Annotated in this window: 100 protein-coding genes, 14 tRNA genes, 3 rRNA genes and 2 pseudogenes (2 of these 119 cut by a window edge); 87 read left to right on the plus strand and 32 right to left on the minus strand. The window is 42.7% G+C overall.

Annotated elements, in window-relative coordinates; translation table 11 throughout:
- Positions 1 to 665, minus strand: the start of a protein-coding gene (locus FFL34_RS12430; RefSeq protein WP_138603711.1) for a sodium-dependent transporter. Its footprint begins 670 nt before the window's first position; only the first 665 of its 1,335 coding nucleotides appear in the window; it begins with the start codon at positions 663 to 665; its stop codon lies beyond the left edge, outside the window.
- Positions 666 to 1,040: 375 nt separating this feature from the next.
- On the opposite strand from FFL34_RS12430, the gene FFL34_RS12435 reads away from it, so the two are divergent.
- The 8 genes from FFL34_RS12435 (at position 1,041) to FFL34_RS12465 (ending at position 8,903) form a co-directional block, all read left to right on the plus strand.
- Positions 1,041 to 2,222, plus strand: coding sequence for an LL-diaminopimelate aminotransferase (locus FFL34_RS12435; protein ID WP_138603712.1), 1,182 nt, complete (start codon positions 1,041 to 1,043; stop codon positions 2,220 to 2,222).
- Entirely contained in the window at positions 2,219 to 3,892 is a 1,674-nt protein-coding gene (locus FFL34_RS12440; protein WP_267900371.1) for a thiamine pyrophosphate-binding protein, read from the plus strand. Before FFL34_RS12435 ends, FFL34_RS12440 begins: the two co-directional genes overlap by 4 nt.
- 24 nt (positions 3,893 to 3,916) lie before the next feature.
- The gene (locus tag FFL34_RS12445; protein WP_138603713.1) at positions 3,917 to 5,413 is read left to right on the plus strand and encodes an aldehyde dehydrogenase family protein; all 1,497 of its coding nucleotides are present in this window, start codon (positions 3,917 to 3,919) and stop codon (positions 5,411 to 5,413) included.
- Positions 5,414 to 5,535: 122 nt separating this feature from the next.
- On the plus strand, positions 5,536 to 6,708 hold the full coding sequence (locus FFL34_RS12450; protein ID WP_138603714.1) for a saccharopine dehydrogenase family protein: 1,173 nt from the start codon (positions 5,536 to 5,538) through the stop codon (positions 6,706 to 6,708).
- 78 nt (positions 6,709 to 6,786) lie between these two features.
- Positions 6,787 to 7,566 carry an IclR family transcriptional regulator gene (locus FFL34_RS12455; RefSeq protein WP_138603715.1) on the plus strand — a complete coding sequence of 260 codons (780 nt, stop codon included), beginning with the start codon at positions 6,787 to 6,789 and terminating at the stop codon, positions 7,564 to 7,566.
- A gap of 5 nt (positions 7,567 to 7,571) precedes the next feature.
- Complete coding sequence (locus FFL34_RS12460) at positions 7,572 to 7,889, plus strand: DUF3870 domain-containing protein (protein ID WP_138603716.1); 318 nt, start codon at positions 7,572 to 7,574, stop codon at positions 7,887 to 7,889.
- A 329-nt stretch (positions 7,890 to 8,218) separates the two neighbouring features.
- Positions 8,219 to 8,326 (plus strand): putative holin-like toxin, encoded by a 108-nt coding sequence (locus FFL34_RS18670; RefSeq protein WP_234031496.1) that lies wholly within the window; start codon positions 8,219 to 8,221, stop codon positions 8,324 to 8,326.
- Between the two features lie 289 nt (positions 8,327 to 8,615).
- The gene (locus tag FFL34_RS12465) at positions 8,616 to 8,903 is read left to right on the plus strand and encodes a hypothetical protein (protein ID WP_138603717.1); all 288 of its coding nucleotides are present in this window, start codon (positions 8,616 to 8,618) and stop codon (positions 8,901 to 8,903) included.
- Between the two features lie 40 nt (positions 8,904 to 8,943).
- On the opposite strand, the gene FFL34_RS12470 is transcribed toward FFL34_RS12465, so the two are convergent.
- Positions 8,944 to 10,146 (minus strand): acyl-CoA dehydrogenase family protein, encoded by a 1,203-nt coding sequence (locus FFL34_RS12470; RefSeq protein WP_138603718.1) that lies wholly within the window; start codon positions 10,144 to 10,146, stop codon positions 8,944 to 8,946.
- Positions 10,147 to 10,226: 80 nt separating this feature from the next.
- Positions 10,227 to 11,384: a CaiB/BaiF CoA transferase family protein gene (locus FFL34_RS12475; protein WP_138603719.1), complete on the minus strand. Its 1,158-nt coding sequence runs from the start codon at positions 11,382 to 11,384 to the stop codon at positions 10,227 to 10,229.
- Positions 11,385 to 11,851: 467 nt separating this feature from the next.
- On the opposite strand from FFL34_RS12475, the gene FFL34_RS12480 reads away from it, so the two are divergent.
- A complete protein-coding gene (locus FFL34_RS12480; protein WP_138603720.1) occupies positions 11,852 to 12,205 on the plus strand; it encodes a hypothetical protein in 354 nt (117 codons plus the stop codon).
- On the opposite strand, the gene mreBH is transcribed toward FFL34_RS12480, so the two are convergent.
- Positions 12,185 to 13,192 (minus strand): rod-share determining protein MreBH, encoded by a 1,008-nt coding sequence (gene mreBH / locus FFL34_RS12485; protein ID WP_138603721.1) that lies wholly within the window; start codon positions 13,190 to 13,192, stop codon positions 12,185 to 12,187. The genes FFL34_RS12480 and mreBH overlap by 21 nt on opposite strands.
- Positions 13,193 to 13,648: 456 nt before the next feature.
- Here mreBH and FFL34_RS12490 point away from each other — a divergent pair, with 456 nt between their 5' ends.
- The gene (locus FFL34_RS12490; RefSeq protein ID WP_138603722.1) at positions 13,649 to 14,440 is read left to right on the plus strand and encodes a CAP domain-containing protein; all 792 of its coding nucleotides are present in this window, start codon (positions 13,649 to 13,651) and stop codon (positions 14,438 to 14,440) included.
- A gap of 32 nt (positions 14,441 to 14,472) precedes the next feature.
- On the opposite strand, the gene FFL34_RS12495 is transcribed toward FFL34_RS12490, so the two are convergent.
- Positions 14,473 to 15,642 carry an MFS transporter gene (locus FFL34_RS12495; RefSeq protein WP_138603723.1) on the minus strand — a complete coding sequence of 390 codons (1,170 nt, stop codon included), beginning with the start codon at positions 15,640 to 15,642 and terminating at the stop codon, positions 14,473 to 14,475.
- 375 nt (positions 15,643 to 16,017) lie between these two features.
- Between FFL34_RS12495 and FFL34_RS12500 the strand changes: the two genes are divergently transcribed.
- The 8 genes and pseudogenes from FFL34_RS12500 to aceA all read left to right on the plus strand — a co-directional run bounded on the left by FFL34_RS12500 (position 16,018) and on the right by aceA (position 21,696).
- Positions 16,018 to 17,013 (plus strand): glutaminase, encoded by a 996-nt coding sequence (locus tag FFL34_RS12500; RefSeq protein ID WP_138603724.1) that lies wholly within the window; start codon positions 16,018 to 16,020, stop codon positions 17,011 to 17,013.
- Positions 17,014 to 17,084: 71 nt separating this feature from the next.
- Positions 17,085 to 17,750 carry an SOS response-associated peptidase gene (locus tag FFL34_RS12505; protein WP_138603725.1) on the plus strand — a complete coding sequence of 222 codons (666 nt, stop codon included), beginning with the start codon at positions 17,085 to 17,087 and terminating at the stop codon, positions 17,748 to 17,750.
- Between the two features lie 82 nt (positions 17,751 to 17,832).
- Positions 17,833 to 18,303 carry a low molecular weight protein-tyrosine-phosphatase gene (locus tag FFL34_RS12510; protein ID WP_138603726.1) on the plus strand — a complete coding sequence of 157 codons (471 nt, stop codon included), beginning with the start codon at positions 17,833 to 17,835 and terminating at the stop codon, positions 18,301 to 18,303.
- A gap of 19 nt (positions 18,304 to 18,322) precedes the next feature.
- Positions 18,323 to 18,619: a YtxH domain-containing protein gene (locus tag FFL34_RS12515; RefSeq protein WP_138603727.1), complete on the plus strand. Its 297-nt coding sequence runs from the start codon at positions 18,323 to 18,325 to the stop codon at positions 18,617 to 18,619.
- Between the two features lie 29 nt (positions 18,620 to 18,648).
- Positions 18,649 to 19,469 (plus strand): annotated as a pseudogene (locus FFL34_RS12520) (YihY/virulence factor BrkB family protein).
- A 612-nt stretch (positions 19,470 to 20,081) separates the two neighbouring features.
- Positions 20,082 to 20,213 carry a hypothetical protein gene (locus FFL34_RS18675; RefSeq protein ID WP_234031567.1) on the plus strand — a complete coding sequence of 44 codons (132 nt, stop codon included), beginning with the start codon at positions 20,082 to 20,084 and terminating at the stop codon, positions 20,211 to 20,213.
- Positions 20,162 to 20,416, plus strand: a complete 255-nt coding sequence (locus tag FFL34_RS12530) for a hypothetical protein (RefSeq protein ID WP_171046222.1) — start codon at positions 20,162 to 20,164, stop codon at positions 20,414 to 20,416. The genes FFL34_RS18675 and FFL34_RS12530 overlap by 52 nt, the downstream gene beginning before the upstream one ends.
- On the plus strand, positions 20,416 to 21,696 hold the full coding sequence (aceA, locus tag FFL34_RS12535) for an isocitrate lyase (RefSeq protein WP_138603729.1): 1,281 nt from the start codon (positions 20,416 to 20,418) through the stop codon (positions 21,694 to 21,696). Before FFL34_RS12530 ends, aceA begins: the two co-directional genes overlap by 1 nt.
- A gap of 84 nt (positions 21,697 to 21,780) precedes the next feature.
- Here aceA and FFL34_RS12540 read toward each other — a convergent pair whose 3' ends face one another.
- Positions 21,781 to 23,718 carry a heavy metal translocating P-type ATPase gene (locus FFL34_RS12540; RefSeq protein ID WP_138603730.1) on the minus strand — a complete coding sequence of 646 codons (1,938 nt, stop codon included), beginning with the start codon at positions 23,716 to 23,718 and terminating at the stop codon, positions 21,781 to 21,783.
- A 362-nt stretch (positions 23,719 to 24,080) separates the two neighbouring features.
- Between FFL34_RS12540 and FFL34_RS12545 the strand changes: the two genes are divergently transcribed.
- Both FFL34_RS12545 and FFL34_RS12550 read left to right on the plus strand, forming a co-directional pair.
- Complete coding sequence (locus tag FFL34_RS12545; RefSeq protein ID WP_138603731.1) at positions 24,081 to 24,947, plus strand: transporter substrate-binding domain-containing protein; 867 nt, start codon at positions 24,081 to 24,083, stop codon at positions 24,945 to 24,947.
- A 3-nt stretch (positions 24,948 to 24,950) separates the two neighbouring features.
- Complete coding sequence (locus tag FFL34_RS12550) at positions 24,951 to 25,634, plus strand: amino acid ABC transporter permease (protein ID WP_138603732.1); 684 nt, start codon at positions 24,951 to 24,953, stop codon at positions 25,632 to 25,634.
- A 614-nt stretch (positions 25,635 to 26,248) separates the two neighbouring features.
- On the opposite strand, the gene FFL34_RS12555 is transcribed toward FFL34_RS12550, so the two are convergent.
- Positions 26,249 to 27,436, minus strand: a complete 1,188-nt coding sequence (locus tag FFL34_RS12555; RefSeq protein ID WP_325053289.1) for an MFS transporter — start codon at positions 27,434 to 27,436, stop codon at positions 26,249 to 26,251.
- A gap of 121 nt (positions 27,437 to 27,557) precedes the next feature.
- Here FFL34_RS12555 and FFL34_RS12560 point away from each other — a divergent pair, with 121 nt between their 5' ends.
- The 4 genes from FFL34_RS12560 (at position 27,558) to pdaA (ending at position 31,301) form a co-directional block, all read left to right on the plus strand.
- Positions 27,558 to 27,950 (plus strand): OsmC family protein, encoded by a 393-nt coding sequence (locus tag FFL34_RS12560; RefSeq protein WP_138603734.1) that lies wholly within the window; start codon positions 27,558 to 27,560, stop codon positions 27,948 to 27,950.
- 225 nt (positions 27,951 to 28,175) lie between these two features.
- Positions 28,176 to 28,997: a YfkD famly protein gene (locus FFL34_RS12565; RefSeq protein ID WP_138603735.1), complete on the plus strand. Its 822-nt coding sequence runs from the start codon at positions 28,176 to 28,178 to the stop codon at positions 28,995 to 28,997.
- 137 nt (positions 28,998 to 29,134) lie between these two features.
- Positions 29,135 to 30,445: a Na+/H+ antiporter family protein gene (locus FFL34_RS12570; protein WP_138603736.1), complete on the plus strand. Its 1,311-nt coding sequence runs from the start codon at positions 29,135 to 29,137 to the stop codon at positions 30,443 to 30,445.
- A 58-nt stretch (positions 30,446 to 30,503) separates the two neighbouring features.
- On the plus strand, positions 30,504 to 31,301 hold the full coding sequence (gene pdaA, locus FFL34_RS12575) for a delta-lactam-biosynthetic de-N-acetylase (protein WP_138603737.1): 798 nt from the start codon (positions 30,504 to 30,506) through the stop codon (positions 31,299 to 31,301).
- 96 nt (positions 31,302 to 31,397) lie between these two features.
- Here pdaA and FFL34_RS12580 read toward each other — a convergent pair whose 3' ends face one another.
- Entirely contained in the window at positions 31,398 to 34,385 is a 2,988-nt protein-coding gene (locus FFL34_RS12580) for an EAL domain-containing protein (RefSeq protein WP_171046360.1), read from the minus strand.
- 217 nt (positions 34,386 to 34,602) lie between these two features.
- Here FFL34_RS12580 and mbcS point away from each other — a divergent pair, with 217 nt between their 5' ends.
- Complete coding sequence (gene mbcS / locus FFL34_RS12585) at positions 34,603 to 36,183, plus strand: acyl-CoA synthetase MbcS (RefSeq protein ID WP_138603739.1); 1,581 nt, start codon at positions 34,603 to 34,605, stop codon at positions 36,181 to 36,183.
- Between the two features lie 151 nt (positions 36,184 to 36,334).
- On the opposite strand, the gene FFL34_RS12590 is transcribed toward mbcS, so the two are convergent.
- Complete coding sequence (locus tag FFL34_RS12590) at positions 36,335 to 36,697, minus strand: four-helix bundle copper-binding protein (RefSeq protein WP_138603740.1); 363 nt, start codon at positions 36,695 to 36,697, stop codon at positions 36,335 to 36,337.
- Positions 36,698 to 37,051: 354 nt separating this feature from the next.
- On the opposite strand from FFL34_RS12590, the gene FFL34_RS12595 reads away from it, so the two are divergent.
- Together FFL34_RS12595 and FFL34_RS12600 are read left to right on the plus strand one after the other, a co-directional pair.
- Positions 37,052 to 39,190, plus strand: coding sequence for an ATP-dependent Clp protease ATP-binding subunit (locus tag FFL34_RS12595; RefSeq protein WP_138603741.1), 2,139 nt, complete (start codon positions 37,052 to 37,054; stop codon positions 39,188 to 39,190).
- A 185-nt stretch (positions 39,191 to 39,375) separates the two neighbouring features.
- Positions 39,376 to 40,242 (plus strand): ComEC/Rec2 family competence protein, encoded by an 867-nt coding sequence (locus tag FFL34_RS12600; protein ID WP_138603742.1) that lies wholly within the window; start codon positions 39,376 to 39,378, stop codon positions 40,240 to 40,242.
- A 232-nt stretch (positions 40,243 to 40,474) separates the two neighbouring features.
- On the opposite strand, the gene FFL34_RS12605 is transcribed toward FFL34_RS12600, so the two are convergent.
- A complete protein-coding gene (locus tag FFL34_RS12605; protein WP_138603743.1) occupies positions 40,475 to 40,891 on the minus strand; it encodes a helix-turn-helix domain-containing protein in 417 nt (138 codons plus the stop codon).
- A gap of 156 nt (positions 40,892 to 41,047) precedes the next feature.
- Here FFL34_RS12605 and FFL34_RS12610 point away from each other — a divergent pair, with 156 nt between their 5' ends.
- The gene (locus FFL34_RS12610) at positions 41,048 to 41,389 is read left to right on the plus strand and encodes a hypothetical protein (protein WP_138603744.1); all 342 of its coding nucleotides are present in this window, start codon (positions 41,048 to 41,050) and stop codon (positions 41,387 to 41,389) included.
- Positions 41,390 to 41,561: 172 nt separating this feature from the next.
- On the opposite strand, the gene FFL34_RS12615 is transcribed toward FFL34_RS12610, so the two are convergent.
- Positions 41,562 to 41,666 carry a YfhE family protein gene (locus FFL34_RS12615; protein WP_138603745.1) on the minus strand — a complete coding sequence of 35 codons (105 nt, stop codon included), beginning with the start codon at positions 41,664 to 41,666 and terminating at the stop codon, positions 41,562 to 41,564.
- A gap of 65 nt (positions 41,667 to 41,731) precedes the next feature.
- Positions 41,732 to 42,631, minus strand: a complete 900-nt coding sequence (locus FFL34_RS12620; protein WP_138603746.1) for a TIGR01777 family oxidoreductase — start codon at positions 42,629 to 42,631, stop codon at positions 41,732 to 41,734.
- An 89-nt stretch (positions 42,632 to 42,720) separates the two neighbouring features.
- Here FFL34_RS12620 and recX point away from each other — a divergent pair, with 89 nt between their 5' ends.
- Positions 42,721 to 43,533: a recombination regulator RecX gene (gene recX / locus FFL34_RS12625; protein ID WP_138603747.1), complete on the plus strand. Its 813-nt coding sequence runs from the start codon at positions 42,721 to 42,723 to the stop codon at positions 43,531 to 43,533.
- A gap of 82 nt (positions 43,534 to 43,615) precedes the next feature.
- On the opposite strand, the gene FFL34_RS12630 is transcribed toward recX, so the two are convergent.
- On the minus strand, positions 43,616 to 44,275 hold the full coding sequence (locus FFL34_RS12630) for an SDR family NAD(P)-dependent oxidoreductase (RefSeq protein ID WP_138603748.1): 660 nt from the start codon (positions 44,273 to 44,275) through the stop codon (positions 43,616 to 43,618).
- A gap of 90 nt (positions 44,276 to 44,365) precedes the next feature.
- On the opposite strand from FFL34_RS12630, the gene FFL34_RS12635 reads away from it, so the two are divergent.
- Positions 44,366 to 44,698, plus strand: coding sequence for a YfhH family protein (locus FFL34_RS12635; RefSeq protein ID WP_138603749.1), 333 nt, complete (start codon positions 44,366 to 44,368; stop codon positions 44,696 to 44,698).
- 106 nt (positions 44,699 to 44,804) lie between these two features.
- Here FFL34_RS12635 and FFL34_RS12640 read toward each other — a convergent pair whose 3' ends face one another.
- Positions 44,805 to 45,791 (minus strand): metal-dependent hydrolase, encoded by a 987-nt coding sequence (locus tag FFL34_RS12640; protein WP_138603750.1) that lies wholly within the window; start codon positions 45,789 to 45,791, stop codon positions 44,805 to 44,807.
- Positions 45,792 to 45,876: 85 nt separating this feature from the next.
- Between FFL34_RS12640 and mutY the strand changes: the two genes are divergently transcribed.
- The 4 genes from mutY to FFL34_RS12660 all read left to right on the plus strand — a co-directional run bounded on the left by mutY (position 45,877) and on the right by FFL34_RS12660 (position 49,940).
- Positions 45,877 to 46,947, plus strand: coding sequence for an A/G-specific adenine glycosylase (gene mutY, locus FFL34_RS12645; protein ID WP_171046361.1), 1,071 nt, complete (start codon positions 45,877 to 45,879; stop codon positions 46,945 to 46,947).
- Positions 46,948 to 47,076: 129 nt separating this feature from the next.
- Positions 47,077 to 47,253 (plus strand): gamma-type small acid-soluble spore protein, encoded by a 177-nt coding sequence (locus tag FFL34_RS12650; RefSeq protein WP_138603752.1) that lies wholly within the window; start codon positions 47,077 to 47,079, stop codon positions 47,251 to 47,253.
- Positions 47,254 to 47,532: 279 nt separating this feature from the next.
- Complete coding sequence (ntdP, locus tag FFL34_RS12655; protein ID WP_138603753.1) at positions 47,533 to 48,060, plus strand: nucleoside tri-diphosphate phosphatase; 528 nt, start codon at positions 47,533 to 47,535, stop codon at positions 48,058 to 48,060.
- A gap of 125 nt (positions 48,061 to 48,185) precedes the next feature.
- Positions 48,186 to 49,940: an ABC transporter ATP-binding protein gene (locus tag FFL34_RS12660; protein WP_138603754.1), complete on the plus strand. Its 1,755-nt coding sequence runs from the start codon at positions 48,186 to 48,188 to the stop codon at positions 49,938 to 49,940.
- 197 nt (positions 49,941 to 50,137) lie between these two features.
- On the opposite strand, the gene FFL34_RS12665 is transcribed toward FFL34_RS12660, so the two are convergent.
- Positions 50,138 to 51,433 carry a glutamate-1-semialdehyde 2,1-aminomutase gene (locus tag FFL34_RS12665; RefSeq protein ID WP_138603755.1) on the minus strand — a complete coding sequence of 432 codons (1,296 nt, stop codon included), beginning with the start codon at positions 51,431 to 51,433 and terminating at the stop codon, positions 50,138 to 50,140.
- Between the two features lie 206 nt (positions 51,434 to 51,639).
- Between FFL34_RS12665 and FFL34_RS12670 the strand changes: the two genes are divergently transcribed.
- The 4 genes from FFL34_RS12670 to perR all read left to right on the plus strand — a co-directional run bounded on the left by FFL34_RS12670 (position 51,640) and on the right by perR (position 54,377).
- Positions 51,640 to 52,029, plus strand: coding sequence for an ion channel (locus FFL34_RS12670; RefSeq protein ID WP_325053275.1), 390 nt, complete (start codon positions 51,640 to 51,642; stop codon positions 52,027 to 52,029).
- A gap of 89 nt (positions 52,030 to 52,118) precedes the next feature.
- Positions 52,119 to 52,586, plus strand: coding sequence for a thioredoxin-dependent thiol peroxidase (gene bcp / locus FFL34_RS12675; RefSeq protein WP_138603756.1), 468 nt, complete (start codon positions 52,119 to 52,121; stop codon positions 52,584 to 52,586).
- Positions 52,587 to 52,691: 105 nt separating this feature from the next.
- The gene (locus FFL34_RS12680; RefSeq protein ID WP_138603757.1) at positions 52,692 to 53,642 is read left to right on the plus strand and encodes a D-2-hydroxyacid dehydrogenase; all 951 of its coding nucleotides are present in this window, start codon (positions 52,692 to 52,694) and stop codon (positions 53,640 to 53,642) included.
- Positions 53,643 to 53,927: 285 nt separating this feature from the next.
- Positions 53,928 to 54,377 (plus strand): peroxide-responsive transcriptional repressor PerR, encoded by a 450-nt coding sequence (gene perR / locus FFL34_RS12685; protein WP_138603758.1) that lies wholly within the window; start codon positions 53,928 to 53,930, stop codon positions 54,375 to 54,377.
- 123 nt (positions 54,378 to 54,500) lie between these two features.
- On the opposite strand, the gene FFL34_RS12690 is transcribed toward perR, so the two are convergent.
- Entirely contained in the window at positions 54,501 to 54,887 is a 387-nt protein-coding gene (locus FFL34_RS12690) for a YgzB family protein (protein WP_138603759.1), read from the minus strand.
- A gap of 353 nt (positions 54,888 to 55,240) precedes the next feature.
- Between FFL34_RS12690 and FFL34_RS12695 the strand changes: the two genes are divergently transcribed.
- The 19 genes from FFL34_RS12695 to FFL34_RS12785 all read left to right on the plus strand — a co-directional run bounded on the left by FFL34_RS12695 (position 55,241) and on the right by FFL34_RS12785 (position 64,816).
- Entirely contained in the window at positions 55,241 to 56,104 is an 864-nt protein-coding gene (locus FFL34_RS12695) for a nucleotidyltransferase-like protein (RefSeq protein WP_138603760.1), read from the plus strand.
- Positions 56,105 to 56,350: 246 nt separating this feature from the next.
- Entirely contained in the window at positions 56,351 to 57,760 is a 1,410-nt protein-coding gene (locus FFL34_RS12700) for an ISLre2 family transposase (RefSeq protein WP_138601467.1), read from the plus strand.
- 635 nt (positions 57,761 to 58,395) lie between these two features.
- Positions 58,396 to 59,961 (plus strand): 16S ribosomal RNA (locus FFL34_RS12705).
- A gap of 194 nt (positions 59,962 to 60,155) precedes the next feature.
- Positions 60,156 to 63,074: ribosomal RNA gene (locus tag FFL34_RS12710) — 23S ribosomal RNA — on the plus strand.
- Between the two features lie 196 nt (positions 63,075 to 63,270).
- Positions 63,271 to 63,386: ribosomal RNA gene (rrf, locus tag FFL34_RS12715) — 5S ribosomal RNA — on the plus strand.
- The 16S, 23S and 5S rRNA genes sit together here with 14 tRNA genes alongside, the layout of an rRNA operon.
- 16 nt (positions 63,387 to 63,402) lie before the next feature.
- A tRNA-Asn gene (locus FFL34_RS12720) sits at positions 63,403 to 63,477 on the plus strand.
- 1 nt (position 63,478) lies between these two features.
- Positions 63,479 to 63,570, plus strand: a tRNA-Ser gene (locus FFL34_RS12725).
- Positions 63,571 to 63,586: 16 nt separating this feature from the next.
- Positions 63,587 to 63,658 (plus strand) — tRNA-Glu (locus FFL34_RS12730).
- Positions 63,659 to 63,721: 63 nt separating this feature from the next.
- Positions 63,722 to 63,797: transfer RNA gene (locus tag FFL34_RS12735), tRNA-Val, on the plus strand.
- Positions 63,798 to 63,820: 23 nt separating this feature from the next.
- A tRNA-Met gene (locus FFL34_RS12740) sits at positions 63,821 to 63,897 on the plus strand.
- Between the two features lie 88 nt (positions 63,898 to 63,985).
- Positions 63,986 to 64,062, plus strand: a tRNA-Asp gene (locus FFL34_RS12745).
- Between the two features lie 38 nt (positions 64,063 to 64,100).
- Positions 64,101 to 64,173, plus strand: a tRNA-Phe gene (locus FFL34_RS12750).
- A 21-nt stretch (positions 64,174 to 64,194) separates the two neighbouring features.
- Positions 64,195 to 64,279, plus strand: a tRNA-Tyr gene (locus tag FFL34_RS12755).
- 11 nt (positions 64,280 to 64,290) lie between these two features.
- A tRNA-Trp gene (locus FFL34_RS12760) sits at positions 64,291 to 64,364 on the plus strand.
- Between the two features lie 14 nt (positions 64,365 to 64,378).
- A tRNA-His gene (locus FFL34_RS12765) sits at positions 64,379 to 64,454 on the plus strand.
- A 15-nt stretch (positions 64,455 to 64,469) separates the two neighbouring features.
- Positions 64,470 to 64,544: transfer RNA gene (locus FFL34_RS12770), tRNA-Gln, on the plus strand.
- Between the two features lie 6 nt (positions 64,545 to 64,550).
- Positions 64,551 to 64,625: transfer RNA gene (locus FFL34_RS12775), tRNA-Gly, on the plus strand.
- 21 nt (positions 64,626 to 64,646) lie between these two features.
- Positions 64,647 to 64,720: transfer RNA gene (locus tag FFL34_RS12780), tRNA-Cys, on the plus strand.
- Positions 64,721 to 64,734: 14 nt separating this feature from the next.
- Positions 64,735 to 64,816, plus strand: a tRNA-Leu gene (locus tag FFL34_RS12785).
- A gap of 175 nt (positions 64,817 to 64,991) precedes the next feature.
- On the opposite strand, the gene mcrC is transcribed toward FFL34_RS12785, so the two are convergent.
- The 3 genes from mcrC to FFL34_RS12800 form a co-directional block, all read right to left on the minus strand.
- Positions 64,992 to 66,029 carry a 5-methylcytosine-specific restriction endonuclease system specificity protein McrC gene (gene mcrC / locus FFL34_RS12790; protein WP_138603761.1) on the minus strand — a complete coding sequence of 346 codons (1,038 nt, stop codon included), beginning with the start codon at positions 66,027 to 66,029 and terminating at the stop codon, positions 64,992 to 64,994.
- Positions 66,022 to 68,502, minus strand: a complete 2,481-nt coding sequence (locus tag FFL34_RS12795) for an AAA family ATPase (RefSeq protein WP_138603762.1) — start codon at positions 68,500 to 68,502, stop codon at positions 66,022 to 66,024. The genes mcrC and FFL34_RS12795 overlap by 8 nt, the downstream gene beginning before the upstream one ends.
- A 484-nt stretch (positions 68,503 to 68,986) precedes the next feature.
- Entirely contained in the window at positions 68,987 to 69,823 is an 837-nt protein-coding gene (locus FFL34_RS12800; RefSeq protein ID WP_138603763.1) for a polysaccharide deacetylase family protein, read from the minus strand.
- 301 nt (positions 69,824 to 70,124) lie between these two features.
- Here FFL34_RS12800 and FFL34_RS12805 point away from each other — a divergent pair, with 301 nt between their 5' ends.
- A complete protein-coding gene (locus FFL34_RS12805; protein WP_171046363.1) occupies positions 70,125 to 71,081 on the plus strand; it encodes a tRNA dihydrouridine synthase in 957 nt (318 codons plus the stop codon).
- A 69-nt stretch (positions 71,082 to 71,150) separates the two neighbouring features.
- On the opposite strand, the gene FFL34_RS12810 is transcribed toward FFL34_RS12805, so the two are convergent.
- Positions 71,151 to 71,993 carry an aldo/keto reductase gene (locus FFL34_RS12810; RefSeq protein ID WP_138603764.1) on the minus strand — a complete coding sequence of 281 codons (843 nt, stop codon included), beginning with the start codon at positions 71,991 to 71,993 and terminating at the stop codon, positions 71,151 to 71,153.
- A gap of 227 nt (positions 71,994 to 72,220) precedes the next feature.
- Here FFL34_RS12810 and FFL34_RS12815 point away from each other — a divergent pair, with 227 nt between their 5' ends.
- Positions 72,221 to 72,634, plus strand: a complete 414-nt coding sequence (locus FFL34_RS12815) for a phosphatase PAP2 family protein (RefSeq protein WP_138603765.1) — start codon at positions 72,221 to 72,223, stop codon at positions 72,632 to 72,634.
- Positions 72,635 to 73,044: 410 nt separating this feature from the next.
- Here the strand turns inward: FFL34_RS12815 and FFL34_RS12820 are convergent, their stop codons facing one another.
- A complete protein-coding gene (locus FFL34_RS12820) occupies positions 73,045 to 74,730 on the minus strand; it encodes an IS1182 family transposase (RefSeq protein WP_138603519.1) in 1,686 nt (561 codons plus the stop codon).
- A gap of 489 nt (positions 74,731 to 75,219) precedes the next feature.
- On the opposite strand from FFL34_RS12820, the gene FFL34_RS12825 reads away from it, so the two are divergent.
- The 8 genes and pseudogenes from FFL34_RS12825 to FFL34_RS12860 all read left to right on the plus strand — a co-directional run bounded on the left by FFL34_RS12825 (position 75,220) and on the right by FFL34_RS12860 (position 84,882).
- On the plus strand, positions 75,220 to 76,428 hold the full coding sequence (locus tag FFL34_RS12825; protein WP_138603766.1) for a DUF4317 domain-containing protein: 1,209 nt from the start codon (positions 75,220 to 75,222) through the stop codon (positions 76,426 to 76,428).
- A 389-nt stretch (positions 76,429 to 76,817) separates the two neighbouring features.
- Positions 76,818 to 77,468: a YczE/YyaS/YitT family protein gene (locus FFL34_RS12830; RefSeq protein WP_138603767.1), complete on the plus strand. Its 651-nt coding sequence runs from the start codon at positions 76,818 to 76,820 to the stop codon at positions 77,466 to 77,468.
- A gap of 75 nt (positions 77,469 to 77,543) precedes the next feature.
- The gene (locus FFL34_RS12835) at positions 77,544 to 78,941 is read left to right on the plus strand and encodes a hypothetical protein (protein WP_138603768.1); all 1,398 of its coding nucleotides are present in this window, start codon (positions 77,544 to 77,546) and stop codon (positions 78,939 to 78,941) included.
- A gap of 176 nt (positions 78,942 to 79,117) precedes the next feature.
- Complete coding sequence (locus FFL34_RS12840; protein ID WP_138603769.1) at positions 79,118 to 80,266, plus strand: NAD-dependent epimerase/dehydratase family protein; 1,149 nt, start codon at positions 79,118 to 79,120, stop codon at positions 80,264 to 80,266.
- 117 nt (positions 80,267 to 80,383) lie between these two features.
- Positions 80,384 to 81,538, plus strand: a complete 1,155-nt coding sequence (locus FFL34_RS12845) for a glycosyltransferase family 4 protein (RefSeq protein WP_138603770.1) — start codon at positions 80,384 to 80,386, stop codon at positions 81,536 to 81,538.
- Positions 81,539 to 81,749: 211 nt separating this feature from the next.
- Positions 81,750 to 82,211 (plus strand): GtrA family protein, encoded by a 462-nt coding sequence (locus FFL34_RS12850; RefSeq protein ID WP_138603771.1) that lies wholly within the window; start codon positions 81,750 to 81,752, stop codon positions 82,209 to 82,211.
- Positions 82,212 to 82,462: 251 nt separating this feature from the next.
- Complete coding sequence (locus FFL34_RS12855) at positions 82,463 to 83,806, plus strand: sensor domain-containing protein (RefSeq protein WP_171046364.1); 1,344 nt, start codon at positions 82,463 to 82,465, stop codon at positions 83,804 to 83,806.
- 123 nt (positions 83,807 to 83,929) lie between these two features.
- Positions 83,930 to 84,882: pseudogene (locus FFL34_RS12860) on the plus strand (cation diffusion facilitator family transporter).
- Here FFL34_RS12860 and FFL34_RS12865 read toward each other — a convergent pair.
- Positions 84,879 to 85,115 (minus strand): hypothetical protein, encoded by a 237-nt coding sequence (locus FFL34_RS12865; RefSeq protein ID WP_138603773.1) that lies wholly within the window; start codon positions 85,113 to 85,115, stop codon positions 84,879 to 84,881. The pseudogene FFL34_RS12860 and the gene FFL34_RS12865 overlap by 4 nt on opposite strands.
- A 113-nt stretch (positions 85,116 to 85,228) precedes the next feature.
- On the minus strand, positions 85,229 to 86,341 hold the full coding sequence (locus FFL34_RS12870; RefSeq protein ID WP_138603774.1) for an NAD(P)/FAD-dependent oxidoreductase: 1,113 nt from the start codon (positions 86,339 to 86,341) through the stop codon (positions 85,229 to 85,231).
- A gap of 182 nt (positions 86,342 to 86,523) precedes the next feature.
- On the opposite strand from FFL34_RS12870, the gene FFL34_RS12875 reads away from it, so the two are divergent.
- A complete protein-coding gene (locus tag FFL34_RS12875; RefSeq protein ID WP_138603775.1) occupies positions 86,524 to 87,021 on the plus strand; it encodes a hypothetical protein in 498 nt (165 codons plus the stop codon).
- 321 nt (positions 87,022 to 87,342) lie between these two features.
- Positions 87,343 to 88,290, plus strand: coding sequence for a manganese-dependent inorganic pyrophosphatase (locus tag FFL34_RS12880; RefSeq protein WP_138603776.1), 948 nt, complete (start codon positions 87,343 to 87,345; stop codon positions 88,288 to 88,290).
- Between the two features lie 60 nt (positions 88,291 to 88,350).
- Here the strand turns inward: FFL34_RS12880 and menC are convergent, their stop codons facing one another.
- The 3 genes from menC to FFL34_RS12895 are packed head-to-tail and all read right to left on the minus strand — an operon-like array spanning position 88,351 to position 91,423.
- Positions 88,351 to 89,466, minus strand: a complete 1,116-nt coding sequence (gene menC / locus FFL34_RS12885; RefSeq protein WP_171046365.1) for an o-succinylbenzoate synthase — start codon at positions 89,464 to 89,466, stop codon at positions 88,351 to 88,353.
- Between the two features lie 24 nt (positions 89,467 to 89,490).
- On the minus strand, positions 89,491 to 90,276 hold the full coding sequence (locus tag FFL34_RS12890) for a GNAT family N-acetyltransferase (RefSeq protein WP_138603777.1): 786 nt from the start codon (positions 90,274 to 90,276) through the stop codon (positions 89,491 to 89,493).
- Positions 90,277 to 90,292: 16 nt separating this feature from the next.
- On the minus strand, positions 90,293 to 91,423 hold the full coding sequence (locus FFL34_RS12895) for a M20 peptidase aminoacylase family protein (protein ID WP_138603778.1): 1,131 nt from the start codon (positions 91,421 to 91,423) through the stop codon (positions 90,293 to 90,295).
- Positions 91,424 to 91,586: 163 nt separating this feature from the next.
- Between FFL34_RS12895 and FFL34_RS12900 the strand changes: the two genes are divergently transcribed.
- The 5 genes from FFL34_RS12900 to FFL34_RS12920 all read left to right on the plus strand — a co-directional run bounded on the left by FFL34_RS12900 (position 91,587) and on the right by FFL34_RS12920 (position 94,956).
- Positions 91,587 to 92,126, plus strand: a complete 540-nt coding sequence (locus FFL34_RS12900) for a TatD family hydrolase (protein ID WP_138603779.1) — start codon at positions 91,587 to 91,589, stop codon at positions 92,124 to 92,126.
- Positions 92,127 to 92,246: 120 nt separating this feature from the next.
- Positions 92,247 to 92,570, plus strand: a complete 324-nt coding sequence (locus FFL34_RS12905) for a TatD family hydrolase (protein ID WP_138603780.1) — start codon at positions 92,247 to 92,249, stop codon at positions 92,568 to 92,570.
- Between the two features lie 63 nt (positions 92,571 to 92,633).
- Positions 92,634 to 93,242 carry a Dph6-related ATP pyrophosphatase gene (locus FFL34_RS12910; RefSeq protein ID WP_138603781.1) on the plus strand — a complete coding sequence of 203 codons (609 nt, stop codon included), beginning with the start codon at positions 92,634 to 92,636 and terminating at the stop codon, positions 93,240 to 93,242.
- A gap of 23 nt (positions 93,243 to 93,265) precedes the next feature.
- On the plus strand, positions 93,266 to 93,820 hold the full coding sequence (locus tag FFL34_RS12915) for an SLOG family protein (protein WP_138603782.1): 555 nt from the start codon (positions 93,266 to 93,268) through the stop codon (positions 93,818 to 93,820).
- A 131-nt stretch (positions 93,821 to 93,951) separates the two neighbouring features.
- Positions 93,952 to 94,956 carry an NERD domain-containing protein gene (locus FFL34_RS12920; RefSeq protein WP_171046367.1) on the plus strand — a complete coding sequence of 335 codons (1,005 nt, stop codon included), beginning with the start codon at positions 93,952 to 93,954 and terminating at the stop codon, positions 94,954 to 94,956.
- 128 nt (positions 94,957 to 95,084) lie between these two features.
- On the opposite strand, the gene betB is transcribed toward FFL34_RS12920, so the two are convergent.
- Positions 95,085 to 96,554, minus strand: coding sequence for a betaine-aldehyde dehydrogenase (gene betB, locus FFL34_RS12925; protein WP_138603784.1), 1,470 nt, complete (start codon positions 96,552 to 96,554; stop codon positions 95,085 to 95,087).
- 228 nt (positions 96,555 to 96,782) lie between these two features.
- On the opposite strand from betB, the gene cudC reads away from it, so the two are divergent.
- Positions 96,783 to 97,343 (plus strand): choline uptake/conversion transcriptional regulator CudC, encoded by a 561-nt coding sequence (gene cudC, locus FFL34_RS12930; protein WP_138603785.1) that lies wholly within the window; start codon positions 96,783 to 96,785, stop codon positions 97,341 to 97,343.
- Positions 97,344 to 97,364: 21 nt separating this feature from the next.
- Complete coding sequence (locus FFL34_RS12935) at positions 97,365 to 98,261, plus strand: glycine betaine ABC transporter substrate-binding protein (RefSeq protein ID WP_138603786.1); 897 nt, start codon at positions 97,365 to 97,367, stop codon at positions 98,259 to 98,261.
- 103 nt (positions 98,262 to 98,364) lie between these two features.
- Here the strand turns inward: FFL34_RS12935 and FFL34_RS12940 are convergent, their stop codons facing one another.
- Positions 98,365 to 99,126 carry a glycoside hydrolase domain-containing protein gene (locus FFL34_RS12940; RefSeq protein ID WP_138603787.1) on the minus strand — a complete coding sequence of 254 codons (762 nt, stop codon included), beginning with the start codon at positions 99,124 to 99,126 and terminating at the stop codon, positions 98,365 to 98,367.
- A 231-nt stretch (positions 99,127 to 99,357) separates the two neighbouring features.
- On the opposite strand from FFL34_RS12940, the gene FFL34_RS12945 reads away from it, so the two are divergent.
- The 8 genes from FFL34_RS12945 to FFL34_RS12980 all read left to right on the plus strand — a co-directional run bounded on the left by FFL34_RS12945 (position 99,358) and on the right by FFL34_RS12980 (position 106,303).
- Entirely contained in the window at positions 99,358 to 99,996 is a 639-nt protein-coding gene (locus FFL34_RS12945; RefSeq protein ID WP_234031497.1) for a YczE/YyaS/YitT family protein, read from the plus strand.
- A 72-nt stretch (positions 99,997 to 100,068) separates the two neighbouring features.
- A complete protein-coding gene (locus FFL34_RS12950) occupies positions 100,069 to 100,221 on the plus strand; it encodes a small acid-soluble spore protein P (RefSeq protein WP_138603788.1) in 153 nt (50 codons plus the stop codon).
- Positions 100,222 to 100,399: 178 nt separating this feature from the next.
- Positions 100,400 to 101,374, plus strand: coding sequence for an NERD domain-containing protein (locus FFL34_RS12955; RefSeq protein WP_171046368.1), 975 nt, complete (start codon positions 100,400 to 100,402; stop codon positions 101,372 to 101,374).
- A gap of 285 nt (positions 101,375 to 101,659) precedes the next feature.
- Positions 101,660 to 102,442 carry an ABC transporter ATP-binding protein gene (locus FFL34_RS12960; protein WP_138603790.1) on the plus strand — a complete coding sequence of 261 codons (783 nt, stop codon included), beginning with the start codon at positions 101,660 to 101,662 and terminating at the stop codon, positions 102,440 to 102,442.
- The gene (locus tag FFL34_RS12965) at positions 102,439 to 104,196 is read left to right on the plus strand and encodes a putative ABC transporter permease subunit (protein ID WP_138603791.1); all 1,758 of its coding nucleotides are present in this window, start codon (positions 102,439 to 102,441) and stop codon (positions 104,194 to 104,196) included. The genes FFL34_RS12960 and FFL34_RS12965 overlap by 4 nt, the downstream gene beginning before the upstream one ends.
- A gap of 81 nt (positions 104,197 to 104,277) precedes the next feature.
- Positions 104,278 to 104,457, plus strand: a complete 180-nt coding sequence (locus FFL34_RS12970; RefSeq protein ID WP_138603792.1) for a hypothetical protein — start codon at positions 104,278 to 104,280, stop codon at positions 104,455 to 104,457.
- A 318-nt stretch (positions 104,458 to 104,775) separates the two neighbouring features.
- Positions 104,776 to 105,558 carry an HAD family hydrolase gene (locus FFL34_RS12975; protein ID WP_138603793.1) on the plus strand — a complete coding sequence of 261 codons (783 nt, stop codon included), beginning with the start codon at positions 104,776 to 104,778 and terminating at the stop codon, positions 105,556 to 105,558.
- Positions 105,559 to 105,616: 58 nt separating this feature from the next.
- Positions 105,617 to 106,303, plus strand: coding sequence for a DUF3888 domain-containing protein (locus FFL34_RS12980; protein ID WP_407656594.1), 687 nt, complete (start codon positions 105,617 to 105,619; stop codon positions 106,301 to 106,303).
- A gap of 139 nt (positions 106,304 to 106,442) precedes the next feature.
- Here the strand turns inward: FFL34_RS12980 and FFL34_RS12985 are convergent, their stop codons facing one another.
- The 3 genes from FFL34_RS12985 to FFL34_RS12995 all read right to left on the minus strand — a co-directional run bounded on the left by FFL34_RS12985 (position 106,443) and on the right by FFL34_RS12995 (position 111,125).
- Complete coding sequence (locus tag FFL34_RS12985) at positions 106,443 to 108,170, minus strand: putative bifunctional diguanylate cyclase/phosphodiesterase (RefSeq protein WP_138603795.1); 1,728 nt, start codon at positions 108,168 to 108,170, stop codon at positions 106,443 to 106,445.
- Positions 108,171 to 108,384: 214 nt separating this feature from the next.
- Positions 108,385 to 109,968: a phosphoglycerate dehydrogenase gene (gene serA, locus FFL34_RS12990; protein WP_138603796.1), complete on the minus strand. Its 1,584-nt coding sequence runs from the start codon at positions 109,966 to 109,968 to the stop codon at positions 108,385 to 108,387.
- A 2-nt stretch (positions 109,969 to 109,970) separates the two neighbouring features.
- Positions 109,971 to 111,125, minus strand: a complete 1,155-nt coding sequence (locus tag FFL34_RS12995) for a pyridoxal-phosphate-dependent aminotransferase family protein (protein WP_138603797.1) — start codon at positions 111,123 to 111,125, stop codon at positions 109,971 to 109,973.
- 393 nt (positions 111,126 to 111,518) lie between these two features.
- Here FFL34_RS12995 and FFL34_RS13000 point away from each other — a divergent pair, with 393 nt between their 5' ends.
- The 3 genes from FFL34_RS13000 (at position 111,519) to FFL34_RS13010 (ending at position 114,112) form a co-directional block, all read left to right on the plus strand.
- Positions 111,519 to 112,040: a DUF3231 family protein gene (locus tag FFL34_RS13000; RefSeq protein ID WP_138603798.1), complete on the plus strand. Its 522-nt coding sequence runs from the start codon at positions 111,519 to 111,521 to the stop codon at positions 112,038 to 112,040.
- A gap of 281 nt (positions 112,041 to 112,321) precedes the next feature.
- Positions 112,322 to 112,924, plus strand: a complete 603-nt coding sequence (locus FFL34_RS13005) for a superoxide dismutase family protein (RefSeq protein WP_138603799.1) — start codon at positions 112,322 to 112,324, stop codon at positions 112,922 to 112,924.
- Positions 112,925 to 113,185: 261 nt separating this feature from the next.
- Positions 113,186 to 114,112 carry a ketopantoate reductase family protein gene (locus tag FFL34_RS13010; protein ID WP_138603800.1) on the plus strand — a complete coding sequence of 309 codons (927 nt, stop codon included), beginning with the start codon at positions 113,186 to 113,188 and terminating at the stop codon, positions 114,110 to 114,112.
- A gap of 67 nt (positions 114,113 to 114,179) precedes the next feature.
- Here the strand turns inward: FFL34_RS13010 and FFL34_RS13015 are convergent, their stop codons facing one another.
- Positions 114,180 to 115,343: the 3' portion of a glycine betaine uptake BCCT transporter gene (locus FFL34_RS13015; RefSeq protein WP_138603801.1), read on the minus strand. Its footprint extends 327 nt past the window's final position; 1,164 of the gene's 1,491 nt are visible here — the last part of the coding sequence; its start codon lies beyond the right edge, outside the window; it ends in the stop codon at positions 114,180 to 114,182.

The following is a 115,343-nucleotide window of genomic DNA, read 5'->3' on the forward strand; positions in this document are numbered from 1 at the left end:
GCAAAGAATGATTGTCCAAGCGCATATAAAACTCCCTCGGCGGTTATTTGCGAGAAATCAGGTTGCAGGAAAAATGCTAGTCCTTCAGCTGCACCTTCAAATGTAACGGACCGAATGACAAGAATAATAAAAAAGATGAATAATAATGGCATCATGACTTTGCTTGCCCTTTCAATACCATCTTTGATGCCGAACGATATGATGACAACACTGATGGCTAAAAACACCCCAAGTCCGGACAATGCTATCAGTGGACTACCCGTGATTATTCCGAATAATTTCTCATAGTCTGTATCCGGGTGAATAATGGATCCTGTGACGGACATAACGGTATAAATAAGCACCCAACCGCCGACAACACTATAAAATGACAAAAGAATGAAGGCACCAATGGCTCCCCAGCGACCAATAATCGACCAGTTACTTCCAGGAGCTAGTTTTTTATACGCACTGATTGCCTCCTGTTGCGCACCTCTTCCAATGACGAATTCCGCAATTAAAAGAGGAAGCCCGATAATTAATGTGAAGGCGATAAATAGTAGGAAAAAGGCACCCCCGCCATTCATTCCGGTCATGTAAGGGAATTTCCAGATTGCTCCAAGGCCGATGGCTGCACCGGCTGATGATAAAATGAATCCAATTTTCGTTGACCATTGCTCACGCATAATAATTAAACCCTTTCTATAAAGTAAAACTCAATTAACAGGGGGTTCAATGCACAAGTGTGCCGAACTTAAGCTGCTTCTACAACATCCGCCGCTGATTGTTAGCTGAACAGAATCGGATATTTATTTGGCAGTTTATTACCAGCTCTCCCTCTTCATTTCCCTGTGGGCCGGTTACACGTAAAATTAAAACATATGCCATATTATAAACTATTTCGGCTACTTTCTACAATTTTATAAGCGAATCCAATAAAACCCACTCGTTATTTGTTGTAGTTTGTAAATTATAAATAATTGAAATTTTTACATCATTGATTTATACTCGTTTTAGAAAGATGAAATGGCATTTCAAATAATGAAATAGGGGGATGCTGTGTGCCTTTTGTTTCCGATAAGGTGAAAAATTTGCCGCCATATTTATTCGCTTCGTTTCAGCGGAAAAAGAAAGAGCTAGAGGCCAACGGGATGGATGTCATCGATTTAGGAATTGGTGCACCTGATTTGCCGGCGCCTTCTTTTGTCGTTGATCGGCTGGCCGAAGAAGCGAAACATACCACCAACCATCGTTATTCCACCTATAGTGGATGTGCGGAATTTCGGGAAGCGGTCGCGGAATTTTATAAAAGTGCGTATGATGTTGATTTGGATCCGGATACCGAAGTACTTGCGCTCATTGGGTCTAAGGAAGGTATCGCGAATCTGATGCATGCGGTTATCAATCCAGGTGATACGGTTCTCGTTCCAGATCCGGGGTATCCGGCCTATCGGACTGCCGTGCAATTGGCTGGCGGGGTAAATGCTACACTGCCGCTTGATGATACAAATGGGTATGTCCCGATGTATGAACAGGTTGATAAGGGCGTGATAAATCGGGCGAAAATGATGCTTTTAAATTATCCGGGGAACCCGACGGCTGCTACCGCAGAATTTGACACATTTTTGGAAGCGATTACAAGAGCTGCGGAACATGATATGCTGCTTGTTCATGATGCGGCTTATGACATGATTACGTTCAACGGTTATAAGGCGCCGAGTGTATTGCAGGTGCCAAATGCCAAAGAGCGAGCTATCGAATTAGGTTCACTGTCGAAAAGTTTCAATATGACTGGGTGGCGGATTGGTTATGCTGTCGGCAATGCAGAAGTTATCGAGGCACTGGCAACACTTAAGAGTAATATTGATACGAGTCAGTTTCTCCCGATTCAGAAAGCGGCAGCGGCTGCTCTTAGAAGTGACTTCTCAGCAGTAGAAGAACACAGCCGCGTATATCAAGCACGCATGGAAAAGTTGTATTCGGGTTTTCACGATTTAGGCATCTATGCTGACAAACCAAACGGCACCATCTTTCTCTGGGCACAAGTTCCTGATGGCTATTCTTCCATGGAATTTGCCAATAAATTGCTGTATGAGGCAGGGGTAATTGTGACTCCGGGGCATGCATTCGGTTCGCGTGGTGAAGGGTACTTCCGAGTAGCGCTTACCGTTGATGAAAAACGACTTGATGAAGCGATTACTCGCATGAAAAAGTTGGATATAAAGGAGGGGACCCGCCCGTGAGTATTGCAGAAACGGCACGACAAACGAAAACGATGACCGGGGCACAGGCTATTGTTGAATGCATGAAAATGGAAGGAATAGCTGATGTGTTTTGTGTTCCCGGGGAAAGTTACTTGCCACTTTTGGATGCGCTTCATGACGAAGCGTCTATTCGACTTATATCTGCCAGACATGAAAGCGGTGCAGCCTTCATGGCAGAAGCGTATGCAAAATCCAGGTTGAAGCCAGGTGTTGTGATGGCAACGCGTGGGGTCGGTGCAGCCAATTTGTCCATTGGTGTACATACGGCGTATCAGGATTCTACCCCCATGGTTGTTTTCCTTGGCCAGGTGCATAGCAATTTCCGGGGCAGGGAAGGGTTTCAGGAAGTAGATTTGGATAGATATTTCGGCCACATCGCCAAATGGACGGTGGAAGTAAAAGATGCAGACCGGATGCCGGAACTTGTACAGCGGGCGTTTCGCATGGCGCAGACCGGTCGTCCGGGGCCGGTAGTTATTTCATTGCCTGAGGATGTGCTCCCCAGTGAAGCCGCAATGACATTTGGTCCGCCTACGATCAAACCAAAGCCAGCACCATCACAAGAGGAGATTGATAGAGTTAAAGAATTGGTTTCGAAAGCTGAAAAGCCCCTCATCATCGCGGGAGGAGGAGTGAAAAGTGCCCAAGCGGAAGATGCACTCGTTACGTTTGCGGAATCCTATCATTTACCTGTCATTGCCGCATTTCGCAGGCATGACGTATTTCCGAATGATCATCCATTGTACGCCGGGCACCTCGGACTCGGAACCAATCCAAATATACTCGAAACTGTAGAAGAAGCGGATTTAATCATTGCCTTAGGTACCCGTTTGTCCGAGGTCACGACACAAGATTATAAGATAATCACTCCAGATAAACAGCTGATCCATATTGATATTAGTTATGACACGATTGGAAAAGTTTACAGCCCGGATATTGGTATTGCAGCGGATGTGAAAGAAGCATTAAAGGGATTTTCAGAAATGGAAATTCAGCCTCGCTGGACGGGGTGGGCCGACAAACGACACAAGGAATATGAGCGTGTCAGCCATATAGATATTTCGCATAATGACGTCATCAACAAGCATATAATGGCAATGTTGAACAACACACTGCCGGAAGATGCACTTCTTACCAATGACGCCGGTAATTTCGCAGGCTGGCTCCATGCCTATTATACATTTACGAAAAAACATACGTATGTCGGGCCAACATCCGGTGCCATGGGATATGGAATGCCGGCAGCACTCGGGGCAAAACTTGCTTTTCCGAAAAAGCCTGTGGTGGCACTCTCGGGCGACGGCGGTTTCATGATGACGGTACAAGAACTGGAGACAGCCGTTCGACATCATATTCCTGTTATATGTGTTGTGTTTAATAATCAGATGTATGGAACGATTCGCATGCATCAGGAAATACATTATCCGGAGAAAGTCATCGGTACTGACTTAGGTAATGTTTCTTTTGCCGATTTGGCGGCGAGCGTCGGCGCGGACGGACACACCGCGGACACACCTGGGGAATTTGCCCAAGTGCTAGAAACGGCGATGAAAACGGAACGGCCGACTGTCATAGAAGTTTTTACTAATAAAGAACAAATTTCCGTTTCGTCCACGATTACTCAAATACGTAATCGTGTTCAAGAATAAAAATCATTATAGGAGGGGTCTTGCATGGCTGAAACATTGCTTGAAGCAAAGAAGCTGAATAATTTTATTGGTGGAGACTGGGTGGAGTCAAACGATTCAACTGAAGTGATCAACCCCGCAAACGGGGAAACGATTGTGCAGGTGCCACTATCTGATGGTAGTACAGTCGATAAAGCGGTAGAAGTTGCCAAAAAGGCACAGAAGGACTGGGCTAAGGTTCCCGCACCACAACGGGCTGAAGTCATGCTTGAAGCGGGCAATCTGATGAAGCAGCGTAAAGAACGATTGGCACGGCTTCTAACAATGGAAAACGGGAAAGTGTTGGAAGAGGCTCGCGGAGAAGTGCAGGAAGGTATTGACATGGCTTTTTACATGGCTGGAGAGGGCCGGCGGTTGTTTGGCCATACGACACCAGCAGAGCTTCCGAATAAATTTTCCATGAGTCAGCGCTGCCCTGTCGGCGTAGTTGGGATCATCACCCCGTGGAACTTCCCAATTGCCATCGCAACATGGAAGTCATTCCCGGCTATCGTTGCAGGTAACGCGGTTATTTGGAAGCCAGCGACAGAAACCCCAATTATGGCGTATGAACTGGCCAAGATTTTTGAGGATGCCGGTTTGCCTAAAGGTGTCTTGAACGTTGTGTACGGCAAAGGTTCGGCAGTCGGGGATGCGATGGTGCACCATGGAGACATCCGTGTTATTTCATTTACCGGTTCCGATGTTACCGGGCGCAATATTGCCAGTGAGTGTGGGAAGCAGCTGAAAAAAGTTTCTTTGGAAATGGGCGGAAAAAATGCGGTCATTGTTATGGATGATGCTGATTTGGACCTGGCTGCGGAAGGGATCATTTGGAGTGCGTACGGTACAAGCGGCCAACGCTGTACAGCTGCGAGCAGGGTTATCGTACATGAAGACGTGAAAGAACGCTTGGAAGAGCGGATTCTAGCTGGAATTGAGAAATTGACAATCGGTGATGGACTTGATGAAACAAATAAAGTCGGTCCGATTATTAACAAGGCCGGTCTCGAAAAAATTCAAAAATACATCCAGATCGGTAAAGAAGAAGGCGCCAAGCTAGTTGCCGGAGGATATGTACTAGAAGACGGCGATTTCGCCAAAGGGCATTATTTTGCACCGACCTTGTTCACGGATGCGAAGCCAGATATGCGCATTGCCCAGGAAGAGATTTTTGGTCCGGTTCTTTCATTGATTCCAGTGAAGAGTTTTGAGGAAGCGATTGAAGTGAACAATGGTGTTTCCTACGGGTTGTCCAGCTCTATTTTCACAACCGATGCGAATCGTGTGTTCCAGGCACAGCGCGATCTTGACACTGGTATTGTTTATGTGAATGCCGGTACAACCGGGGCGGAAATCCATCTCCCATTTGGTGGAACAAAAGGAACAGGGAATGGTCACCGTGATTCCGGTGTGCAGGCATTGGATGTGTTTACCGAATGGAAAGCTGTATACGTTGATTACAGCGGTAAACTACAGCGTGCCCAAATTGATACGGAGTAAGTAAAGCGAAAACGGAATTAAATGGTTAGCGCTGGAGGGCAGTCCGGTTATGCTCCTGATCCTGTGGAGGACCGGACCTACCCTGCACATGGGCAATATACTCTACAGGGAGTGGGGATTATATGAAAATAGGTGTTCTAGGTTCAGGACTAATGGGGAAAGAAGCAGCAAGAGACTTAGCTGCAAGTGAAGGTGTTACGGCAGTGGGGCTTGCCGATATTGATTTCCAACGTGCACAGGAAGTTTGCAATCAGTTGCATTCACCTAAGTTGACAGCCTATCAGGTGAATGCCAAGGATAAACAGGACCTCGGCAGCTATATGCGACAGTTTGATGTCATTATCAACGCACTATTTTATTCTTTTAATGAAATGGTAGCAGAGACGGCGATTGAGGTTGGTGTTCATTCCGTCGATCTGGGTGGTCATATTGGTCATATTACCGATAAGGTGCTGGAACTGAAAGAAGACGCGCAGGCTGCGGATGTTACACTTATTCCTGATTTGGGTGTTGCCCCAGGTATGATCAACATTTTATCCGGCTATGGTGCAAGTAAATTAGATAAACCGGAAGAAATTAAACTGTACGTTGGCGGCATTCCTGTCCATCCAGCGCCACCGCTTGAATACAATCACGTTTTCTCGATGGAAGGTGTTTTTGATCACTATACAGACCCGGCGCTAATTATCCGTGACGGGGTGAAGCAGGAAATCGCTTCATTGAGTGAAGTGGAGCGCATCCATTTTGAAAAATTCGGTCCACTCGAGGCATTCCATACATCTGGTGGGACATCCACGCTATCTATATCCTATCCCAATTTAAAAACACTTGAATATAAAACAATTCGCTATCCGGGGCATGCGGAGAAGTTTCAACTGCTTGTTGACTTGAATTTGACACGAGCTGATTATACAGTTGATATAAATGGTGAACAGGTCAGTCCACGTGACGTGTTCTTGAAAGTGCTAGATCCTATTGTAGAACTGGGTGACAAAGACGACGTTGTTCTGTTGCGAGTAAAAGTTGGTGGTGAAAAAGCCGGGAGCCCGGAAACTCATGTATTTGAAATGACTACTTATAAAGATAGAGAAAACAATGTCACAGCAATGGCGCGGGCGACAGCTAACTCTATCTCGGTGGTGGCACAGATGATTGCAAATGGTACCATTACCAAACGGGGGGTTTATCCGCCTGAGCAGATTGTTCCGGGGAAGACGTACATTAATGAAATGGCCAAACGTGGTGTGAATATTTACGAATCAGTCGGTGAGGAAAAATCGCACGTTAAAAGCTGACTAAGGGTGAGAGACTGCTTTTGTACAGCAGTCTCCCACGCTAATAAGAACAAGGACGGGCAGCAAGGAGAAATAAAAATGAATCAAAGTGTATTAAAAGCATTAACACTGCTTGATTATTTTTCAGCGGAAACACCGGAACTGACATTGAAAGAGATTGCTGATAAATCTGGAATGCCAAAGCCAACCGTGTACAGATTGCTGGCGTCACTAGAACATCATCATGTTATCATGAAAACGAAAGAAAACGAACATGACACCAAGTATCAATTAGGGCTTAAGCTGCTGGAATTGGGGAAAATCGTTTCAGATCAGCTTGAAGTTCGGACCATTGCATTGCCTGATATGGAGCAGCTTGGTCGGGAAATTAATGAAGTCATTCATTTAGTCATTGTCAATCAAGAAGAGGCTGTTTACATAGAAAAAGTCGACAGTTCAAGAGCGCTAAGGCTGAATACACGAGTCGGTAGAAGTGCCCCGCTCTATCTCGGATCAGGACCTAAGCTGCTGCTGGCAAATATGCCTGAAGAGCGGCAACAGGAAATTTTGAATGAAGCTGAACTGTCTCGCGCCGGCCACCAGCCGATTGATAAGACACAATTGATTCAGGAACTGCAAACGATTTATGAGGAAGACTATGCATACAGTATCGGGGAACAAGACCCTGACACGACAGGAATATCTTACCCAATCTATGATTACAACAGCCAGGTTATTGCCGCACTGGCGGTGAGCGGCTTGTCCAGTCATTTTGAAGGGGAGAATCTAGACGTATTGAAAGCCAAAACGTGTCAAGCAGCTGAGAAGATTTCTAGGAAACTTGGCTATCGCGGGCCAATTTTGATGCAGGAGGAATAGGATAAATGAATACGGTATTTATTGCCGGCCATGCTAGATTACCATCGGGTATGGCGGCTAAAAGTATGTACGAAACACTAACCATCACAGCCGAAATCGATAAAAAGTACGGTGTCATTGTGGCTGCCAATTGTACGCTGGCAACCGAACATGGCAGGTATTTTGTTCACCATTTGTTAAGAGGCCATAGTTTGCAGGACGGTATTGAGACACCAGCGGAAATCATGAAAGAACACTATTTAGGAAAAGCCGGCAACGCGCTCGTGTCAGCATTGCATGATTTGTACAAGCAATATGCGCATTATCGGGAGAGTCATGGGTAGGGGAGTACTGTTGATGGTGAATCTTAGGACTTTCCGGGCTTTTTTTGCCAAGTAAATAGGTTTAATAGATGCGTTAGCTATCAGGGTTGCCTTGGAACATTTGGATATCCGTGAAGAAAAGCGGATAAGCTTTCGTAAAATAGGGTTTAGAAGAACAACTTTTGGGTTGCGTAGAACGAAATGAAAACAGAACATTTATTCTCTTGTTGCTGTTTTTTTATTTAGAATGATGGTAATATAATAATTGCAACTACATAGGTATAGTGGGCGGTTGGCCATCTTTCCCTGATCCTTGAGGCACGTTATAATCCGGGAAGGGAGGTGGTCAGGTGACGACATATGAGGCATTTAGTTTGGTAGCGCAGTTCAGTATTTCACTCGTAGCTACGTTAACTTTAATTGTCACGCTTGTCGTTTACCTGAATAAAAAGAAGTAACCGCTCCCACACCAAAGGTCAGCGATTACTTCTTTAGGTAGACAAGCCAGACAGCTGGCCAACTGCACTTTATGCAGTTTGTAGTTGCCGGTGACCGAGTAGTTTAACACTACTCGGTACCTTATTTCTAAGTATATTATAAGATGAAATAAATATACTGTCAATTTCTAGGATCAACACCAAAATCTATGGTTGACAAACTAGACTGCATTGTAGTGTCCGCTGCGGAAAAACACTACGCTTTCCGCGGACTTGAGCTCAGCTTTTTTCGCTTGCTATTAGTATTATTTTGTTTTTATCTGTTTCCTTCTTTACAGCCAATCTGGAAAAGCCATATGGTTTGTCACAAGCAGACTTGGATTATGACATTAAAATGTTCACAGGGCACGGATTTTCTGAGCAATTCGTTAATGGTGTAAAGGATTTGGACACGGTTATAGCGCATACGCTTGTTGTGAAAAAGGAAAACATCATCGAAGCATTAAAACAGGGAAGATATGGAAAAAGCCGCATTGTTCGCTCAAAATGCGGCTTTTTATATGTCTTTAGTTATACTTTAATGGTCGATTCCCATTGATTGATTACATAATTTAAGATCGGCAACTTTTTGAATAAGTTTATACTTTGGCATGATTTCCTTCCCACGTCGGGAGCATTTTGTTTAATGGTTTATCCTGACGATAGCCTAGTGCATAGTCCGCTTGCATAAGGGTGTGAATTTCTCTGGTTCCTTCGTAAATAACCGGGGCTTTGGAGTTTCGTAAATAGCGTTCGACCGGGTATTCATCGGAATAACCATATGCACCGTGGATCTGAACGGCGTCATCGGCAGCTTTATTAGCGAAATCACATGCCTGCCATTTAGCCATCGACGTTTCTTCGGTATTGCGTTTTCCTTCGTTCTTCAGCTCACCGGCACGGTACACAAGCAGGCTGCTCATTTCCAGACCGGCTTTCATGTTGGCAATCATGCGCTGAACCAGTTGATGCTGGCCGATTGGCTTGCCGAATGTTTCTCGTTCATGCGCGTATTTAAGACTTGCTTCCAAACATGCTCGAATTTGACCGACAGCACCTGCAGCAACCGTGAAACGCCCATTGTCGAGGGCAGACATGGCAATTTTGAACCCTTCACCTTCGTCACCAAGCAAGTTTTCTTTCGGAACTTTTACATTGTCAAAAAAGATTTCACCCGTGTTGCCCGAACGAATGCCGAGTTTGCCTTTGGTTGCTTTGGAGTCAAAGCCTTCCCATTCCCGTTCGACGATAAATGCGGAAATGCCTTTGTGACGTTTTTGCTTATCCGTGTAGGCGAACACTAAGAAATGGTCGGCCGTATCACACAGCGAGATCCATGCTTTGGACCCATTTAGAATATAATGGTCGCCCTGTTTGACGGCTGTGGATTGCAAGGAAGTGACATCCGAACCGGCGGCAGGCTCCGTCAGTCCATAAGCACCGAATTTTTCTCCTTTTGCCTGGGGGACGAGATATTTTTGCTTCTGCTCCTCTGTTCCCCATTGCAGCAATGTCATGCTATTCAGTCCTGTATGCACGGAAACGGCTGTCCGGAAGGCGGTGTCCCCACGCTCCAGTTCCTCGCAAACAATGGCCAATGAATTATAGTCCATACCACTTCCACCATATTCTTCCGGAATGCAGACGCCCATCAGCCCCAGGTCGGCAAGCTTCTTATTTATGGATGGGTCGTATTGGCCTTGTCGGTCCCACTCAGCAATATATGGTAAGATTTCGTTATCAACAAAGTTTCTAACGGTTGTCCGCAACATATCCTGTTCTTCTGAAAAATGAAAGTTCACGTGATCAACTCCTAATATAATGGGTAAAATTTTCTCACAGCTAGGAATCTACCTGCTCATGCAAAAAAACGGAATGTTCCTCAACTATCATTGATTATACCAAGCTTTTTTAATAATTCTTCATTGTGTTCACCGGCATCCGGCGGGTGGTTTGTCGTTTGCACCGGGGTCCGCGAAAGTTTCAGCGGACTGCCAATCATACGAATGTCGCCAGCGGTTGGGTGTTCAGTATCAACAAACATATCCCGTTCGTTCAGCTGCGGATCATTGGCAACTTCATCAACAGTCTGGATTGGTCCGCATGGAATATTATTTTGCTCGCATTGCTTTTGCCAATAGGCAGTAGGCTTGGTTGAAAAAACCGCCTGAAGCAGTGGGATTAACGTATCTCGATTGGCCACACGATCCGGGTTTGTCCGGAACCGTTCATCTGATGCATATTCAGGCTTACCTAAAATTTTGCATAAATTTCGGAACTGATTATCATTCCCCACCGCAATGACCATTTCGCCATCCATGGTGGAAAACGTCTGGTACGGGACAATATTGGCGTGCTGGTTTCCAAGTGCTTCCGGAATTTTCCCGGCCATCAGGTAGTTGCTGCCAACGTTTACGAGGGCGCTGACGGCTGAATCATATAAGGATAGGTCAAGCTTTTGTCCTTTGCCGGAATGCATCCGTTCCAAGAGTGCACCCTGAATGCCAACACAAGCATACAAGCCGGTCAAAATATCCGTGATGGCTACCCCGACTTTTTGCGGTCCTGATTCGCTGTCCCCAGTAATGCTCATCAGCCCGCTCATTGCCTGGATGATAAAGTCATAGCCAGGCATGTCTTTGTATGGACCTGTTTCCCCGAAGCCTGTAATCGAGCAGTAGACCAGGCCAGGATTAATTTCGGATAGTGTTTCATAATCAAGTCCAAGCCGCTGCATGGTTCCCGTTTTGAAATTATTAATGATGACATCACTTTCACGTACAAGACTTTTAATTGCTTCATGGCCTTCCTCGGATTTTAAATCAAGGGTGATGCTTTTCTTATTACGGTTCGCACACAGATAGTAAGCACTAACGCCATTTTGAAATGGGGGACCCCATTTTCGTGTCTCATCACTGCCGCCCGGCGCTTCTACCTTAATTACTTCTGCGCCAAGGTCACCCAGAATCATGGTGCAGTACGGACCGGCTAGAACTCTGGACAGATCGAGAATTCGGATGTTTTCGAGTGCTCCGGTCATTTCTTCACTCCTTTCCAACGAAAAAATAAGCCACTCCAAAAAAACGACAGTGTACCTGTAGCAGTAGAGAAGACTCACTGCATAAGTGAAACCAAGGTAATCGCCTGCATCTAAAAGGCTTGGCGCTTACCAAGTTTTCTTACTGTTCGTCTATTTGAACTGGCTTTTATCTGCTGGGACAGAACTGGAATAGAACTGTAAACAGATTAAACAGTTATCATTTGTTAAAAAAGGTAATTGAAGGTTGCTGAATGCTTGCACAGCAACCTCTGCCTTGGAAGAATAGGATATCATGCGTTCTAGCGTGGAAGCGCTTCAACATGATTGATATTATTATATACTATTCTGAAATATTTGTAAACCTATTTTTATAATTTTATGGAAATGGATATTCCATGGGGTTGTGAAGGAGGATGTTGGCCCGATGATGGAGCTTATTTTGGCAAATAGGGTCTGTAAGATGAAGTTTGAGGAGGACGAGTAACAACTCAGGGGTAAACATCGACGGATTAGGAGTGGATATCAACGGATTAGAGGTGAATATCGACGGATTAGGTAGTAACATCGACGGATTAGAAGTGAACATCAACGGATTAGAGGTGGATATCAACGGATTAGAAGTGGATATCAACGGATTAGGGAGGAACATCAACGGATTAGGAGCGAACATCAACGGATTAGGAGCAAACATCAACGGATTAGGTAGGAATATCGACGGATTAGAGGCGAACAGCCCGGGTGCCTTGCCATGGGATAGAAAAAACCGCGCATATAAACTAGGAGCGCGGTTTTACTTCTTGTTATTTTGCGGCTTTTTGTAGCTTGGAAATCATCTTAAGTGACCGACCAGTTCCGATGGCTACCGATTCAAGCGGGTTTGGTGCCAGATGAACCGGAACGAATAATTCGTCTGATAGCCAGTCTTTTAATCCGTTCAACAGTGCTCCGCCGCCGGTCAGCACGATGCCGTGATCAACAATGTCACCACTCAACTCAGGTGGGCAGTTTTCCAGCGTTAAGCGTATCGTCTCGATAATTTGGTCGAGTGATTCTTTTAAAGCGGTGTACACTTCTTTCGATGAAACAGTGACTGTTTGCGGCAAGCCTGAGACCATATCCCGACCACGAACCTCCATTGTTTCTTCTACATGATTTTCATCAGCATGTCCAATTTCCATTTTAATGTTTTCTGCAGTGCGTTCACCTATTAAAATGTTGTATTTTTTGCGGATGAAGTTGACGATCTCTTCGTCCATTTTGTCGCCGCCGGTGCGAACGGAATTACAAGAGACAACGCCACCAAAAGAAATGATTCCGACTTCGGATGTACCCCCGCCGATATCCACCGTGACATTGGCCACTGGCTCGTCAACCGGCAAATCGGCGCCAATTGCTGATGCGATTGGTTCCTCAATCAGATGGACATGTTTAGCACCGTAACTGCTAACGGCATTGTGGATTGCGCGCCGTTCCACCGTTGTACTTCCTGATGGGGTACAGACAACGACGGTCGGTTTGCGCATGGACATCCCGATGGTTTTGCTAACTTTTTTCAAAAATTCTTTCAGCATCTGTGCAGTAACATCATAGTCGGCAATTACACCGTCTTTCAATGGACGGATTGGTACAATGTTTTGCGGGGTTTTGCCGACCATTTCTTTTGCCTCTGCACCTACAGCGACGACATTTTTTGTATTTAAATCTATGGCGACAACGGAAGGCTCGTTCAGAACAACCCCTTTTGTTTTGGAATATATCAATATATTTGCGGTGCCCAGGTCAATTCCGATTTCTGCTGTTGATAACATGGTATGTTCCTCCAATGATGATATATTAAAATCTATAAAAAAGAATCAATGTAAAATATTAATGTTGTAATAAGAAACAAATTTGTTTGATAACATTTCTCTAGTATACCACAATTTGCGAGTGTCAATAAACGACAAAAAACATGCTCTTCTTATGTATTTTGGCCTTTATTATAGGGGATTGCAAGTAACATTTTGGTTACATATTCTTACTTTGTGTAACAAAAGAAGCACTTCCTGAGGGTTGTCAATATATATTTTCATGAAAATTATTCCACCTTATAATAAAAATACCAACTTTTACAGTGTGAAAACAAAAAGAATCCCTGTAATGACGCTGATTTTATAGTAACGATATTCATGCTGCCCAGCTGTTGGAAGCACCTGCCAAAAATATTACAAAAAAAGCATGGTACGATAAGGTCGTACAAAAAACAACGGGAGAGGTGGCAACACATGTATAACAAATTGATAGTAGGATCTATGACCGCAGCGTTATTATTTGGCGGAGCGTTTCAAACTGCTGCATCAGCCAGCACATCCGATTCACAAAATCAGTCTTATCAGCAAAAAGTCTACTATTCTATTAATGGGGATAGCCGGACTGAATTTTCATCCGATCGATTCACTAATTATTTAAATAAACATTTTCCACAAGTCAGCTGGAACCGGGATGGTCAAAAGGAAAGCAACGAACACGAAGACAAGGATCAGCCGAAGCAAGATAAGTCGGAGCAACAGCAAGCACCTTCAGACGAACAAACAACAAACAAACAAGAACAACCAAAAGAACAGCCTGAAGCCCAAACACCAGCAGAACAACAACCGGTTGAACAGCAAAAGCAACAAGCGTCATCACAATCACAGCAGCTAAATGAATTCGAACAGCAAGTGGTTGAACTCACTAACCAGGAGCGGACAGCACGTGGACTGGAGCCGCTTAAAGTAGATGCTGAACTGAGCAAAGTAGCACGGGAAAAATCACGTGATATGGCAACAAGTAACTACTTTTCACATAATAGCCCGAACTATGGTTCACCATTTGATATGATGAAACAATTTGGTATTTCCTATTCTACAGCCGGAGAAAATATAGCTAAAGGTCAACGCACACCGCAACAGGTTGTAGAAGCATGGATGAATAGTGAAGGACACCGCAAAAATATTCTAAAACCAGAATTTACGCATATTGGTGTTGGTTATGTGGAACAAGGCAACCACTGGACCCAGCAGTTTATCGGAAAATAGTAATATCAAAAAAGGACTGATCAAACGTTTGATCAGTCCTTTAATTTTTGCATTTTTTTTGGTTGTCGTTGACCGTAGATGGAAATGATTGCGGCCCCTATGGAAAATAAAATAAATAACCCGCCGACGGTTTCATTTTGTTCAACAGATCCGTGCTCAATGACAACACCTCCAACCAAGGAACCAAACGCGATCCCGAGATGAAGGGCGGAGTTATTCAGACTTTGCTGTATGTCCGATGTTTCCGGTGATAAGTTAATCAGGTAGCTTTGTGTTGCTGGTGCCAATGTCCAGCTTATGATTCCCCATATAACCAGAATAACTAAAAATACCGGCATGGCAAATGTTGCGTGCGGTATGATCAACATGACTGCAGCGAATAGTATCGTTGTCAGCATGATGGTACGTTTCGGGCCAAATGTGTCGGATAAGTACCCACCAACACCACCGCCACTTACCGCCGCAATTCCGAAGATCATGTAAATAACACTAACCCAGGTTCCATCAACACCTAAGATCGTTTTAGCAAACGGGGTTAAATAAGCATAAAGTGTAGTGTGACCTGCCAGAAAGAAAAATGTGATGGCTTGTCCAAATAATATTCTCCGGTTTTTTAGCGTCGCCAGCTGTTCCTTGATGGGGCTGGATGGCTTAGGATCGACTTTTTCCATTAAGAACATGACGCCGATCATAGAAAGGACAGTTAACACAATAATTAGTATAAATGGGGAACGCCATCCAAAAGCATTGCCTAACATAAGACCAATTGGAAGACCGAGCACGATGGATGCACTGACCCCCATCGACACAATCCCGATTGCCCGTCCGCGGTATTTTGGTTGTACAATGGAAGGAGCGATTGTCAGACATAAAATAATCAAGAGTGCCCCGCTTAATGCTGAAATAACCCTGCCGATAAACACAACCGTATACGTCGGGCTGAACACAGTCACCAAATTTCCCACTAGAAAGACAGCAAGTGAAATAAGTGTCAGTTGTTTCCGTTCGATTCCTGCTGTAAGTATCAATAAAATCGGCGCCCCGACTGCAAAAATTAGGGAAAAGATGGTGATTAGAAAACCGACCTGGCCGAGGCCGACATGCAGGTCATTTGCGATTAAATCCAATATCCCGCCGATGATTAATTCAACCATACCAACAACGAATGCAACAATCATTAAAAAATAAACTCGTTTATTCATGTTATGACGCCCTTCTTAGCAAAAAGTTTATTTTTGAACAACTTTTGCTCAAGACTTAATCGTACCTCTGATTCTTTTAAAAAACAAGTGGAAAATGATTACTAACCGGGCACTATTTACAATGGTTTTTTTAACAGGATAAGAAACTATAAAACTTAGCGATATGACTTTTACTTGCGAGGTTAAGCCACGTCCGGCTCCAGGATTGTGATTAAAATTCTCACAATGTAATGAAGAAATATGTCAAGTGACTGTTTTCAGCCCAAGTACATGGAATGAGTTCGAAAAGGAATATTATCGAATATAAATCAGTGAAGCAAATCATGCAGAAAATCCTCTGTAGAAAGGCATACTACTATAAGAAGGGGTGATAGAATGGTACAAGGAATAGCCAACTGGAATACAGGTCAGACACAGGAATGGCTGCAAAAATACGTTGATGATTGGGTTGCTTTTTACCGGAAGCATACTAATGACGGTGAGGTTGCATCGTATATTCCTGTTTTACAGCAAGCAGATCCGAATGACTTGGGGATTTCAATCATCGGCAGAAACGGTATGTCCATTCGTTCTGGTGATACGGAAATTCCGTTTACGCTACAGAGTATTTCCAAAGTGCTTAGTTTTATTGTCGCGTGCATGGAGCGTGGCATTTCCTATATGCTGGACAGAGTTGACGTGGAGCCTTCGGGTGAAGCCTTTAACTCGATTATGCATCTGGAGATGAGGCAAGTGGAGAAACCATTTAACCCGTTGATCAATGCCGGAGCAATAACGGTAGCATCCATTTTGCCGGGGAAAACATCAGACAAACGACTGGAGCCTATGTTTCAATTGCTTGAAAAAATATTGGGATACCGACCTGATTTGAATGTTGATGTTTATGAGTCAGAGCGTGATTCATCGATGCGTAACAGGGCAATTGGTTATTATTTACTGGAAGTCGGCTTTTTGGAATCAGATCTAAATATTACACTGGAAACGTACTTTAAACAATGCTCAATTGAAGTAACGATTGACGACCTGGCCAGGATAGGAATGGTCCTTGCCAATGATGGAATGGATACGAAAACAGGGGAGGAAATTATACCGAGACAAGTGGCGCGGATTACAAAGGTACTCATGCTGACTTGCGGAATGTATGATGCGTCGGGAAAATTTGCTACCTATGTTGGCATTCCGGCCAAAAGTGGAGTTTCGGGCGGGATTGTTGCAGCCGTACCACCAAGGGTAAGAGATGAAATTATGCCATTTACGGACGGATGTGGAATCGGTGTTTATGGACCGGCTCTAGGGGATAAAGGTAATAGTATTGCCGGTATTCGTTTACTTCGGCATATTGCGAATCAGTGGGACTTAAGTATCTTTTAAAAGATTAGTTTGTTTGTTCGTAACTGGAACAACGATAAATGGAAATTATTTGTTAGGGGAGGAGAGAAGTTATGTGTGGACGATATACGCTACTAGCGGACGAGGCGGAGATTTTACGGGAATTCGACATACCCTGCCCCATTGACGGATACCAGCCAAGCTATAATATTGCCCCGGGTCAGCAGATACTGGCGATTATTAACGATGGTAAGGAAAAACGTGCCGGGTATTTAAGCTGGGGCCTTGTTCCGTCATGGGCAAGCGATGAAAAAGTCGGATATAAAATGATCAATGCCCGCAGTGAGACAGCCCATGAGAAGCCAAGTTTCAAACGTTTAATGGCTCGTAAACGCTGTCTGATTGTGGCTGACAGTTTTTATGAATGGCAGCGTTACGGAGATCAAAAGCAGCCAAAACGCATTCGGCTTGCTGATCGTGAATTGTTTGCCTTTGCTGGTCTGTGGGATAAATGGGAGTTTAAGGGTAAGAAACTTTTTACTTGTACAATCCTAACAAAAGCGGCAAATGATTTTATGGAGGATATTCATCATCGGATGCCAATCATTTTACCAAAGGATCGAGAGGATGCGTGGATAACAGCAGATAAGCAGACGCCCGAAGAAGCACATCGCTTTTTGGAAACACTGAAAATAGAGCGTATGCAAGCGTATGATGTAGCAAGTTACGTAAATTCAGCAAAAAATAATGATGCTAAATGTATTGCTCCGATTGTCTAATCATCATGGAATAGTGGAATTTATAGACGCCAGCGATTATAATGACATTATACAAAGACTGATTGGAGCAGGAGTTGAATAGATGATACGTGTGTTATTTATTTGCCTTGGGAACATTTGTCGGTCCCCGATGGCAGAGGCCATTTTCCGGGATTTGGTGAAAAAAGATGGTTTATCTGATAGAATTGTGGTGGATTCAGCCGGAATTGGTTCGTGGCATAGTGGAGAAGGGCCGCATGAAGGAACAAGAAGTATACTTGACAGACAGCGTATTCCTTATGACGGAATGACATCCAGGCAAATACATAAGCAAGATTTTTTTGATTTTAATTATTTGATTGCCATGGATGATCAGAATGTGCGCGCATTACAGGAGATGGAGGCTGAAAAGGAAGGTGTTACGCTTGCCAAGTTGATGGATTTTGTCGATGAGGTGGAAGAGAAGAATGTTCCGGATCCATACTTCACGGGAAACTTCGATTACACGTATGAATTGGTTTCAAAAGGCTGTAGCCAATTGTTAAACTACATCAGGAAAACAAACAACATATAACATCAAAGGAGCGATAGCTATGGGTAAACGAAAATTGTGCTTGGGAATAGTCGTTGGATCTATTGTAGGAGGTCTTCTTTCTTTGCTTGATCGTGAAGCGAGAAGCTATGCAAAAGGTAAATGGTCAGATGTAAAAAGCGGGTCATCATACTATGTGAAACGTCCATCAGAAGCAGTGCAGGCTGTGAAAGATGTATGCAATCAATTTAATGAACAAGTGACAACAGGTGCTGACAATGCGATGAATGCACTTGAACAAGTGGAGCATACATTGAGCCAGTTTACAGGCAATGAACCGGAAAAACTCGAAAAATAACTGTTGAGCAAACTTGAGAGGTTGATAAGATGTGGGAGGAAAGCAAGCAATTCGTTAAACATTTGTATCGGCGTGCAATTGACGACGACATTTTTGGTTTAGGCGCTCAACTTGCCTATTTTCTTTTGCTTTCCTTGTTCCCATTCCTATTGTTTATCATGACGCTGGTTGGATATTTACCATTGGAAGCGCAGGATATAACCGGATTTATTGAACGATATGCCCCCGGTGAAATACCGGAGTTAATCAATCAGAATGTCAGTGAACTGGTTGATAACCAAAATGGGCAGTTGTTATCCATTGGAATCATTGGTACGTTGTGGGCGGCATCCAACGGTATTAATGCGATTATGCGAGGGTTTAACCGGGCCTACGATGTGGACGAGGATCGGTCATTTATTGTGACGCGTCTGATTGCGATTGTATTGACACTTGCCATGGTTCTCGTCATTTGCATGGCGTTTCTCTTGCCTGTTTTTGGGAAAATGATCGGTGTATATATCTTTACTTTTTTCGGTGCTTCCGAGGCATTCTTAAGTGTATGGAATGCATTGCGCTGGGTGGCTTCATCAGTAGTTATTTTTATTGTATTAGTGGCACTGTATAAAATGGCACCCAATAAACACATGTTTTTAAAAATGTTATATGGGGAGCAATGTTTGCAACGGTTGGCTGGCAGCTTGCTTCACTGGCTTTTTCCTTCTACGTTAATTCCATGGGCAACTATTCAGCAACATATGGGAGCCTAGGGACTGTCATTATTTTGATGATTTGGTTTTACTTAACCGGTGTCATTATCATGATTGGCGGTGTCATTAATGCCACGCTAAGAAAACGCAATATAACCTAATCACGAAAAAAGCTGTCACGCGTATGTGGCAGCTTTTTTTATGTCGTCATTTTCTAGGCGAGTAAAAAACATTATCAAAATCACCTTCTAACTCAGAAGTCTGCGTATGAACGTCTTGCTTTTTATTCATAAAATTTATTTCAGATAACCAAAAATTCCCCTTATCAAAATTTTTTAAAAAAGGGGTTGCATTTTTGTTTTATATCCCATAAACTGTACTATAACAAATAAATAAACATGTAACTGTTATACAAAAGAAAGGAGGAATAAGATGATAATGACAATGGCAACTTGTCCTGATTGCGGGGGAGAGGTAAACAATCAGTATATACAGGAATGTGATTATTGTTTGTCAAAGAAAGAGGATTAATTTTTTTGTATATGTTGTTATATAACAATAATTTTAATATTCAACAGTATTACAACAGAGGGGGTGAAGGGATTCGGGAGTCTATATGTTAACTAAAAATGATTAAGTTCATGTGCGTAGGGATTTGTGGAAACAGTATGATGAGGTTTTACTGCAGCATTTGAGATGGATGAAATCTAATATGAATTTCATGATCATCTGCCGGCCGCAAATGTGGCCGATGGAATTATATATTTAGTTATATCAAGAAATTCCAGCATCATTCCAACGTTCTTTTTCCTGATCGGGCGACGGTAACAATGAATGTTGCCGTGAGGATCTTTTGGAAGTTCCTTCAGGTAAGATTACGGAGCAAGCATGGTATACAAATATGACAGCGGGCATCCAACATATTGCATCGTGGCTTGATGGACGTGACGTTACTAGGGAGCTAGTTGAAAGCCTGATTGATAAAGAGATGGGGTCTCTGTATTCGGAAGTGGCTGCATTGTTCCGTCACTTGGTTAGTGAGGAAAAGTTTGCGGAATTTTTGACATTGCCGGCGTATGATCAATTAATAAAAGGGGGAAATGAATAATGGATAAACAAACGCGTATGGAAAGAATCAAAAATGAATGGGAAAACAATTTACGGTGGGTTGGTGTGGAAAGACCATATAGCGCAGAAGATGTCATTCGTTTGCGTGGATCGATTGATATTGAGTACACACTCGCTAAAAAAGGTGCACAAAAGCTGTGGCATCTCATGAAAAATGAAAACTATGTTAATGCGCTTGGAGCATTGACTGGTAATCAAGCTGTTCAACAGGTGAAAGCAGGTTTAAAAGCTATTTATCTGAGTGGTTGGCAGGTTGCCGCAGATGCTAACCTTGCCGGGCAAATGTATCCTGATCAAAGTCTTTATCCGGCCAACAGTGTCCCTGAGGTTGTCAAACGGATCAATAAGGCATTGCAGCGGGCCGATCAGATTCATTATGCTGAAGGGGACGATAGTATCGATTGGTTCGCTCCGATTGTCGCTGATGCAGAAGCTGGTTTTGGTGGGCAGTTAAATGTGTTCGAGTTAATGAAAGCGATGATTGAGGCAGGTGCATCAGCAGTACACTTTGAGGATCAGCTGTCATCAGAAAAGAAGTGTGGCCATTTAGGCGGAAAAGTCTTGCTACCGACACAAACATCGGTCCGTAATTTGATTTCAGCTCGTTTAGCGGCAGATGTGATGGGAACACCAACAATTATTATAGCTAGAACTGATGCCAATGCGGCAGACATGATCACCAGTAATGTCGATCCATACGATGAACCTTTCTTGACTGGTGAGCGTACGTCAGAAGGATTTTTCCGTACGAAAGCCGGAATCGACCAGGCAATCGCACGCGGTTTGGCTTATGCGCCGTATGCGGATATGCTTTGGTGTGAAACTTCCGAGCCTGACCTGGATGAAGCGCGAAAATTCGCTAATGCCATTCATGAAAAATATCCGGATAAAATGCTGGCTTATAATTGCTCCCCATCATTTAACTGGAAGCGTAAATTAACTGAGCAAGAAATGAAAGATTTCCAGAAAAAACTGGGTGAAATGGGTTATAAATTCCAGTTTGTCACACTTGCAGGTTTCCATGCGGTGAATCATAGCATGTTTGATCTTGCGAGAAAATACAAAGATGATGGTATGGCAGCGTATTCGGAATTGCAGCAGGCAGAATTCGCAAGTGAAGCGTTCGGTTACAGTGCAACACGTCATCAGCGGGAAGTTGGTACAGGTTACTTTGATGAAGTTGCTTCTATCATTTCTGGAGGAACATCGTCCACAGGTGCCTTGGCGGGATCAACAGAGACTGAACAATTTTCTGGTTGATTATGTTGGGAAGTACAATATAACAACACTGTATGCCTGAGTAGCGTACAAGGGAAGCAGTAGGGCACTCATATTATGGGTGCCCTACGCTTTTAATAACCGGAGACCGTTCAATATAACTAGAATGGTGCTTCCTTCGTGTCCGACAACACCTAATGGCAAATCTAATAACTGGGTGAAGTTAGAAATGATGAGTACACCGATGATAGCCAGCGAAAAGACAATATTTTGTTTAATAACCCGGTTCATTCGCTCGGAAAGGTTCATAGCGTTAGTGATTTTCGGAAGTTCGTTCTTCATTAGAACAACATCCGCTGTTTCAAGTGCTACATCTGTACCTTCTCCCATGGCTATGCCTAAATCAGCAGCCGCTAGTGCCGGAGCATCATTGATACCATCGCCGACCATGGCAACATGTTCATGTTGTTGGCGCAACTGTTTTAGGTAATCTACTTTTTCTTCCGGCAGGCACTCGGCAACGAATTCATCAACACCTGCTTCCTTTGCGATAGCATTGGCCGTCTGCTTATTATCACCTGTGAGCATGATCGTATGAATGCCTTGTTTCTTCAATGCGCTAATGGTCTTTTTCGTATCTTTCCGGATGGTATCTTTTAAGGCGTACATGGCAACAATGGTATCTTTTGCTTTCACAAAAATGATTGTTTTTCCCTCGTCGGCTAGTTGATCTGCTGCGCCATCATGGAAGACAGCTGCTTTTTCCGCTCCGACAAAAGATGCTTTACCGATTTCCCATTTGACACCGTCTATTGATGCTGTAAGTCCATTGCCGCTTACGGTTTTAACTTCGGTGACAGGAATAGCTGAAAAGTCATGTGCTGCATGTTTACTGGCATATGCTGTCATGGCTAGTGCCAGTGGATGGGTAGATTCTTTTTCAATAGCTCCCGCTGCAGCAATAATGTAATCATGATCTGTACCGGGAAGTGTGATGACATCAGTGACTTTTGGTTTGCCGTTCGTCAGTGTTCCGGTTTTATCGAAAGCAACCGCGTTCATATTGCTAAGGTTTTCCACATGAACGCCACCTTTAAACAATACGCCTTTTTTAGCGCTGCTTGATATAGCAGATAGTGTAGCAGGCATGATGGAGGCGACAAGTGCACAAGGTGATGCTACCACCAATAGAATCATCGCCCGGTAGATACTTTCAGAAAGGGACCACCCGAAAACAATCGTTGGCAAAAACATCATGATGGCGACAACAGCTAACACGACTTTCACATACGTCCCTTCAAACCGCTCAATAAATAATTGGGATGGAGATTTTTCATCCTGTGCATCATGAACGAGTTGAATAATCTTCTGGAACAGGGTTTCACTGGAAGGTTTCGTGATTTTAACGGTAATTGACCCGTCAAGCGCCACTGTACCGGCAAAAACATCATTATCGTTAGCCTTGTTGACCGGAACAGATTCTCCAGTAATAGCACTTTCATCAACTGAGGTGCTTCCTTTAACAATCATACCATCAGCTGGAATTCGCTCGCCTGCCCGGACAAAGATGTGGTCACCTACTTCTAACGCGGAAACAGGAACAAGCTCCTCTTCACCATCAGTTAGTTTCATCGCTTCTTCCGGCTGCAACTTCATCAAGGAAGATATCTCCCGACTGCTTTTGTTCATCGTATACGTTTCAAGTGCACCAGATAGCGCAAAGATGAATATAAGAATTGCGCCCTCCGTCCAGTAGCCGATAGCTGCCGCACCGATTGCAGCAATGATCATCAGCAATTCCACATTCAGATCTTTATTTTTAATCGTTTCCTGGATTCCTTCTTTCGCTTTGGCATAGCCACCGACTGTAAACGCGGTTAAATGAAGTATAACCCACCATACAGGTGACAAAAAACCTTCAAGCGACCAAGCAATCAGGATAATAAGTCCACTGACAAGTGCCGCAATTAATTCACTATGTTCATAGACTTTATGAAGCATAACAGCGCGTTTTTGTGTTTTTTTTGCATTAGTCTGTTTTAAGGCTTGTAAATCAGCCCCCATTTTCACTCCCCCTAATCTAATTGATAATAATAATCATTTGTAGTTATTAAGCATATTTCATAATAGCCCTCATATAGCCATTCATCACTTAAATTAAAATAATTATAATCTAATATCTTTTTTAATAATAACGTTGTTTTGCAGAAATGTCAATGAAAAATCTGTTAAATCAGCTAATGACTAATACAGCAATTTACCCCTTATATAACTATTAAAGATCCCGCGCTTCAAGATCACTTAGTTGGTTTTAATCTATTATGTTAAAACAGTCATTCATAAAATTGAAATAAAGGAAGCTTACTGTTATAATCAATGTTGATTTTTTGATATAACACAATGAGGAAGAGAGGAGCTGAGCACGTATGGTTATTAATCGGATGACTGTAGCCATGCTGTTAGTCATGATATTCGCTCTGAGTGCGTGTGGTAACAATGATGTAGAGAGCGGAGACGAGGGGAGTGGAAACAAGAAATGGAATGAAATCCAGGATGCCGGTGAACTAGTTGTCGGTACACCGGGTACACTTATTGCTTCTTCGTACTATGAAGGGGAAGGTAAGGAAAAGGAACAGCTAACAGGTTACGAAGTGGAAGTGATGCGGGAAATCGGCAAAAGACTGGATTTGGATATTAATTTTGAAATTATCGGCTTTGACAGTGTCCTCGCCGCTGTTAAAAACGGCAGAATTGACATCGCTGGTATGGGCATAACCGACAAGCGTAAAAAGAAATTTAATTTCAGTGACCCGTTTAAATATTCGTATACTACTATGGTCGTTAGGGAAGAAGACTATTCCGGTATACATAAACTTGAGGATTTAGAAGGTAAAAAAGCAGGTGGAGCAGCCTCGACTGTTTACAGTGAAATCGCCCGTAAATTCGGAGCTGAAGTGAAAACGTATGGAAATGCGCCAAATGAAGCATATCTCCGTGATGTGAATAATGGCAGAACCGATGTGGTTATCAATGATTACTATCTTTCCAAATTTGGCGTTGCGGCATTTCCACAATTTGATATCATGCTTCATCCAGAGTTAAAATTTCACCCTACAAGAAAAGGTATCGTAATGCAGGACGGGGCCGATCAACTGACGAGGGAGATAAACAGCGCGCTTGCGGAGCTGAGAGAAGATGGCACCCTAACGAAATTAGCCAAAAAGTTCTACAAGGAAGATGCCTCCATAAAGCCTGAAGGTGATATTCGGGAAATCGATGGGTTGGACTTCTAAGGTATGAATGGGTTTGATTTTAGCAAGATTTTTGATGTGAAACTTGCCTGGGAAAGCTTGCCGTTCATACTCAAAGGGCTTCCGGCAACGATTGGTGTTGCGGTGGCTGGAATGGCGCTTGGTATGGTATTGGGTTTGTTTCTTGCTCTAGCCCGTGACTCGAAACAAATCATTTTAAGGTGGCCTGCGCGCATGTACATTTCATTTATGCGGGGAACGCCACTACTTGTGTTTCTGTTTATTTTATATTTTGGGTTTCCCAATGTAGGGATTGAACTAGGGGCAATCACCGCAGCGTCTCTTGGATTTGGATTGAATAGTGCTGCCTATATTGCGGAAATTGATCGTTCATCGCTGAATAGTATTGATCATGGCCAATGGGAATCAGCTAAAGCATTGAACTTAGGGTACTGGAAAACGTTGTGGGTGATTATTTTGCCGCAAGCCGCACGAATCGCCATTCCTCCACTGACCAATGTGTTTATGGACATTGTGAAGGCAACATCGCTGGCGGCGGTTATTACTGTTCCGGAGTTGTTTCAGCGGACGCAGATAGTCGTCGGTAGGGAATTTGATGCCATGACATTATATATATTAGTTGCTTTGATCTATTGGCCGGTGTGTATATGTATTTCCTTTATACAGGATCGGATGGAGGCAAAATATAGCAGGTACACTACGCATTAACGGGCTGTAATCCCCCACCTCTAAACGCGGGTGAACTACACTTTTGAAGGTGGGGAATAAACAACCCGGCCGATATGCTCGCCAAGCCACCCCCTGGCAAAAAGGTTATTTTTTATACACAAAAAATATATAATGCGACGTAAGTGCTAGGTTGATTTCCGTTCCAGCCAGTCGCTTTCCGCGGGCAACGCTTCAGCTTCCTCGGAAGAAAACCGCTTCCTGCGGGATCTTCAGCTGTTGCTTTTCCCGCAGGAGTCGACTGGCCTCCACTCCAATCAACCATCAAAATAGTAGTTCATTATTCTTTGTGATTTAATTATGTATAAATGTAGTTAAGCACAAGCGGAGGAAATACACGGAGACTCCTGCGGGAACAGTGGCCAAAGTGAGACCCCACAGGAACGAGCGATACATCCACCGAGTACGCTACGAGTTGCGAGGAGTGCTGCTCCACTGAAACCACTTACAACACGACGAGCACACTGGATGTCCGAGGAGGCTCACGGGTCACCCGCGGAAAGCGTAGTGTATTTCCGCAGCGGCGGTTTAACACTCATACAAAATTATGTCGCATTATATATCAAATGTGATGATAAACAACAAACCCTTTTTAGTTAAGTTGCCACTTCTGTCTCCCGCTTAAAATAAATGGCAAAGAAAAGAACGGCGAGCATAAAAATGATAACGTAAAAAAATGAAATACTTGGAAAAACATCAAGGAACAAACCACTCAAAAATGGACCACTTATGCTGCCGATGCTAAAGGAAATGCCAGTCATGAGATTGCCCGCGGGCAGTAGGGACGACGGCAGCAAATCCGTCATAAATGTAATACTTAATGAGTATAGGGAACCAATCAGCATACCCGAAATAGCAAACGAAAGAAATAGAGCAATGATTGATGTTTCGAACAATGCTGCTAAAAGGAAACAGATGCTCCCGCTCGCAATAACCGTCAGTAGGACTTTTCTTCTGCCGACTTTGTCACTAAATATACCAAGGGGAATTTGGGTAACAATACTGCCTGCTGCAAAACAAGGAATGATTAGTGACAACATATTCACTTCATGTCCGATACGCAATCCGTAGACAGGAAAAATACCGTGCAATGTCGCTTCCAAAAAGCCATATCCAAAAGCAGGCAAAAAGGCAACCCAGGCGATTTGTGCTGCTTGAATGAACCGTTTTACGGAACCGGTAGCAGTTGTTACATTATCTGTCTTAGGATACGTATTTCTGACAACGAACATAAGTGACCAAACAACAAAGCTTAGGGCCGCCGATACCAGAAACGGCAAAGCCTGGTTAACCTCCAAAAGCCGTGTCATGAGCGGTCCAACAGTAAATCCCAATCCAAAAGATAATCCATAAAATGATATATTTCTTCCGCGTGTTTCCTTTGCGCTCGTCGTTGTAATCCATGTCTGTGTGCCAAAATGAAGCATGTTGTCACCAATTCCAATAGTGACACGGAGGACAAACCAGAACCATAGTGACTGCCATAAAGGAAAGATGGCTAGAGATGCAAACACAAGCAGTCCGCCTAACATGATAAGCGGTTTAAATCCATATTTGCGAATCGGTTTTTCCATAAACGGCGAAGCAATGAGCACTCCTACATATAATCCTGTGGCATGTAATCCATTAATTGATGATGAGACATTTTCTTGTTCCAAAATGATACCCATTAATGGAAGGATCATTCCTTGTGAAAAGCCTGAAATGAATACGAGTGCAATTAATATCCAAAATCTTGTTTTAACTGAAACCATATGTATCACCTTTTTCTTAGGATGGCGAATCCGGTTTTTCCGATTTAAATGTACGTGTTTTCGCAATAAAGGTCAATGCTTTATTATTAAGTGGCATTTAGTGTACGATAGTAATAAAGACAGAAATTTGGAATAAGAGGAGCGATAAATTATGGATTTTCACTTGAAAGAAGAAGGTATGCGTATTGATTTGGGGTATGGGCAATTGGATATATCTGGTGATGAGGCGTATGGTTTCCGCCCATTTCAACTGATGGTTGCATCGATTGCTGGGTGCAGTGCCTCGGTTTTCCGTAAAATTTTAAAGAAACAACGGATTAGTATTGAAGATTTGATTATAAAGGCAGATGTTGAGCGTAACCCGGACGAGGCTGACCGGATTGAACAAATTGATTTGCATTTTATTATAAAAGGATACCAGTTAGATGATGAAAAATTGTATAAGAATTTAGCCCTCGCAAGAAAGAACTGCTCCATGGCCCGTTCTGTTGAGGATAGTATCACTATTAACGAAACGCTGGAAACAATTGAATTAAGCCGCTGAATTTAAAAGGTATAATATCCATGTGTCCGAAAAAACTATGCATAAAAGCGCAAGTGACCGACTGGCGACGCATGGACTAGACTGAGCCGTAGGAGATAAAAGAAACACGGTGAGCATAAGCGAACCGATGTTGATTTATCGTACAGAGGTGAGGGAAGTCCAACTAGTCGCCGGGAGCTGGATAAATAAAAGCGCAAGCGACCTTCTAAGAAAGGAATGGGACACATGTTTAAATGGAAATTGATGATTATCGTCATCGCTATTGCACTCCTTTTTCCCATGAATGGCATGGCCAAAGAAAAGGATCATAAGGAAGAAAAGTCTAAAGAAAAAACGGAAGAAAAAGCCAAATTTGAGGTGCCAAGTCATGTTCTGAGCATTTCCAAGGAAAATACTTACCCGAATTCAACGGAGGATCAGGAAGTCGTTGAACCAAGTGAGTTAACAAAGGAATTGATTAAGGATGCAGAGGTTGATATTACCAATCCTGACTTGATTAGAATGCTTAATGAAACATCCATTAATCCTTCACCACTTGCTTTTGGGTATCGGGGCATGGTTTACATTGGTCGGTGGCCGCTGAATTATAAATCGAATGAAACAAATATTAATTGGGAGTACCAAAAGATAAATAAAAATGAACTGAATAATATTGGCGGCGATTCAGAAAAGAAAATGCATTACAATCAGCAGAAAAAGGAAGAAATCAAAGGGGCACTCACGAACAAAATTGCCAATCCTAATGACATCAAAAAGATGATGCTTTTAAGGGCAAAGGAAAAAATAGAACTTCCACTTGCTTATTCGGCCATTGTTGGAAAAGGAACTAAAAAGGAAAACTCGTACAATGTACCACCGAAAAAATTTGGGGAACTTCAAGCATATGCGCCTGCCGTAAATGAAAAAGGCCAGGTGACATTCGGTGAAGTGTATTTTCAATTGAAAGGTCACGATAAATCCATTGTCGTAAAAAATGTGACCAAACAAGGAATAGGGGCATGGATACCTATTCAGGACTATGTATCCTTTTCTTTTAAAATGCAATAAGTTGTAAAAGCCTCGGGAAACTTTCCCGGGGCTTTTTATATCATTCGAAATATTAATTAGGGGTTGATTTTATCGCTTTAGTACTTTATTATAGTAAAGTATAAACGACGTAGAGGAATTGGGGAGGAGAAACCAAAATGGAATGGGTTGTTGTCATATCCGTACTTGTGCTGACTATTCTCAGTCTATTGCGAATCAACGTTATTGTTTCCATTATCGTTGCAGCCATAACGGCTGGCTTGTTATCCGGGCTTAATGTTATTGAGTCGATTGAAATGATGGTAAACGGTATGGGTGAACAGGCGAATACAGCGCTAAGCTATATTTTGCTTGGAGCCTTTGCTGTAGCAATCAGTTATACAGGAATTACAGCTATTTTAGTGAATTTTTTAATTCGTGTATTAACCGGAAAGAAAACAATGATGCTTTTGGCGATTGCCGGTGTTGCATCGTTGTCACAAAACTTGGTTCCGGTGCACATTGCATTTGTACCGATTTTAATTCCGCCTTTATTAAAACTTTTTGATGAAATGAAAGTAGACCGCCGTGGTGTGGCAACAGCATTGACATTCGGCTTGAAGGCACCTTATGTCATGATTCCGGCTGGGTTTGGCTTGCTTTTCCATCAGACCATTGTGGATGGGATGACTGAAAATGGTGCAGCCATAACGACTGGCGAAACAGCACTTGCCATGTTAATTCCAGGCTCCGGCATGGTTGTTGGTCTCCTAGTTGCCATCTTCTTCACGTATCGGAAAGACCGGGAAGCTGTTCCGGGAGCAGGTGGAAGTGAGGCAAACTTTACTGCACCATCAACAGAGCATGTTACGTTCAATAGAAAACATTTATTAACAATCGTTGCGATCATCGGAGCACTTGCCGTACAGATTGCTTTCCAAAATTTAATTGCAGGCGCGCTGACAGGTCTTATTCTCATGTTCGCACTGGTTGTTGTTCCATATCGGAAAGGTGAACAAGTCATGGCGGACGGGATAGCTATGATGGGGCAAATCGCCTTTGTTATGCTAGTCGCATCTGGCTTTGGCAACGTTTTGACCGAGACGGGAGCGGTAAATGCACTTGTAGAAGTAACGTCGGGATTTCTAGGTGACAACAAAAGCCTGATTGCAATTATTTTGCTTCTCGTTGGTTTGCTTGTCACCATTGGCATTGGCTCGTCGTTTGGAACGATACCGATTATTGCAGCGCTTTATGTGCCAATTTGTCTGGCAGCCGGATTTTCTACGATGGCGACGGCGGCACTGATAGGTACAGCCGGCGCAGTTGGTGATGCCGGTTCCCCTGCTTCGGACAGTACACTCGGACCTACATCCGGACTGAATGCGGACGGAAAACACCATCACATTTGGGATACATGTGTTCCGACGTTTATTCACTTTAATATCCCATTGGTATTGTTTGGCTGGATTGCAGCAATGGTTTTATAGGAAGAATAAGAAGGAGCAGTTTCGGATAAAGTAAGGAAAAAGTGAAGTGGGGTGCGCTATGCGAAAATTGATTGTAGCGGTCGTAACTGTCATGTTTTTCCTTGCTTTGTCTGCTTACCAACCAGAGATTCATGCTCAAGGTGGTTATGGATGGGGATTTAAAAAGAATGACGAACATAAATTGCCCGACATTGGCAAGTATAAGCAGATCCTCGAGGAATATGGTGCCTATTATGCCGATGATTCCGGTGAAAAGAACGTGTATCTTACATTTGATAATGGGTATGAAGAAGGATATACCGATGACATTCTTGATGTACTGAAAAAACATGATGTACCAGCAGCGTTTTTTCTAACGGGGCATTATGTGGAAAGTCAGCCGGATCTTGTTAAACGGATGGCGGACGAGGGACACATCATTGGAAACCATTCCTATCATCATCCGGATTTCACGACGGTAACTAAGAAAACGATGCGCAAAGAATTAGAATCGTTGGAAGAAGCAGTAGCTGACGTTTCCAGCCAAGAGAATATCAAGTACTTGCGTCCGCCCCAAGGGATGTTTAATGAGAAAACACTCCAATGGGCAAATGAATTAGGGTATATTCATACGTTTTGGTCATTGGCATTTACGGATTGGGATACCGATGATCAAAAAGGATGGAAATATGCGTATGACAATATCATGGAGCAGATACATCCTGGAGCGCTCATCCTTCTTCATACTGTATCGTCGGACAACGCTAAAGCATTGGACAAGCTGGTAACAGATTTGAAGAAACAAGGTTATCAATTCAAAAGCCTTGATGACTTAGTGTTAAAAAATTTGCTTCCACAACCGATTTACGGTTATTAGTGCCCTAAAGCCTAGTCGGGATGCAATCACTCATCGGGGGAAACATAAAAATAGCAGGGGAATGTTTAGAATTCCTCTGCTATATCATCTACGCTTTCACAAATGATGTTTTTTAATATAGGTATAAGGGCTTTCCTCAATCATAGGTGTATCTGGGATATCTTGGTTCAGTTTAACGAGTACACTCATTTTATTGATAATACCTGCCAAACGGTCTTTGTCTGCTTCAGGCAAACTGCATTTAATGCCATAATGGAATGTATCGCCCTTTGCTACGTTCTTCCAGACTAGTTCGCCGATAAGATTAAATGGTTCCCCCATCAATGTAATGTTAAAACTCAGTTTAATTGATGAATTAAGCGGCAGTTTCAGCGATGTGAGTAATTTGATGCCGCCAAGACTGATATCTTCAATTAAAACATCGGCTGACCCCAGGTTTACTTTTCGTTCATTTATAGCTAATATCATCATTTCACCTAGCAATGCAGAAGGAAATTTCAGTCGGAAAAACTTTCTGCGTTCTTCACAAGGCACTTTACATACCCTAGGCTTAGCCGGTTTGAGATAGCCGGTTTCCAGCATATGTTCAAACGACTCTAATGGCACAGGTTTGGAAAATAAATACCCTTGGACTTCATCACATTCGTGCTGATTCAAAAACTCCAGTTGTTCATATTCTTCAACACCCTCGGCAACGACTTTCATTTCCATCCCCCTTGCTAGGTGGAGGACGGATGAGGTAATGGCCGCCCCGCTACTATTTTCGGCTGTAATATCTTGAATAAAGCTTTTGTCAATCTTGATGGTATCGGCGCTGAACTGCTGTATATATGTTAACGACGAATGGCCGGTTCCAAAGTCATCGATGGCAATGGAAATGCCTAAATCCCGAAGCTCTTTTAGCGTGTTCAAGACAACCGGCTCATTTTTCAGCATGGATCCCTCCGTTATTTCCAGTTCTACATATTTGGCTGGAATGTCATATTTGTTCAGCATAGATGAAACAAATTCCACCAGCCCTTTTTTTATGAAACGGATGGGGGAGACATTTATAGCAATTGGACGTAAGGTGTAACCCTCATCCTTCCATTTTCGCAGCTGTTTGCATACATGTTCTATGACCCAGTCGCCGATTTGATGGATGAGATGGTTTTCCTCGGCTAAAGGAATGAATTCTCCTGGTGAAACAAGGCCCCATTCAGCATGATTCCAGCGTATCAAGGCCTCTGCTCCCTGAATTATACCAGTAGATGTTTCTACTTGTGGCTGAAAATAAACCTCAAATTCCTCCTTTTCAATAGCTGTCCGCATATCCTTTTCAAGCGAAAAGTTCTTATAGGATATAATGTCTTTGGAAACGGAGTATAGTTGATAATTGTTTTTCCCAAGTTGTTTGGCACGGTACAGCGCAGCATGGGCGCTTTCGACCAATGTGAATTTGTCATCTCCGTCTTCTGGGTAAAATCCGATACCAATGCTTGTAGTTACGTGTAATTCATAACCGTCAACTGTAACCGGTTTCTCTATCGTTTCGATTAGTTGCTCAGCTAATTGGAACACCGCATCCTTTGACGAGAAGTTTTCGACAAGCAGAATAAAATCATTGCTGCTGAGCCGAGCCAGATAGGACCCTGCCGGCAATGTTCCCGCTAGCCTAGTGGTAGTGGTCTTGAGAACTGTGTCACCAATGGTATATCCAAGTGAATCATTTATTAATTGAAACCGGTCCAAATCGAGATAAAAGAGTGCGAATGTATTGTTGCCGTTCATGCTCGTATCACATAATTCATCGAGCTTTTTATATAGACTTCGCTGATTGGGCAGTGCGGTCAAGGCATCATGGGTAGCGAGATAGTCAAGCTGTTGCTGCATTTCCATTTCAGGGGTAATGTCAACAATCATTCCGAATAAATGGGTGAGCTGCCCGTTATCATCAAATTGGGGTACCGTTTGATCGTAAACCCATTTTAATGTTCCATCTCCACATTGAACGCGGTATTGATGGCGAAGTGATTCTCCCTTTTCCAGCCATTGCTGTCGGTTAAGGACTTCTGCTTTTTCATCGGGATGTAGTAGCCTTTCCCATATATCTGGTTCATGATAAAGATATTGGAGTGGGTACTGAAGCAATTCAGCAGCCCCTTTAGACACATACTCTAAAGTCCCCGAGGTACAATCTTTCATCCAAATGCCTGCTGTCAGCTCGTCCATTAGGATTCGTGATTGTGTCTTCGCTTCCTCCATTTGTTTCTCGATAAAGTGCTGGGTTGTATCATCCTGTACGACACCGACTATCTTTTGCGGTGCGCCGTCTATCCAGAATGCTTCTGCGTGGACTTTTAGGAAACGAATTTCATTTGTTTTTCCATGATAAATACGGAAATCAACTATACAGTTTTCTCCCTTTCGTACAGCGTTTGTCATTACTGTTCTTACTTTTTCATAATCATCGGGATGAACGAGTTGAAAGGTCTTGTCTATGAAAAGCTGTTCCGTCGTTTTATCAAGTCCGAAAATATCATAAAAGTAATTCGAGCATGTTAGATATTCCTCGCCAATCGTGTATTCCCAGCTACCGATTTGGGCAATCTCTTGAGCATGTTCTAAGTGTGTTTTATAAAGCTGTAAATCATCTAATGTTTGTTTATGCAAGGTGTGGTCTTGGACGATGATGTAAACACCTTCCACATCTGCACTACCTACTTTGATGGGGATGAAGGTGAGGGCAGTATGAATCGTGTTCCCATCTCTGTTATATACAGGTATTTCATGCTGTGCTGTTTGTCCATTCAGTGCGTCAGTAAATGCTTTTTGCAGTTTACGATTGTCAGCTTTTGTAAAGAAATCTTTATAACGGATGGAAGAGTCTGATGAATATCCTAAAAATTCGTTTATACTTCCGTGGTTCTGAGAGATGATCTTTCCTTTTGGTGAAAGGACAATGATTAAATCTGGGTGATACTTGGCTAACGAAGTAAGATAGTTCTGAAATAATTCGGTGCGCTTTATGTCATCCTGATTATCTACAGGGGCTTTTTTAAATAGGTTAGCTAACAGAGACGGCCTTTTACGCGTCTCATACATACGAACATCTCCCTTATGTACACAAAATTTATCCATGGTCAATAAAAAAATATAAATGTATAATAATTATAATATAAAACGGAACATTTTGAAATGAATTTGTGAAAAAATTGTCACCTAGTGTCGAAATACAAGGAGATTTAGATACAAATATCTGTTTGAAATTTTCTTAATATTTGATACAATGAATTTAATTCTAAATGTTGGGGTTGATAGGATGAAACGGGAAAATTTAATCGCTCCGGAGTCATATAACATTGTCATGGAAATGGAACGTTATGCGGCAGAAAGACCTGGAAGACAAGCGTTGATCTGGCGGGATGAAAATGGTGCATCTGAAGAAGTTACATACGGTCAGCTAATGAAAAACGTCAACAAAATTGGTAATGTGTTCAAAGAAAAAGGGCTTCAGAAGGGCGACAAGGTGCTTGTTATGATACCGAGGCTTATTGCAGCGTATGAAACGTATCTAGCAGCGATAAAAACCGGAATCGTCGTCATCCCAAGCTCGGAAATGTTGAAAACGAAGGATTTGCAGTATCGAATTACTCACGGAGAAGTACGTGCGGTTGTTAGCTATTATCCATACGTTGATGAATTTAAAGGTGTAAGGGAATATGATCAACTGACATTATTTTCAGTTGGCGGCGCTGTTGAAGGATGGCACAATCTGGATGCATTGAAAGACAAGGCAATGGATGAATTGGACATGGCCGATACGACCAGGGATGACGTCGCTTTTCTGTCGTACACATCAGGAACAACTGGTAATCCAAAAGGGGTTGTCCATACCCATGGATGGGGATATGCTCACTTACAGACAGCTCCGGAAAACTGGCTCTGCATCACTGAAGGCGACAGGGTTTGGGCAACAGCAGGCCCAGGCTGGCAAAAGTGGATTTGGAGTCCGTTTCTTTCCGTGCTTGGGTCAGGCGCCACTGGATTTGTATACCTTGGTAAATTTGATCCTAAGACCTATTTAGGGCTCCTGCAGGATTTAGACATCAATGTACTGTGCTGTACACCGACAGAGTACCGGCTAATGGCGAAAGTTGATAATCTGGCAGACTATCAGCTCCCGGCGCTTCACAGTGCGGTGTCAGCAGGTGAACCACTTAATCGGGAAGTGATTGATACATTCCGGCATTATTTTAATGTGACCGTAAGAGATGGTTATGGACAGACAGAGAATACGCTCTTGCTTGGTGTGATGAAGGATATGGACGTGAAGCCGGGCTCTATGGGCAAGCCGACACCAGGCAATGACGTAGAGATTATTGATGAAGACGGTCACCCGGTACCACCAAATGAAATCGGTGACATTGCATTGAAAAGAGACAGTCCCGCGCTGTTTAAGGAATACTATAAAGATCCCGAGCGCACGAAGATGACACAGCGCGGGGATTATTACGTGACAGGGGACCAGGCATCTAAAGATGAAGATGGCTACTTCTGGTTTGAAGGCCGCAGTGATGACATTATTATCAGTTCCGGTTATACCATTGGACCGTTCGAAGTGGAGGATGCATTGGTCAAACATCCATCTGTTCAGGAATGTGCCGTTGTCGCAAGTCCGCATGAAGTACGTGGGAATATTGTCAAAGCGTTCGTCGTACTGCAGGAAGGTGTGGAAGCCGGCAGTCCAGATTTGGTCAAAAAACTGCAGGACCATGTGAAAAATTTGACTGCACCATATAAATATCCGAGAGTAATTGAATTTATCGAAGCGCTGCCCAAGACAACTTCCGGTAAAATAAGACGGATTGAATTACGTCAGAAAGAAAAAGTGGAGAAATAGTTCGTTCTTAGAAAGGGCTCCATTGTTTTTGGTGAATATAATTTGGGTAGTGATTAGGTTATATATTTGTCGGCTAGGGAACCAAGTGAACACATATGATAATGTAAGGCAGCCGAGCTGATCAATATAGCGCGGCTGCTTTTACTATCTTTTATGCTGACATGGCAAAATAACGACATGCCTGAGCACACTGCAGGCAGACTCGGCCACAATGCTGCGATAACTCATCAGGGTGCTGTAAGCAATGATTTCCGCACGTGTCACAAATCTGTGCACAAAGTGAGGCGATAGATTTTGAAAAGTTGCTGCAGCGTGCTATACATTTAGCTGTTAATGTACAAATATCCGCACAATCTTCAAGCAATCGTAATTGTTCTTTTCGATGATTGGATCCATCCATTTCCAAAATACAGTATTTGGTGTATTCGCAAGTAGCTTCACAGTCTTGGATTATATTTACCATTTGTTGTTGATCCATATTGTTTTGATTATGATGAGCCATTGCATAATGCATGATAATTCCTCCAATAACTTTTATTTAACAATGCCATTCTATGCATAAATGCCTATCCGAGGTTATAGGCGAATACCTGTTTTTTGGTTTTAATTTGAACAAAAAAAGGGAATGAATATAACAGCAGATAGGTAGAAATTGATTCTTGTAGTAGAAAGTATAATTAGAGAAATTCGGTATCCGACTTGTCTTATAGCGAGTGTTGAAGTTTTTTTTATAAGATAAAATATAAAAAAATAAGCAAAAACCCTTGAAAGTCAAAGAAGGTCAGAGTATAATAACAATTGAAAGGTCAAAGATAGTCAAAGTCAAAGTTAAACAACTGACCTTCACATACCAAAGGAGGAATCGGATATGCAATGTCAAAATTGTGGTATTCGTCCAGCAACAATTAATATGTCTATGCAAATTAACCAACAAAGAATGAATATGCATTTATGTGAAAAATGTTTTCATGAAATACAAAACAGTATGATGAGCGGTGATTTCAGTCAAGGCCAGCAAGGCAACTTTGCATCGGGCTTTTTCCAAGGCAATGGTGGCCAAGGCCAAGGTCAAGGATTCACCGGTACGAAGACAAAACAACAATCCGGTAATGGCAATAGCTTGCTCGAGCAAATGGGCAAAAATGTCACTCATGAAGCAAGACAAGGTATGATTGATCCGGTTATTGGACGCGACAATGAAGTCAAACGTGTCATTGAAACATTGAATCGCCGAAACAAAAACAACCCGGTACTAATCGGTGAACCCGGTGTTGGTAAAACAGCTATAGCAGAAGGACTTGCACGGCAAATTACCGAGGGTAAAGTTCCAGCAAAATTGATGAATAAGGAAATTTACTTACTCGATGTAGCCTCGCTCGTAGCGAATACAAGCATGCGTGGTCAATTTGAAGAACGCATGAAACAACTGGTTTCGGAAATGCAAGAACGAGATGATGTTATCCTATTTGTTGACGAAGTACATCTGTTGGTTGGTGCCGGCACCGCGGAAAGCTCGCAAATGGATGCTGGCAACATTTTGAAACCGGCATTGGCACGCGGTGACTTGCAGCTAATCGGTGCAACCACGCTGAAAGAATATCGTGAAATCGAAAAAGACGCTGCACTTGAGCGTCGTTTCCAACCAGTGATGGTACATGAGCCATCTGAAGAAGATACAATTGCTATTCTTAACGGAATTAAAGATCGCTACGAAAATTTCCATGAAGTGCGTTATTCCGACGAAGCGATTCGTTCGTTTGTCACACTGTCCAAGCGATATATTCAGGATCGCTATCTACCGGACAAAGCGATTGACCTAATGGATGAAGTCGGCTCACGGCTAAACTTGGATAATGCTGAGAAAGACTCCGACTCTATTCAGAACCGAATGAATGAAATCGTTCGTGAAAAGGAACAAGCGGCAGAACGGGAAGACTATGAACGTGCAGCACACTTGCGTTATCAGGAAATCCAGCTGCAAAAACAGCTCGATAAAGCAAAAGATGAACAACAGGATATCGACGTGGATATATCTGATATCCAATTAATTGTCGAGGAAAAGACCGGCATTCCGGTTACCAAATTGCAAGCAGATGAACAGGAAAAAATGCGCAATCTTGCTGAACAGCTTGGTGCAAAAGTAATTGGCCAGGATGAAGCCGTTCAAAAAGTGGCCAAAGCTGTTCGCCGTAGCCGCGCAGGACTGAAGTCAAAATATCGTCCAATTGGCTCCTTCCTATTTGTCGGACCAACTGGTGTCGGTAAAACAGAATTGACCAAAGCACTGGCTGAAGAATTGTTTGGTACCCGTGATAGTATGCTTCGGCTTGACATGAGTGAGTATATGGAAAAACACGCCGTTTCCAAAATCATTGGTTCGCCACCGGGATATGTCGGACATGACGAAGCCGGACAGCTGACGGAAAAAGTTCGCCGGAACCCGTACTCCATTCTGTTACTGGATGAAATAGAAAAAGCCCATCCAGACGTACAGAACATGTTCCTGCAAATTATGGAAGACGGACAGCTGACTGATTCACAAGGTCGTACCGTAAGTTTTAAAGACACTGTGATCATCATGACAAGTAACGCTGGAACCGGTGAAAAGCAAGTCAATGTCGGCTTCAATCGAGATGAGCATGACTCCGTATCAACGCTAGAAAACTTGAGTGCATACTTCAAGCCGGAATTCCTAAACCGTTTTGACAGTATCATTCAATTCAATGAACTTGAACAAGACAGCTTACTGCACATTGTTGATCTGATGCTCGCGGACCTTGAAGAAACCATTGAGGAAAATGATATCTCTATCACGATTACAGATGAAGCTAAGCAAGAGCTGGTAAACCTTGGTTATGATCGCCGATTCGGTGCACGTCCATTGCGCCGCGTCATCCAGGATAAAATTGAAGACCAGTTGACCGACCTTATTCTGGAAGATGAAGAAGTTAAAGCCGTTAAAGTATATGTAGACAATGACGACATTGTCGTTGCAAAAAGTGAATAACCACTTTGGGAAGCCGCTGACTGGTGTCAGCGGCTTCTTTTTTAATATTAAAGTGGGGCGAAAACGCCAAAGCTTGGGGCAGAACCGCCAGATTCGGAACAAAATCGATGGAAATAACATAATTACTACATTTTTTTCACATAATAGTAAACCCGACACTCAAAAATGTGAAAAGGATGTTTATTATGCAGCGTATCGCTAAACTGACCCTTATCATACTAGTTATAACAGCAGTGCATCCTTCCTTATACATAGGTGCACAACAGCATCCTGATCTGAAAGTCCACTTCATTGATGTCGGACAGGGAGACAGCATCTTCGTGCAAACACCTGGAGGAAAAAATATCCTTATTGATGGCGGCCGACCAAAGGCAGGTAAAAAAGTAGTCCAGTTCCTGAGAAAGAAAAATGTCCAGAAACTTGATCTAATGATTGCGACACATCCTGATATCGATCATATTGGCGGTCTGGTGCAAGTAATGCAATCCATGGAAGTAAATAAGATTCTCGAAACGGGGATCATGCATTCAACGAAAACATATGCCAGATATGTCAGCCAAATCATCAGACAGCACATACCTATAGACATTGCAGATCGTAATGAAGAAATTGATATCGATCCCACAATCAACATGAAAATTTTAAATACCCATAACGACTCCAAAACAAATAATGAATCGTCCATTGCTTTGAAATTGACGTACGGAAAAATTGATTTTTTATTAATGAGTGATGTGGAAAAAGAGCAAGAAAAAAGACTGCGCAAACGCTATGATCTTAACTCAGAAATCTTAAAAGTTGCCCATCACGGGTCTCATACAAGTACGTCGCTAAAGTTTCTTAAGGAGGTAAAGCCCAACGTGGCGATTTTGACATATGGGAAAGGCAATAAATTTGGACATCCGGTTGACCGTGTAATTGATAATTTGCAAAAGGTCAATACCGCGATTTATCCTACAGCGTCGTTTGGCAATATAACGGTTCAAACTGATGGACAAGGTTTTTTAATTTTGAATGAGAAAAATCCAACTAGCTGGTTAGAAGCAGGATAATATGGAATCCCCTGCACTAACATAAGTGCAGGGACTTTCCAGTACTTGAAACCCAGATAGCGTGTGCTTGAATGAAAAATTAAATGCGTACTTTAGCATTTCCAACTAGGATAAATAAGAAAATCCGAACTGATTCAAAATCTAACAGAAGAATTTTGAATCATCGTTCGGATTTTCTTTGATTCGATATAAAGTTTTATCCCATCATCTAATTCGTCAGCCTATACAGGATTTACATTGGTTCAAATTGGTCGATAGAGCTTCGCAACAGTTCGAGTACGGCATGCTGCTTACGAATAGGCAAGCTACGCATCCGGAAAAGCTGTTCTTTTAATGAGGGATTTTCCATCACATACTGAACAAGCTCTACTGCCTCGTCGTCAAATGATTTTGTTTTGGAACCGTAAATCCGTTTGAAGTCTTTGAGCAAATCCTCACGGTGGGAACGATTGCCGACTAGATGATCGATTGTCACATCGAATAGTTCACTAAGTTTCACTAAATTCTCCAGGTCCGGGATTACTTTATTTGCCTCCCAGCGAATGACGACATAACGGGAAATATGTAACTGATCAGCAAGATATTGTTGTGTCCATTCGTTTTGTTCACGCAAGAATTTAATATTATACCCGATTTTTTCCAAACTCATCGCATCACACTCTATAAAATTGATAAATAAATTTTCCACAATTTCGCTATTATATAAATCCTATCATGATTGAGTATGAAATAAGCCGGTTTCTTTGTGCTAGTGATGCACATATAATAGAATGTTTACAAGTTGAACAGGGATGGGGGATGGTGTATGATGATTGGCTGTTTGATTTTATATCACAAAACCGTAACAAGTCTGACAAAAAGCTTGCTGTTGCGGGCTGTTTTCCATGAAGAAGACTTTGAAATTGAGATCTTAGATGAAAGTACAGTGGTTTTATACGTTTGGAATGTGGAGCGCAGACATGTCTGGCAGGCTGCACTCGATTTTGAGTTAGCTAGCGTACATGCGGGATATGGTTTTGGGAATTACAAGTGGGAAGCGGAAGAAAGGGCTCATGCAGTTTTGGTCTATTCACAGGGTTATCAACAGCATAGCGGTGATATTTGCGGTTCATTAACAGGTTTATCCACAAAATCCACAATTGAATAACGGGTTATACACATAATGGTTGTGCATAAGTAAGGTTGATATAAAAAGGGATACGTCGATTATCAACAATTATGCCATGTTTGTGGATAGGTTGTGGATGGACAAGGAAGTAGGATTACAAAAAAACTTCGGCACTCGACTTCTTTTATAAGTCAAGTGCCGAAGTTTTTGTTCAGCGTCTGCGGGATTCTCGGTCCGCGCGTTTGAAGTCCTTCTGATAAAGAACTTCTTGTGTTTTGGACAAGAAGCGTTCCTTCTCGATTGGCTTTTTACCCATATGAACACCTCATTTCTCCAAGGGTGTACGTATAGTATTGTCCATGACCGGATAATTATACCAGGTTAGCCAATTTTAGATTGTTCTATTTTACGCAGTGCTGCTTCCAGTTGTGGAAAAGCGAATGGATAACCATGATCCTCGGCTTTTTTGGGCAGCACGTATTGTCCGTGGGTAACCAGGATGCTCATTTCACCAATCACGGTCCGGACTGCTAATGCAGGAGTCGGAATCCAATCCGGCCGCCGCAATACACGGGCCAATATACTGATGAAATCTTTGTTCCGCTTCGGATTCGGAGCAGTGACATTAACCGGACCGCTCATTTGTTTATTGGACAGACAGAATTGAATGATGCCAACAACATCCTCTATATGGACCCATGACATCCACTGTTGGCCACTGCCGATTTTTCCGCCAGCAAATAGTTTAACTGGAAGCTTCATTAATGGCAGAGCACCTTCATCGCCCAGAATAACGCCGAACCTGGTGCAGACGGTACGAACCCCCAAGTCTTCTGCCTGTTTTGCGGTTTGTTCCCATTCTGCTACGACGCCAGCCAGAAAGTCTCCGCCTGCTTTTGTCGTTTGTTCGGTGAAAATGCTATCCTCAGACGTCCCGTAAAATCCGACTGCCGACCCGCTTATGAAAACAGCAGGTAATTCTTGCATCTGTTTCATCATCTCAATAAGCTGTTGTGTTGTTTCAATCCGGCTATTGCGGATGGCTGCCTTTTTCTTTTTTGACCAGTAGCCAAACAAGGAGTCGCCGGCAAGATTGATGACGCCATGGATCAGTGGTAGTTCTTCAACAGGTTGCTCATAGCTAATGAATGACGTTCTTGTCGTGTTGGTATGTCTTTCCGGGGCGCGTGTAAGTATGTAGACGTGGTGTCCTTGAGCAGTTAAAGCTACGGTGAGATGTTTACCGACAAAGCCGGTCCCGCCGGTAATTAAATAGTTCAATTCATTCACTCCATTCTTTTATATAATTGGTTCTTGTTTTCATGATACAATAAAACGTAATAGACGCGCACTAATAGGGAGGGAGTGTATTGCGTAAGATTTCCCGGATTACGACACAAAAAAAGCATAAAGATCGTTATAATATTTTTCTCAATGACGGCCAAAAAGAGCAGTATGGTTTTAGTGTAGATGAGGCAGTACTAGTTGAATACAGACTTCACAAAGGTATGGAAATGGATGAGGCGACTGTTACCACCCTTATCCATCAAGATACATTACATAAATCCTATACCCTTGCCATCAACTATTTAAGCTACCGGATGCGGACAAAAAAAGAAATGTATGATTATCTTATTAAAAAAGAAGTGGATGACGAGCATATCACACACATTATGGAAAAGCTTATCGCTGAAGGTTTGCTTAACGATCAACAGTTTGCCGAAGCATTTGTACGAACACGCATGAACACGTCAGAAAAGGGACCAATGCTTATCAAGAAAGAGCTGATGGAAAAGGGTGTACGGGATACCCTTGCTGAAGAAGCAGTTGCTTCATATACATACGACATGCAATTTGAAAAGGCGATGAAACTAGCGAAGAAAAAGTTTCAATCCGGCAAAAGCAAATCATACCGACAGCAGCTGCAGCATGTTCAAGGCACACTAATGCAAAAAGGGTTTACCGCAGATGTTGTGCAGGCCGTTGCAGGAGAACTCCAGGATGAAAAAGATGATCATGCTGAATGGCAAGCGCTTGTTAAACAGGGGGAAAAACTACTCCGAAAATATCAGCAAAAATATAGTGGGTACGAGCTCCATAATAAAATAAAAGAAGCTTTATATCGGAAAGGCTTCACGATAGATCATATTAATCTATTTTTAGACGAACAGGTGGATGATTAAGTTCGGTTAAAATGTAATTAGAAGTGGGGAACCTCATCAAATTTGAGGATCCCCGTTTATTCTTAGAAATAAAGTTCCCGCACTACCGGTCAATAACAATTTCATTGCGCCGGTCATCTTGACTAAAGATTTGTTCAGCAACGATTTCGGGTCCTTTTAAACCTGACGGGTCTTCTACATGGGTGGAGTTGTCCCAGAAAGGCGTATTCATCCCGCCCATATAAACAGCTGTAATATCAATAGGGTCATTTGCCCACTCCTGTTGCAGACTTTCGGTAAATCCTTTGACAGCGAATTTACTGGCACAATATATGGACTCATGCACTTTTCCGCGCAGCCCGGCGGTCGAAATGATCGTCAAGATACGACCTTGGCTTTCCCGAATCAATGGCAGGGCAGATTGTATACAAAGCATCGTCCCTCTGACATTGGTGTTTAATGTTTTATCAATATCCTGAATGGAATAGTCTTCTACAGGTCCAAAGATTCCAATGGCAGCATTGTTGATAAATACATCCAGTTCCCCTATTTGCTGAAATGCAATGCTAACAGAAGCGGGTTCCTGCACATCACAAAGGATTACCTCTGCCTGTCCGCCTGCGTTGGAAATTTCGCTTTGAACTAAATGCAGCTTTGTGTCATCGCGCCCAAGTAAGAATGCTTTATATCCATTTTTTGCATATTTTAGTGCGAGTGCTCGGCCGAGTCCGCTTCCAGCCCCGGTAATTGCAATCGTTGACATGTTATTTTCCTCCCAATACAGTGTATTATTATTTTTATTTTCCTAGATAATTGCTAGAATGTAAATAGATAAGGAAGGGAGCTTAAATAAATGGATTTCCGATATAGTGATTATACAGTTGAACAACTAAGAGAAGAAGTAGGCCGGCTGAAAGAAAAGGCACAGAAAGCTGAGCAACTGGGAAATATTAGTGAAGTTGCGATTAATCAACGGAAAATGCAGGTTGCCATTGCCTATACAATGAATCCGGATGATTTTGTTCCGGAGCACATATACGAATTGCAGGGCGATCCCGGGTATAAATTTAAAATTAACTATATAAACGGTGTGTTTGCTTGGGGACACCGTGTCAACTTGCTTGGCGAAGTGTATGAAAAGGAAGAAGCATTACCGATTTCATTATTAGGGGAAAAGGACGACTGAGCGGCTATCGCATACAGAAAAACTAGAGCTGTATGACATACAAAGAACCCGGCTGGATATCCGGGTTCTTTTAAGATTCATGATAAAATGGAGAGCAGGTGATTATTTATATGGGATTATCACCAACATCCAGTTTGCTTTGTAGTTTTTGCTCGGAAAAAATCCATCCAGTGTAGGAATTCAAAATTCGCATATGATCATCGATTTGAACAACGGCAACAAACGGGTAACGTTCATTGGATCGATACCGTAAATCGATAAGGCGAACTTCGGTATAATCGTCAAATGTATTCACTTCCCACCGGTAAACAGGCGAAAATGACAGGAATGCAGCAATATTCTTATCCTGTTTTGCCAGACGGAACAGCTGATTGTCAGGCAGAGGAATCCTTTTAAACTCATCAAGAATTTCAATGTGGCCATCCTCTACGGATCCGACATAAAAGTTGTCTTTTGTTGTAATGGCTACTCGCCATTTATTTTGTTTAATGGTCGGGGAAGTGGCAATTTGTACAATATCCGAAAAATGATCCTGGATTTTTTTGACGATTTCCCGTTTATCCATATACCGTTTAATGTAGTATAGCACAACAACCGCATAAATAATCAGAAACGTATAACCGGGATTAGCGCCAAACATCCACGCAGCTATCCCGCCAATGTGCAGTGTGAAAATATACGGGTCAAATGTATTGATAAACCCAAGTGCGACCCATTTTCTAGTGAAAGGACGATAGGCTTGCGTCCCGTATGCGTTGGGGATATCAACAAGGACATGGATAACCACTGCCAGTGCTGTCCAGGCCCACAAATGTAGCAAATTGGAATCAGGAGCGAGTAAATGAATGATGTTGGCAATTAGTACTCCCCACATAAGAACTGCCGGTATTGAGTGGGTGATACCACGGTGGTGCCGTATATAAACAGCATTATTCCGTAATTTAAGAACTGTATCAAAATCAGGTGCTTGGGAGCCAATGACAGTCCCGGCCAGTACAGCATTAAACAATGCAGGATCTTGCTGTACAGCTGGATCCAAAGTAGCGAGACCGCCGATTGCAATGCCCATCACGATATGGGTTCCTGTATCCATAATTGGAAGTCCTCCTTGAACAGCATGAGTTCATTGGACATACTTACTTATCACATTTTAATTGTAACATAGAGGATGTATCAGAATGACAGATAAAGTATTACAGAATTTCAACACTTCTGCATTTCAGAACGCATTAATTGAATGGTATCATGCCAATAAACGTGATCTGCCATGGCGTGCAGATCAGGATCCATATAAGGTATGGGTATCCGAAATTATGCTACAGCAGACAAAAGTTGACACCGTTATCCCTTATTTTAAACAGTTTATATCTAAATATCCGACGCCACGCGATTTGGCTTATGCAGATCAGCAGGAAGTATTAAAAACATGGGAGGGTCTTGGCTATTATTCCCGCGCACGGAATTTGCAACACGCTATTCAGGAAGTGGTTGCTTCCTATGATGGGAAAGTACCGGATGACCCGAATGAACTTGGGTCCCTTAAAGGAATAGGGCCATATACGAAAGGTGCCATCTTATCGATTGCGTATAACCAACCACAACCAGCAGTAGATGGCAATGTGATGCGTGTTTTATCCCGCGTCCTAAAAATGGATGATGATATTGCAAAAACAAGTGCCAGGAAGAAATTTGAAACATATGCTGCATCGCTTATATCACATGATGATCCCTCGTCTTTCAATCAGGGAATGATGGAGCTGGGGGCGCTCATTTGTACGCCTAAAGAACCAATGTGCATGTTCTGCCCAGTTCAGGATTACTGCCGGGCTTTCCAAGAAGGTGTCCAACAAGCGCTCCCAGTCAAATCAAAGCAGAAAAAACAGAAAGTCGTTCCTTATACCGTTTTACTCATCCAAAACGATAAGGGCCATTATGTGATTGAAAAGCGTCCTGCCGATGGTTTATTAGCAAATATGTGGCAATTCCCAATGGTGCCAACAGCCGAGATTGGAAATGACCATATCGAACAGTGGTTCCATATGGAGTACGGGATAGATATTACAAAGAAGGCCAAAAAAGGTAACCTTAAACATGTATTTACCCACCTCGTCTGGCAACTCGAAATTTATGAAGCGACAACGGCAAGTACAAAAGTGACAGACGAGCGGCTCAAAATAATAAGCGGAGATAAATTGGATGAATATCCATTTCCAGTATCACATCAAAAAATGATGAAATATCTCCGTTAAGTTTAGTTTGCAGTTATGCAAGTAGTTGCGTTATTTCCATTTTATCACTTTTACAGTTAATTTTAACAGCATCTTGAACGGATAGTAAATCAGTACGTGGGCAGATTAATTAACGCGGAGGTGATAGAAATGGCTAAAAACAAACAGCCAAAAGAAACTGTTGCTGGCACTAACGTACAACAAGTAAAACAACAAAACCAGCAGGCAGCACAAGGACAAAGTCAGTACGGTACTGAATTTGCTTCTGAAACAAACGCACAAGAAGTGAAAAAGCAAAACCAAAAGTCAAAGCAAAATAAAAAATAACATCCACCCCAAATTTTAGAGCTTCCTTCTCCAGGGAGCTCTTTTTTGAAAGCTAAGAAAGTATACTTGCAAGTTAAGCCCCAATCGGCTCCGATGCACAGCCGCCACACAGGATGTTGCGTACTTAGTCATTAAGGGTGCTCCCATCTCTGTTGTAACGCTGGAACTGATAATGATATTCGCGAGGTATCTGTCTGAAGTAAGTTTCACTTTATCAATTCCAAGGTTAGGCTTATAATAGGAAGACAACGATTAAAATGGCAGCTAAGGAGCGATAGGATGGCTGGACCAGATGCAGGAACGGCAATACAAATACATAGTTATAAACATAATGGTCAATTGCACCGCGTGTGGGAACGTACGCTTGTATTAAAAAGTACGGATATGGTGATCATTGGGGCGAATGATAAGACAACTGTCAGAGAAGGTGATGGCAGGTCGTGGATAACAAGGGAACCCGCTATCTGTTATTTCCACGCTGAGTATTGGTTCAATATAATTGGTATGCTACGTAATGATGGCATTTATTATTACTGTAATATTAGTTCACCATTCGTTTACGATGAGGAAGCTTTGAAATATATAGATTATGATTTGGATGTAAAAGTTTATCCTGATATGACTTATGATTTATTGGATGAGGATGAATATGTTGAACATAAAAATCAAATGAGTTACCCTGTTGTCCTTGATCGGATTCTTCGGCAGAATGTTGATTATTTACTGAGATGGATTAGACAGCGCCAGGGTCCGTTTGCTCCCGATTTTATCGATCAATGGTACGAACGGTACTTGACATACCGATAAACAGTTCAATTGATTATCGCCTGCCAAAGCCTTATAATGCAGTAAGTGTCATTCTGTTTCCTTGTTACCAATTGTAGCAAGGTTTTTCTTTTTTTACTCAATGTTACTACAAGGAATTGATGTGTATGAGCAATATTAAACAATATTTGCAGTTTGTCCGACCGTATAAATGGAAAATTCTAATAACGGTAATGGTCGGCATCGCCAAATTCGGTATTCCGCTTCTTATGCCACTGATTTTGAGATACGTTATCGACCATATTATTAATGCGAATGACATGACAGATGCTGCAAAACTGGAGCAATTATTCTGGCTTATGGGTGGAGCCTTTGTCATATTTCTGATCATCCGTCCGCCGATAGAATACTTTCGACAATATTTGGCGCAATGGGTAGGCAACACAATCCTTTATGACATCAGGGATAAGCTGTTTGACCACTTACAAAAATTGAGCCTCAGGTTCTATTCTCAGACAAAAACCGGGGAAATTATTTCCCGGGTAATACATGATGTCGAACAGACGAAAACTTTTGTCGTAACTGGAATGATGAACATCTGGCTGGATATGATCACAATTTTAATTGCTATCGTCATTATGTTGACAATGAACGTCAGCCTAACCATTGTCGCCATTATTTTGTTCCCATTCTACGGTTTTTCGGTCAAATTTTTTTACGGCAAACTCAGACGCCTAACACGGGAACGATCCCAGTCACTGGCTGAAGTGCAGGGACATTTGCATGAACGTGTGCAGGGAATTCCGGTGACGAGAAGCTTTGCGCTTGAAGATTATGAACAGGACCAATTCGATTCACGAAATGAGAATTTCCTGCAAAAAGCATTGAACCATACCGACTGGAATGCAAAGACATTCGCGGTGATGAATACAATTACCGATCTCGCGCCATTATTGGTCATTGGGTATGCTGGCTATCAAGTGATTAACGGACACGTCTCTGTTGGTGACATGAGTGCATTCGTCTTGTATATGGAAAAGGTGTACAATCCGCTACGCAGGCTGATTAGTTCTTCCACGGTATTGACACAATCCGTGGCTTCAATTGATCGTGTCTTTGATTTGATGAATGAATCGTATGATATTGTCGATAAACCAAATGCAAAAAAACTAGACCGGGTGGAAGGAAAAATTAATGTAGACCATGTTTCCTTCAAGTATGAGGAAGAGGAAGCAGACGTGTTAAAAGATGTGACGCTTCACGTCGAAAGTGGCGAAACCATCGCGTTTGTCGGTATCAGTGGTGGCGGAAAGTCAACGCTTGTCAGTCTTATTCCCCGTTTCTATGATGTAACCGATGGATCCATTAAGGTAGACGGCACCGATATTCGTGACGTGCAGGCACGATCACTGCGCAACAATATCGGCATGGTATTACAGGATAACATATTGTTCAGTGAATCAATTGCCATGAACATCCGGATGGGGAACCCAGATGCAACAGACGAAGAAGTGAAGGCTGCAGCAAAAGCAGCGAATGCGCATGATTTTATTACAGGGCTACAGTACGGCTATGATACACTTGTCGGCGAACGAGGTGTGAAACTTTCCGGTGGTCAGAAACAACGGATCGCCATTGCCCGTGTATTTCTTAAAAATCCGCCGATCTTAATCTTTGACGAAGCGACATCAGCACTTGATTTAGAAAGTGAGCACATTATTCAGGAAGCAATGGAACGTCTTGCATCAGACCGGACTACCTTCATTGTGGCTCACCGTCTATCTACCATTACACATGCTGATCGGATTGTCGTTATTGAAGGCGGTGAGATTAAGGAAATAGGGTCACACGCTGAACTGATGGAAAGAAAAGGACATTATTATGATCTGTATCAGGTGCAGCATTTGGACGACGATCAGTGATATAGTAACTTGAAAGCAACTATTAGTGAATGTAACTTCAATTTGATACGATGGAAAAACAGCTTTATAAAAAATGCGATAACAAAATAATTTGAATCAAAATAAGGCAAAACACCCTAGAAAGGATGTTTTGCCTTTTGATTATAGAAAAGATACATTAATTGGAGATGAACTCATATCTAATAATGTAAGTCTTATTATTTTGTCGCCATAGCCGCAAATGCTTTTCCAGCTGCATCAATCGTTTGATCAATATCACTTTCAGTATGCTCGGTTGTCAAAAACCATGCTTCGAACTTGGACGGTGCCAGATTAATCCCTTGTTCCAGCATCAGATGGAAGAATTCAGAAAATGCTTCGCCGTCACTGTCTTCAGCTTGTTCGTAGTTTTCAACGTTACCACCACCAAAATAAACGGTCATGGCACCACATACCCTGTTTACAGAAATTGGAATACCTGATTCAGATGCTTTTTGTAAAATGCCTTGTTCCAGTCGCTTGCCAAGTGCGTCTAGTTTTTCGTAGACACCGTCTTCCTGCAGTATTTCCAGGCAAGCAATTCCCGAAGCCATTGAGGCGGGGTTTCCCGCCATTGTTCCTGCCTGATATGCAGGTCCGAGCGGGGCTACCTGTTCCATGATGTCCTGACGACCGCCGTATGCACCGATTGGCAGACCGCCGCCAATAATTTTACCCATGGCTGTCATATCCGGCTCAACACCATAAATCTGCTGTGTGCTACCGTATGTAAATCGGAATGCGGCAATCACTTCATCATAAATGACAAGCGCGCCGGCGTCATGGGTGATATCCTTGACCCCTTGCAGGAATCCTTCACGCGGCTCGACAATGCCGAAATTGCCGACAATCGGTTCGACAAGTACGGCCGCAATCTCATCACCCCAGCGCTCCATTGCTTTTCGGAATGTATCCAGATCATTGAATGGTACCGTAATGACATCTCTGGCAACAGACTGCGGAATCCCAGCAGAATCAGGCGTGCCAAGTGTCGCCGGTCCGGATCCTGCTTCAACTAATACTGAATCGAAATGGCCATGATAACTACCAGAAAACTTGATGACTTTATCACGTCCAGTATAGGCACGGGCGACACGGACCGTTGTCATGACAGCTTCGGTTCCTGAATTGGTAAATCGCACCTTTTCCAGCGATGGGATTGCTTCTTTTAACATTTTAGCAAACCGATTCTCGAGCTTTGTTGGTGTGCCATATAAAACCCCGTTATGAGCGGCATGGCTGATGGCTTCGGCGATATGTGGGTGCGCGTGACCAGTGATAATCGGTCCGTATGCTCCTAGGTAATCAATATATTTATTGCCATCGACATCCCAGAAATAAGCGCCTTTTGCCTGTTCCATGTATACCGGTGTCCCGCCACCGACACCCTTATAGGCGCGTGACGGCGAGTTCACTCCGCCGACAATATGGTTACATGCTTCTTCGTATAATGCCTTTGATGTAGAAAAGTCCATTAAAAATGCCTCCTAAAATGGTTGCATGACTTTATTGCAACTCAATCTGATGATTTCCAGATTCAACTATATCAAAAATGAGAGTGGAATGGCACTTATTCCCTCTCATGAATGGAGTACATGCACAATAAACATTAGTTTTTCTATAAATAGGTGGTAATTAATGGAGTGGATAAGCATAGGATGAGTATAGAGCGAGGGATAGTATGAATCTTATTTCATGGTTGATCATGTCGGCGATTGTTATCATCGTTTTTGTTAGTATTGTTACCTTTGTCCGTAGTGGAAAGCTAAGCAATATGCAAGAAAGCCGGTTTTCCGCAGAAATATTTTATACACTTTTAGTTATCTATCTCATTGTTATTTTTGGCTTCGCATTAATTTATTTCATTTTGTCTATGAATCAAATTTTACTGGTCGAGAATGGCGAACTACGGGAAGTCAGTGTGTTCGGGTCACTCGTTCATTCCATTTACTTTAGTGGTGTTACCTTATTGACAATTGGCTATGGTGACATCACACCGATTGGTATTGGAAGGATAATCGCGCTGATCCAAGCATTAATTGGTTACATTTGCCGGCTGCTTTCGTACTGAAATTGGTGCAATCCAATCACAAAGATAGAGACAGGAATACTGATATGCTATAGTGAACATAATAGAGATTTGGAATGGAGGGATACTACATGCGTACTGTTGTGGGCGAGCAAGCACCGGACTTCACACTGCCGAATCAGAACGGGAAACAAGTAAGCCTGTCTGACTTCCGGGGTCAACATGTCGTTCTCTACTTTTATCCGAAAGACATGACACCCGGCTGTACAAACCAAGCGTGCGATTTTCGTGATGCACAGGAGTCCTTCAGTGAGCTGAATGCGGTTATCATTGGTGTAAGTCCGGACCCTGCCGAGCGCCACCAGAAATTTATTGATAAACATGATTTGCCGTTTATGCTGCTTGCAGATGAGGATCATAAAGTGGCAGCGGATTATGGTGTGTGGAAGTTAAAGAAAAACTTCGGAAAAGAGTTCTACGGCATCGAACGTTCCACTTTCATTATTGATAAAGAGGGCAACTTACAAAAGGAATTCCGTAAAGTAAAAGTCGACGGGCATGTTGAGGAGGCACTCAATTATTTAAGGGAGAATAATTAAAGCAATAAGGCAGTCCATCAATCTTGGGCTGCCTTCTATTTTGATGGAATTTTCAGTTGAAAACGATTACCATAGAGAGTGGATAATAGTTTGGAGGGGATTGGGTTGGTCATTTTATCTTCAGCAAAGATTTCGGAAAAACACCGGAAAACATTGCGCGAACACTACCCGAATGCAACATTTATTTTCTGCAGTAATATGGACGAGGCTAAACATAAAATAAAGCATGCTGAGATTTTGATTACGTTTGGGGAAGACCTTTCTGCCGACATCATCAGTCAGGCAACAAATCTCAAGTGGATTATGGTGATATCAGCCGGTATCGATCAACTGCCGTTCGAGGCAATAAATGAACGAGGCATTCTGGTGACGAATGCTAGAGGAATACATAAAGTCCCGATGGCTGAATATGCAATTTCAATGCTCTTGCAAGTGTATCGTCAGGAGAAACAGCTGATTGAAAACGAAGCAGCCAAAAAGTGGGATCGATCGGTACGCATGAAAGAAATAACCGGTAAAACAATACTTATTGCCGGTACAGGTGCAATAGGCCAGGAAGTAGCGCGACTTGCCAAAGCGTTTCGAATGAAGGTATACGGTGTATCGAGAAGCGGGAGGGATTTGGAGTATTTCGACAAAAATTTTTCCCAAAGTAAAATGGAAACCGTGTTGCCCGAGGTTGATTTCGTCGTCTCTGTGTTGCCGAGTACACCATCAACAAAAGGCTTTTTCACGTATGATCATTTCAAACAGATGCCGAATCATGCCGTGTTTCTAAACATGGGTAGAGGTGATGCGGTCCGTGACGATGACATCATCAGGGCACTCCAGGAAGGTGAGATTGCCCATGCTGTGCTTGACGTGTTTGCAGAAGAACCATTACCGGAAAACGACCCACGCTGGACAATGGAAAATGTTACAGTCACCCCGCACATGTCCGGCATTTCACCACATTACCAAAAACGAGCACTAGAGGTATTTGAGGAGAATCTTAAGGTATATTTACAAAACCGGAATGATTTTGTGAATCGAATCGATGTAACAAAGGGCTATTAGATGTGCGTATTTATACAGAAAAAGGGGACAAGGGAACGACATCTCTGATAGCGGGCAAATGTCTAGCCAAAATGATTTGCGTGTGGAAACTAGTCGCATCCTAATTTAATACTTTAAATGAGCGATTTTAATTATAAAATCGCTCGTTTTTCGTTCAAATTAATATTATTATCACGTTGGAAATATACTTATATTGACAGAACAGCACAAAAACAGGTACACTAATTATAAGAATTATAATATAAGAATATTATTAGATATCAAAAATACGGGAAAGTGGGGTGCATGACGGTGTCTGATGAAAGATTGCAGGAAGCGATTAATACACTAAAAGAATCTGGTGTGCGTATAACACCACAACGTCATGCGGTTCTTGAATACCTTCTTCATTCAACGATTCACCCAACAGCTGATGACATATATAAAGCCCTCGAGAGCAAATTCCCAAATATGAGTGTTGCCACTGTATATAATAACTTACGTGTGCTTCGCGAAACCGGGCTTGTTCGTGAATTGACGTATGGTGATTCATCAAGCCGTTATGACTACAATTCAAGTGAACATTATCATATCATTTGTGAAGTGTGCGGGAAAATTGAGGACTTTCATTATCCAATACTGGATGAAGTAGAGTCATTGGCAGAACAGGTTACCGGTTTTGATGTGAGTCATCACCGAATGGAAATTTACGGTACTTGTGAAAGCTGCCAAAAAACTGAAACAGCGAAACATTGATGAAAAAGACTTAAAAAAATCCAGCTCCTATTAGGGTGCTGGATTTTTTATGTTTAGCGGAAAACTATATGCGCTGGATCCATAATAAAGGACGCTCTTACCGGTTTTGCCGAAACAATCAAATCACCGCTTTTTGTTCGACTTTGCTTGTTTCCGGTATTTCCGTTTATTGTATTTCTCATCGAATTCCATACCTTCCAAATCCTTATCAAGCGTTAACGGCTGTTTACAATGCATGCAAGCATCAACACGGCCCAACATTTTTGTCGGTTTTTCACAGTTTGGGCAAACGATTGAAACAGCCTTGGTAGATAACATGCCAATCCAGAAATAAACAACACAGCTTAGTAGTATAAATAAGATTCCGATTAGAAATAAGATCAGCATCAGCCATTCAATTTTTTTAGCCAGCAGCCCACCGTACATAATAGCAAAACCGACAAAAATTAAAATAAGCGCAAAAGAACGGATCTTATTTATTTTGCTGGAATAAACCAGATTTTCAGCCATTTATATGTCCTCCTTGTAATCCTTCACACGTCAGTATAGCACATTTTGGATTATTATAATAAAGCAAAAACGCTATTCTCCCTCATTGAATGATCGTTGAATAGAATTAAATCTATATAAGCGGTTGATCGACCATTGCATTTTTGATTTAATCAGATGCTTGAAGTGGTGTTCTTACTGTCTGATAATGCAGGGTGAAATTTTTTACCGTTACGTATGTCTGTGGAAAATAAACTTTACGAACATAAAACATGATATTAGTCATGATTTATCTAAACGATTTTTAAGTTTAAAAAAGGATTTCTCCTAATCATAACGAAATAGATAGTATTCAACGTAATGGAGGAAGTTAAATGAAAGAATTATTCAAACCAATTTATCAAGAACAAATAAACGATGCCAATACATTGGGTATCATTTTAATTGAGAAGACGAAACCGGACAGTTCAATTACCGATAATTTTGATGTGATTATGCTTGTTATTGTAAAAGCGTCAAATACCGATCATCACGAAAAACATTACGAATTCAATAACAAAACCGCAGCAATGCTTACCTTGACCGAGAACTCACTTAATAAATGGATTGATACTAATGGGAATCGAAAATCTGTAGAGTGGATATTTGCCGGTAAGGTTGTTTTTGATCGTGATGGATACATTTCAAAATTGAAAGACCAGTTAAGAAGGTTTCCACATGAAAAAAGAGATTTACGCAAAGCAATGGAGTTCGGCGAGTTGCTCAAAAGTTATAGTGAAGCTAGGGATCTTTATATGTCCGAACAATATAAAGATGCTTTTAGTAGAATGGTTCGTACCCTTCATTATCTTGCCAGGCTTGCATTAGTCGAAAAAGGATATCACCCTGAAGTAACACTGTGGAATCAGGTGAAGAAAATAGATCCTGAAATATATAAACTGTACGATGAATTAATTGAAAGTGATGAACCTATAGCCAAGCGGGTACAGCTGATGATGCTAGCTGCCGACTTTGTGATTAGCAGAAGAGCAAAGGTATCAGCAAAACATCTATTGGAGATAATGGAAGAAAAAAGCTCATGGTCTTATGAAGAGCTAAAAAATCATTCTAAAATAGCTTCCTATGTATTTGGCTTAACGGCAATACTTCATTATTTAACGGAGAAAGGCATACTGGCAGTGGAGAAAGAGGAAACAAAGGTTGGTGGTGTTTATTTACGAAGGTATCATGTAAACTGAGCTAGAGAAACCGGTAGCCGGATTTTAAAAAGCGTGTAAATTAGTGCTTCCGCTTGCCGGTTCTCCTGATTCTGATATGTTTTTTTCTTTTGTTGCTGATTGTATAGTGATCTATTTAGTTTGTTTAAAATATGTGTAAAATAATTCTCGGGGCCACCTGAGGCAATTTTCTAGTCAAAAAAGAGAAGGCACTCTATCATAAATGTATGCTTTGACGGGCAAATACATTTCGAAAGAGGCCTTCTCATGGAAACTATTATATCAAGATTATACGCATTAATAAAGGAAACAAACAACTTAGTTGATTTGGAAGAAAGCATTCGACTCTATATGTATGAGGTGTTTGCTTCCCAGATGGGGGAAGTGTTCACACAGATTAATAAGGTGATTAAAGCTGAGAAACAGAAGTTGGGCTGGACTGTCGAGCGTGAAGATTGGAAAACGGTTCAATTCACGTTTGGGGCAGTTCGTTTTCGGCATACATTAATGCATGACCTGAAAGGTGATTCTCACTATCCCTTTGATGAGTGGGCTGGTCTTCGGAAAAGTCAACGATACAGTCCCCTGACGGAGGTAAAAGTGGCTGAATTGGCTAGTGAGAGCACGTATCGTGCATCAGTCCAAACTTTGAAGGAATGGACCCCCGTAACGATGAGTCATCAAACAGTCGGGAGTATCGTGAAGCGTGTTGGAGATGCGCAGTCCCAGGCTGATGTGGAACTGGCGGCTGAACTGGAGGAAGCAGCGTCCCTTCCGGAGGGAAAAGAAGTTGACTATTTATATACAGAGGCAGATGGCGTTTTTGTCCGTTCTACAAAGAAAAAGAAAAGCCATGAGGTCCGGCATGCGATTATGCATGAAGGCTGGGTCAAAAATGGCAAACGGGTCTCACTCAGCAATCAACACGTAATCATGACAACGAAGCCGACTGATGACTTTTGGAAAGAGGTGCAGTCATATGCGGCCCATGGTTATTCGCTGGAGAATACGCAGGTTGTGACAAATAGTGATGGCGGGCAGGGCTACACAGCTGAACGGTTCCAGGAAGCCTTTTCCCAGTCCCGTTATCCCGTGTTGAATCAACTTGACGCTTACCATGTAGCTCAGGCGTTAAATCGGGCATTAGGCGGTGAAAAGAGTGAATTTAAGGACGGGATAAGAAAAGCGTTAAAACAACACGATTGGCAACAGTTCATACTTTGGCTGGATACATACGAAAGTACCCTGGAAAACGCAAAACAGGTAGAAAAGGTAAACGGTTTTCGAACTTACATTCAGCACAATTGGGATCGTATTTTTGACTGGCGTGAGAAAGTGGAAGACCCGCCAGAAGACGCACGAGGCTTAGGGGCTATGGAATCCAATCAGCGTCGCGTTTCTTTCCGGATGAAAAGACGGGGGATGCATTGGAGCGTAGAAGGCAGTGAAGCTATGGTGAAAGTAAAACAGGGTATCCTCAATAACACGTTGCGGGATGTTTATCTCACATCCCAAAAACGAAGCGCACGCAAGCAGCGAGACGTTGAAAAGACCGTTCGCATGACGGAGTATTTGAATCAGCCAACACGCCCATCGATTGGCGCAAAAGAAGGTTCCATCAGTTTATATACAGCCCATTCATCAGCGATAGGAAACTTGATGAAGAGTTTTAGGTAATACCCTGCATGTTTTTGTCAGGTTCCGGGTTTTGGAACGTGACGAAAACATGCAGGCCACCAAGCGACAGCGCGGTAGCCGGAAAACGTGTACAAAAATAGAGTGCCAAATATATTGGTGTGACAACCACATCGAGAAAAGATTGACACATACTGTTTAAAAAAGTTGTTGACTAGTGATTATATACATGGTACATTTATATCCGTCGCAAAAATTCATATCGAATTTAGCCGACAAAAATTTTATAGATTTTCCCTTGATTAACAAAGGGAGCCATGTTATATTAGTAACCGTCGCTTTAAGGAGCACCACAAACACTTTTTAAAAAATAAAAAAGTTATTGACTTTGCTTCTACAAGGTGATATATTAATAAAGTCGCTTTTTCAACAAAACAAATTAAATAAATCAATTGTTGACATCAACATGATTATTTGTTAAACTGAAAAAGTTGATTTGGCAAAAAAGTCAATTAAGTTCGCTCTTTGAAAACTGAACAAAACAGCCAGTATGACAAAAGATGTCAGAGGTAAGAAGTTGGAAATTAAATCATTTGATTTAATGAAGATTTCAATCCCTGGAATCAATTTTAAAGCTAAGACATGAAGACTGATTGGCGTCAGTCTTATCACAAACTTTTTTTGAGAGTTTGATCTTGGCTCAGGACGAACGCTGGCGGCGTGCCTAATACATGCAAGTCGAGCGCGGGAAGCAGGCAATTGCCCTTCGGGGCATGCGCCTGTGGAACGAGCGGCGGACGGGTGAGTAACACGTGGGCAACCTACCTATAAGATCGGGATAACTCGCGGAAACGTGAGCTAATACCGGATGATACTTTTTCTCGCATGGGAGAAAGCTAAAAGGCGGCTTTTAGCTGCCACTTACAAATGGGCCCGCGGCGCATTAGTTAGTTGGTGAGGTAAAAGCTCACCAAGGCGACGATGCGTAGCCGACCTGAGAGGGTGATCGGCCACACTGGGACTGAGACACGGCCCAGACTCCTACGGGAGGCAGCAGTAGGGAATCTTCCGCAATGGACGAAAGTCTGACGGAGCAACGCCGCGTGAGTGATGAAGGTCTTCGGATCGTAAAACTCTGTTGCCAGGGAAGAACAAGCATTGTTCGAATAGGGCGATGCCTTGACGGTACCTGACCAGAAAGCCCCGGCTAACTACGTGCCAGCAGCCGCGGTAATACGTAGGGGGCAAGCGTTGTCCGGAATTATTGGGCGTAAAGCGCGCGCAGGCGGTCTTTTAAGTCTGATGTGAAATCTCGTGGCTTAACCGCGAGCGGTCATTGGAAACTGGGAGGCTTGAGTGCAGAAGAGGAGAGTGGAATTCCACGTGTAGCGGTGAAATGCGTAGAGATGTGGAGGAACACCAGTGGCGAAGGCGACTCTCTGGTCTGTAACTGACGCTGAGGCGCGAAAGCGTGGGTAGCGAACAGGATTAGATACCCTGGTAGTCCACGCCGTAAACGTTGAGTGCTAGGTGTTAGGGGGTTTCCGCCCCTTTGTGCTGAAGTTAACGCATTAAGCACTCCGCCTGGGGAGTACGGCCGCAAGGCTGAAACTCAAAAGAATTGACGGGGGCCCGCACAAGCGGTGGAGCATGTGGTTTAATTCGAAGCAACGCGAAGAACCTTACCAGGTCTTGACATCCTCTGACAGCGGTAGAGATACCGTGTTCCCTTCGGGGACAGAGTGACAGGTGGTGCATGGTTGTCGTCAGCTCGTGTCGTGAGATGTTGGGTTAAGTCCCGTAACGAGCGCAACCCTTGATCTTAGTTGCCAGCATTCAGTTGGGCACTCTAAGGTGACTGCCGGTGACAAACCGGAGGAAGGCGGGGATGACGTCAAATCATCATGCCCCTTATGACCTGGGCTACACACGTGCTACAATGGATGGAACAAAGGGAAGCGAATCCGTGAGGTGAAGCAAATCCCATAAAACCATTCTCAGTTCGGATTGCAGGCTGCAACTCGCCTGTATGAAGCCGGAATCGCTAGTAATCGCGGATCAGCATGCCGCGGTGAATACGTTCCCGGGCCTTGTACACACCGCCCGTCACACCACGAGAGTTGGCAACACCCGAAGTCGGTGAGGTAACCATTTGGAGCCAGCCGCCGAAGGTGGGGCCAATGATTGGGGTGAAGTCGTAACAAGGTAGCCGTATCGGAAGGTGCGGCTGGATCACCTCCTTTCTAAGGAATGCAATAAACGGAAGCTTCTCGTCATCGATATACTATCGGTAGGCATTGAAGTTAAATTATAAAAGTCATACTCGGTTGTTTGGTTCAGTTTTGAGGGAGTGAACCCTCATTGTAGCCCACCATATATGGTGGCGTTATTTGCACCTTGAAAACTAAATAAGAGTAAAGTATTCAACGACATCAATAGTTAAGTGATCAAGGGCGCACGGTGAATGCCTTGGCACTGGGAGCCGATGAAGGACGGGACTAACACCGATATGCCTCGGGGAGTTGTAAGCAAACTGTGATCCGGGGATTTCCGAATGGGGGAACCCGCTGTCCGTAATGGGATAGTATGCGTATCTAAATACATAGGATACGCAAGGTAAACCCGGGGAACTGAAACATCTCAGTACCCGGAGGAAGAGAAAGCAAACGCGATTTCCTGAGTAGCGGCGAGCGAAACGGAACCAGCCCAAACCGAAAAGCTTGCTTTTCGGGGTTGTAGGACACTCCATCGGAGTTATCAAGAAACTGCTTAGACGAAATGGTCTGGAATAGCCGGCCAAAGAAGGTAAGAGCCCTGTAGTCGAAAGGCAGTTTCCTCCGGAGTGGATCCTAAGTACGGCGGAACACGAGAAATTCCGTCGGAATCCGGGAGGACCATCTCCCAAGGCTAAATACTACCCAGTGACCGATAGTGAACCAGTACCGTGAGGGAAAGGTGAAAAGCACCCCGGAAGGGGAGTGAAATAGAACCTGAAACCGTGTGCCTACAAGTAGTCGGAGCCCATTTATGGGTGACGGCGTACCTTTTGTAGAATGGACCGGCGAGTTGCGTTCGTATGCAAGGTTAAGTGGAAGACACGGAGCCGCAGCGAAAGCGAGTCTGAACAGGGCGATGAAGTATACGGGCGCAGACCCGAAACCGTGTGATCTACCCATGTCCAGGGTGAAGGTCAGGTAACACTGACAGGAGGCCCGAACCCACGTATGTTGAAAAATGCGGGGATGAGGTGTGGGTAGGGGTGAAATGCCAATCGAACACGGAGATAGCTGGTTCTCTCCGAAATAGCTTTAGGGCTAGCCTCAAGGTATACGTTCTGGAGGTAGAGCACTGATTGGACGAGGGGCCCTTATCGGGTTACCGAATTCAGTCAAACTCCGAATGCCAGCAACGTGAAACCTTGGGAGTCAGACTATGGGTGATAAGGTTCATAGTCGAAAGGGAAACAGCCCGGACCGCCAGCTAAGGTCCCTAAGTATACGTTAAGTGGAAAAGGATGTGGCGTTGCCCAGACAACCAGTATGTTGGCTTAGAAGCAGCCATCATTTAAAGAGTGCGTAATAGCTCACTGGTCGAGTGACGCTGCGCCGAAAATGTACCGGGGCTAAACGTATCACCGAAGCTGCGGATTGTTCTTACGAACAATGGTAGGAGAGCGTTCCAGGTGCTGTGAAGTCAGACCGTGAGGACTGGTGGAGCGCCTGGAAATGAGAATGCCGGTATGAGTAGCGAAAAAAGAGTGAGAATCTCTTTCACCGAATGCCTAAGGATTCCTGAGGAAGGCTCGTCCGCTCAGGGTTAGTCGGGACCTAAGCCGAGGCCGAAAGGCGTAGGCGATGGATAACAGGCAGATATTCCTGTACCACCTCGTGAGCGTTTGAACGATGGGGGGACGCAGCAGGATACGGAAAGCGCACCGATGGATGTGTGCGTCCAAGCAGTGAGGAAGTTGGGCAGGCAAATCCGTCCAATAATTCCAAGCTGTGATGGGGAGGTCAATTGTGATCGAAGTTCCAGATTCCACACTGCCAAGAAAAGCCTCTAGTGAGTTCACAGGTGCCCGTACCGCAAACCGACACAGGTAGGCGCGGAGAATATCCGAAGGTGATCGGGAGAACTCTCGTTAAGGAACTCGGCAAAATGACCCCGTAACCTAGGGAGAAGGGGTGCTCAGGCTGAGTCTGAGCCGCAGTGAATAGGCCCAAGCGACTGTTTACCAAAAACACAGGTCTCTGCGAAGCCGAAAGGCGAAGTATAGGGGCTGACACCTGCCCGGTGCTGGAAGGTTAAGGGGATGCGTTAGCCTTCGGGCGAAGCGTTGAACCGAAGCCCCAGTAAACGGCGGCCGTAACTATAACGGTCCTAAGGTAGCGAAATTCCTTGTCGGGTAAGTTCCGACCCGCACGAAAGGTGCAACGACTTGGGCACTGTCTCAACGAGAGACCCGGTGAAATTATACTATGCGTGAAGATGCGCATTACCCGCGACAGGACGGAAAGACCCCGTGGAGCTTTACTGCACCTTGATATTGAATGTTGGTACAGCTTGTACAGGATAGGTGGGAGCCGTCGAAGCGTGAGCGCTAGCTTACGCGGAGGCACCCGTGGGATACCACCCTGGCTGTACGAACATTCTAACCCAGGGCCGTTATCCGGCCCGGAGACAGTTTCAGGCAGGCAGTTTGACTGGGGCGGTCGCCTCCCAAAAAGTAACGGAGGCGCCCAAAGGTTCCCTCAGAATGGTTGGAAATCATTCATGGCGTGTAAAGGCACAAGGGAGCTTGACTGCGAGACCTACAAGTCGAGCAGGGACGAAAGTCGGGCTTAGTGATCCGGTGGTTCCGCATGGAAGGGCCATCGCTCAACGGATAAAAGCTACCCCGGGGATAACAGGCTTATCTCCCCCAAGAGTTCACATCGACGGGGAGGTTTGGCACCTCGATGTCGGCTCATCGCATCCTGGGGCTGTAGTCGGTCCCAAGGGTTGGGCTGTTCGCCCATTAAAGCGGTACGCGAGCTGGGTTCAGAACGTCGTGAGACAGTTCGGTCCCTATCCGTCGTGGGCGCTGGAAGTTTGAGAGGAGCTGTCCTTAGTACGAGAGGACCGGGATGGACACACCGCTGGTGTACCAGTTGTTCCGCCAGGAGCACAGCTGGGTAGCTACGTGTGGTAAGGATAAGTGCTGAAAGCATCTAAGCATGAAGCCCCCCTCAAGATGAAACTTCCCATCACTTCGAGTGAGTAAGATCCCTCAGAGACGATGAGGTTGATAGGTCCGAGGTGGAAGCGTGGTGACACGTGGAGCTGACGGATACTAATCGATCGAGGACTTAACTACTACTACAGTCGTTGAATCACACTCTTATTTAGTTTTTAGGGTGTAAATTTCAAATTTACCCTTGATTTTTTCAAAAAAACCATTATAATATTTATTGGCACGAAGAAATCAGTCGACCACTTGGTTATAAAAGGTTTTGATTAAAGCTCCTATATTTCAAGTTTTGCGGGAGACAAAATCATTCATAACTTTAGGGTCTGGCGATGATAGCGGAGAGGACACACCTGTTCCCATGCCGAACACAGCAGTTAAGCTCTCCAGCGCCGATGGTAGTTGGGGCCTTGCCCCTGCAAGCGTAGGACGTCGCCAGGCATTTCCTTTGGTATATTCCACAGTAGCTCAGTGGTAGAGCTATCGGCTGTTAACCGATCGGTCGCAGGTTCGAATCCTGCCTGTGGAGCCATGGAGAGCTGTCCGAGTGGTCGAAGGAGCACGATTGGAAATCGTGTAGACCGCTATCGCGGTCTCGAGGGTTCGAATCCCTCGCTCTCCGCCATTATAATTATCTTTGTGGCCCGTTGGTCAAGAGGTTAAGACACCGCCCTTTCACGGCGGTAACACGGGTTCGAATCCCGTACGGGTCATCATTAATTTAAAGGATAGAGTTGACGGCATGTAAATACATGCAATCGCACATCCTGTGCGTCGGAGGATTAGCTCAGCTGGGAGAGCACTTGCCTTACAAGCAAGGGGTCGCAGGTTCGAGCCCTGCATCCTCCACCATATTTCACTTATTTATTTCATATCGCGGGGTGGAGCAGTCTGGTAGCTCGTCGGGCTCATAACCCGAAGGTCGCAAGTTCAAATCTTGCCCCCGCAACCAAAATTATTCAATTAACTACGTCGAATAACTATCATTGCTAAATGAATATCAGTTGTGCTTCATGAGTGCAACCAAAACAATTTAACATGGTCCGGTAGTTCAGTTGGTTAGAATGCCTGCCTGTCACGCAGGAGGTCGCGGGTTCGAGTCCCGTCCGGACCGCCATTTTTAAATTAAATCTTATCATTGCTTAACACCTTTAAGGCTCGATAGCTCAGTCGGTAGAGCAACGGACTGAAAATCCGTGTGTCGGCGGTTCGATTCCGTCTCGAGCCACCTTTTCCAAATATAGGATATGGAGGGGTAGCGAAGTTGGCCAAACGCGGCGGACTGTAAATCCGCTCCCTCAGGGTTCGGGGGTTCGAGTCCCTCCCCTCCACCATTTAAATAAATAGGGGTATAGTTTAATGGCAAAACGAAGGTCTCCAAAACCTTTGATGCGGGTTCGACTCCTGCTACCCCTGCCATAATTTCTATTATGGCGGTCGTGGCGAAGTGGTTAACGCACCGGATTGTGGCTCCGGCATTCGTGGGTTCGATCCCCACCGGTCGCCCCATTATAATCGATATATTGGGCTATAGCCAAGCGGTAAGGCATCGGGTTTTGATCCCGTGATTCCCAGGTTCGAATCCTGGTAGCCCAGCCAGTAAAAGCGGAAGTAGTTCAGTGGTAGAACACCACCTTGCCAAGGTGGGGGTCGCGGGTTCGAATCCCGTCTTCCGCTCCATTTTCTTTATATTTTTCTTTTGGCGGTATAGCCAAGTGGTAAGGCAGAGGTCTGCAAAACCTTTATCACCGGTTCGAATCCGGTTACCGCCTCCAAGTACAACTTTTATGCCGGTGTGGCGGAATTGGCAGACGCGCACGACTCAAAATCGTGTTCCTACGGGAGTGTGGGTTCGAGCCCCACCACCGGTATCTTTAGATGAAAACAAAATAATTTAAAAAAACGATAAAACACTCACAAATATTGATACACCAATGTTTGTGAGTGTTTTTGTTAACAAGGATATAAGGTTATTTTTATTCCATGGATAGTTGAATGATTTTTGCTCGAAGAATAATTCTAATTCAATCCGACAAATCGCTAAGTTTAATCCAAAAGAAAATCCTTGACCAATTGGTTCAATTGTCTTTTTATATCTGAGAAATCCCTATTCATATCTAAAGTCTTCACTCCAAACCGATTGTTACTAATAGAAAGTTCACTATCTGGAACAATGACCTCATCCGACATTGCATAGAGTAGTACTCCGCTCACATGACCAGAATTGGTATAGTCTTTATTTTTAACGTATGTAAAGATTTGGTACATATTGTGAGAGTGAAAGCTTTTACTATTATAATAACTATTAGATTGCATCATTTGCTGGTAGTATTTCGTATCTATAATAAGAACCTTTTCTCCATAAGTAAGCGTAATATCGGTTTTCATAACAGGAAGAAACTCAATATCACCTTCATCAACATCCCAATTAATATGAGAAGCGGAGGCATTAAATTCCGGATAGTGTTTTCGATAGTACTCCAGTACAAACTTTTCAAAAAGACGATGCATTTTCTGATTGTCCACAAATCGCGCCAGTTTTCGGTCACCATCTTGCTCGGTAAGTAGTAATCCCTCTATGACCAAATAACATATATTAATTAACAGCTTATAGGTAGCATTATTCCGGTGGTATTTGATACTTGACCACTGAATTCTACGATAATCTATTCGATCCACGTTGGAAAAGTAAAGCAGCACCTTTTTTAAATCCTTTTTATTCCTACTTGACACTTCAGGAGTCTTAACTAACAGAACCGCAGTAGTCTTAAGGATCTGGTTCATATAGGTGTTTTCTGTATATTGGTCAAAACTACAAATCAACTGCTTGTTTCGCATCGTATTTTGTTTGACTGAAAGAGTAACATTAATTTTACCTTTGGGTGACCTGAGAGATTCCGTATTTTCAACATAGTCTCTCCATAATCCCCGCTTAATTTGGTTTCCCATGCCCTTTGCAAGGATAGCGGCAAATAAATCTGCCGCATATTCAAATTCCTCTGTTTCTAACTTTGCATAGTTTTCCTTATTCATCACTTGAAATGCATACGCAAGCATATGATAAATGTTCTTAATTTTAATCATTCAGAACACCACGGAGTCGATTTGTCCATAGTTCAATCTTAGAGGGATCGTCAAACCAATACTCATCTAATAATGGTATCAATTCATATTCTATTACCGATGACAACCACTCGTCTGTTATTTCTTCATCTGGGCATAGATAGCTATGACCGATTTTAAAGCCACTTCCAAGAGATTCGTCTTGACTAATATAGTTGTTTAGGGCTTTTATTTGTTCAACTAGAGCATTAAATTTTGAGTTATTTGCTTTAGATACTATTTCTTGAAACCCGTCAGAATCAAATGCTGGCTCTAATTTAAAGAAAGCAAATCGTCTTCTAAGGGCATAATCAATCATGGCTAGGCTTCGATCTGCTGTATTCATCATTCCAAGAATATATACATTCTTGGGAACTGAAAATAGTTCATTGGCATAAAGCAGGCGAAGTTTTTGCCCACGCTTGTCATTTTCGATTAGCATTAGAAGTTCACCAAATATATTACTTAAATTACCTCGGTTAATCTCATCAATAATAAAGAAATAATCACGGTCACTGTCCTGTTCAGCTTTTTTACAAAACTCATAAAATGGCCCTTCTGCAAGTTCAAATCCATTGTTTGTTGGGCGATATCCCATAACAAAATCTTCATAACTATAGCTTTGGTGGAATTGTATCATCATTACCCGACTCACATCTTTTTCACCCATCATAGAATATGCAAGTCTTTTGGCAGCAAATGTTTTTCCGACGCCAGGTGCCCCTTGTAAGATAACGTTTTTCTTCTTATTAAGAAGGGTTACTATTCTGTTGTAACGATCTTCATCCATAAATACTTCATGAAGAAAATCCTCTTCTGTATAGGGGTCGTAATCGACTTCTATATCTTCTATATCATCATCTTCATCTATAAACAGGTTTTCAAGTTTCCGTACATAATCCGTATATGGGGTTATATCGGTAAGTGTCTTATTTACGGCCTTACCGGGATGTTCCAATTCATCATTATTAATCCATTTCACTTTATGGATATGTTGATATTTGTCACGAGTTGAATCAAACATATATTCAGATTCAACGATGCCTCGTCCGATTACTTTTGACCTTCCTTTTTTTACATAGATGGTATCACCTGGTAATAATTCATTAGCAAATTGCCATGTGGCGTGTGCGGCATTAATATACGTGTATTCTTGTCCATATATTTCTTTCATTTTGGATTTCATTTCTTCTTTTGATGAAAATTGACTTAAATCACCCATTTCATCCCAACCAATCCCCATAATACCTTGGGAGTAAAATTCGTCCCATTTGGAGGCATTACGACCAGGAGAATAAATCCAATATCTTTTTTCTTTTTCGTTTACTATATCAGAAGGAGAGGGAGCATCTTTTTCTCTTTCCGTCTTCATTTTATCTGCCCATTTAATAAAAATATCACTGGCTAGTTCATCATCCATGTCGACGGTATGTCCTTTTTCAGTAAGTGTCCACTTACCTCGAAAAAAGTTATCTATGTATCCTTCATAGACTAAGTAATTTCTTGCAAATGCAACTTCATTATCAAATGTTTTAACACCACTTTTTCCACGTGTTTCATTAATAAAATCATCTGTGAGTTTTAAATCAGATATAATCTGTTTGCGAACTTCTAAGGGGGTACCAGAGCCACCAAGTTCTCTTAGTGCATTTATTAGCGGGCCAAACCATTTAAGGAAGCTAGCATTTGATTTCTTTTGTTTAGGAGAAGTTGCTTTCCATGCTGCGAAAGATAAATCCGGAAAACTTTGATGTGGAAATTCTTCCTTTTCAAAGGTGTCTTTAAAGTAATCAATTAGTTCTAAGTAATCTTCGGCATTAGGTAATTCCTTTAATTTCGATATCTTGGTTATATCATCCGAATAGGGACTGTTACGCTGTAATAAGTAAGATCTATTTCTTTCGTCTAAGTTTATGTAAAAATATGGACGAATCCAATAAAGTCCCATCGTTAGATTCCATTTAACGCCAAGCTGCATTCTTACCTTATCATAACTAGTTATAAACTCCTTCTTTAGCTCGACAGATTGTTGGCCTGCAAGGTGTATTCCTACTTCAAATATTTTCCAAAGGCTTGGGATATCCTCTGGTTTTCTTCTATCGTTGGATGCAAAGAACCATGCCTTCATGTTATTCAAGACAGGAATGCCATCAAAGTTAGTTGGAACAGGGGATCGAACTCCAATTTTACTGCTAATTCCTTCAGCTATGGCTATACGATTTTCGTTTGTAATTCCCTTGTTAAAACACCCAAAAACAGTGAATGGGCATATATCATCAATCGGTTCACCATCTTCAGTGAAAGGGTAACGTATATTTAAATTTCCATAGACATCCTCTAGTATGGATAGGAGTTCTGATCTTTTAGTTTTATACTGTAGAAGCTTGTCTGCGAATTCCATATAAAAATCTGTCCAGGAGAAGGAATTTGTTTTAGTTGGGTTATCTGTTTTCATTTATTACACCTCTAACCTTTTTGTATTGCATATGTACTATTAATTCTTATTATAGAGTTTTATGTTGAGTAAATAAAATGAATAGAGCCTATTCTGTGCAAATTCTATCGGGGAATGAATGGAACAGATAATGGAAAGGAAGCAACAGTTCAGGAAGGGTTATGAGAAGTCTGATTTAAAATTAGAAGTCAGCGTCAAATAAAATACACATAGTAGCCAATGGTCATCCATGCGATCATCTTCTCAGAAGTCTAGTAAAAATATCGGAAATAAAAAAAGCGTTGCGTACAATACCCAAGGGCGGGCGATGCACACAACGACTAATCTAAATTTGTATTGTGTCGTGAAAATTCGTCTATGTCAACATTCTGGACGTATAAGGGTTTAACTGAACGTACATTCGGGCGATGTGTGCCTTCCAAACGGAGGGGCAAGGTGACGACTATTGCAGAATTAACTATTCTACCAACAACTACCTCTTTTACTATTTCTCTTCCATTATGTCTTTAAAATCCTTGAAACTTGTACTCGGAGTAATTCCGATTCTTTTTAGCTCATACGGGTCATCCGATGACTTCACATAGCCGTGTTCCGTTGTAAAAGCCATTGTTATTCCAACGTCCTCCAATAGATTTTTAGATTCAGAATTATACTGTCCAAACGGGTAAGCAAAAAGAGTTACATTACCGTATTCCGAAAGCCTGTCCTTACTTTTGCGAAGATCCGATAACACTTCTTCATCCGATTTCCATAAAAAATCCGACTTTTCTCTTTCACTTCTGTTGAAATGTAGTTTATTAGTATGACTTTGAAGTTCAAAGACGTCTGAAATCCTATTAAGCATTTCCTTATCCATATACTGGTTCCGGGAAGGATCCCATTTATCACCGTAATCCCTATACGTTCGCCTTGTGATAATGTTAGCTACACCATCAAGATTATGTTCTTTCATAATTGGATAGGCATACCTATAAACGCTTCTTAAACCGTCGTCAAACTGTATCATTACACTTTTTCGCGGCAATTGCATTTCCCCCGCTAAAAAATGCCTCATTTCATCAACTGTAACAGTATGATAGCCGTTTTCTTTCAGGTATTTCATCTGTTTCTCAAAACTATCAGCCGTTATATAACTAGAATTATCAGGTCGTAACTGTTTTTCCTCGTCTGTTAAAATACCATGATACATCAAAACGGGAATTTTATTCTCTATATCATTCGATTTACCTTCCACACTACTCGAAACCGAAGTACATGCTGTCTGTGTAAGCAATACCACGAGAACGCTGACTAGGAAGGTTGTTGTGCGTCTTATATCCATCGTATCCCCCTTAGCAAAATTTATCTTAAATCATTATATATTAAATAGAAAATATCTATCAATACCTTATGACAACGTAAAAAGCGAAAAATGAATGGTCAAATGAGATGGTAATAAATGACTGCCGTTAAGTTGATGAAAGTAATCAAAAAGATGGACAAAATACAATTTTCTATAGTTTGATAAAAAGTGCTTATCCATGGTATAAGTGTAAAAGAAAGCAAGGCATTTTTGCTTCTTAATTATGGAGGTACATCAGGTTTTGTCCTGATGTCCTATAATGAGAGGATTGGAATTTGAAATGACTGATAATTTCTGGCGTGATTTACCACGACCGTTTTTTATACTGGCACCAATGGAAGATGTGACGGGTGTTGTTTTCCGTCATGTAGTGAGTGAAGCGGCTAGACCTGATGTGTTTTTTACAGAGTTTACAAATACGGAAAGTTATTGTCATCCTGAGGGGAACCATAGTGTGCGTGGGCGTTTGACTTTTACAGAAGATGAACAACCAATGGTGGCCCATATATGGGGGGATAAACCTGAATATTTTCGGCAAATGAGTATTGGAATGGCGAAAGAAGGTTTTCGCGGTGTAGATATCAATATGGGCTGTCCCGTACCTAATGTGGCAACAAAAGGGAAGGGATGCGGTCTTATCCGGCGTCCAGAAGTTGCTAAAGATATTATACAAGCAGCAAAAGCAGGGGGATTGCCCGTAAGTGTGAAGACAAGGCTTGGTTACACGGATGTAGGCGAATGGCAGGATTGGCTTACACACTTATTGAAACAAGACATCGTCAATCTTTCTATTCATTTGCGTACAAAAAAGGAAATGAGTAATGTAGATGCTCATTGGGAACTGATTCCGGAAATTAAGAAACTTCGTGATCATGTGGCACCAGATACACTTTTGACGATTAATGGAGATATTCCAGACCGTCAAACTGGCTTGGATCTCGTTCGCAGGTACGGTGTTGATGGGGTTATGATCGGGCGTGGTATTTTCACAAACCCATTTGCCTTTGAAAAGCAACCGGAAGATCATAGTAGTAAGGAATTGCTTAATCTTTTAAGGCTGCATCTAGATCTCCATGATCAATATTCACAGGAATTTGAAGCACGTCCATTTAAACCGCTTCGTCGCTTTTTTAAGATATATGTCCGTGGGTTTCCAGGAGCGAGTGAATTAAGGAATCAGTTGATGGAGACAGAGTCAACAGATGAAGTGCGTGCATTGCTTGATAATTTTGGGTGAGTGCTAAGAGCGTCACGGCAAAACAAAGACTGCCCCCAAATGGAACTGGTGGGCAGCCTTTTGTTTTATTCAGAACTCCTCATAAACAGCCGGGTCCAGGTCATTAATGCGACCATCTGGACGGGTCAGCTTATCTAATTCCCTCATATCATCATCATCTAAAGCAAAATCGAAAATCGAGATGTTTTCTAGTTGTCGTTTTGGTGACGCAGATTTTGGGATAGCCACGGCACCATGCTGGTAATGCCAGCGCAGAATAATTTGTGAAGCAGTCTTATTGTGCTTGTCTGCTATTTGTTTAATCGTATGATTACTGAAAACGTCATTGGCATGTGCTAAAGGACTCCACGATTCGGTAGTGACACCATGCTTTTCATGCCATTTGCGCTGTTCTTCCTGATTGAAGAAAGGATGCAGCTCAACTTGATTGATGCTCGGCAATACACCTGTTTCTTTTTCAAGCCGTTCCAAATGCTCCGGCAGGAAATTGCAAACACCAATCGAGCGGATTAGTCCCCATTTTTTTGCATCAATCAACGCCTGCCATGCTTCCACATATAGATCCTGCTTCGGATTTGGCCAATGAATTAAGTACAAATCATAGTAGTCCAAGTCGGCGCGATAAAGTGATTCTTGAATGGTCTTCACCGCTTGCTCATAGCTGTGGTAACGCCCGGGAAGTTTTGAAGCAATGCGTAAGTCTTCGCGCGGTATGGATGTTCGTTTAACTGCAGTTCCGACTGTTCCCTCATTCTCATAGTTGTACGCTGAATCAATCAAACGATAGCCATGATCGATGGCGCTGGTAATCGCTGCTACACCATCATTTCCCCAAAGTTTGTACGTACCAAAGCCAATCGCTGGTATTCGTGTACCATCATGTAGTGTGATCTCCGGTATTTGGTTCTCCACTGTATCACTCCTTTTGTTGCATAACTTCCTATATTAAAGGCTGTTAAACTTGATGCGCTTGATTATATGCTATCATATTGCTGAAAAAGAAGTAACGCTTGGGGCTTGAAGAAATAGATTGTGCTTTAATAGCCGCGTTAACATATGGACGTCCATAAAACGCGCTGAAATATGCTACAATATACTCGCTAACGAAGATAATCATTGATTCACGAGGAGGGGGAAATTTGGATTGGCAATTGTTTACATGGATACATAGTTTTGCTGGTAGATTTGGCATTTTAGACGAAATAATGAAGGGGTTATCGAGCTATACGATATACATATTCATAGGCATCTTAATTTTAATTGCCTGCTTTTCCAAAAAACGAATCATGGCCTTTGTAGGAATCGGTGGCATTGTTTTAGGAATGTTGATCAATTACATGATTACACTGGTTTATTCGCGTCCCCGTCCTTTTGTGAGTCATGATGTAGTCCTATTGATTGATAAAGCTCCTTCTGCATCCTTCCCTAGTGATACCGTAATGATTGCGATTGCTGCATCGTTTGCTATCTGGTTCATTTCACGAAAGGTTGGTTGGATGTTCATCGCAGTTTCTATTTTAGTAGGAAAGAAAGTACAAAATTTAGCGATATAACTTTTACTTGCAAGGTTAAGCCACGTCCGGCTCCAGCGCCCAGCGACTAGCGCGACTTCCTTCACCTCCGTCCGATAAGTCAACATCGACTCCCCATGGTCGTCGTGTTTCCTTTATCTCCTCCGGCTAGTAGGGAAGATCGGCTAAGCCCGCCGCGATGCGCGGCAACGCCGATCCACCTGCGACGCGCAGGCGCAGTCCGTACGTCGCTACGACGCAAAGGACGTGCTAGGAGCCTTGGACAGAAGTATTTCAAAAAATCCCGCTTCATTTCACTACAACCTATTTTTATGTAAAAAAATGGAAATGATTTAAAAAAGGGTATGCCAAATAAGCTTCACGTTTATGTCATTTTTTTAATTTTTATAAACGTATTTGTTTATACCTCCCTCCTTTCAAGTATCGCTTCCTCAGGCAGTATCTTGGAACAAATGCTCTTTTTCGTGAACAGTCTCTTGATACGACACACTATTGAAATAGACTTTTAGTATCTTTCGGATATTATGCATGACGCAATGCAATTTGAATTCACGCGAAGCGTTGTCCATCCCGCGTCCATGCATCTGTTTCCACCCATCCTGTACTTGAATGTTGCCCCACACTGGCTCCGGAACACTTTTTCTCTGACTCAGGATTTCTTTTCCCTGCTCCGTGTTGGCCTTTTCTTTCGCTTCTTCTCTGAGGCGATCATGTTCCATATCCCGATCGATTTTGCGAATACCGTCTTGTGCTTTTGTACATTGCGCACTGAGCGGACAGGCCAGGCAGGCCTCCTGATTGCTGTATTCGTCAATCCGTCCCGATTTTTTCGTTTTCTGCCGCGTAAGCGTATGCCCCTCCGGGCATGTATAGGTATCGGCCTGTGTATCATACACAAATTTATCCTTGGCAAATGGGGATTTTGCCACTGCGTACGACCCGTAAAAGTCAATCCCTTTATCTTGCATGACCGCTATATTATGGGCTGAAAAAAATCCGGCATCAGCGCCAGCCTGCACGCCGGCCAGCGAACCGCATATGTTTTCCGCATGCTCCAGCGTTGGCTGCAATCCAAGTTGATCGGAAGCATTGTTGCTCGTATGTGTACCAAGGATGATATGCGCCTTGTCATCAACCCAGGCAAAATGGTTGTAACACTGTTGCACACCGTGATGTTTCGTGACCATGATGCTGGAGTCTGTATCCGTAAAATTAATTTGTTTCCCTTCCGGGATTTTTTGATTCCCATGTTCCGCTTTCCATTTTTGCTCCAATGTCGTTTTTGCCTGTTCCATGGTGTGAAGCCGATTATGCGTAAACGCTATGTTGTTCAGGAGATCCACCGTTTGTTCAAACGATTCCGTTGGAACGTCGTTCAAAAGGGGGGAAGAGGTTTTCAGCGTTTCCTCTTCGAGACCCTGACTTTTTTCGGCTTCCTCGTAATCGAGGTTGAATACCTGTTGTTCCTTGTCCCGCAGCTCTTGTTGATGCTGTTGTCGCAGAATGTGATGCACCCGCTGAGCCTGCTCGTGTATACAGGCCTTCAGCTCCTCTTCCGATATTTGTTCTGCCTCATCTATGTAGGGTTTGATGGATTCAAATAATGCTTCCAGTTCATTTGTTTGGCGATTGATCTTGTTTATCAAGTGCTCATAACTCATCGCTTTGTGCTTAGAGGCATTCGCTTGGACTTTGGTACCATCAATATACATGCGCTGCCGACCAATTAAGGCCAATCCTTCACAAATTCCGATGATTTGGGATAAAAAACGATCCGCTTCATTTAAAAGGGCATCGATTGTGCGTTCGACGGTCTTATAACCCGGCATGCCCATGCCGGATAATAGCCACTGTGCACCAATGCTGTCTTCGGCAAATTTGCAGATCTTTTGCGCTGCATAATGACCGTGATACATGGCGTATAAAATAACAGCCGTCAATGTGCGGCGGGTGTATGGTGGCGCGCCCATTGATAATGGGGCATAAAAAATCAGATCCAGTTCATCTACCAGGTATGAAAAGAAACGGGCTGCATGAGGTTTGTGTTCAATTTTTTCTTGTAATAATTCCTGGAAAAAAACAACCTGATTCGGGGCGTCGGGGCTGCGTTGCGCCATTTGATCTCTCCTCGTTTTTGACGATTCCAACGAAGAGCGCCTGAAAAATGTTGGTATTATGAAGCAGAATAGGCTATAATACGGATTAGGCACTCTTCGGTGGTATGTTTATCCAAGAACATTATACCATGAAAAGAGTGCTTTTTATATGTCTAAAACCTAATTACTCCTGTCTTGGCGGGAGATCAAGCCGTTTCATTGAAAATCTGATGTTCCACTCGCTAATTTACATATTTTTACATAAAACCCGTTATACTTCTGTCTAAGGCTCCTAGTGCAGGCGTTGCGACAGGACGTCGCGTTCTTAGCCTGCCCGGGCGCTTGCGCCTTTGTTCTTGGGCCACCATTATCCAATAGACGTCATAGCCGGAAGTATCGTTGGAATGGGTTCGACTTATCTTTGTCTAGCAGTATATAATAGAATATTACATGACATATATCGGCGTCCTTCTACCATACATACGGATAACCAACTTAGGAGTGAACAAATTGAACAAAAATGATATCGCCCAATTCAGAAAACAATTCAAAGTAAATAATGATTTATTGAAAATCAATGAAATCTTTCATGTATATATCATGAAAGAATCGAGTGAGATTTATCATCAGGAAAGTTTACCATTTGATTTGTTGGAAGATGAACAAAAAGAGCTGTTTTTGGACAACTTTAAGAAAGTACTGACAGGCCAGTTGGACCAAAAACTATTTGAATTAAAGTTCCAACGTGATGTGGAAAATAACAGTCAGCTCATTCTTCACCAGGGTATGCTAACGAATGATACGGAAGAATGGAAGAATCATATGCTACAGTTAGTAGAGAAAATGCTGAAAGACAAGCAATATGAAATGGATGTTGTCGTAACGTTTATTAGAGGGGAATATATGAAGCCGATGAAACGAAATGAAGAGGCGGAAGAAAGTGAACGCGATACGGTTTATTCTCATCCCTTTATTTTATGTAGTATGAATAAAACACAGGATCCGAAAAAGGAATTGCTGTTTGACTATGTTGAAAAGGCGTTTAAGTATAATATCGTCGTAGATCCTATTATCAACTTGAAAGCTCCCATATCAGGATTTTTATTCCCGAGTATCACGGATCATGCTGCTGATGTGAATCACGTACTTTATTCATCAGGGAAAGCGAATGAACCGGATTATCATTTCATAGAAGAAGTCTTGAATGCGGAAGAAATCGTGACTGCCGAGGAAGATAAGCTTGTTTTTGAGGAAGTTGTCAAAAAGGTAGCGGGTGACCAAATCAATACGTCGACACTCTCGAATGTCTACGAAGAAATTCATCGTGTTGTGGAAGAGAATGAGGAAGAAGATACGCCGAAATTAGACTACAAGGATGTAGAAAATGTGTTAAAAATGAGTGGCGTAAAGGATGTCAATACGGAAAAGGTAGAGACGGCGTTCAAGACAGTGATTGATGATGAAAATTACGAGTTAAAAGCAAATAATGTTGTCCCGAAGTATTCTTCCAAGTCAATCAAAATAAAGACAAAAGTAGCGGATATTTCTATTGGCCCACAAGACTTGAGATATGTACGCCAAGTCGAATTGAATGGGAAACGTTGCTTAATGATAGAAGTAGAAGAAAATGCAGTGATTGAAGGTTTTGAAATGATTCCAGAAGCTTTATTCAGAAAAGCTGATGAGGATGAAGAAGAAGGAGAAACTGATCATAAATAGCCTAAAGACATAACTTACGGTTGATCCCCACCTTTTTTTAGGTGGGGATATCTCAAATAATAGGAAGAAACAGAGGAAGCTAAACATCCGCCCGTGTTTAAGAACGATTCCGACGGTGCCTTTCTTTACCGCCTTTCATGGCATTTAATTCTTCTTTATTTTTATTCTTTTTCTTTTTGCCTTTATCTGTACTCATTAAAAAACCTCCTTTCTCCATAGTTTGAACGGAACTCCCAAAAAAATGTACTGCTTGCGGGTCTTTACCGGAAGAGTAGCTGAATAATATTTGCGGCTGAACGTCAAAATAGTCGAATGATTTCACGTTAAATTCTGTGTGTTTATGCTATAATGAAATTTCCGTAAGTTTTAATGGAAAGAAGGATGATTGAATGGTTCACGTATTTCGTTGGTGTATCTACTTGCTTGGATTGCTGCTTTTTAGCATGGGCATTACTATCGCCGTGAATATGCAGTATTTAGGCATTCACCCGTGGGATGTGCTGAATGTGGCGCTGTTTGACATTGGAGGTCTGACAATCGGGTCTTGGCAAATTATGATTTCGTTTGTGCTAATTGTGATTTCATGGATCCTCGACAAATCCTATATTAGAATCGGTACTTTTTTGAATGCCGTTTTGATTGGGGTGTTTGTCGATTTATACATGTGGCTGGATTTCCTGCCAAAGGCGACACATAACTGGACGGATATTATTGCAATCATTGTCGGGATTTTGATCATGGGAATAGGCGGTGGCGTCTATAATTCAGCAGGAGTCGGATCAGGCCCGCGTGATGGATTTATGCTCTCTATTTCTGATAAGACAGGAGCATCCATCGGGAAAGTGCGTATCATTACGGAGAGCGCCGTATTAGTAATTGGACTTCTGTTGGGTGGTCCTGTATTTATTTTCACATTTATTTTTACATTTATTCAAAGTCCGATATTTCAGTTTAGCTATCATCAGATGTCGCGAGTGGTTGATGCATTTTCATTGGCGCGGATGAATAAACAATATACTAAGTCCAACAGCATCGGGTAGTGCACTCAGGGGAGCCTACCCGTGTATGATGAACAGGAAATGTGCTATACTGGATGAAAAATCGGGGGATGCCAAATGAGTAACATGCAAACCATCTTATATAACCGCCGGAAGAAGCCAATCGCTATGGAACCGTCCAGAATTGCTTTGTACAGGCAGTGTGAAGTGGTGGAAGCAATCAGTGAAAACAATGACATGTACTATCTGTTTTTTTATCATTATCGTTTCCTGACTGCCGCGAAAGCATCAAAGTTAAAACGTGGATCATTTATTGCCTCTACTTTTCAGCATGGAATGGTTTTTGACGCCCCGCACCCGTTTATCGAATATTTGATTACCTCTAATCAGCCACTGCATATAAAAGGTTTCGATACATTAATAAAAGATCTTGATAAACGTTATTCTCCTCTCGAAAAAGCATTCATTCTTACATTCTTTGAGTCGTTCCTGTCTAAAAAACGCCTGTTTGAAGAGATCAAGTCGACATTTTACGCTTACCGCCGGAAAGGGCAGAACTTTTATGGCTATCAAATTATTCGAATACTCATGGATTTTGCTCCCGGACACAGTTTTGTTAGACAAATGTCAGGGGATAGTATCTTCCGTCAATATCAGGACAGCTATAGTCGTTGTGACGAAGCTATATTGTCCGCTGATCCGATATTTTTTGAGAAAATCGCGTTTGCCAACATGGATAGCCATACTTGGTTTCAAAAACTTATTACCCATCTGGAGCAATCATCTCGTTGGCTTGATTTGCTTGCAATTTATTTCTTTCGTCTTGTCAACCATCCTTCCATACATGTTTATGAACCATTCAAAGAAATTGCTGAATCCCACTTGAATGCACATCAGGTCATGCAGTTACAGGAACAACTGCATCAACAATCACCACCGTTTGCACAATTAGAAAGGGATTTGTTAGTTCAATATGCAGAAGTGAATCATGTAAAACAAGTGTTGATGATGCTTGAGAGCCTAGATATTGAACTACATGATGTACAGAAAGAAACGATTAGGGGAATGCTTCTCCAGCTGGATCCTCAAAGTCATTCATTGTCTCCGGAACTGTTTCCTGCGCTGACTCGGGCTGTGACAGTGTTTTGTCCGGAGCAGGCACATGAATTGCTGCACACGTATATCGCGGCACTGCTGGCGGACTATGAGCCAGGATATATCAAGTCAATACTCGAGCCGTTCAGTGAACATCGAGCTATTCATCCACTTTATTTGAAAATGGACAGGATGAGTCAATTTTCTAATGACCTAGAACACATGCAGGCGCTAGGGGAGCTATATGAAGAATTTGGACGTTCCCATGAGGCGATAGCGTGTTTTAGCTGGGAGATGGAACTGAAACCGCATGATCCGGCGCCTGTGAAAAGATTATCCAAAATATATAAAGATGCGGGTAATGTACAGGAAGCAGAAGCATACCGGCAGCTGTTAAAAACCATGCAGAAACAAGCCTGATGCTTAAGTAGAGACGGGTGATTTGGCTGTTTTACACAAGAATAGTTGTAAAATACTATATAACATGATAATTTTTTATGAGAGGATATGCTTCATATGCGTGTATATTTATGACTTGTTACCTGTGGAAGGTGCTAGGTATAACAAGTTAAAAAAATGAAACTGGAGGTAGAGACGTGAGAATTATTGTAGCTGGGGGAGACGGTTTTTGCGGATGGCCTACTGCTTTGTACTTGTCTAAGCGGGGCCATGATGTTGCAATTATTGATAATATGATTAGAAGAGAAATGGATAATGAACTGCATTCCAATTCACTTACACCGATCGCTTCACTTGATGAGCGTACGGCGAAGTGGGAGGAACTGACTGGTAAGGAAATTCGTACTTATAATGGTGACTTGAACCATTATGACTTTTTGCGCCAGGTTATGAAAACGGAACAACCTGATGCGTTTGTGCATTTTGCTGAACAGCGCTCGGCACCGTATTCAATGATTGATAGGGAACATGCAGTGTTCACGCAGACGAACAATGTTGCTGGAAACCTAAATGTCCTATATGGCATCAAGGAAATAGTACCGGATTGCCACTTAATTAAGCTTGGTACAATGGGTGAATATGGAACGCCGAATATTCCAATTGAAGAAGGGTATATTGAGATTGAGCACAAAGGTAGAAAAGATGTGTTGCCATACCCGAAACAGCCTGGCTCTTTTTACCATTTGTCCAAAGTGCATGACAGTCACAATATTACCTTTGCCTGCAAAATCTGGGGCATTAGAGCGACTGATTTAAATCAGGGTGTTGTGTACGGTCTTGATACTGATGAAACGAAAATGGATCCTGTGCTTGCTAATCGTTTGGATTATGACGGGGTCTTCGGTACAGCCTTAAATCGATTCATCATTCAGTCTGCTATCGGCCATGATTTGACGGTTTATGGAAAGGGTGGACAGACACGCGGCTTTTTAAATATACAGGATACGGTTCGCTGTATCGAAATTGCTGCAGAAAACCCAGCTGACAAAGGGGAATTCCGGGTGTTTAACCAATTCACAGAAGAATTCTCTGTCGGTGAATTAGCGGAAAAGGTTAAAAAAGTTGCACTTGAGGAAGAACTTGAAACGGATATAGCACATCTTGACAATCCAAGAGTCGAACTTGAGGAGCATTTCTTCAAGGCGGAGAACACCAAGCTTCGTGATCTTGGACTTGAGCCACATCTGTTGGATGATGCAGTTATTCGGGAAATTCTGCATACGGTTATGCAACATAAGGACCGGGTAATTAAAGAAAATGTCATGCCGCAAGTATCATGGACATAAGTATGGCACAGATGTCAGGTTGGCGCGGGTTTGATATCTTGAGCCTGACGTGCAATGAACGAAGCAGAATCACAAGATAAATGTTGGATAAGTTTTACTGGTGAGGAAGTGTCATAATTGAAAATTGCCATTATAACAGAGACGTTTGTGCCTTCCACAGATGGTGTTGTTACACGTTTGAAGGCATGTATCCGCTATTTTCAGAAAGAGGGGCATGATGTTCAAGTCATCGCACCGGACCTTGGCGTTTATGAATTTGAAGGAGTGGATATAAAGGGTGTTCCGGCCAGAACGCTGCTTCTCTACCGTTCCAAAAAGTTTGCGCTGCCGACCAGAAAAGTGAAGAAACTTCTTGAAGAATACAATCCGGATGTCGTCCATGTCGTGAACCCCGCGCTCGTAGGCATGGCTGGTGTTTATTATGCAAAAAAACTTGGGTATCCAATGCTTGCTTCGTTTCATACCCAAGTTCCAAAGTATGCGGATTATTATAACGTACCGATGTTTAAAGGATTTCTGTGGTGGTATTTCCGGAAACTCCACAATCAGGCGGAACTAAATTTGTGCACATCCGAAGCTGTGAAGGAAGAACTGCTTGAACAGAACTTTCACAATGTGCACGTTTGGAAACGTGGGGTAGATACGGGGTTATTCCACCCGGACAAATACGATAAAGATATGCGGAACAGACTCTCGAATGGACAGCCTGATAAAAAACTGCTGCTGTTTGTCGGCAGACTTGCCCCGGAAAAAGAGATTGAAAAAATTAAAACTGTATTGGATTCGTCTGATGAATTTGCGCTGGCGATTGCCGGAGATGGACCACACCGCCAGCCCCTTGAAAGACACTTCCAAGGAACAAATACAGTTTTTACCGGATTCTTGCACGGGGAAGAACTTGCAAAAGCCTATGCGTCTGCCGATGTCTTTGTTTTTCCGTCCACATCGGAAACACTTGGACTTGTCATCACAGAAGCGATGGCGTCGGGGCTCCCACTTGTTGCCGCCAAAAGTGGTCCAACTTGTGAGCAGATTGAGGATAACCGGACCGGCCTTCTTTATGACAAAGATAAGCAGGGTGACTTCACGAGTACGGTTCTACGTTTCGCTGATGAAACATTGCGTAAACGGCTGGCCAAAAATGCCCGACATGATATTGCGGAAATGGGCTGGGAGGAACAGTCGAAACAAGTGCTTGATTACTACAAGGCAATTGCCGGAATCGAAGGCAAAACTTTGGGGCAAAATAATGTTAATCACTCCAGCCTGTAAAGAGCGGGAATTGGAACAACGATCAAGACAAGCTAGTGCATGTTAACAGGAAACTTATATTTTATCATAAAATATCCGGCATTAGGAAAACTACTGACCACTAGGGCAAGCCGGCGAAACCGCTGTACACTGCCGGTCCTAATGCAAGGACTCCAGGGCGAAGCGGCAATAGTCGGCCTTTGACATGACAGGCATACAAAGAGGAATTTTCATGGCACAAAACAAATCAAAAAGAGGTCCCATGCAATTTCTGCAATTTGGTGTGATTGGTTTTGTTAACGCTGGAATTGATATTGGGACATTGAATCTTTTGTTAATTTTATTTCATACGGATAATAAAGGTTTGCTTTTGTTATATAATACGATTGCTTATACACTGGCTGTCGCTAATAGTTATTACTGGAACGCTAGTATTACTTTTAAGCGGTCGGCAAAAGGGAGTAATCGCCAGCGTATCCTGTTCATTGTACAGGGGCTGATAAGTCTTGGTGTAAATAATCTTGTCTTTCTTGGCATCAATGAATTAGTGCAGTATATCGGAATCAATAATTGGCTAGGTTATAATATTGCCAAAGGAATGGCCATGTTTCTCTCGTTTTTGGCAAGTTTTTTTATGGTGAAATATTTTGTATTCAGGGATTTCGGAAAACGATATATCAATGAAAAAAACTGAGCTGTATTTAGCTCAGTTTTTTTGTAAGATCAGATGGTATAAATTTTAGAAGGTCTTGTAAAAAGCCTTGGCACTCGTTATATGGGGAAAAGGAATGTCAATTTTCACTAATGATTTGGTAAAAATTGAAAATATAATTCAAAAGTACTAGAAAAATTTTTAAAAGCATATATAATTAAAGTTATGATGTTTTTTATTCAGAAAAATCATTTTAGATTATCGGCATGATTTGGTTAGGGGAGGTGGGAGGTTTGTCTGCAGACGGTTTCTTCAGAAATGTGTTAATGAACGGAATCAATGAAATGATTTTTATTATACGGGTTGGTAAAAATGGTGGTTTTTATTATGACTTCCTCAATCATGCCGCCAAGAAGCGGACGATGCTGACTGAGGACACTATCGGGCAGTCCATCCAAGATGTTAACCCCAAAGAAACTGCTGATTTTTTGACGGAAAAGTACAGGCGTGTGATTGAAACTAGGGATTTGGTGAATTATGAAGACAGTTATACGTCGCTGTCAGGAATCAAATACTTCGAAACAACATTAAGTCCACATTATGAAAGTAACGCAGCTATTACTCACATCATTGCACTTGTAAAGGATATAACAAAACAGAAGCAAAATGAGCTAGAGATACACAAGTCGGAAATGGAATTAAAGCGGAATAAGCTGGGATATCAATTAAAAAATAAACCAAGCGAAGATCATTTCCGAATTATTGCGGAGAATTCTAATGATTTAATCACCATGGTTAATAGCCGTGAGACAATTGATTATGTCTCTCCATCCTATCATGACGTATTAGGTTACGATTTCAACGAATATACGGGCAAACACTTTTTACATCATGTGCATTCCGATGACGAGGAGCGGGTGCATAACAGTTTTTTGCATGCAGTAAGGACACAAACGACGTGGAAAGAACAGTTTAGGCAAAAACATGGAAACGGCCACTATATTTGGTGTGAGTTACGTGGCTCACCGGTCTATGATGAGTATGGTGAATTTAAGCATATGGTCGTTCTGTCCCGGAATATTACGCTGCGTAAGGATTACGAAACACAGCTGCGATATATGGCTTATCATGATCCGCTTACAGGATTACCAAATCGCCGTTATTTTATTAAACACTTTACGGATTACTTAAAGTCAATTAAAAATACAGAAAAACGGCTGTCTATTATTATGATGGATCTTGACCAATTCAAAATGATTAATGACCGCATGGGGCATGATATTGGTGACAAAGTTATTCAGGAGTTTGGCAACCGTATTAGCCGGATTATCCGAAAAGAGGATATTCTGGCCAGACTTGGCGGGGATGAATTCATTCTAATGCTTCCGGATATTGTATCGACCGAAGATGCACAGAAGGCGGGAGAACGGATTATCCGAACATTAGATGGTGTGTGGCGTGTCGACGACTATGAGTTTCAGACAACGACCAGCTTAGGCATTGTCATTTCTTCTGCGGGTTCGGCTGAATCTGCTCGTGTCATCCTGAATTGTGCTGATGAACAACTGTATAAGGCAAAACAGGCCGGGAAGAACAATTATAAGCTTTGTAATTTTGATTATTTAAATGCACAGTAGTCCAGATTTGAGGGCAATCAAGAACCGTTTTAAAAGGCGTTGTCTGTTCTGTTTCTCATGTATAGAATCCCATGATAAAAGAATCCTACCTAATAACGGCATTATCTTTCAGGAGGAAAAAGTATGGGATTTGTAGAACGTATAAAAAAAGGAAATACATCCTCTGGTACTGCTGCAATCGGTAATACTTTCCTTGCCGCTATTAAGGGAGTGGCAGCTTTTTTTAGCGGTAGCGGTTCGATGTTTGCTACGACCATGCATTCTTTGGCAGATGCTGTTAATCAGGGATTTGTATTTTTTGGAAGCGTTCTTGCTGAAACACCGCCATCCAAACGTTTCCCAACAGGATTTGGCAGAGTTATTAATATATTCTGTATGGTTGCAGTAGTCGTTGTAACGATTATGGCTTATGAAACAATTAAAGAAGGATGGCATTTGCTCCGTAACCCATCGGAATCAGGGAATATCTGGCTGAATATTGGTGTTTTAACAGCCTCCTTTTTGATCGATGGTTATGTATTAGTAAAAGCAATAAAGGAAATTACAAAAGAAACAGAGAAGCGTCACGATGGATGGATATTGACACGAGCATTTAAAAGTGCACAGAAGGCAGCTCCTGCTACTCGTCTTGTGTTTTATGAGGATCTTGTCGCGACATCCGGTGCAGTATTTGCTTTGTTCGGGGTATTGCTTGCACAGGTTTTCGGTATTCTTAGAGCGGATGGAATTTTCACGATGCTAATTGGTGTATTGATGCTGCTCGTCGCTTTCCGTGTCGGATATGATAATATGGTTGGTCTAATTGGGGTTTCGGCTCCGGCTGAGGTTGAACAGAAGATCTCGGATATGATTATGGAAGATGAGCAAGTGGTTGACATCTATAAAATTCGCGTTGTACAGGAAGGACGCAGCTATCATGTCGAGGGAACGGTAGAACTTGAGAAAGGGCTGTCGCTCGCTGAGCGGATGATGTAAAGTTTCGCCTTAGTGAAAATTTAAAGCAATTGGATGAAGTAGCTGATGTTGTGCTGGGAATTATTGAAGACGATGATCAGCAGAAGATAAAGCAGGATTAACTCTGATTAGGGCCTACCGCATGTGAAAGAAGAGAATCAGTATTAGGCTGATTCTCTTTCCTGTATTTAATGGATGTATAAATATAATAGTCGATTGTTTCCATTTCAGCTGGCTGTGATGTGTCGCGATCCACATCATAATTAAACATAACCATTTTCAGAAAAAACCATCCGAAAATTAGTGCGGCAAGTGTAAGTGCAATAACAAGCAGAATAAGTTTTTTGCCGCTCAAAGTAAATCCCCCCTCATTTATACCAATTCAAGCATCATTCACTCTCATCCCTGTGTTAAGATTAGCAAACGGCTGTTATTCTGTAAACGATGGACACCGATTGCCCGTGATTACTAGTTAATAGCGCCAGCCACATCAAAGTCACTAAGGTTAATTTCCACTTCCTCTTCCAGTGCAAGGTTAGCCAGTTGCTGACCAACAAAAGGTCCAGTTGTCAATCCTGATGAGCCAAGGCCGTTGGCAACCAGAAGTCCATCAACACCTGAAACGGGACCGATGACTGGTAAAAAGCCTGGCGTATGCGGACGAAATCCGACACGTGCTTCCAAAATGGTACTATCAGCCAATCCGGGTGCAATTTCCAGTGCTTTTGATAGAATCTCATTTATTCCACCAGCAGTAATGCGACTATCAAAGCCAGCATCATCTTCATGTGTTGCACCGACAAGAATCCGGTCGTCCCATGTCAGCATGAATTGGTCATTTGGCGGCATCACAACAGGCCAATCAGATGTATCCGTATTTGGTGTTTTTAAATGCAAGATTTGTGCTTTTAAGGGTGTGACATTAAACTGGATATGGAGGGGTTTTAAAAGTTCGTCCATCCAGACCCCACACGCGGCAATCACTTGATCACATTCTATGGTCTGATCATTTATTGAAACGCCGGTGATTGTTGTACCGTCATGTAGTAATTCGGCATTACCATTGATGACTGTTGCGCCATGTTTTTGTGCACCGCGAATAAGGGAGTTCCGGATACCTCGTCCATTGACCCGGGCCCCACCGCTAATATGAACTGCTCCATAGCCATCATCAAGATGCGGAAACATTGCTTTTGTTTCATTTGGGTCTAGCAGGGTGACATCCCCGATTTCTGGAGCATCTTCACGGCGTTTTAAGGCACGTTCTTTCATGGCGTTGAGTTTTTTCTGATCGTTATGGATACTGATGGCGCCGGTCTGTGCATAGCCTGTTTCGGTTTCACCATCTTCAGCAAGTTCTTCAATTAATGACCGATACATGCGTGCGCCGCCTTTAGCAAGCTGATACCAAGCTTTATTCCGGCGCTGAGACAGCCATGGACAGATGATGCCTGCTGCAGCATCGGTAGCCTGGCCTGTATGGTGCCGGTCAATAATAGTGACATCAGCACCTGCTTTGGCCAGTTTGTACGCGGCCGATGCACCAAGTATACCTGAACCGATAACAATATATTTCTTCATGGAAAAATCCTTTCTGTTTATCCTGCATGAACGAGCAGGATGATCGCATTAGAGAGGGATAAAGCCCCTTACTGATGGAACATTTATTTTATCTGTTTCAACTATAAGAAAAAATAAGTAGAAAATAAAGGGATAACTTGTTATATAATCAAATTAACCATAGGAAAGGGGACGAACATGCAATGAAAGAAAATATAATCGCAAAAATTTTATTTGTTCTTGGATCCGCGCAAATTGTGGCAGGCGTGATTATCGGTTTGTTGCTAGCATTGAGTCCAGGAACAAATTGGTCGATTCTTTTAACTTGTGCATTGGGCGGTTTTGTAATTGGCATGTTTTTTATCGGATTTGCAGAAAATATCCGTCTCCTCCAAAACATTCATGATATATTAACCCCCAAAGCAGCAAACAAGTCACAAGCAAATCCTCGGAAAATGAGTGATACTACAGCTCAATGGGAATTGGAGGAGAGCGAAAAGGAAAAAATACGTGACCATTACCAGGATGAATCCATTGTGGAAATAGTTCCTTCCCCAAAAGAAAATTATTGTTTGGTTAGGTTCAGAAGCGGACATGAATATTATGTACGTGTTGTTTATGTCGGCGGTTTTGGGGTGCAGGAAACAGGGGAAGGATTGATTAGGCAGTCTATTATCAAGTGGTACAATGAAAGCTACTGAAGCTAGCTTTATATAAAAGCACAAAAACCAGTACACCTTATGTATCATATTATATGGAATAAACAGAAATTGCGATACGCTTGAGAACAGGGCACTAACTATCCATTTTAAGCATATATAGGAATTGGCAGAATGATACCAGATCCGAAACTTTACCTTGTGGTTCATGACCTTGATATTGCATTAAATGAATGATAATGTTTATGATAAGTTATAATGTGTAACGAAATGTTGAAAACCAACAAAATATTGTTCAATCGACATATTTTTATGATAATCTATGGTATGGACAGCAGAAAACTGTACTAAAGGAGAATGGATATGGATAAAACATTGATTTTCGGACACAAAAGCCCTGACACCGATAGCATTTGTTCTGCGTTGGTCTATGCAGATTTGAAAAAAGAGCTTGGTGTGAATGCACATCCCGCAAGACTTGGTGAAGTTAATAAAGAAACACAATTTGCGCTTGATTATTTTGGTGTAGAAGTACCACCACTTATTAAAAAAGTGGACGATGATGTCAAGAATGTCATTTTAGTCGATCATAATGAATTCCAGCAGAGTGTCGATAATATTCAGGATGTGCGTATTTCTGAAGTAATCGACCACCATCGTGTTTCCAACTTTGAAACGAAAGAGCCACTCTATTTCCGATCGGAGCCAGTGGGATGCACGGCAACCATTTTAAATAAAATGCACAAAGAAAGCGGCGTTATCGTTTCTAAAAAAAATGCCGGTCTGCTGCTGTCGGCAATCATCTCGGATTCGTTGCTGCTTAAGTCACCAACGTGTACGCAGGTGGATATTGATGCAGCACATGAACTGGCGGAGATTGCCGGTGTGGACCTGGAGACGTACGGACTTGAAATGTTAAAGGCTGGTGCAGACTTAAGCGATAAATCTGCACACGATTTAATTACAATGGACGCAAAAGAATTTACAATGGGTGATGCAAAAGTACAAATCGCACAAGTTAATGCTGTTGACACCAACCAGATCTACGCATCCCAAGCGGCAATAGAGAAGGAAATGGAACAGTTCATCAGCGATAAAAATCTTGATTTGTTCCTGTTTGTCGCCACCGATATTTTAAATAATGACTCAGATGCGCTTGCATTAGGAAGTGCAAAAGACAATGTCGAAAAAGCCTTTGATGTAACGCTCGATGATAACAACCGTGCTTTATTAAAAGGTGTTGTCTCCCGTAAAAAACAAATCGTTACCAAGCTAACTGAAACATTTCTGAGTAAAACATTCACAAAGTAATAGGAGTGCGAAAAGCCCTGCACAGGATTATGTGCGGGGCTTTTTTGCATGGGTGAAAGGCTACAGTTGGAAGACTTCCTCATCAACAGTGAAGGATTCCAGTGCCTCGTCATCAATATCATAGCCAATTCCTGGTTTATCAGGGACGGTAATGACACCATTAACAACAGTGACTTCGGGTTTAATAATATCCTTTTTCCAGTAGAGGGAGGATCCAGCTGTGTCACCAGGCAGAACAAATTGCGGCAATGTGGTCAAGGCAATATTATGTGCACGACCAACGCCGGCTTCGAGCATACCGCCGCACCAAACATCGACACCATGTTGCCTGCACAAATCGTGAATCCGTTTTGCTTCGGTCAGACCGCCGACCCTACCGATTTTAATGTTGATAATTTTACAGCTGCCAAGTTCAATAGCCTTTCTAGTATCCTCTAATGAATGAATGCTTTCATCAAGGCAGATAGGTGTCCGCATTTCAGCCTGTAATTTCGCATGATCAGCGATGTCATCATGTGCCAGTGGCTGTTCAATCATCATTAAATCCAATTCATCCAGCTTTTTCAGTTGTTCCAAGTCTTCTAGTGTATACGCGGAATTGGCATCAGCCATAATTGGTGTGTCAGGGAAGTGTTTTCTGACTTCGCGAAGCACGTCGTAATCCCATCCAGGCTTTATTTTCACTTTAATCCGCTTATACCCTTCATGAACATGGCGGCTGATTGTCTCGATTAGGTCTTCCACACTTGGCTTGATCCCGATGCTGATACCAACGTCAATTTCTTTTTTGGTTCCGCCAAGTGCTTCCGCTAGCGGAATATTGTTCTGCTTGGCATACAGGTCCCATACAGCACCTTCCAAGGCAGCTTTAGCCATATGATTGCGTTTGATCGGTTTAAAGGCTTCCAGGACATCATCCGGGTGCGTGATGTCATTTTCCTTTAGCAGGTTAATTAAAAAATCTTTCATGATGTGATAGTTCGTTGTAACGGTCTCTTCACTATACCACGGGCTTGTGAAGGCGACCGATTCCCCGAAGCCGCGGCGTCCTTCATCATCCGAGATTTCTGTGATAAAAAATTCTTTTTCCTGAAGCGTGCCGAAGCTGGTTGTGAATGGGTTGTTCAGCATCATTCTCAAGTGTCTCAGTTTTATTTGTTTCATTGGTATTGTCATATTATAGCCTCCCGATTAATCGTTTTACTGTCTGGAAAAATAGTAATAGCTGGTCTCCTGTGTTTGGTCGCGCAAGAGGTCATTTGCTGTATAGCCTGCATCAAACAGGGCTTGGAACACGTCACCGGTTACTTTACGCCATTTTTTAGCAAGCGTCATATTTTCCTCTTTCATGGCTTGAAAGTTTTCCGGAATGGGGACGAACCAACCGGGCTGCTTAGTATCAAAAATGGACAGATTAGAAACCGGCTCACCATTTGCACTGAGGTAGACCAGCAGTCGATTCGTATCCAGACTGACGGCGGGAGTAGGTGTCTTTTCGGTAAGGTCCCATTCAATTTGAAAACGATCAGTCAAGAGGCCCTTGTTCAGTTTGTCCGTCATCGCCCCGTAATAATTTGGCTTGTAATAGGCCCCGGTTGCACCAAGTTGATGTAAATTCAAGTAGGCATTCCTGCTTTCAAGCGGATCATACGTCCAGGTGATTAGCGGATAGCCTTTATTCCTTGCGATGTCAAACTGCTTTAGCTTCATCTTTTTACCCAGTCCTTGTTGTCGATAGCCAGGCACAAATCCCATCATATGGGAGCAAAGATATGGCTTGATTCCATCAAAACCGGCAAAGCTGTACAGAAAGCCAATCATTTTTTCCCCGTCAAAGGCCCCCAGGATAATACCACCGTTATTCAAAGCGGTGTAGGTCTGATGAACCGGGTTAGGGGAGATGTCCCATACGGCTTGTTCCACTTGCTGCATTTGGTATAATTCATCCATTGTCGTCAGCTGCTTGATGGTGATGGTATCTGTCATTGGCTGCTGTCTCCTTTCATTGTGCGTAAGTTTTACCTGTTTTGGTCAAGGCGGTTGCTAACACCTGAACAGCTTGCGGAATAATTTCACGCTTGAATGTCATGTCTGGGTGGTGCAAGCCAGGTGTTAAGTCACATCCGATTGCCAGCATCGTTGCTTTTAAGTGCGGCCTTTTAATCGTATAAAAATGAAAATCGTCGCCGCCGGTTGTCGTGATGGCGTTTTTTAGTTTGTTTTCACCGGCACTTGTTGTTATGGCATCTGTCATCACTTGGATTGCTTCGTCATTAGTGACAGCGGCGGCAATGTTTGCACCTGTTTCCAGATCGATGGATACGTGATGGTAGTCAGCAAGCATGTTGGCAATGAGTTCTATTTTTTCAGTGAGCTGCCGCATTGCATCGTTCGTCTGCGCACGCAAATCAAGCGAGAACGTAGCACTTCCGGGTATAATATTGGTACTCCCACCGTCAGCCTGAAAAGCCGTCATTTTCGCGGAATGCGGAACCATCGGGTTAATATGAATATTATTTAAGTGCTGTACGAATTCTGCGCCGATTTCGATGGCATTTGCATTCAAATGTGGTCGGGCACCATGGGCATCATCACCACGAATCGTTCCTTTCAAAAACCTGGCAGCCCCATGCCGAATTGCCGGTGCGAATTGCTCATGACCGAGTTCCTCAACAGGGCGCAAGTGCATTCCGTACAAGAAGTCGACATCATCCACGATGCCTTTTTCGACAAACGCCAAAGCACCGGTTCCTTTTTCTTCTGCCGGCTGAAAAATGAACCGAAACGTCCCCTGATCCGGATACCCGTTTTCAAGCAGGGTCAGCAGTGTACCAATCACAATTGTCATATGGGCGTCATGACCACACGAATGGTTAGCCTGGAATTTACCATTGACCTCTTGCCATAACGCGTCAATATCGGCACGCAGCCCAATCACCGGTTTCCCGTGTCCAATCTCGATGACAAGGCCCGGTGAGTCGTCGAATGTTGTGATGTGGCAATCATATGGTTCAAATAGTTGTTTGATATATGCTGTTGTGTCATGTTCTTCCCAGCTGATTTCCGGGTGGGTATGCAAGTGGTTGAAAACAGCTTCGAGTGTTTGTTGAAGGTTGTTGGATACCGATTCCATAGCATTACTCCTCTCCTCATGGAATACTACTATGGTATCTGAAAAATCTAAATCAATCCAATTATTTGCTGGAATTTTTGCTAATGAATTGGCTAGGGCGCTTTTGAGACTGGTAATATAGAAGAAAGGCGGTTTTCTGTAATTAGAAAGGAGCGTGGTAACGATGTCTGCTCGAATCATTGATGCGCATATTCATATGGACATGTATCATCCAGACGAGCGTTCACGGATCCTTGATGACATGGAATCAAGCGGTGTGGATGCACTTATTTCCGTATCCAGCCATCTGGACTCCGCACGGGAAAATTTACAGTTGGCATGGCAGGACAGCCGGATCAAATCAGCAATTGGTTATCATCCGGAACAATCGCTTCCATCTGATGAAGTTGTGGGTAATTTGCTGCGTCTTATAGATCGTCACCAGCACGAACTTACTGCTGTCGGGGAAATTGGACTTCCCTATTATCTGCGCCAAGAAGGCAAAGTGACTTCACTGGAGGCGTATACGGACGTTTTAGAAGCGTTTATACAAAAGGCGGTTGAGCTGGATAAGCCGATTGTTCTGCATGCCATCTATGACGATGCGCCAATGGTATGTGACCTATTGGAAAAGCATTCGGCTGCCAAGGCGCATTTCCATTGGTTTAAAGGAGATGGGCGAACGGTTGAACGGCTGCGTGCAAACGACTATTTTAAAGGATAAGAAACTATAAAATATAGCGATATAGCATGTACTTGCAGGGTTAGGCCACGTCCGGCTCCAGCGCCCAGCGACTAGCGAGACTTCCTTCACCTCCGTCCGATAAGTCAACATCGACTCCCTATGGTCGTCGTGTTTCCTTTATCTCCTGCGGCTCAGTCCAGTCCGTACGTCGCTAACCGGGCGCTTGCGCCTTTGTTCTTTTCCCTAACACCGGATATATTATATAAGCAGCGAACGCGAGATTTGGTCTTGACGTACCCGCTGGAAAAGATGATGGTGGAGACGGATGGACCGTGGTCATTTGAAGGGATATTGAAAGGGAAAATGACGCACCCTGTGATGATTCACCATTCCATTCGGGAAATGTCCGACTTAAAGCGGATGTCGGTCGATGACGTTTACCGGCAGATTTATGAAAATACGTGTCGCTTTTACCGATTGTGACTGTTGTTTTGATTTGGGCGGTGTTAGAATGACAGTATATTTACGGAAAGGGAGCGGTGTCTGATGCCTACACAAGTTGCATTGTCTTTTAGTGGGGGGAAGGATAGTTGTCTAGCGCTTTATTATCTGCAGCAGGAGGGCATTGCTGTAAAATGTCTGCTTACAACAGCTTGGAAACATCCGCAGACGACCGTGGCTCACGAGGAGGAGCATTCTCGTATCCATGAACAGGCGGAGCGGCTTGGGATACCGGTGCACTTTATTGAAACGGATTTTAGCACGTATGCGGATGATTTTGTTTTTCATATTGGTGAAATGAAACGTCTTTACGGTATCGATGGAATTGCTTTTGGTGACATTTATTTGGACGGGCACCGGGAATGGGGAGAAACGATTGCCGAGCGTGCCGGTGTTGAGGCCGTCTATCCGCTCTGGGCTGACGCGTCCGAGGTGGCGGCGTTATTGCGGAAAATTGTATCATTAGGTTTCCGTGCCGAAGTGATTAAGGTAGATTCGGAAAAACTCCCACAAAGCTGGGTCGGTCGTGAGCTGGACGAAGCCTTCATTAATGACATTATAACTTATTCCGATGTTTGTCCGATGGGTGAATCCGGTGAATACCATACGTACGTGTATGACGGACCGATTTTCGAAAAAGGACGGGTAGATTAAGACGATAGGAAGTGGAAGACAGGATGAAAGTATTGGCTGTGACGGGGTACAAACCAATGGAATTGAATATTTTTAAACCGGATGATGTGCGGATTACTTATATTAAAGCAGCGATTGAGAAACGGTTGATTGCATTCATCGAAGAAGGGCTGGAGTGGGTCATCATCTCCGGCAAGATGGGGGTTGAGCTATGGGCTGGCGAGATTGTACTGGAATTAAGGGAAGTGTATGGTCTAAAGCTGGCGGTTATCCCGCCATTTGAAAATCAGGACGAGCGCTGGCCCGAGCATGTTCAGCAGGTTTACCAGGAACTAACCGCAACTGCCGACTTTTGCCGTCCCCTCTATAAAGGTGGCTATAGCGGGCCGTATCAGTACCAGGCGAGCAATAAATGGCTGATTGACAAAAGTGACGGCTGTTTGTTGCTGTTGGACGAGGAATTCCCCGGCAGCAACCGATATTTTTACCAAGAAGCACATGCATACGACGGTGATTACCCGTTATTTTTGATCACGCCATCGGACTTGGAAGATACCGTGGAAGAAATGCGGATGGCAGACCCGGAATATTGGGATTGAGTGCGAATTTGGGGGGCGGGGTTCAAAGGGGTTTGGCTGAAGTTGCTATAAAAGACGTTATTGCGGGGGATGCAGGGTTTTATAAACTTTTGTCGAATAGAGTAGTAAAATGAAATAGGGAGGTTGTGTTTTTGTTCATCAAACCAATTGTTATTCCAGCGCATATCCTGCAGGCAGATGCATTAGACCGACGCACTCCGCCTCATCACCCTTTTAAGTATAAAATCAGTCGGCGGGCCGCTAATCTTCTCTCGGGTTATAAAGGCGAAAAATCCCTCAAATATCACCTTGATTTTCTCCCTGAAAAAGAATTCTTCATCCATCACTATATAAGGCTTCCTGATAAGAATGGTCATTTTCAAATGGATTTTCTTCTGCTCTCCCGTTGTTTCTATCTCATTATAGAAGTTAAAAACGTTTATGGTAATATGCACTTTGATGATATGAGCCAAACGTATCGAGAAATGGATGGAAATGTAGAAGTTTTCACCAATCCACTTGAACAAATTAAACTGCAGCATCAACGATTGTTAAGCTGGCTTCGCATTCATGAATTTCCCCCTGTCCCAATCGAAAAGATCGTTGTCTATAGCCGTGATGACACCTACCTACGAAATCTTACTAGCAATCAAGTTGTTTCGGAAATCGTGATGCATCGTGATAGTGTACTCCCTAAAATTAAAGGATTCATGAATAAACATCAGTTTTCGTTAATTACTGAGGATCAATTAATGAAGCTTTCCTGGATGCTGCTTAATGACCATGTACCTGAAGAATCTAGTGGAATGGGGAATTTTTATTATAGTGATTGGATCAAAGGCGTTTATTGTCCCGGATGTGGCGCTGTGCCAATGAAATGGAAAAGTGGAAAGTGGCAGTGTGTCAACTGTAGCTGTGCCTCGAAAACAACGCATCGTCCGGCGTTAGCAGACTATGCTTTATTGGTCGGAAAGTATATTAATAATCGGCAGGCGAGAGATTGGTTGCAACTCGATTCTATTCATACGACGAAACGGCTGATACAGAAAGAATATTTTCAGGAATTCGGCAAAACGAGTGGTAGAAGGTACAAACTGGACATTGAAAAACTGTTAAATGATAAAGTTCACAATGAATTCGCTAAAGTTCACAACTAAAATGATAAAGTTCACAGTAAATCCGCTAAAGTTCACAACTAAAATGATAAAGTTCATAAAATCGACCCCAAAGAAATCACGAAAAAGCAACTTGGCATCACGCCAAGTTGCTACCCGCATTCCAATGATTAGAACCAATGCAGTGGTTCAGGCTTCAGGTTCTGGAAAATATGTTTTGTTTCCTGATACTCTTCCAGGCCGGGTTTACCAAGTTCACGGCCGATACCGGATTGTTTAAACCCGCCCCAAGGTGCATGCGGAAAGTATAGGTTGAACTCGTTTATCCAAACGGTACCCATGCGCATGTTGGCAACACAGCGTTCAGCCTTGGCAATATCATTCGTAAAGACACCGCCGGAAAGCCCGTAAATAGAGTTATTCGCTAATTTAACTGCTTCTTCTTCCGTACTGAATTTTTCTACAGTAATGACCGGTCCGAAGCCTTCGTTTTGTACAACGCTCATGTCTGTCGTACAGTTTGTTAGAATCGTAGGTAGATAGAAAAATCCGCCCTGCAGTTCCGGATCATCAGGACGCTCACCGCCGACAGCGACTGTTGCTCCCTCCTGCTTACCTTTTTCTACGTAGTCAACGACTTTGTCCAAATGTTCTTGTGAAATAAGTGGCCCCATCTGGGTGGATTCATCAAAGCCGCTGCCAAGCCGGATTTTTCCGACCCTGTCAGCCAGTGCCTCCACGAATTCATCATGAATGCTCTCTTCCACGATGAGCCGTGTACCTGCTGAACAGATTTGGCCAGCATGGAAAAATACCGCGTTCATCGCCTGATCAACAGCAGTTTCAAAATCAGCATCGGCAAACACAACATTTGGATTTTTGCCGCCAAGCTCCAGTGCCAGTTTTTTAACATTAGAACTGGCTGCCTGCATGATTTTCTTACCGGTTGCAATGCCGCCTGTAAATGAAATTAAGTCTACATCGTCGCTAACAGAAAGCTCTGCCCCGACGGAATTGCCTGGACCGAGAACAAGGTTGGCCACACCGCTTGGTACACCGGCTTCCTCCATTAATTCGAATACTTTAATGGATGTCAATGGCGTTATTTCGCTCGGCTTCATGATAAGCGTGTTGCCTGCAGCAAGCGCCGGCGCTAATTTCCAGGATGCTTGCAGAAGCGGATAATTCCACGGTGTAATCTGACCGCATACCCCGACTGGCTCCCGAACGACTTTGCTGATAGAATTTGGGATTGGGGAATCAATGATTTCACCACCATCTTTATCAGCCATTTCCGCATAGTAACGGAAGACACCAGCAATATCATCCATATCGCCACGACTTTCTTCCACCGTTTTTCCGGTATCAAGGGACTCCAATTCAGCCAGTTCTTCTCTATCCCGCTCAATAAAATCTGCTATTTTATGGACGATTTTTCCGCGTTCGGTGGCGGGGGTGGCTGACCAGTCCCCTCTGTCAAAAGCCTTTCTTGCAGCAGCAATTGCATCTTTTGTATCAGATTCATCGCCTTCAGTTACTTTTGCAATTATTTCTTGGTTATAAGGGTTAATGATGTCACGGACGGCACCGGCCTTCGATGTTACCCATGCCCCATCTATATATTGCTTTTTCATATTCATCGCCAACCTCCTTGACTGATTAAGACCATTAAATGAATATTTAATATTTTGAATGAACATAACTTATCATGCTTACATTATTTTGTCAAAGGCAGGGGCGGGAGTTTTATATGAGTGAATTTAAGAAAAAATTAGAATCACCGATTGACATCTATAAAAAATACGGTATGATTAAATCTGTAAAGAAATTATTTAACTAATTTAATTAAGTGAAGGCCAGGTGAAGATATGGCAGATTCCAATGATAAGATGGCCAGGAATAAATTGGAAAACGCAAAAGGGCATGTTATCGAGGCCATCGCTGAAACAATGGATGTATACGGTGTGACCCCGGCAGCCGGTAAGTTATACGCGACGATGTACTTTAAGGACCAGATGAATCTTGATCAAATGCGGGAAGAACTTGATATGAGCAAACCGAGCATGAGTACAAGCGTTCGTAAACTACAGGAAATTGAAATGGTCAAAAAGAAATTCCAGCGTGGGTCGCGCAAGCATTCGTATGCAGCAGAAAAAAATTTCTTTCATTCATTTATGTCCTATTTCTGCAAGATGTGGGACCGCGAAGCAAAAATGAATATGGAGGCAATTAAACAAGCAGAATTCGAATTGGACCAAATTATTGAGGATGAGAAAGTATCGGCGGAATTAGTCGACGAAGCACGAGCAGTCTATGAACAGCTAAATCTTTCTAAAACATATTATTGCTGGCTGGAGCGGCTTGTCGCAAGTATTCGGTCAGAAGAGATTTTTGAATTTTTACCTAAAAGTCAGAAAATCAAAAGATAGAATGGAGAGGATGTCACTTTTATGCATTTTATGAAAAGTAAACTTGTTGTACTAGGTTTTGTATTAGTCGTCGTGTTGGCAGCTTGTGGGGGTAATTCAGATTCAAGTGCAGCGGAATCTGAAGATGGATCGTCCGAAAATAAAGGAACGATTGAAATGGCACAAATTAATTGGGCCGAAAATATCGCTGTCTCGAACATGTGGAAAGTTATTCTAGAAGACAAAGGGTATGATGTAGATTTAAAATTGCTTGATATGGGTGTTATCATGCAATCCTTGGCTTCAGGTGATTTGGATGTCAATCTGGAAGTATGGCTCCCGGTCCAGGATAAGGCGTATTTGGAAAAATACAAAGATGAAGTATTTTTCGCGGAGAATGCATGGTATGATAATGCTAAAGTAGGCTTGGTTGTTCCTAGCTATTTAGATATCGATAGTATAGACGAACTGAATGCGAAAAAGGATATGTTTGGTGGAGAAATTACAGGTTTTGATTCCGGTGCCGGTACCATGGTAGTGACCAAAGAGGACGTCATTTCGGAATACAATCTTGATTATGAACTCATGCCAAGTTCGGAGCCGGCAATGATTACGGCCATTGACGATGCCATTTCCAATGAGGAACCAATTGTCTCCCCGCTTTGGAGTCCGCATCGTGTATTTTCCCAGTACGACCTGAAATTCCTCGAAGATCCAAAAAATGTGTATGGTCAGACGGAAAAGATTTACCATGCGACACGCCAAGGATTTGCTGACGACTTTCCAAAAGTGAGTCAGTGGATGAAAAACTGGAAATTGGATGATAAGCAAATCGGTGAGCTTATGACGTATGTAAATGATGCGGAAGAACCAATTGAAGGTGCGCGGAAATGGATTAAGGATAATCAGGATCTTGTGAATGAATGGGTAAAAGAATAGTGTGCATGTTAAAAGGAAGCCTTCTTTCTCGGGCTTCCTTTTTTCGTATTGTCAAGGTACATGCTGTAAGGGGAGGCGAGTGTCTAAATTTTCCTGAGGATACTTACCATAAATAATCGAGCATGTCATCCTGGAATAGGTTTGTGTCAATGGCACACTTGTCGGCTTCGATTCCATATTGCCAGCCATACAGCATGGCGTTTTCCGGTCCTTGCGGTTTATAGTCGGGAGCGTTTGATTTAGAGGTTGGTTCTTGTTGTGGATGGGCGGTCCATACGACAGTGTTTTTCTGTGCTTCTTTCTCCATAGCGTTGTAGGCTTCGAGAATGGCACTACCTTTGTTAAAAACGCCGTATAACCCCGGTTTATATTTCGAATCGGCCAGTGTGTCATACCAGCCTTCCATAAAGGCCGAGTCAACCGGGAAGCTAGGCTCGATATCACCGAAAATGGCTACACCTTTTGGGGCGTTAACATTGTTTGCGTATTCTATTGCTTTTTTGGCTTCCTCAACACCATGGTCATATCCGGTGGCATCTGTGAAATGGTTATAAATGAGAAGGATTTGCATATCTTTGTCATGGAGGAAAGCTACTTCTTCTTTATCTAAGCCGACCGATACGTCTTCCTTATCACCGAGGTAGCGTCCCCAAACAGCGGGAGTGCCATAGTTATCAGCAGTACACTGATATAAACCCTTATCCGAACTGCTAGCGGAATCGACCCCCCAGTAAATTTCCTGCCCATTTTGATCGCCATTTGGTGAATTGGATTGGTCAGAATTGTTCAGGAAAATGACTAGGACGAGCGGAATAATAATCAAAATGCCAAGCCCAATTAAGTCATACAGTTGTGCTCTGTTCATTCTACACCTCCTCTCCGCCTTATTATTAAAGTATGTGATCTGGGAAAAGCATGTGTAGGCCGGTGTGTTTGTCCTTTTTTATTTGAATTTTTATAATGTTTATTTACATATGTTCTGAAATTTGATAAAATAAAATGATGATAATACCGAACAGAAAAAAGGCTTCTCGCCATCATTTCATGGTGAAAAGCCGATTTTTTTCATATAACGTTGGGAAAGGAAGTGGTCATCATGCGGCTAATTCGTGCCGGGATTCATTTTTATCTGGCGGGGATCTTTATTCTAACCTTAGGGATAGCTTTGACAATTCAATCAACGCTTGGTGCTGCGCCGTATGATGCGCTTTTGGTCGGCTTGAACCGAACGTTTGGCTTTACTGTAGGTACATGGGAATATGTTGTGGGATTGACGATGATTCTTGGTAATGCACTGGCCGAGCGGAAGAGACCGGAGTTTTTTGCTTTAATTACCTCATTTGTGACGGGAGCGGGGATTGACACCTGGTTGTTCTTACTTCGCGATATTATTGTGCCGGTTACGTGGGTTGGCGCATGGGCTGCCTTGCTGTCGGGGATTGTATTGATGGCGCTGGGGGTAGCCATTTACCTACAGTCAACAATCGCACCAAATCCCATGGATCGTTCCATGTTGGTTGTGTCGAGGTTGACCGGATGGAACGTTGCCTTCGCAAGAGCATCAATCAGTATCGTTTTAGTCGTGCTGGCATTTCTGTTTGGTGGCGAAATTGGCATCGGCACACTCATTAATGCTACCGTATCAGGGTTAATGATCAATTTCTTTATACCTTATGTAAAAATGTTAAAAAAAAGCGGCTTCCGGAAACGTGGTGAAGGTTTGGCGTCGTCCTGAGATGGTTTCTTTGTATAGAGTTCTCTTTTTCTTCAAAAGCTATACGCGAAACTGTAAAGGAGGAAATGACTCATGGGTGGAAAACCTAAAGGACCAAAACAGCAGAAACAGCCAGACTTGCCGCAAAGTCCGAAACAGCCATATGGCGAACCACTACAAGGCTCACACAAAGTTAAGCAGCGGAATCATTCGCGGCAAAACCAAAAATCAGATCATGATATGTAAAAAAGGCAGCGCTATGCTGTCTTTTTTTCAATTGGTCGGAGCGGCTGAGTTGGGGGCGAAACCGCCAAAGTTGAGAGCGAAAATGCAAATCGGCAATATTTTTCCCCGGCAAATGAAGGAATCCACGGTCATGATGGTGAATATATAAGGGAGTCTATTAAGAAAGGAAGTGCTCCGCTTGTGTTCCGCACTCATAGTAAAACCCCACGATTACCCGCTGGAAGTATTGAAAACAGAAGCATTAAACCGGCGATTGGTTGCACATCATAGTAGAAAGAAGGAAGTTAAGCGAAAGGCAAAAAATCTCCGTGCCGGTTATAACGGTGAAAAATCACTGGACTTCCATTTAGGATTCCTCCAAGATGAATCTTATCGTATCCTCCACCATTTACGTATCCGCGATGCAAATGAATGCTTTCAGATGGACACCACCATCATCTCGCCGCAATTTATATTGATTAATGATGCGAAAAACATATCCGGAACTGTCATATATGATGAATTTGGCCAAGCCATTCGTATATCAAAAGCTGGTGAAGAAGAAAATCTCGGCAATCATATAGAACAGGTAAATTTGCAGCATTTACGTCTTTTGCGCTGGATGAGGAATCACGATTTTCCCGCCATTCCCATTGAAAAATTGGTTACCCACAACAATTCCAACACCATTATAAAAAATATCACCAACAATAAGGCTGTTTCGGATACTATTATCTATAAGGAACAGTTACTTACAAAAATCGAGGAATTCGCGGACAAACACAATGCGCCAGTATTTACCGAGGAACAGCTTCAACATTTAGCTGCCTTACTGATTGACGCGCATACGCCGAAAGAGGTTGATCTGTTAAACAAGTTTGGAATGAAGTGTGAAGAAATTTTACGCGGTGTCTTTTGCCCGGAATGCGGTGCACTGCCGATGAAACGTACAAAAGCGAAATGGATTTGCCGCCAGTGCGGGGAAACATCGAAGGATGCGCATATCCCGGCATTGCAAGACTACTGCTTGTTATTCGGTAACAAAATCAGAAATCGTGAAGCGAGAAAATTTTTGATGGTGGATGATATATATGTTACACAGCGATTATTGAAAAAGGAACAGCTGGAAACAGTGGGAACGACGCGGGATAGACAGTATATTTTACGCTTTTAGATAAAAACGCCAGATACACGGTTGGAAACGCTAGATTCTGATATGAAAACGCCAGATCTTAGTACAAAAACGCCAAATTCCAGCAAGAAAACGCCAAATTTTAGTACTTATCATTCAAAAAGAAAGCGTTATGCTCAGTCACCCCATTAAATTAATGGTATCAGCAAATAATGATAACCCGAAGTTTCTAGCACCTGTCAAAATTTCCCCCAACAAAACAGGGGCATAATTCACCTAAAAACTCTGTTATAATAGACTTAGCACCAATGCTGGAAGGGGATCATAATGGAAACAACATCAATTAAATTGGCCAATTTGGCTAAAACATATAGAAAACATGAAGCCGTTAAGCATATAAATCTCGAGGTTCAAAAAGGCGAGTTGTTCGGGTTTCTTGGGCCGAATGGTGCTGGAAAAACGACAACCATCAAAATGTTGACGGGGCTGCTGGAGCCAACAAGCGGATCTGCTGAAATCAAGGGTGTAGACATTTGGAAGCATCCCATCGATGCAAAAAAGAAAATTGCTTATGTACCTGATCAGCCTAATATTTATCCAAAGCTGACCGGATGGGACTATCTCGAATTTGTTGCGTCTGTCTTTCAAATTCCAAAAAGTGACTTTCAATCCAAAGCGAAAGAGTTACTGCAGGTATTCAGTTTGACGGAACAGGCAAATGACTTGATTGAAAGCTATTCGCACGGAATGAAGCAAAAAATTGCGATTTGCGGTGCGCTTGTTTCTGAACCGGACGTACTGTTTATGGATGAGCCGACAGTTGGACTGGACCCGAAAAGTGCACGCAGTCTGAAAAACCTGCTTCGTGAACTTTGTAATCACGGGATGACGGTTTTTTTATCCACGCATATTTTGGAGATTGCTGAACAGATGTGTGACCGGGTTGGGATTATTTTCGAAGGTGATATTATTGCGCTCGGCACCATGGACGAACTAAGGTCTGGTGGTCACGCTGATCAGAGTCTGGAGGATATTTTCCTGGAATTGACCGGTGGCGAGGATCAGCAGGCAATCATCAGTGAAATTACCGATGATGGTGATGCGACATGATGAAGGCTCTGTTACGCAATCAGTGGAAAATATTTATGAATACGGCTAAGTCACAGCCTGGAAAAAACTATTTCAGCTACCTTGTGTTGTTTGTCGTATTTGCTATTCTGTTATATTGGCTGTCTGAAGGGATTTGGGCGGTTGGTGACGCGATTACAGAGCCGATTTTAGCAGGCATCCTATCCTATGGGTTTTTGCTTGTAATCGGATTTATTATTTTGCTTGGACTGCCACAAGTGTTTAAACATCTGTATTCTGCAACGGATTTGAACTTACTGTTTACAATGCCGATTCCAACAAGATACATTTTCTGGGTGAAATATTTGCAGAGTTTCGCCGGGGTACCATTATTGGTATTTATCCTCGGAATGGTGCCATTAGTCGTTTATGGTATCTTCATCGGTGCTAATTTATTGTTTTACCCGGTCACACTGCTCGTTCTGCTGTCTGTGATTGTGATTGGTTTGTCGATTGCCTATTTGTTTAATTTGCTTTTGGTACAGATTGTTCCGGCAAGTAAAGCAAATGAGTTTATGACCGTGATGAGTGTGCTATCAGGAATATTTGTTTACCTATTGTTCATGCTTCCGGATATGATGAACGACCGTCCGTTAACAGAAACCATTCTCGCTGGGCTGCCGTTGTTTCCGGAATGGCTACCGATCACGTGGGCAAGTGATGCAATTATTGGGGCGGCTGCCGGATCCATCAGCTTTCTCATGCCATTTATCATGATTCTCGTGCTGGCGGTGATTTTCTTCCTCCTGACTTCGACGCTCGTTGAACGAGGTTTCCGAACAGGATGGGTGAAGTTAAGTGAGGGTAGCAGTAAGAAACGGAAGAAAGCGGCAGTGAAAACATCCGGGCCGAAGTTGCATCATCCCGTGATTGCAGTAGGGAAAAAAGAATGGTATGCCATTAAGCGCGACATGCGCGAGTGGCTTGTGTTTATGCCGATTGTCGCATTCCTTGTGTTCGGTACCCTAGGCGCTATGTCTGGTGGGGCGCGGCTCAGTGATATCCAAGGGCCGAACGAGATAACCTGGCCGGTTGGGCAAGCTGTGTTACTGTTTCTATATGCGATGTTTAATGGGCAAATCGCGAGTTCGACGATTGCCAGAGAGGCGAAATCAGTATGGATCTTGCGCGTTCTGCCACTGACCGGCAAAACTATCGCATTCGGGAAATTGTGGATAAGCTGGTTGCTTCCTGTTGTGTTATTAACGGTGATTGAAATTATTATCGGTATTATTCTCGGATGGACACCATGGCAATTAATTATTGGTATCGCCATGAAAGCTGTTATTACGGTTGGCATTAGCGGTATCGGTATGTGGCTCGGTGCCATTGGGGCAAAATATAATCCGTCTAATCCGCAGAACCGGCTGAAATTTGGCATATCCATTCTATTGCTGCTTATCTCTTACGTGTATCTTTTCATAGCGCTACTTCCATACGTTATGCTGATTATACCGGTTGAGGCAACAGACTTAGCACAGGATGCCAGTCAAACCATTGGAGGCTTCTTTGGTATGGTGGCAAATTTTGTTTATACTATTTTGTCCTGGAAAGCAGCCAGCCCGGGGTCGGTTGTCGCTGCCGGGATTGCACTGATGCTTATCATTTCGCTCGGAACGGCTTATCTGTTTACTATGATGAGTGCTCGCAAAATTGATCAAGGAATCGAGATTGAAATGGTGCAAGATACCAAAGCCAAACCTTCACTTGGCAAAAAATCTGGAAGTTTGTATTAAAAAAGAGAGGGAGAAACCTCTCTTTTTCCTGTATCATGGCTCGAATTGCTGCATTAACTGAAATATATGGAGGTGTTTATTATGGGACTGCTTATTAATTTAGTGTTTCTTGCATTACTTATTTACATTGCCTACCTCGTCATAACCGTTGCTGTCCGTCATGGAATTGACAGTTCGGAGGTTGGGAAAATAATTAAGCAAAAGAATGGATATCAAGAGGAAAAGTTTTACCCCAAGGATGATTTGGATAAGGAATATTAAAGGGTATGCAAATTGCGATGAAATAAACAAGTGATCCTTTTACTATTAAGGCTTTGTACAATTGATGGGAGCCGGTATGCATTTTATGGTTCTTACCACTTTATTCTCAAGCTAGCTTCTATTAAATATGGTAGAATAAATAGGTAGAGGAGCTTTATATAAGAAAGCCACTTAAACTTCAGCGAATGCTGAAAAAATAGTGGTGGAAGATGTTAAATATATTTCTGAATTAAAATAAAAATGGCCATATGCTAGGAAAAATATAGAAGGCCAAGTTTATATTTAAATTTAGACAATTATATTGAAGGGGGAAGTATCATGCTTAAAGCAATTATGTTTGATTTGGACGATACGTTAATCTGGGATGAGAAAAGTGTTGACGAGGCATTTCGGGCTTCCGGTCAAAAGGCAACACAGCGATATGGTGTGGACGGCGAAGCTTTTGTGCAAGAAGTGAAGGGAATTGCCCCCAAGCTGTTTGCTACCTACGATACATATGAGTTTACGAAAATGATTGGCATCAGCCCGTTTGAAGGATTATGGGGTGTGTTTGATGATGAGGGGGAGATGCCTGCGAAACTGAAAAGCCTGATGCCGGGTTACCGGAAAGATGTCTGGACGAAGGGATTGCAGGCGTTCGGAATTGATGATCCGGCGTTTGGACTTGAACTTGCCGAAACATTTCAGTCCGAACGTCGTAAACAGCAGTTTGTGTATGAAGAGACATTTCACGTGCTTGATGAGTTGAAAGACGACTACCAGCTGCTCATGCTCACCAACGGGTCACCAGATTTGCAGAAAACAAAATTAACCATCACCCCGGAGCTCAGGACTTACTTTGACCAAATCGTCATCTCAGGCGCATTCGGTAAAGGTAAGCCGGATTCATCGATTTTTAACCATGCGTTAGCGTTGCTGGGCGTTGAAAAACACGAAGCATTAATGGTGGGGGATAATTTATATACGGATATTTTGGGCGCATCCGAATCCGGCGTGCGATCTGTTTGGATCAATCACCACGATCAAGCAAAAGAAATCATCCCAACGTATGAAATAACTCGTTTACAAGAGCTTTTGGCAGTTGTAAAAAGCTGTTCCTGAGACGAGTAGTGCATAGACAGACCTCAACAATCGCAACATATCCTTGAGGTGAATGATTGTGAGTCTAAAACATATTGTCGTTTTCATGAGTTTATTAACAGTTTTTATGCCCTATACAGTTCATGCAGAGGAACAGACTCCTAGTACAGCTGAGGAATTTGACATTGATTTGACAGGGTATCAGCAATATCCCTTTAGCTCGTTCTATCAATTAGGAAACGAAATTACGCCACTTGCCCAAATATACTTTGGGATTATTCAAAAAGAGCAAACGTGGATGGAGAATCCCAGGATGTATATTAAGGGGAACAAGGGGTATGTTCACTTATGGAAAGAAGATGGGACAAACGTACTTTATCATATACAAAAGCGGGAAAATGGTATGTGGGAAATAATGAAAGTAAACCGAAAGAAAATTGATAGGATTCCCGTACCCAAAAAATTGCTTAAAGAGGCGTTGATTGAACGTTTGATTAAGCCAATCAGTCAAGCTATTGATGATTATTATGGTGAATCAAAACTTTGGTATCGAGGCTTAGAAAAGGTTCTTGAAATTAAAAAAGACGAACAGAATCATAGGTTTACTGTGACCGTTCAAGTTCAAACGTTTGAAGGTCCGCATAATCCACCTTATGGTGAAGAAACCATTACATTCAGCCTAAAAGGTGATGAGGCCAAGGTGGTTAATTTTGACCATCGGGATATCCCAAAGAAAGAATGGGCGAAAAAATTACAATTAAGGTAAGGTGTTGCGTGAATACGGCCATTTTTAACATATCAGCATAAAAGCGAATCGAAATCGCGTTGTAAAATAAAGAAAAAAGTATGCCTATATTTAAACCAAAAAGAGGGGGGCATACTTTTCTTATGACCATGATTTTCTCCTAATAATGAGCGTCTTTTTCAAACGTGGAACCGTCCTCAAGCATTTTCAATTTTACTATTTCCTCACTATTTACTGGTTTACTCCAGTAATACCCCTGACCTTCATGGCAATGTTGGTTCTTTAGGTAGGCCATTTGATCTTTGGTCTCTATTCCTTCCGCGAGTACCGTGTGATTTAAGTTTTTACCCATGTTAATAATGGTATTGACTAGGATTTCGCCATCAATATTGAGACTCTGGATGAAGGACTTGTCAATTTTTAGTGTATCAATAGGTAATTCTTTTAAATAACTTAACGAAGAATAACCGGTGCCAAAGTCATCAATCGAAATGTGAATTCCTAACTCTTTTAATGCTAATAGCGTGTTTAAAGATTCATTAATGTTTAAAAGCGCATTCTCTGTAATTTCAATTTCGAGTAAATGGGGATCCATCGCTGTTTCTGCTAACACTTGTTTCACATCAAGCAAAAAATCGCTGTTTTGGAATTGTAATGGTGAAACATTGACAGACACTCTCTCCAAAAAAACACCCGTATCTTGCCATTGTTTCATTTGGTTACATACACTTCTCAAAACCCATTTCCCTACAGGAATAATCAATCCTAATTCTTCCAGCAATGGAATGAATTCTATAGGCGTGACATTTCCCAATTGCGGGTGATGCCATCGTAATAACGCTTCGGCACCAACTATTTTATTGTTCTTCAAGTTGATTAGCGGCTGGTAAACAACTGATAGCTGTTCATATAATATCGGTTTTCGTAATTCCTGTTCGATTTGATAATACCGATTCACTTTCATATTTTGATTAGCCGTATTAAAACAGTACGTATTGCCACCTTTTGCTTTTGCATGGTATAAAGCTGTATCAGCCTGCTTGATTAGTGTTTCAATATCTTTCGTGTAATCGTCCTGTTGATCGCGCAGGCTACCAATACTTATTCCGATACTCACACTTGTAGTTATTCGCTGATTCTGAATGTGGTAGGGTAGTCTAATTTGTGTAATAATTTTGTTTACAATTTCGGAAATGGTCTGCTTGCTACTAACCTCATTAAGAAAAATAATAAATTCGTCGCCGCCTTGACGTGATATAAAATCTGAGTGACGCAGTGAATTCTTTAACCGAATAGCTACTTCTCGCAGGAGAAAATCGCCAACATGATGTCCGTAGTTATCATTAATTGATTTGAAACGGTCGATATCCAAAAAAAGGACAGCAACATTTTTATGATCGTTACCTGCTTGTTCTTTGATCCATTTACTTAATAGATTACGATTTGGTAGTGATGTGAGCGGATCATAGTATGCTAAATGGGCTATATTTTCCTCGTACTGTTTTCGTTTAGTAATATTATGGCGTATCGCGATATACTGATATGGTTTTCCATTGTCGTTTAAAAATGGAACAATGGTAGTATCCACCCAGTAAATGGACCCATCTTTGGCTTTGTTTTTGATTTCACCTTTCCACACATTTCCTGTTCCGATGGTCCGCCACATTTCTTTAAAAAATTCTCTGCTATGGTGACCGGAATTGACAATACGCTGTTTGCTTCCAACCAATTCTTCCCGGCTATATTTGGAGACTTGGCAAAATTGATCGTTGGCAAATGTAATTACGCCATGCCTGTCTGTAATAGCAACAATAGAGGATTCATTTAAAGCCAACTCAATATCGCGCAGCTTTTTCTCTACTTTATCCAATTCCGCCTGGTAGTCCATCCGTATATCTCCTTTTAACGTTAACTATACTATTATTATAGCTACTATAGTTGAAAAAAGGAAATAGAACAATGACTTGAATCACAAGGAAATTGGGGAGAATTCAATAAAGTGAAACGTCATTCATTGAACTTTTGTCGTTAAAACCCCGGGTGAATTGGCCTGTGTACCGATCCTTAATGAACCCCGCATCATCCGATTTAATAGAAATTTGTCAAAGGTCAACCGCTGTCACGTCAATGATTTCTTCCAGTTGTTTTAGTCCGGCTAATTCATCTTTTTCTAAATATTTATCAATGGTTAGAATCATAATTGCATTGCCGCCAATATCGGAACGATCCACTTGCATAGTAGCAATGTTAATCTGATATTTAGACAAAAGGCTACCCATTTTTCCGATGACGCCTGGCAGATCCTGGTGATGGATGACGACAAGATGCCCCTCAGGCATAACGTCCACACTGTACTGATCAACACGGACGATGCGCGGTCCAAGTCCATTCAGCAGTGTGCCGGCGACACGGCGTACACCGGATTTGGTTTTTACCTCAACGCTTAGCAGATTAGTAAAGCCTTTAGCGGTTGATGTTCTACTTTCATTAATCGTTATACCTTTTCTGTCAGCAAAATATAGGGCGTTCACGTCATTCACATGGGTGCCAAGATGCCGTTTTAGCAGGCCTTTTACAGCATTGCGAGTAATCGGCGCCATTTTAACATCCGATAATTCACCAGAATAATAGATGTTCACTTCTTCCGGTACATCTTCCGTTAAGTGGATGAGGAACATACCAAGTTTTTCAGCTAGATGAAAGTATGGCTCAATCTGACTGAGAATATTACTTGGTACAGACGGTATATTAACAGGATTTTTCGCTGTGTCACCTGTCAGATGGCTGATAATATCATGGCAAACGTCAATGGCTACATTTTCTTGTGCCTCCACTGTACTAGCGCCAAGGTGCGGCGTGGCTATTACTTCCGGCAGTGTTAGAAGTTTGTGATCCTGGAAGGGTTCTTCTTCCAGCACATCAATAGCGGCGCCGGCTACTTTTCCGGAAACAATCGCATCGTATAAAGCCTCTTCCTCAATAATGCCACCACGAGCACAATTGATGATGTGGACGCCGTCTTTCATTCGGGAAAATGCGTTTGCATCAATCATATGTCGGGTTTCTTTTAATAAAGGGGTGTGTACGGTAATGTAGTCTGATTCTTGTAAAACCTCTTCCAGTGTACCGTATGTAACCCCCATCTGTTCGGCCTTTTCTTCAGTAAGGAAGGGATCATAGGCTATGACGTCCATCCGTTGTCCCTTTGCTCGATAGGCGACTTCAGTACCGATACGGCCGAGTCCGATGATACCAAGGGTTTTGCCTTTTAGTTCGACGCCGACATATTTTTTCCGGTCCCACTTGCCATTCTGCAACGACACGTGCGCCTGTGGTATTTGTCTGGAAAGTGCCATTGTCATGGCCATGGTGTGCTCCGCTGCCGAGTTTGTGTTGCCGTTTGGTGCGTTGACAACGATGATCCCCTGTTCTGTTGCTGCATCCAAGTCAATGTTATCGACGCCTACACCGGCTCTGCCAATGATTTTCAATTTGGACGCCTTTTCAATAATGGGACGTGTCACTTTTGTCTGGCTTCTGACCAGCAGTCCATCGAATTGGCCGATACGGCTTTCCAGTTCGTCCGGCGATAAGTTCGTATCCTCTGTAACCGTTACGTTCGGATTTTGCTGTAAAACGTCCAGTCCTTCTTTACTAATCGGGTCTGCTACCAATATATGAAACAACGTTAATTTCCTCCTTTGAGCAACGTTTCCTGAGCTGCTTTGGTTCCTTTACCTAATTCAACCATTTTTCCAACCTTATGTAAGGCTATTTCAATAATAGTAATCGTCTGTAACAAATCGGCCGGTGAACAGTATCCCATATGTCCGATGCGGAAGATATTCCCTTTTAGGTGCTTTTGACCGCCCGCTATGCTGAGTCCGAAGTCATTTTTCAACACTTTTCGCAATGCCTCAGGGTCAAAGTCATCCGGTTTGACCGCTGTAACAGTGGGCGAAGCTGCCTCATCGGTTGTGAGAAGCGGTATATTCAATGCCCGGAATGCAGCACGCGCCATGTCTTTCATTGTCTGATGCCGCTTGTAGACATGATCTAACCCCTCTTCTTCCATCATGGCAAGTGCTTGTTTCAGTCCAAACAATAATGATAGGGCTGGTGTGAAAGGGGTGGAATTGTTTGCTGACTGGTCATGATAACGTTTGAAGTCAAGATAGAATGATGGCCGCTCATTTTTGTTAATGACATGCCAGGCGCGTTCGCTTACAGCTGCAAATGTTAGTCCTGGCGGCAGCATCATTGCTTTTTGGGATCCGGTGACAAGAATATCAATTCCCCAGGTATCCATTTTTGTTTGAACACCACCGACACAAGAAACCCCATCCACAATAAACAGTACATCCGTTTGTTGATGAATGACCTTAGCAAGTTCCGGTATCGGGTTTAGGACTCCGGTCGATGTCTCACAGTAAGTGGCGAAAACCGCCTTGATTTCCGGGTGTTGTGCAAGATATGCCTTGATAGCTTCAGGTGAAACGGCTTCTCCCCAAGCGACGTCATAGCGATGGGATGTGATCTGATATTCTGAGCAAATTTGGACAAAACGATCACCAAACGCACCAGTGACAATGATTAGTACCTCATCACCCGGCTGAACCGTGTTGACGACAGCTGCCTCAAGCCCCGCAGTGCCACTTCCCGCAAGTATTAGCACATCCTGTTCGGTGCCAAAGACAGGCTTTAAGTTTGGTTTAATTGTTTGCAGCAAATCTTTTGTTTCCTGATTGCGATGGCCAATCATCGGCTGACTCATAGCTTGCTGTACACTAGGTGGGATAGGTGTTGGGCCCGGGATACGCAATATGGTTTGATCTGGAAGCATGATTAGTCCTCCTTTTGTAGTCCTTAACTGACCTATGATTAATACAGCATAGCAAAAATGCACATTTTGTCAATAAATTCGTTTAATTTTTATTTTGCAAATAATGCTAGTGTCTTTGAAAAGCTCCTGGTTGCTCATTTTTGCGCAGCGGTCGTTTAACACTCATACAAAATTATGTCGCATTATATATCAAATATGTTGAAAAACATCGAATCATTCATCCAACAAGTTAACTAGTGTAGTATATGTCCAGCTCTCTTCATTTTTTCAAGTCTTATGTGTTCATTTCGGGTTGCAAAAGATTAAGTTAAGATTTTTGTTTTTAAATGTATAATAAACCTCATACCGATTAACCTACTCAACGTAACAACTATTTTTAGGAGGCTATAAAGGATGGGTATGTTTAGCGGTAACCAAAAACAGGAACCGATGCATTATGGTGAAGTATTTGGTGTATGGTCGGCTTTAACTTTAGCTAAGGGACAATTGACGGCCTATCAAGTGTACTACAACCATGCTGGGGATGAGGATCTAAAAGAATTTATTAAGGATATGGTGGAGAATGTTATTAAACCTGCCATAGAAGAAAATGAAAGCTTGTTGAAACAAAACAGTGTTGGGTTGCCTGTTGCTCCCCCAGAGCGTTCACAAGCCAATCGTGAAGATATCCCAGTAGGTGCGCGGGTCATGGATCCGGAAATTTCAGCAGCCATCTCAAAAGATATTGCTGAAGGATTAGTTGCAGACAGTATGCTGATTGGACAGTGTATCAGAGAAGATATCGCCGCGATGTACGGCCAATTTCACATGAAAAAAGCTCAGATGGGCGCGAAATTGTTAAAAATGAATAAAGCGAAAGGCTGGTTAATTTCACCTCCTGCTCATAAAACAAGTAAAACAAACGAGTCGGATTAAAAACAAAGGCGGAAGCGCCCTTGCAGGCTAAGAACGCGACGTCCTGTGCGGGCGCCGGCACTAGTACGTCCTGTACGTCGGAGCCGGACGTGGCTTAACCTTGCAGCAAAAGTTATATCGCTAAATTTTGTATCTTTAAACAAATGAAGCCTGAGTCAATACCCCTCAAGCGCTGACCAAAGCGCTTGGGGGATTTCTATACTAAATATACATAAAATGTTTAACATTACGCTGTTGCGTATACAATTATAGTGACAATGTAATTGAAAAGGGGTTTTGCAATGAAACGCGTAGTTGTACTTCTATTTCTATTAACCATAGTGGCTGTTCTCACGGCATGTGGTGATAATGAAGACGATGATAACGGAAATACGCAGAACAACGCGGATCAGGAAGATAAGGCTGTTGAACAAGACGATGATAGTGAGGATTCCGAAGAGATTCAAGTCGACCTGCAAAATGGTGATAAAGAATCTGTCGGTATTGCGACGTTAGAAGAAGAATCGGACGGTGTGGAAGTCACGATTGAGGGCGAGAATCTCCCGAAAGGCACGCATGCTTTCCATGTCCATGAAAAGGGAGTCTGCGAGGCACCGGACTTTAAATCGGCAGGAGGACATTTCAACCCGGGCGATACTGATCACGGATTCGATACCCCGAATGGGCCGCATGCGGGTGATATGCCTAATATAGCAGTCGGCGAAGATGGCACCGTAGAACAGACATTCCTTTTAAAAAATGTCACCTTGGATAAAAACGATGATCTTTCACTCTTAGGAGAGAACGGGACTGCGCTTGTCATACATGAAGGTGCAGATGATGGAAAATCGCAACCATCCGGAGACGCCGGCAGTCGACTGGCTTGCGGTTCCATTAGTAAATAAAGTGAACAAATGAATAAAGTCTGCTTAAACCCCAAAGGGATATCCTTTGGGGTTTTCATGGTGCAACTGAACTCCATGAAAACTCCTGTCTCTACAATCTAAAAAACTTTTGACATGTTATCCGGCATTTGGTTCCTAGTACACAATTATAGCTGCTTTTAAGGACCACATCAAAAATGGCTCATACGAATACAATAGACAAATAGGCAAATAAAATGTATTCTAAAAATTAATGAAAATACAGTAGGAGGGTCATTTCTTTTGCATATTGTCGTATTAGGTGCTGGAGCATTAGGTGCATACTTCGGCGGACGTTGGATGGAATCAGGGGCAGATGTAACATTTTTAGTAAGGGAAAAACGAGCAGCGCAGATTAGAGAAAATGGTTTGAAAATAAATAGTACGCAAGGGGATTATGAGTTAGAGAGCCCTCAAGTAGTAACGGATCCGAACGATATTCAGGCTGCAGATCTCGTGCTGGTAAGTGTAAAGGGCTATCATCTGGATGGTACGTTGGATTATTTGAAATCGCTCAAGAAAAAAGGAGCATACGTACTGCCGGTCTTGAATGGCATCGAACATATACGTACGTTGCAGAACGAGCTTGGTAAGGAATGTGTGCTTGGTGGCCTCGCTTTTATATTTGCGACCTTGAATGATAAGGGGCATGTTGAACATACTGGCGAGAACCATCAATTAATTTTTGGACCGCTGGAGGCTTCACAGCAACGTATCTGTGCCGAGTTGGATCGGCTATCACGGAAAGCTGGGTTTGTTGCCAAATATAGTGACCATATTTCATTTGAGCTTTGGAAGAAATATATGTTTATTACTGCGCTATCAGGGATAACTGCAGCCGCGAACCTGCCGATTGGACCTATTCGTGAGCATGCTGAAACATTCCATATCGTCAAAATGATCTTGCGTGAGATGCAGTCATTAGCTAACGCATATGGTGAAGCTATTCCGGATGCGGAAGTGGAAGCTGCGATTCAGAATATACGAACATTCGATCCAGAAGCCACTTCATCCATGCATAAAGATCGCCGAAAAGGGGTGCAGCTTGAAGTCGACCATTTGCAAGGTGGTGCGGTACGATTAGCAGCGGATGTAGATTTGGAAGTCCCCTATATAAGAACTGTTTTAGGATTGATCAAGCCTTTTGAGCATGGTCGATATAAATGTTGACATAATGACAGAAACCATCCCACAGAAAGACAGTCTGCAGGATGGTTTCGTCTTTTCAATTCAATGCTTATCTTCTCCGATTGATAACCTGTAATTCTCTGCTAAGTGCTTTAAACAGTGCAATAACCATGAGGATCATGATAAATGAGAATGGGAGTGCGGCGACAATAATGGTGTTCTGGATCGCCTGCAATCCACCGACATAAAGCAGAATGAGTGCGACCGATGATTGTGCGATACCCCAGGTAATTTTTATCCCGTTTGGCGGCTCAAGCGAACCGTGGGTCGATTGCATCCCGAGAACAAATGTTGCTGAGTCGGCAGATGTAATAAAGAATGATCCAATCAAAAGAATCGCAACGACCGATAAGATTAACGACATTGGCAACTGATCAAACATATTAAACAGCACCAGTTCCGTTGCATGTTGTGTCAAATCAGTACCACTGTTTTGCACATCACCTGCTGTTGTTCCGAATGCCGCATACCAGATAGATACTACTAGTGTCGGTAGAATCAGTACACCAGTCATAAATTGGCGAACAGTACGCCCACGTGATATACGTGCGATAAACATGCCAACAAATGGAGCCCAGGATATCCACCATGCCCAGTAGAAAATGGTCCAAGCATCAAGCCAACCCCGATTGTCACCTTCCAGTGGGGAAGTACGGAAACTCGACTTAATAAGGTAATCCATATACATGCCAAATGTTTCCGTAAACATGTTTAAAATCAGCAATGTAGGCCCGACAACTAACACGATGATAAGCAGCACGATGGCAAGCACCATATTTGTATTTGACAAATATTTGATTCCCTTACTTAAGCCAGACCACGCTGATATAAGGAAGAGTATGGTGACAACGGCTATAATCATGAATTGGGAGCTAAAGTCAACGTCAAGTCCGAATAGATGTGACAGTCCGCCGTTTATTTGTACAGCGCCAAAGCCTAATGATGTTGCGACACCAAATACGGTTGCGAAAACAGCAAGCACATCGATTACTTTACCGAGCGGACCATTCACCTTTTCACCGAATAAAGGCTTTAGGGTGGAGGAAATTAGACCAGGTTCCTCTTTTCGAAATTGAAAAAATGCCAGTGCCAGTGCAGTAATCCCGTACATGGCCCAAACATGAAGTCCCCAGTGAAAATAAGCATATGTTAGTCCTTCCTTAAATGCCTTTCCAGAGCCTTCATCAGCTGTTGGTGCATTAGACATATAATG

Origin of the sequence: Lentibacillus cibarius, assembly GCF_005887555.1 — a bacterium.
GTDB lineage: Bacteria > Bacillota > Bacilli > Bacillales > Amphibacillaceae > Lentibacillus > Lentibacillus cibarius.

Bases quoted from the DNA above. Each gene is read 5' to 3' on its own strand.
- FFL34_RS12445 (WP_138603713.1), top strand. From the start codon at position 3,917: ATGGCTGAAACATTGCTTGAAGCAAAGAAGCTGAATAATTTTATTGGT.
- FFL34_RS12450 (WP_138603714.1), top strand. From the start codon at position 5,536: ATGAAAATAGGTGTTCTAGGTTCAGGACTAATGGGGAAAGAAGCAGCA.
- FFL34_RS12455 (WP_138603715.1), top strand. From the start codon at position 6,787: ATGAATCAAAGTGTATTAAAAGCATTAACACTGCTTGATTATTTTTCA.
- FFL34_RS12460 (WP_138603716.1), top strand. From the start codon at position 7,572: ATGAATACGGTATTTATTGCCGGCCATGCTAGATTACCATCGGGTATG.
- FFL34_RS12475 (WP_138603719.1), bottom strand. From the start codon at position 11,384: ATGACCGGAGCACTCGAAAACATCCGAATTCTCGATCTGTCCAGAGTT.
- mreBH (WP_138603721.1), bottom strand. From the start codon at position 13,192: ATGTTATCAACAGCAGAAATCGGAATTGACCTGGGCACCGCAAATATA.
- FFL34_RS12490 (WP_138603722.1), top strand. From the start codon at position 13,649: ATGTATAACAAATTGATAGTAGGATCTATGACCGCAGCGTTATTATTT.
- FFL34_RS12495 (WP_138603723.1), bottom strand. From the start codon at position 15,642: ATGAATAAACGAGTTTATTTTTTAATGATTGTTGCATTCGTTGTTGGT.
- FFL34_RS12500 (WP_138603724.1), top strand. From the start codon at position 16,018: ATGGTACAAGGAATAGCCAACTGGAATACAGGTCAGACACAGGAATGG.
- FFL34_RS12505 (WP_138603725.1), top strand. From the start codon at position 17,085: ATGTGTGGACGATATACGCTACTAGCGGACGAGGCGGAGATTTTACGG.
- FFL34_RS12510 (WP_138603726.1), top strand. From the start codon at position 17,833: ATGATACGTGTGTTATTTATTTGCCTTGGGAACATTTGTCGGTCCCCG.
- FFL34_RS12515 (WP_138603727.1), top strand. From the start codon at position 18,323: ATGGGTAAACGAAAATTGTGCTTGGGAATAGTCGTTGGATCTATTGTA.
- aceA (WP_138603729.1), top strand. From the start codon at position 20,416: ATGGATAAACAAACGCGTATGGAAAGAATCAAAAATGAATGGGAAAAC.
- FFL34_RS12540 (WP_138603730.1), bottom strand. From the start codon at position 23,718: ATGGGGGCTGATTTACAAGCCTTAAAACAGACTAATGCAAAAAAAACA.
- FFL34_RS12545 (WP_138603731.1), top strand. From the start codon at position 24,081: ATGGTTATTAATCGGATGACTGTAGCCATGCTGTTAGTCATGATATTC.
- FFL34_RS12550 (WP_138603732.1), top strand. From the start codon at position 24,951: ATGAATGGGTTTGATTTTAGCAAGATTTTTGATGTGAAACTTGCCTGG.
- FFL34_RS12560 (WP_138603734.1), top strand. From the start codon at position 27,558: ATGGATTTTCACTTGAAAGAAGAAGGTATGCGTATTGATTTGGGGTAT.
- FFL34_RS12565 (WP_138603735.1), top strand. From the start codon at position 28,176: ATGTTTAAATGGAAATTGATGATTATCGTCATCGCTATTGCACTCCTT.
- FFL34_RS12570 (WP_138603736.1), top strand. From the start codon at position 29,135: ATGGAATGGGTTGTTGTCATATCCGTACTTGTGCTGACTATTCTCAGT.
- pdaA (WP_138603737.1), top strand. From the start codon at position 30,504: ATGCGAAAATTGATTGTAGCGGTCGTAACTGTCATGTTTTTCCTTGCT.
- FFL34_RS12580 (WP_171046360.1), bottom strand. From the start codon at position 34,385: ATGTATGAGACGCGTAAAAGGCCGTCTCTGTTAGCTAACCTATTTAAA.
- mbcS (WP_138603739.1), top strand. From the start codon at position 34,603: ATGAAACGGGAAAATTTAATCGCTCCGGAGTCATATAACATTGTCATG.
- FFL34_RS12590 (WP_138603740.1), bottom strand. From the start codon at position 36,697: ATGCATTATGCAATGGCTCATCATAATCAAAACAATATGGATCAACAA.
- FFL34_RS12595 (WP_138603741.1), top strand. From the start codon at position 37,052: ATGCAATGTCAAAATTGTGGTATTCGTCCAGCAACAATTAATATGTCT.
- FFL34_RS12600 (WP_138603742.1), top strand. From the start codon at position 39,376: ATGCAGCGTATCGCTAAACTGACCCTTATCATACTAGTTATAACAGCA.
- FFL34_RS12605 (WP_138603743.1), bottom strand. From the start codon at position 40,891: ATGAGTTTGGAAAAAATCGGGTATAATATTAAATTCTTGCGTGAACAA.
- FFL34_RS12610 (WP_138603744.1), top strand. From the start codon at position 41,048: ATGATGATTGGCTGTTTGATTTTATATCACAAAACCGTAACAAGTCTG.
- FFL34_RS12615 (WP_138603745.1), bottom strand. From the start codon at position 41,666: ATGGGTAAAAAGCCAATCGAGAAGGAACGCTTCTTGTCCAAAACACAA.
- FFL34_RS12630 (WP_138603748.1), bottom strand. From the start codon at position 44,275: ATGTCAACGATTGCAATTACCGGGGCTGGAAGCGGACTCGGCCGAGCA.
- FFL34_RS12635 (WP_138603749.1), top strand. From the start codon at position 44,366: ATGGATTTCCGATATAGTGATTATACAGTTGAACAACTAAGAGAAGAA.
- FFL34_RS12640 (WP_138603750.1), bottom strand. From the start codon at position 45,791: ATGGATACAGGAACCCATATCGTGATGGGCATTGCAATCGGCGGTCTC.
- mutY (WP_171046361.1), top strand. From the start codon at position 45,877: ATGACAGATAAAGTATTACAGAATTTCAACACTTCTGCATTTCAGAAC.
- FFL34_RS12650 (WP_138603752.1), top strand. From the start codon at position 47,077: ATGGCTAAAAACAAACAGCCAAAAGAAACTGTTGCTGGCACTAACGTA.
- ntdP (WP_138603753.1), top strand. From the start codon at position 47,533: ATGGCTGGACCAGATGCAGGAACGGCAATACAAATACATAGTTATAAA.
- FFL34_RS12660 (WP_138603754.1), top strand. From the start codon at position 48,186: ATGAGCAATATTAAACAATATTTGCAGTTTGTCCGACCGTATAAATGG.
- FFL34_RS12665 (WP_138603755.1), bottom strand. From the start codon at position 51,433: ATGGACTTTTCTACATCAAAGGCATTATACGAAGAAGCATGTAACCAT.
- FFL34_RS12670 (WP_325053275.1), top strand. From the start codon at position 51,640: ATGAATCTTATTTCATGGTTGATCATGTCGGCGATTGTTATCATCGTT.
- bcp (WP_138603756.1), top strand. From the start codon at position 52,119: ATGCGTACTGTTGTGGGCGAGCAAGCACCGGACTTCACACTGCCGAAT.
- perR (WP_138603758.1), top strand. From the start codon at position 53,928: ATGACGGTGTCTGATGAAAGATTGCAGGAAGCGATTAATACACTAAAA.
- FFL34_RS12690 (WP_138603759.1), bottom strand. From the start codon at position 54,887: ATGGCTGAAAATCTGGTTTATTCCAGCAAAATAAATAAGATCCGTTCT.
- FFL34_RS12695 (WP_138603760.1), top strand. From the start codon at position 55,241: ATGAAAGAATTATTCAAACCAATTTATCAAGAACAAATAAACGATGCC.
- FFL34_RS12700 (WP_138601467.1), top strand. From the start codon at position 56,351: ATGGAAACTATTATATCAAGATTATACGCATTAATAAAGGAAACAAAC.
- mcrC (WP_138603761.1), bottom strand. From the start codon at position 66,029: ATGATTAAAATTAAGAACATTTATCATATGCTTGCGTATGCATTTCAA.
- FFL34_RS12795 (WP_138603762.1), bottom strand. From the start codon at position 68,502: ATGAAAACAGATAACCCAACTAAAACAAATTCCTTCTCCTGGACAGAT.
- FFL34_RS12800 (WP_138603763.1), bottom strand. From the start codon at position 69,823: ATGGATATAAGACGCACAACAACCTTCCTAGTCAGCGTTCTCGTGGTA.
- FFL34_RS12805 (WP_171046363.1), top strand. From the start codon at position 70,125: ATGACTGATAATTTCTGGCGTGATTTACCACGACCGTTTTTTATACTG.
- FFL34_RS12820 (WP_138603519.1), bottom strand. From the start codon at position 74,730: ATGGCGCAACGCAGCCCCGACGCCCCGAATCAGGTTGTTTTTTTCCAG.
- FFL34_RS12830 (WP_138603767.1), top strand. From the start codon at position 76,818: ATGGTTCACGTATTTCGTTGGTGTATCTACTTGCTTGGATTGCTGCTT.
- FFL34_RS12835 (WP_138603768.1), top strand. From the start codon at position 77,544: ATGAGTAACATGCAAACCATCTTATATAACCGCCGGAAGAAGCCAATC.
- FFL34_RS12850 (WP_138603771.1), top strand. From the start codon at position 81,750: ATGGCACAAAACAAATCAAAAAGAGGTCCCATGCAATTTCTGCAATTT.
- FFL34_RS12870 (WP_138603774.1), bottom strand. From the start codon at position 86,341: ATGAAGAAATATATTGTTATCGGTTCAGGTATACTTGGTGCATCGGCC.
- FFL34_RS12875 (WP_138603775.1), top strand. From the start codon at position 86,524: ATGAAAGAAAATATAATCGCAAAAATTTTATTTGTTCTTGGATCCGCG.
- FFL34_RS12880 (WP_138603776.1), top strand. From the start codon at position 87,343: ATGGATAAAACATTGATTTTCGGACACAAAAGCCCTGACACCGATAGC.
- menC (WP_171046365.1), bottom strand. From the start codon at position 89,466: ATGACAATACCAATGAAACAAATAAAACTGAGACACTTGAGAATGATG.
- FFL34_RS12890 (WP_138603777.1), bottom strand. From the start codon at position 90,276: ATGACAGATACCATCACCATCAAGCAGCTGACGACAATGGATGAATTA.
- FFL34_RS12895 (WP_138603778.1), bottom strand. From the start codon at position 91,423: ATGGAATCGGTATCCAACAACCTTCAACAAACACTCGAAGCTGTTTTC.
- FFL34_RS12900 (WP_138603779.1), top strand. From the start codon at position 91,587: ATGTCTGCTCGAATCATTGATGCGCATATTCATATGGACATGTATCAT.
- FFL34_RS12905 (WP_138603780.1), top strand. From the start codon at position 92,247: ATGGTCGTCGTGTTTCCTTTATCTCCTGCGGCTCAGTCCAGTCCGTAC.
- FFL34_RS12910 (WP_138603781.1), top strand. From the start codon at position 92,634: ATGCCTACACAAGTTGCATTGTCTTTTAGTGGGGGGAAGGATAGTTGT.
- FFL34_RS12915 (WP_138603782.1), top strand. From the start codon at position 93,266: ATGAAAGTATTGGCTGTGACGGGGTACAAACCAATGGAATTGAATATT.
- betB (WP_138603784.1), bottom strand. From the start codon at position 96,554: ATGAATATGAAAAAGCAATATATAGATGGGGCATGGGTAACATCGAAG.
- cudC (WP_138603785.1), top strand. From the start codon at position 96,783: ATGGCAGATTCCAATGATAAGATGGCCAGGAATAAATTGGAAAACGCA.
- FFL34_RS12935 (WP_138603786.1), top strand. From the start codon at position 97,365: ATGCATTTTATGAAAAGTAAACTTGTTGTACTAGGTTTTGTATTAGTC.
- FFL34_RS12940 (WP_138603787.1), bottom strand. From the start codon at position 99,126: ATGAACAGAGCACAACTGTATGACTTAATTGGGCTTGGCATTTTGATT.
- FFL34_RS12945 (WP_234031497.1), top strand. From the start codon at position 99,358: ATGCGGCTAATTCGTGCCGGGATTCATTTTTATCTGGCGGGGATCTTT.
- FFL34_RS12950 (WP_138603788.1), top strand. From the start codon at position 100,069: ATGGGTGGAAAACCTAAAGGACCAAAACAGCAGAAACAGCCAGACTTG.
- FFL34_RS12960 (WP_138603790.1), top strand. From the start codon at position 101,660: ATGGAAACAACATCAATTAAATTGGCCAATTTGGCTAAAACATATAGA.
- FFL34_RS12965 (WP_138603791.1), top strand. From the start codon at position 102,439: ATGATGAAGGCTCTGTTACGCAATCAGTGGAAAATATTTATGAATACG.
- FFL34_RS12970 (WP_138603792.1), top strand. From the start codon at position 104,278: ATGGGACTGCTTATTAATTTAGTGTTTCTTGCATTACTTATTTACATT.
- FFL34_RS12975 (WP_138603793.1), top strand. From the start codon at position 104,776: ATGCTTAAAGCAATTATGTTTGATTTGGACGATACGTTAATCTGGGAT.
- FFL34_RS12985 (WP_138603795.1), bottom strand. From the start codon at position 108,170: ATGGACTACCAGGCGGAATTGGATAAAGTAGAGAAAAAGCTGCGCGAT.
- FFL34_RS12995 (WP_138603797.1), bottom strand. From the start codon at position 111,125: ATGCTTCCAGATCAAACCATATTGCGTATCCCGGGCCCAACACCTATC.
- FFL34_RS13000 (WP_138603798.1), top strand. From the start codon at position 111,519: ATGGGTATGTTTAGCGGTAACCAAAAACAGGAACCGATGCATTATGGT.
- FFL34_RS13005 (WP_138603799.1), top strand. From the start codon at position 112,322: ATGAAACGCGTAGTTGTACTTCTATTTCTATTAACCATAGTGGCTGTT.